Here is a 115343-nt window from a genome sequence, read left to right as displayed (position 1 = left end):
CGTAGGTGTTTCAACGGAAATGATATGAACATTTTTCTTATTTGTCATCTATTCTTCACTCCATTCAATTAATTGAGGAAAAGCAACATTAAAATTCACATGTTGAATTCCGTCTGTTTTAAATGTCTGATAATCTTCTGAAAATAATTCATTTCCATCTAATTTTAAGACATTAAAAAAAGCCCCACAGCTTTCTGTCAGACTTGTTACTAATTGTTTATTTTTCTTACTATCAACTAACGCAATATCTACGTTATATGCTTTATTCTGAACGTTTTGGCCAACGTTATCAGTCATACTTTCCTCTATGCTTAAAACAAAATAAAACGGTTCTGACGATTGCATCACATCATCAAGATAGATAGGTGCATCCGAGAACTGTTTTATTTTGTTAGTAAGCATTTTTAAAATTTTATCGTACATACCCTATCCTTTCTTCGCGATGACAATCGCCATTTGTTTAAACCGTTTTGGAATATAAGTTGCATGAGCTAATTTATAAGACTTTTGTAACATGAATCGGCCTTTAACAAATCCACCATTCTTCGTTCTGTGGCCGTCATTAACATATTTGAAATATTTTTCATTGTTAATTAAGGCACCAACGATTCTACCACTTGATGTTTTTCTAGCTTTAATGATTCTGTATCCGCGTCTTAAATCACCCGTTTTAATCGGCGTAATAGGCACAATTAACTGATAAATCTTCGCTAACGAATCATTAACCATCGCAATACCTTCTTTTTCAGCAATTGGTGTCATTTTCTTCAAGTTCGCAATAACTTTGTCAGCATTTGATTTCACCCTAAGATCATTTTTACTCATCGATTGCACTTCCTATCAATGTCACCTCAACATGACTTGGGTAGTTAAATGTCTTCTTTGCAAATAGAACATGCTTTTGACCTGTACTTTGAATAACGGTAATTCGATCAGCTTTTTTTACATCTGTATTAGGTCTTAAAAATAGTTTTTGATCTTCGTAGGTGATATTAAACGTTCCTTTATTTTCAATTACTGGCAAATTGCCAACACTACCTAATGTGTTTTGAGAGAAAGCACATTTTAATTTTCCTTCATGGATTGGCAAATATCCTTGCTCAGTAATGCCTATTTCAGGATTTTCAACATCACTCATTCTTTCAATGACACATATATCAAGATAGGTCATTGCTAAAATATCTGCTTCATTCAATAGAAAAACACCCCGCTATCGCAGCCGATTAGTCGTTTAATGGTAGCACTATAATTATTTAGCATTGAAGCTACTGTTTGCTGCATAGTTGCATAATTAATAGATGTGTCACCACGTTTGATACTAGTTACAGCTTGTTCCGTTTCGCTTTTAAGGGCTTGATATAGAATTTCGATTATAAGTGAAGCCAACAAATTCCAATCAATCTCAATCTTGCACGTATTATATGAACCAATTTCCAAAAGAACGAGGTCTAAGACAGACGAAATACGTTCTTTTGAAACATTAGGTAGCATGTTTGCAATTTTTTCTATAATCACCTGTTTTTGTTCGTCTGTCATATGACCACCTAAATTTCGTCTAAATCTGCAGCTTCTTCTAAAATTGCAATAGCTTTTTTATCAGAAGCGCTCACTTCGACTTTTCCGTCGACCGCTGTAATAAATTTACGTGTTTCAGGATGAACAAAACCCACGAAATTTTTATTTTTTAAAACTTTGAATGTTTTTGTTTCAGGTGTTACTTCTTCAGCTACTTCTTTTGTCTCTTCGATTACTTCTTCTTTGACTTCTGATTTTTTAACCATATCTATTCTCCTTTGTTGTTTAATTATTCACCTGATACTGAGGCTTTAAGATTTAAAATTGCTCCTGAATTTGAAGCATTGTATTCAATGGTATATTCTCCGACTAAACCGATACGTTTTGAATCAGTTGTTTTAGCCAATTCCTCTGCTCTCCATTCACGTAAAGGGCGCAACTCTACATAATTTGTATCTAAAGCGATCATTGTTCCACTTGGCAACGCTGGCTCGATTAAAGCTGTACCTGCTCCATAATTTGAAACAATTTTTCCCAGTTGCAATCCAAAAGCGACTTGATCCCCAAAGTTAAACACTTTAGTACCCGCTTTATCAACTTCATCGGTCATTAAATCAACCATATCAGTAGATACTAAGCATAATTTTTCACCTGCATAGCCTTTATCAAACATAGTTTTAAACATTTTATCTATATCTTTACGTGTCACTGCATCAGCCGCAGCTGTTTTAACTAAGTTATCGGAGTTAATTAAGTTAATCACTCCCGCCATTTGACGGCCTTTAGTACCATTTTCATCGGCTTTTACACCAGTCAATAGTTTTTTGTTTAAATCTAACTTCATTTCTAATGCACGTTGTGAAACTTGATTGGCTAATTCACTACCTACACCGTTAACGTTGATCGCATCTAACGTACCTGAAATAGACGTAGATTTTCGGAAAATTTCAGTGTAGTTGTTGAACCATTTACGACCCGATTCAGCATCTTTGTATTCTCCACCTTCTAATTGCGCAGATGAATCTTCTCCATCAAGTTCTGATTCGCGCCATTTGATCTCCGTAGAAGTTGTTGGATTAGTTTTACCAGCGCCTAATAGCCAGCTTAGAAACGGTGTTGATGGACGTTGTAAGGCATTAATCTCTTGTGAAATATCTAAATATTCAAGGTTATTAAGTGTAGTTTTTTTCATTTGTAATTTCCTCCTAGTTAAATGCTTGTAATTTTTGACCTAATGCTTCTTTGGGATTTTCAATAGTTTGTTTTGATTGATTACCCGTATCTGTTTGTTGCTGTTTATTACCGAATGCATTTGTCATTTCCATGTTTTTAATTGCTTCAGCATGCTTTTCATTAATGGTACTTAAAACGCCTGTGAATGACTCTACAGCCTTCTGAGTGAATTCCGTGTTATCGCTGACTAAAGTGTTCAACATGAATTGGGAAATTGAATCTTTCAATTCTTTATCAAGCTCTAAACCTGCGATTTGTTCAGCAACAAAAGCTTTATTTTCATTTGAACGGCTTTTAGCTTTCTCTGCTTCAAACTCCGCTTTTAATTTTTCAAGTTCTAACTGCTCAGGAGTTTTATTCTTCTTGGCTTCTTCATATTGCTTCACAGCTTCCTGTTTTAGCTTATCAAGGTTATTCTGTTTCCACGCTTCTAACTGTTTATCTGCAGCACTTTGTGATTGAGATTGAATGAATTTCTGTGCATCTTCATTCGATTCAATAAAAGTCTTAAAATCATCAATGGTGAATTCTGGTTCGGTTTCCCCACCATCAGCAAACATCTGCAAATTCATCGGTAATAATTTTGTTGTTTTCATTTTGTTTCTCCTTTCGCCCCACGATTCGTTTGCACGCCTCGCATTGCTTTAGATTATTTATTGCGCCCCGCCATTCAATCAAGCCCAGCATTGCGCTAGTTTAGTGTCATTTCGGACAAAAGAAAAAAGCCTAGCGTATGCCAGACTTTTCTTTCACTTTAATTTTAAAATATTTTTCTATATCCGTTTCTAACTCTTCTGAAACAAATTCTTGTAATTCCAAAAACTTCTTATAGTTAAATATATTCAAGAAACGCAATTGAAAAAATCTATACCGACAATAAAAATTTTGTTTTAGCGTTATCGTTAAAACAGGTTTTTTATTCATAGCCTCCCCCCTAATTTTGGATATAAAAATAGCACTCAAAGTTATCCTTTAAGTGCTTAGTAGCTTATTTTTGAGAATTATCTATTATTTTTTCCTTAAGAACTCTCTTATCTTCATTAGTTATTCCATCGAAATAAAATTCAGAAACATTATCGAAATGAACATACCCTAAATCATCTTCTTTTAGCTGACTTAACATGTGTTCAAAATTTTCTAAAGTTTGTTCAGAATAGTCTCCATTTAGACTTCCAAAAGAAAATTCCAAATGTGGCATAAGTATCTTCATTTCTTCACCCCTAACATTGTCCTATTTAAAATATTATAGATAGCTCCTTTTTGAACACCATCATATCCACTTATAAGCGCATATATATCTTTCTGAGTATCCATTAAAAAGTTTTTTGATAATAAGAATGCATAATATTTTGCATCTTCTCCAAAATCATCAGCTATCTTTCTAAAAGTTTCCCTTTCTTTCAAAAAGACAGCATCGTCAAGTAAGTTTATTTTTTCAGATAGATATGCCGTTATCAATTGACCGTTACTGCCGTTATTTGCATATTCTTGTGCTTTAAATTTTGCACTAGTAAAATAGCTCCCACGCCCATTCGCAGAAGATCTGGCTCCTGAAATATCGAAATGACCACTTAAAAATCTATCAATTTGATCTTGTGATGTGTCATTACCATACTTAAAGTCTACAATGCCTCTATAAACTGGTATTAAGTCGTCTACATTGTTTACCTTTTGGGGCAAACCGTCAAATCCATTATTTTTCAATAGATATCTGATAAATTTTGATTTTTCATCAGTATAGGGATTATTTTTATCTGCAAATTTTTTACCTTCAAATAACTTTATAACATCAATACCTGTTTCATCTTTATAATTACTAATGACTGCTTTAGTCCTATTAATTATATCATTAATTCTTTCTGTGTTGCCAATATTTTCTTCTGTTAGTTTAGACAGACTTAATTTATTGGACATTGTAGTTAATTTTGAATGACTTAACTTAACGCCCCACTGATTATTTGCGAATTCGTCTAACAAATCACCAAACATTTTCTCATACAAAGCGTCAATATCATCGCCGATTTCTTGAATTCTTGGTATTTCAGTACAACGGCAACGTCCATGATACGGTGGATGCCAATCATCTTTAATCTCTTTTCCATGACGTCCACCACAAATAGAACAAACACGCTCATCTTCTGCCGACCAGCTTTGTGTTTGCTTAACTCCTACATTCTTTAGCGATTTTCTTACACCCTCTACCGCAAAATGTGAATATTCCGTTCTAACAAGATTTTCAATCGATCGATTAAACTTCCCTTGTTCTAACTTAAACATGCCGCTAATAACACCATCGTTTTTCATCGTTTTAAGAGCTTCTAAAACACCTTCGCCGCTTGCCAACGAATTAATAATAGAATTGCTCAAACGTTGCTCTAGGGTTGATATATTGCCCCATAAACGAGATGAAAATGTTTTTCCGCTCCACGGATAGTTCATGATTTTTTCTAGTTCATTCTTAGTTAAACCAGGTGCTGAATCCCCTAATAATTGCATCAGCGCATTAGCATTAGAATTGTAGATTCGTTTTGTAATGTTTTCTAAGTCATTATTAAATTTACCGTTAACGTCGCTTGCGATTGCTTCATCAGCTAACGTTGAAAAGATATCTGCTCGTAATTGTAACAAACGATTGACCTTCGCATAGTCATAGGACGGAAAATATTCATCAATGAATTGCTTATAAGCTTCATCTGATTCCATCAACTTTTCATAGTTTTTTTCGATATACTTGCGGTACTTTTCTTGGTCTCGTTTGCTAAAGTCTTCTAGCATTTCACTTTGTGTGATGTCGTGTAAATCAGCTTGTGACAATAGCTTTCGTTGAATTTTAACTAAAGCACGTTCAAAAACAGATTCCAGCTCACTAAGAGTTTTCTTTTCTAGTTTCAAACGGGCTTTGTCTTCTAATTCTCGGCGTTTTTCCCAATAATGTTCACTAGCCGTTGTTTTCTTCTTCGTCATTATCCGCACCGCCTAGCTTGCTGTATTCCCCGCTTGGATAGTTTTGCCCTTGTTCTAAATTCATCATGTCCGCCTCGTAATCTGGATCTTTAACGAATGGAATTTGATTAATGATAGTACGTTTTGATACATAAGGTGCTAATTTAGGTAACGCCTCAGCAAGATATCCAATATCGGTTGGTAAACTACGACTAAATGTAAACACAATTTTAGAAACATCTACTTCTAATTTATCGCTAAATTTTATAAAAGCCGCCATCGTCTCTGCAACTTCTTTTAATCCTTCTTTGAAGTATTGTTCTTTCGTATTTGTTTTGGCTTCTAGTGCTATTATTTGCCACTTGCGAGCTTCACCAGAGCTATTAGATTTAAATACTTCATCGTTGAAGTCGATTGACTTAGTGACTGTGTAGTAAAGCTTTTTCAACTGATTAAGATGATACTCGTTGAAATCTTTGTTAATATCTTTCGTTACATAGCCAACCTTAGCTTGTGGATCTGGCAAGTTAATAATACCTAATTGTTCCATCATTCTTCGTGCTTCTTTTTCATCCAATCGCGAGCCACTAATGGCCATGTAAGCAAGTTTAAACTGTTCAACTTCGTTTTGTTGATCAGACAGGCTTCTGTCAAATGCATCAGAAAGTTCCTCTGCTACTTCAAAATCACAATAACGATTCGTGTTGTTTTTAAATTCTGATAGGTAGAACGTTTCTAGAGGGTTGTCAGTTTCTGATGTCAATTTAAATGTTTCAGCCGCATTCATTAAATTCGTTTCCACGTATCTGTTATACGTTAAGATTTTTTTCTTAGTAACAACTTTCATTTCTTCGAAAAATTTCTTTTGGTGTGTGTCATATTTCTCTCGAATGAAAATATCTGCATTCTCATATTTTTCGGCTCTCCACGGCTCAACATTACATGCCCACAATTGCCACTCGCCCTCAGTTTTAACGGGTTCTAACAAACGAAAAGCCACCCCACAAGCGCCTTGATATCGTGCCGTGTCTGAATCCAACATTGCGAATCGCATTTCTTTAACTAATTCTGCTAGTCTATCGAATTCTTTAGGTGTTTTTATCTTTGCGCTGACGTTACCTAAAAATAAATCCTTTGTTTTTTGAATTAAGGACTTCCGTTGTTCAGTAATATCATAATCCCATTTAACTGGGATACCTGTGAAATGATCAGCTGCTTGATCAACGATGGTGTTGTATAAGCCAGCGTGAAGTTTATTATTCACTTTTATAATTTTTGTGTTTGGTTTAGGTCTGCTATCAATCTCATTTTCTTCACTTGTATAAGCTTTGTATTTACGCTCTCTGTCATCAAAAAATGGCTTCATCTCTGTTATAAAGTCATTTGGATCAAATAGCTCTTCGTTTATTTGCGTAGAATATTTCGTTCGTAATCTTTTATATCGACTCAATGTTAAATCGCTTTGGAACAATCATTCCACCTCCTAAAATTTAATGAAACTCACATTATTTTTCTCCATATCTTCGCTAAAAGCGTATCTTGTTGCATCGATTGTGTGGTTATCTTTATCCTCAAGCCTTGGCTTAGGATTGCCATCTTTATCCGTCTGGTAATCAATACTTTCAAACTCTTTGGCTATATTTGGAGTTCTTAGTGGGTCAATACAAATAAAATCCAAATCATCCAACCATTCCTCGCCATACTCCACAGAGTCGGGGCCTTTTTTAACCCCAAATACGTGGCTCATTCCGTGTTCATTGTTCAATTCTGCTATTGATTTAGGTTCTGCTGAATCCGATGCAATACGATCAGACTGATAACCTTTTGCTTTCGCTTTTTGGGCAAACTCACGATTACTGATTTTCACTCCATAGATTTCATCAACAGCATAGATGCCATTCTTTTTCTTATCGTAGTGCCATCGTACGAATGCTAGCGGATCAGTAGCATAGCCAAAGTCAAGCCCATTTCTGATATTATCAAAATTAGCCACCACTTCATCAGTGATACAGCCTTTCTCAATTTTTAGATTACCGAATGGTACTACTCCAGAGCCAATTGCTTCACCTAAATATTCCCATCTAGCACGCAAAGGATTTCTATCTCTTGCTGCCTCCACTTCTTTCAAGAATTCTCTCGAAATAAAAGGATTATCTTTATAAGTAGAGTGATGAACAAATGTATTCTCAGGTTGGAAACTAGATTCATATTTTTTGTTCACCCAAGATTGTCGACGTTTTGGCGGGTTGTAGCTGAAAAAGAATTTATAAAAAAGACCATCTCCTAATTCACCACGTAAAAGTGAATTGGTAATGGTCGTTACTTCATCTTCAGTTTTAAACTCGCCTAACTCCTCAATCCAGCCAATCGCAAACGGGAACCGACTATCTTTTAAAGACTTGATTCTTTCAGGATTTTGGGCACCTCTGAAAATCATATAATTCCCACGAGGTATGTATGTGATTCTTAACGGCGATTTGTTAAATTTAAATAGATGCGTTACCCCTTGCTGTTCAATCGCCCACTTCATTTGCTCGTAGATTGATTGTTCTAATGTATTGTCAACATATCGAATACCAACCGCATTGACAGCATACCTCATAAGTAATTGAGTAATAATATGTGCGATATCTGATGATTTACCGGAACCACGTCCACCCTTACAAACAATATTGAGTATGTCTGAGTTAAGAGTTGCTATCCATACCGAATGAAATTTTTTCGGTAATAATTCTGATAGTTTTTTCTTAACCATCATCATCACCGATATCATCAACAAATACTGGCATTTCAGTAACTTCTATTTGTTGCTTGTCAGTGAACAGCGCATGACGTTTACCGAGTAATTCGGCTGCTTTAGTCCTCTCTTCCGTGCTAGGGGTATATTCATAGCTTTTTTGATGAGTGAATACTTCTCCTTCATCATTAGTTGTTTCTGTATTATAAACACCTTTCATTTTTTCGCCACGCATGGTGCTAGTGAGATACTCTAGTACCTCTTGTGCATCTGCAACTCTTTCGTTCTGCATCTTTTCTAGCTGTTCATCAATATATCGCTTCACGTTAGCATCTGTTAGCAGTCTACTTGCATTCACTCTTGCTGTGGTGTCTTTTTTTATGTTTGGATATGCGACTTTATACGCTCTCGTACCATTCATATCAATCAGCCATTCATCAGCAAAAACCTGATGTTTTGGATTCCTTATCATGTTATTCACCTCCTAATTAATTTTATGTAAATGTGCGACAGATACACAAATACCTGTTATACTCTTTATAAGGTAGCGCTCCTTTTTTAAAAACTTAAGTTCAGAAACTACAATCTATCTTAATTTTGACACTAACGCTACCTAGCCACTAGCTCCCATAGTCTAGTGGCTTTTTTGTATGTAAAAAAGACCACACCCTGACATGTAGTCTTCCTATCTTCTAGTATCAGGCTAGTTGCCACTTTTTCCTATTTCCGTAGGCAGGCTCGTGTACTTGTAATTGAAAATTAAACTTTTTGCATAATTTTACTGATATCAGTATATCATGATTTATCAATGGGTGTTGTACCCTCTTTGTACCCTCTTTTTAATTTACTTAAAATATTGGCATGAGTTTTTCGTATATAAGTATATCCGTGCCCAAATTCACTTGCAATTTGTTTTAAAGATAATCCTTCGATATATTTTGCTACTAGGATTTTCTGATCAAGGCCTTTGAAGCTGTAAACAATTTTTCGTAAGTCGTAGATTGAATTCATTTTCCACGCTAAACGTTTTTCAGTGTCTTTAATAATATCTTCCAGCTTTGAAGCTTTTGATTCTCTTGTTAGCGTATATCTTCCTAAGTCCTCTGGATCACACCATCGCTCTAACTCACTTTTATAAGTGTCTAATTCCCAATCAAGGTAATAGATTTCTTGTTCTAACTTTTGGTAACTGTTTAACCATTCATACAAAATATTACCCCCTGTACTCTTTAATTTTTGCTTTTACCGCTGCCATTAAAGCGTCTTGCCCCACTTCTTTGGTTTGAAGGGCTTTTATTACTTGTTCGTCAATGGTCCCTTTTGTTACTAAGTGGTGAATAATAACAGGTTGTTCTTGTCCTTGTCTATCCAACCTGGCATTGGCTTGCTGATAGAATTCTAAAGACCAAGTCAGGCCAAACCATACGATAATATGTCCACCTTTTTGTAAATTTAGGCCGTGCCCCGCCGACTGTGGATGGGCTAAAAGCAACGGGATTTTTCCCTCGTTCCATTTTTGAATATCTCCATCAGCCACATTTAAGACCTTTGCTTGTTTAAATCGTGCTTGAATTCTTTCTAAATCGTGTTTGTATTGATAAAAGACTAAAATTGATTGCCCTTGTGCGTCCTCTATGATTCGTTCTAGGGCATCTAGCTTGCCTTGGTGTATTTCTCTGCCGTCGCCATTCTCGTCGTATATAGCGCCGTTAGATAGCTGTAACAGCTTGTTGGATAGCGTAGCAGCATTACTGGCTACGACGTCCGATTCTTCCAGCTCTAAAACATACTCCCGTTCTAGTTCTTTGTATTGTTTCCAACTGCTATTGCTTAGTTCAATTGGGACAATATTTTCAGTTCTAGGTGGTAAGCTCAAATGGTCCTTCGCTTTCATACTCACACAAATATCGCTGATTTTGTCGTAAATGGCTTCTTCGGCTCCAGGTATTAGCTGCCAAGAGTAAACGATATGCCCGTTTTTTTTTGCAGGTACAAAATATCTATTTCGGTATTGGGTGATGGTTTTTCCCAGCCGTTCGCCCTGATCAAGTAAATAGATCTGCGGCCATAAATCTAAAAGGCTGTTAGGGGAAGGTGTTCCAGTTAATCCGATAACCCGTTCCATGAAGGGGCGTACTTTTCGCAACGCTTTAAACCGTTTGGCACTACTTGACTTAAAACTGGATAACTCATCAATGATTACGGTTTTAAACGGCCACTTTCGTTGATAGTAATTGACTAGCCATTCCACATTTTCGCGATTGATTAAATAAACATCCGCTTTTTTGAATAAAGCTTCTTCCCGTTGCTTTGGACTACCTAAAACTTTTGAAAAGGTTAGGTGTTGCAAGTGATCCCATTTTTCAATCTCATCGGTCCATGTTTTTTCTGCGACCGATAACGGCGCAATAACCAAAACATTCTCGATGATTTCAAAGGTGTTTAACAGCTCATCAATTGCCGTTAAACTGGATAATGTTTTCCCTAGTCAAAGTCCCATATCTAGAAGTAATCCACAGTATGGGTGGTCAAGGATAAAGTTTTTTGAATACTCCTGATATGGGTGTAATGTCGCTTTCATGTTTTAGATCACTCCTTTTTATCAGGTCTATCAGACCTAAGCCTTGCTATGCCATAAGTATTTCGTAGATTAACATATCCACTCCTTGCTTGCTGTCAATGACAAACACTGGGATAAGCTGCTCTTTGAATTTTTCCATAATTTTCAACTGATCTTTTCTAGGTTTGCCTCCAGGCCGTTTTAATTCAACGAAAAACACATTGCCTTGATACAAAATAATTCTATCTGGAACGCCCCTGGTTCCTGGAGAGGTAAATTTATAGCACTGGGCGCCTATAAGTTTTACCTGTCTAACCAGATACTTTTCAATATCGTTTTCAATTTGCATACTAATCTGCCCAACCTTGATTTATTTCTGTTGCTTTAAAACCCGATCTGATAAAAAATGATTCACGCGTGCTATTGTAGTTGCGGGACTTGTTGAAGTATTCATACCCGCTACGATCCAACTTTTCCATACAAGGGTCTGAGGTATTAACTTCTCTGTAATCGTTAACTTTAAAACCTAAAAGCATTAAAGCTACAGCAGCATCTGTTCCTCCAATGTAGAAATATTTATTTTCAAAGCCTGCTTTCTTTATAAAGCTCATCGTAGTTTTTGTAGGGGATAGCTGATTATACCAGTTCAGAATAATCTGGCGTCCTATCGGTGTATATCTAAGAAAAGAATCAGTTATCTCTTCCTTGCTTACGCCTTGTATAGTTTGTATATCGTTTTTGACAAACATTTCGTCTATCCGTTCTTTTAGGTATTTATCGTCGTCAATTTTCATAAATACTAATTCTCGTTCTAGTTCTAGTTCTATTCCGTTGAACATATTTACACCTCGTTTTTTTATTTATTTTATCCGCTTCTGTGTTGTGCGATTTGACCGCTACCGATTAGTGAATTTACTAATTGCTATTTATATATATACGTATAACTTATTTAATACACTTATACATATATATATATACATTTATAATCTATTCAATAAAAAAAACGGTAGTTTGGTAGCTATATAAAACTAAACTTGATATTAAAGGATTCATCCGCTACTTTTTGGTTCGTTTTCCGCTACTTCGCTACCGTTTTTTTTCGTTGTGCTACCAAAACCACCGTTTTTATCGTTTGACATGCTGCTTAAATCTTTTTACTTTTTTTATGTGATTGAAAAAAAATGGTGGTTTTGGTAGCCTGTCTTTCCCGCTACCGTTTTGAGGCTACCTTAAAACGACCCGTTTCCTGTATCTATCCCGACCCAGCATTTGTTATTTTTACCCTCAATTTTTCTAACACTTCTAACAAATCCAAGTTCCTCCATTCGTGTGTTGAAATTGTTCCTTGTCACAGGCTTGTATTGTGAACTTTTACAGTAACTAACGTAGTCGTCATAGGCTTCTCTTACGGGTGTTTTCAAGTCCGGCCCCACGTTGCATTCGTCTGCAATGAAAAGTGCTAATACATCATTCCCCTGTACCCATTCCTCAACATTGCGTGTCATGTTATCCGGTACAGTGAAGCCTTTTTGATCAAGTGCTCGCCTTAATCCCTGCATCGCCTTATTAAAAATCCCCGCCATTTCTTGCATCATCACTTCTTTAGGGAATGCGTCTATGACCTCGTCAGTGAGTTTTTTATCAATCTTAAGAATTAACATTCGCCGTTTAAGTCCTCCGCTAAAATCCCGCATTGCCGGTAAATGGTTCATTACAAACGTTAATTTTGCATAATTGTAAAAATAAATAGGGTCTTGGTTCTTTCTATCTGCATAAATGGTATCTTCACCCGTTAACTGTTTTAAAAAGGCCCCATCTCCCAAATATTCTTGTTTTGCCTCCGAATCAAAGTTTGCTGTTTTCCCATATAATCCCGCTGCGGCAAAACGCTCTTTTGCTAAACTTTTTAGAGAAACTGCCGAATACGCTTCTTTTCCTACTAATTCTCTTAGAATTTCCACTAAAGTAGATTTTCCTGTTCCTCCTGAACCGTAGATAAACAGCAGTTTTTGTAAGTTATATTTCCGATAAAAGTTATACCCGAACCATTCGTAAACAAACGGCATGTTCTCCTCTCCGACGATTTCTCGTAGATATCCCTCAAACACCGGACATTCTGCGTCTTTATCATAAATTACCGGGTGCGCTGTTCGAGCATGTAGCTTTTTATCAAACGAAGGCGAAAACGTGTCGGTTTTCAAATCGTACACACCGTTTGCAAGAACCAGTTTGTTTGTATCCGTGTCTTTAAAATCATCCTTCACATAAACCAAACTCTTGATGGCAGCGATTGTTTCTGAAATATAACGAATTTTTGTCTCTTTTCTTAATTTCCTAATAGTGATATAGCTTTTCAGGTATTCATCTGTCCTCGGGCTCCAAATCCCTTTCTTACTTTCATAACGAAGAAATTCGGTTCCATTATAAAATAGCGGAATCTCCCTCACAATTTCTTCAGCAAGCAAGTACGTATTAATTACTGCAGCCCCATTTTGATCAAAAGTAAGCCATTTTGTTTTTTTCGTTTCTTCAACTTCTTCAACTTCTTCATCATTGAATTGGTCAAAATCTTCCAAGGCCTCTCCAAGTTTTTCTTTTTGCATTTGCCGCATAACAGGATCGTCTTCTTGGAGGAATTCATTCATCGCGCGGTAGCTTTTCATTTTTTGCGGTGGCGTTCCTGCTTTCATATCCTCGTCTAAGTCCCCAAACAGATGAATGCGGACAAGGTCAAAGGCGTTAACCAGTTGGTCACCTACAGGGTCTGTCCCATGATGGGAATAAGCGAACTTATCCTCGTAAATCACTAACCCGCCACTGGTTGAGCCTCCTAAAAACGTCCAACGGTCATCGTGACCTGTCGGTCCGTAGATGTCGGGTAGAAAAGTTTCAATCGCTGAAATGATGTCGTATGTCCGGCAAAACGCCCCAACGATTCCTTTTTTCTCTAGTGGGTCCCCTGCTTTTTTCGCTTGCCTTTCCCGGATTGAATGCCCGCGCGAACTTTCTGGCCAGAAACTAGCATCGCGCCAGTCTTCGTATTGGCTTAAAATCTCGTCGGGATCTACCCAAGGCAAATCAATGTTATCGGTGAAATATTCCCCGTCAATTGAATGGCTAGGCCAATACATTAATCGTTCTGCCTGATACGTTGTATCGTCGAAGTTATCCATACCGAAGAACTCTGCAAGCTTTCTCGCTAGGGGCTCATATTCTTCGGCCGTCACTGGACGACTCAAGGGAATGATTAGCCGATAACGCGGGCCTTTGACTAAATGGCTGTGGGTCGTATAAATAGCCGCTGCATGGTCAAATAACAACTGTACATCATCCCAAAAGTCTAACGTTGTGCTATCGGCATCTAGTGTGACAAGGCTCCGCTGTTGGGCGTTCCCTCTTTTTCGTCGCCCTTCTTTCAGCCAACCACCAATAAACGCCCCAACGTCTTTGACCTCGCCTTGTTTTGATTTCGGCATTTTTTTGTAGTCCTCGACGGTCTCTTGTGTAACTGTCGGAGTCTTTAGCCGTTGAATAAAATCAGACCACGACATCTGTCGATTTTTCCATTTTTTCTCGGTTTTTGATGTCCCAATTGCGAGATGGATTTCACCATTGTACGCAAGTTTGATGTTTTTTTCTGGCTGTTCCATCGTCACGCTTCCTTTCATTTTCTAACTTCTATTACTCGCAACGTTTCTGGATAGATGGGGATAACAGGCCTCATCACTTTACAAGAGGGGTATCGTTCTTGCAAGAGTCGAAAGACCACTTCTTCCGGCCCTTTAAAATAAATCTTCCCTGTTTCTATTCCGAAAACTTCTATGATTCTTACCATTTTTAATCAACCTTTTCTAGGGGCTGCACTATTTCTTCAAATCTTATACACTCAATAGCCCTGATAGGAATGAGCGACTTTGATGGCAGTTCACCGATTGAAAGCCATTCTTTTCCATCTTCTAAGAACCCATCCAACCAGCAATCTAGTGTTTCTTGATCCGGATTAGATTCAATTCTAGAAATAACTTTGCCACTTTTCAAATGTATACTTAGTTTAATATCCATAATTTATCACCTAGTCTTTCATATAATATTTGGTTTCAAATCCTTCAGCGTTCAACGGCAGCCCTTCCGCCCACTCTGGCACAATGGACATAATTTCGTTCATCTCTTCAATGGACTTTTCATTGTCTGGCACTTCGGCTACTGCCTCATCATGCACATGGAAAACTATCGGATAGCCTTCCCGTTCAAGTCGTAGCATCGCTTCTGCTAGAACATCTCTTGCGGTTGCTTGAACGATGTTTTCCACCAGCTTACCGCCGTAGGTTTGCTGTTTGGTAAACATAACTTTATCGCCTTGACCCTCATAAAAAACGGCAGGTCCATAATCCCCTTGTTCTAAATGGGCTTTTGCATAGGCTAACTTTCGCCCACTTGGTAACTGAATAAATAAGAAACCCGCTTTTTTGTAGAACTTTAATCCTCTAGGCCCTTTTTTGATTCCGCCGTTTTGCAGGCAGTCAATCACAGCTTTTTGGGTTTCATGCCAAAAGTTCTTAATCCGTTTATTAGCAGTACGCCAACGATCCACAATATCTTGTAATTCGTGTTCTTCAATACCGTTTTCTAGTGCGCCCATCGCCTTAAGTGCCCCAGGGCCTCCTTGGTAACCAAGCGCCAATGTAGCCACTTTTCCACGTTGGCGCATGTCTTTGCCTTCATGACTTTTCCAGTCGTAGTCCGTTACTTCGCCTAGATGGAACATCTGCGCGGCTGTTGCTTCGTAAATTTTACCGTGTGTGCGGAATACTTCGAGCACCCAATCTTGTTTGGCGTACCAAGCAATCACTCGGGCTTCAATGGCTGAAAAGTCAGACACGATGAAGCGATGCCCTTCTTTAGCTACCAAACCCGTTCGGATAAGCTGTTTCAACGTGTCTGGCACATCTTCATACATTAATTCGATGCCTTCCACGTCTTTTGCTTTCACAAGCTGACGGGCAAAGTCAATTTCACTTAAATAGTTTCTAGGCAAGTTCTGTACCTGTAATAAACGGCCCGCCCAACGTCCTGTGCGGTTGGCTCCGTAAAACTGTAAAATGCCATGAATGCGATTGTCCGAACAACGGGCATTAGCCATCATCAAATATTTTTTCGTGCTTGAATTGGATAAGCTAAGACGTAGTTTCAACACCTCCACCACATTCTCGGGCAAGTTTCCTAAAGCTAACGCTTTTAACACAACCTCTTTTCCTAACTTCTCGAACGGTGTTCCTTGTTCTTTTAGCCACTTTTTCAGTTGGGCCAAACTATTAGGATTTTCTAAACCTGTTAATTTCTTCATTTCGTTTAATCCTGCTTCACTTAAATCGGCCATAATGTCAATAGCAGCCGTTGCCAATTCGTGGTCAATTTCTGCCCCTCGGTCGTTAATTCGTTGATCCAGTGTGTAAAGCTCCCATTCACTCTCAGGAACAGGGAAACGATTCAGCTTATCAGCGATAGCCATTTCCACATTGACGTCTTGGATACAATAGTCCATAAACGTCTGCCATTTTTCTGGATCATGTTCAGGTAAATTTCTTGTGCGCATGCCGTTTTTCTTAGTCGGCTTACAAGGCTTAGAAAAGAAGTTAATCAGCTGTGTTCCTCTCGTGTCTTTTTGCTGTTCAATGTTTAGATATTTCGCACATTGTCCCAAGGAGGCAGGCAATCCTAATTCGTTTGCGTGAACCATCGTACAGTGCCATTGGCTAGGGTCTAAATAGTATGGAATACTTAAGTACTTAGACAAACAAACACGTTCAAATTGAGCGTTAAAAGCTATTTTAATCACATTAGGGTCATAAATGGCCTCACGTAATTCGCCAGGGATCACGTCAATGGTTAAGTCAATGCATTCGATAGGACCACCGTCAATCGAATAAGCAAAAAGTAAAATTTCAAAGTTGGGGCTATCGGCGTATTTATAAACCCCAACTTTGGTTAAGTCTTCATCCGAATAGGTTTCAATATCAATATTTAACGTTTTGATGCAAAACACCTACTTTCTTGATATAATTTGTATAAAATATTTTTTAGGAGGGGTTAACTTGATTAAAAAAATTTCTGTTTCATACAATGACCACAAAAGCTCTAGAGAACTTGATATTCCTCAGAAATGTGTGCACTGTGGCAAAGATATGATTCCAGACGTTCTAGGTGCATATTCTAATGAGAACGCCTTTGCCACATACACCACAATCGGTGTGTTTCTCAGATGTGTAAACGAAGAATGTTTGAAATTTTATGCATTAGAGTATCAAGGCGGTCAATGTGTTGAGTATTCATACAGGCCACCTGTGAAAATAGATTTGCCCGAAAATATAGAAAAAGTATCTGAAACTTTCGTAGATATATACACCCAAGCCACAACCGCTGAATCTGAAATGCTTTCCCAAATAGCAGGTGTAGGATACCGAAAATCATTAGAATTTTTAATCAAAGATTATGCGATACGTAAACACCCTGATAGAGAAAACTCTATAAAGAGAATGATGCTAGGTCCAGTAATTGGTGAATACTTAAGTGATTTTCCAAAATTACAAAATTTAGCAAAAGCAGCTACTTGGATAGGTAACGATGAGACTCACTATGTTCGCAAACACACAGATAAAGATATTCAAAATATGAAGGTCTTTATTAGAGCGGCTGCACAATTTATTGCAGCTGACTATGATGCTGATATAGCTGAAGAATTCACCAATACTTAGAGAGTCAATATATTAGACTCTCTTTTTTAATTCTTCAATAAGAACACGGTTTGTTTCTAACGCCTTATCTAGCGAAGCTGAATTAATTTCTAATAAAGATTTCAAAAATTCGACTTCATTTTTCAGCTCTGAAATCTTTATTTTTTCGTAAGTTTCTTCAGTCACTTCCATTTTTTCCTACCTCCTGATCTTCTATTGGCATATATTCTTGTTTGATATAAAAAGTTGTATTTTTTAAGCGATTAAGTGCATCGTTCACAGGTACTAGGCCGCCATCTTTTTCAAAATACAGATTTTTTAGTTCGTTCTTTTCAATTAGTTCAAAAACATCTTGTAATTCGATCGGTAAATAAATTGGACGTTTACTCATTTAAATTTCTCCTTTCAAAAGAAAAGGGGCGTTTCCGCCCCCTATTCAATTTTTAGTTAAACATGTCATCGTCGTTGTCTTCTTCGTCGTCCCAATCCAAGTCGCCAAAGTCAGATTCTGCATTAGCACGACCGCCTAAGAAGTCCCCTTTACATGTTGTTAAAATATTATTTAAACCAGCGGTAACTCCTTTGTTTCCCGCTGTACTATAAGCATAAAAGTTAATTGAAGCAATCGCATAAACACCAGAGTAGACTTCGTCTGGATCATCTGTTTTTACAAGTATGCCGTCTTCACGTTTTACAACTTGTGGTTTCGTTTTACTTGATACATTGATAAACATTGCGTTTTCAAACTCTGGGCGTTCTTCAGTATCCATTTCTTCATCGCCATCGCGCAGTGTCGTTTTTAAACGGTCAAATTTAACGCCTTTAAGTTTGTCGCTTTTAGCGCCTTCGTATGCAGTTTTAATCGCTGCTTTCATTGCTTTAATGGTTTCTTTGTCTTCTTTTGGAATAATCAACATTGCAGAATATTTTTTCTCTTGTCCTTCTTCCATTGCGTGAGGTTCTAACACGTGCACAAAACTTAATCTTACTTTCCCAGTAATCACTTTTGTTCCATTTACTTTTGCTTTTGTCATTTTAAATTCCTACTTTCGTTTTTTTTAGTTGAATAATTCGTCTTCTTCTAAAGCATTTGCTGAATTAGAAGTTTGTTCTTTAAAATACTGTTTAATGTCTGAGATGATTTGTTCTTTCATCTCTAAAATAGATTCTTTATAGGTTTTTACGTCCATAATCTGCGTTTCATCAAGGGGTAAGGAATTAGTGACCAGTGAAGCTAAAGCTGCCTCAATCGTACTAAAATACCCTTTAAATGAATTCTTGTTTCTATTGGGTACGTAAAGACCTACATTGCGCGCGTCTTCTCGTGTGATATAGTAGCCTTTACCAGCAAAAATCACAGGTTTTTCTTGTCTTACTTTTCGAGACAATTTACTCAATCCCTTCAAAATCACTAAGCGCATTCTCTACACTGTTTAGCGCTGGACGCTTATCTGTTTCTGCGACTAACACAGGCTTGCCTTCTGGTTTGATGATGAATTCCGAAGCCAGTTCGGCAAATTTTTTCTTGCCGACAACTTTTTCTAATTGCCCGATGGCTTTCAATTCTTGCGGTTTTAAGATGTCTTCATCTTCAAATCCTTCGGCTTCTAAGACCATTAACAGCCCTTCTACATCTGAAACTTTCCGATTACTACGCCCAGCTACTACTTTCCAACCTGGGAACTCTTCGCCTTCATCTCGTGCTTTTTGTAAAGCATAGGTTTCCACGTGTTCCAGCCATTTTTTAATCTCTGGCGCACGTTCTAAGATCTCGGCGATTTCCTCATTGGTTAAAAGAGGTGCTTCTTTTAGTTCGTACTTATCGACTAGCTGAAAATTCTTTTCTGCACGTGGCCGCAATTGGGCACGAACTTTTGAAAACTTCACCACGTCATCGGTGATTTTCCATTCTCCTGTACCCTCCCAAGCCTGAACGGCTCGAGGCGCCACGTAGTTATCTGCCCAGTACAATAATTCTTCTTTTTCAATTTCAAAGGTTGAAATGTTATCCAAACGGGGTTGGATAATCGTCATTCGTACCGTTTCAAATTCGTAAATGATGTCGTACTTATCCACTGCACCTAATGCATATAACATAAGCTGAGGGTTTAAATACGCATCAACAGGAACGCCTTTTCCGTATTTTAGATCGATGATTTCAATTGTCTTATCAGACAAAACAACGACGTCAGAAGTTCCAAAACCTTCTGGGACCCATTTTGTAAAGTCAACACGTTGTTCTAACTCGACAGAGGCATCTTCGTATTGGTTGACACGTTCTTCCACTAAGTCACAATAGAGTGAAACATAATCTTCCATTGATGGATCATAGTAGCTATTTGTTTCCTTAAATAGTTTTAACCGAGAGTTTACCGCTTTGGCAGATAGTAACTTAAATCGCTTTAACAGTTGCAACTCTGCCAACTCATGCGCAGCTGTCCCTTCTTCTGCAAAAGAACTACCGCGATCTTTTATTTTTTCTTCTAAGCGTGCCAACGGCGGACAGACTAACCACCGATGAGCACTACTTGCCCCTAACAGGGCGTGACTTCCTACAGGCATACTTATTCACCCGCTAACGTTTCTAAATCAGTAATGAACTTCCCGTAATGTTCTTCTTTTAAATCTGAAAGTTTTTCCGCATTGTAACGACCAAAGCACATTTTAATCCGATCACGATTGCCGTTTGCCATTGCTTTTTTCATGGCAGCTTGCACATCCGCTTTGGTTGCTCCTGGATGTAAATCAGCTGTGGATGATACTTCTTCTGTTTCTGAATCAGTAAGCGCGACTTTCTCCCCAGTTTCTGATGGTTCTGTGTCTGAGGTTGAGACCGTAGAGGCTTCTTCTTTCTTCTTCGTAGTGGCTTTTTTCTTTTTTGCAGGCTCTTTCTTCGCTGTTTTTTCCTTATTTATGAATTCCTCATACTGTTCTTTTGTACGAGGATCAAAACAATCTTTTTCTAGAAATTCTAATGATTCCCCTTTTTCAACTTTGATAAATTCACCTGAAGCATCATGCTCAAAGTACATCGTTTCAGTTGCAACTTTTTCAGTTGGTACATTTAAAGATTGCGTAACCTCGACAACGTTTCCCGTTGCTAATTGAGATAGGATTTCTTTCATTTCTGTTGCTGATTCGGCTTCAATGTTTAGATTAATTTTTGCCATTCTATAGCCCTCCATTTGTTTTTAATTGGTTAATATCATCATCTGTCACGTTAAATATTGCTTTGAAATTACGTACATAGTGCAAGGAGGGGTCTACCCCTTGTTTTTCATAGGCTTTAGCAAGCTTCAATGAGATTTGCATTTTATCAGCTAATTCCTGTTGGGACATACCGGCTTTTATTCTAATTTTCTTGTACGGCGACATATGTTACACCTCCATTTATTTGGTTCTAATTTGAGCAATTAGCCCTTCAAATTGTCCTTCTGCTTTAAATACCACTGGTCTATTAGCCTTTTCAGAAATACATAACTGTACTGGTGCCGTGCTACAATCGGTAATAAAATCAGTGATATATTTCAAATAGGTACTGTTAACGAATAATTCAATTCCGTTATGGTCGCCTGTTGGAAAATCAAACAGCTTGAAACTAGCACTAGCTTCGTCACTTTCTATTTTTAGCTTTTTATCGTCAGCCGATACCGTGACAGTTGTATTCTTGTCTAAACCTTTTAAGAATTTTGAAATTTTGGCTGCTTCTTCTCCCACTAATAGCCAAGTGCTTTGAAAATTGGAAGGGAATAAACGGTTTGTCGCTGGATATGGACCTTCTATTTCCCGAAGCTCTTTCGGATGCAATAGTAGCTCATGTCCTGGTTGTACATGATTTAATAGTCTCAGTAAGATATGACTGTTTGTCGCTTCGATATGACCTTCTTTAGTAATATGAAACGCTGCTAACACAGGTCTACTAGCATCGCCTACAAAATTCAGTAAATGACGGTACGTGTTTTGCGGTTTTAATTTCATTGTGTTACACTTCCTTTGTATAGATTATTTATTTAATGGCTTACTTCGTTGGCGGACGAGGTAGGCTTTTTTGTTGTTGCAATCAATTCCCCTTCTTGCGTGAAATATTGGTCTATTCGCTGACCACTAACAATAACTGTGGTCAAAATCAAGCTAACTTGTTTCGATTCGATCGAGACATCTGGTCCATTCATTAGAACTTCCTCCTTTTTCTTTGGGACATGAGCAAAACGGGCATTATTAAAGCGATTCATTGCCTGTTTCGACTTTTCCGACGTTGTGCCAGATTGTGCATAGACGGTAATCTTTCCGGCTTTTCGAAGTTTGGCTATCTTTCCAGATACTTGCAGATAATTTTTATGAAGCAGTCGCATTAACTCCTCGTAATTATTTACGTGACCTGTATCATCGAATCGCATTGCATCAATCAGTAGCTGGGTTTCTTCATCCGTCCATCGCTTTGTTTTTAGTGCTTTCAACCGACCAGATCTTATAAGATTATGAATTCTTCCTGCTATTGACCTTTCGTCTCGCCCTAAGACCTCACCGATTTCACGATACATAGCACCTCGTTTGTACATTGAAATGATTCGTTTGTCCTCTTGTATTGAATATCTTCGATTATGAGGATCTCGTTGCTGTGATCTATCAACAGCAGGCATGTCTCCCGATCGTTGCATCGAATAAAGCTTGTTACGCACAGATTGCGTTGTACGATTTAACTTTTTGGCCATTTCCGTGATGTTTAAAACCTCATTGGTTTCGGCAAGTAAAGCATTCTTCTTTAAATATTGGATTTCTTTAGTGGTCCAGTTTTTCATTACTTCACCTCCTTGCCAACAACATTGCGAAGATGCAGCCTATGAACACGATATTGCCGAATAAACTGACATAGGCAATCGCTTGGGTTTGACGTAATTTTGTAACTGGATTAGGATTTAACGCTGCTAATCCTCGTTTCTGATTCGATTTAAAAACTCTATACTTCCTAATTCTCAAGCTTGTTACCTCCTTCTGTCTGTATCGTCGTAATAAATTTATTGCTTTTTAAGCGCCGTTGTATAATTTTCTTATCAGCGTGACAGGCTGAAATAATTTAAGGTGGTGAAAAAAAGTGAAGTTAAACCATGATTGCGTTAGACAAGTGCTAATTGATATAGAGGAAAATATGACCGCACATGATATAATCACTTCTAATATTTTTGAAGAATTTAAAAGCTATAAAAAATTTGGTGAAGATCAATTCAGTTATACCCTAGCTAAATTAAAAGAAGCTGGCTTCATAACTGCTTTTGACACTACGGCAGATGGTGCTATAAATGTTTTTTTAACTATCAATAGTATCACTTGGGAAGGACATAAATTTTTAGATACTATTCAAAGCGACACAGTTTGGAATAAAACCTAAGATAAAATAGCTTCGACGGTAGGCTCAACTTCGTTACAAGTTATGGGCGCTGTCGCTACATCAATTGCTACTAATCTTCTTGGTCTGTAAACAATTTTATTTCCACTCCATCAATTAGAGCGTAGGCAAATGGCTTATGCTCTTTAAATTGTTCCATATCGAATACCTTTTCAATTCCTGATAAACTTGCTCCTGATATAGATAACCATTGATTTATCCCATTTTTCTTTGAGTAAAATATGATTCTGTCATTCATCTGTGTTCCCTCCTATGCAATGTCTTCTAAATCCATTTGTGGATAATATCCCCCAACTTTTTTTTACTGAAGGCTCAATGTTATTTCGATCTGCAACGATCATTACATTGGGCTTTTTATCTGCCTTTAGATTTAATCTAACTTCCGAAATGCCACTTCTAACAGCTATTCCATTAATCAATATTTCTCCTAAATAACAAGGTTCATCACCGTTCGCCACGATATTAATTGATTCAACATTTAATATTGGTATCTCCTCATTCGTTTTCTTTCTCCTTACATACTTCTTATTTTTAATGACACTTACATTACTTAATTCCATTCAGGCGTTGGCTCTGACCAGTCAACACTTGTTTGTTCGATTCTATCTATGCTAATTTCAATTTTCGTATGCGGGTTAGCTTGCTCTTTTAATACCTCTACGATTTCCAATGCTAATTCGTGTATTTTTTCTTTTCCTTCTTTATTCATTTTCTGTTTCCTCCTTTAAATCTCAAAATTTTCTTTTAAAAATCGTTGCAACTCAGACCGTTCAATACGAATATCTTGACCGCTCCACTGTTGCACTTTTAAGCCTCTTGAAATCCAGCTACTTAATTTCTCATCACCGATTTCTAGAATCTTCCTTACCTGAGATTTGTTTGGATAAGGTGGCAATTCTACAGTTTTAGTCAGCAACTTCGATCGTTTCTCGACTTCTTTTAATACAATAAAAACAATATTACTTGCTAATTCGTTTTGGACAACTTCATCTGGAATGTTTAATTGCACAAGTTACACCTCCTCTAAAAATTTTCGAATCTTGTCGATTTGCTTTTTTGGTTCGTCTCTACCATTCAAAATTCTGGATAGTTGCGCTTCGTTAATTTCTAAATGTTGGGCTAGCCATGACTGAGTCTTACCTTTAATAGCCAAAGCAATACGAACTTCTTTTTTAAGAGCTGTTTCCATTAGATTTCCCTCCTTTTTATAAAATTAGCAAGAATATTTACAAATTTGATTGACAAAAAAGTATTGTTTACAGTACAATATAGACATGCAAAATAAACCTATTTAACACATTGATTCTTGCTGGGGAGCGGTTTTCAATGGGTCTTGTTTGGTAATTTATTTTGTAAATATTCTTGCTTACGAGATAATAATAACTGTTAATAGTACTTTTGTCAAATATTTTTTAACTGTTTTCAGTATTTTTTCTCTAAGCCTATTAGGAGGGCTTTGTATGACCTTATTTGATCGCCTTAAAGAGCTTTCGAAAAAAAGAGGAAAGAACTTAAAACAGGTGGCATTGGAGCTCGGTTATGGAGAAAATATTTTTTACACTTGGAAGAAGAGTGCGCCAAATGCCGATAAGTTACAAGAAGTAGCTGACTATTTCCATGTTACAACGGATTATCTTTTGGGTAGAGATGACTCAAAAAAAATAGAACTTGAACCCGAAGAAGATAAACTCGTAGTCATGTTCCGCAAAAACACAGCAGATATGGATGAAAAAGAAAAACAGGAATTCAACGAATCTCTAGATAAATTAATGTCTGTTGCAAGGGAATTGTTTGAACGAGATAAAGAAAAATAGAGAGAGGGTTGTCTATGTACAATCGACAAACTTTTGAGTATAGAGAAGTAGAAGCTGATGAGTATGAGCAATATGAAGAAAATGCTACTTCTCTTTTATCGGAAATTTCTGAATGGTATGAAAAACCTATATCTGAAATTTCGTATACTGATATCATATATTTTTTCATTAATAAGTTTAATATAGAAATTGTATATTTTGACAATAAAAGTGAAATTTTTGTTCCTAATTACCGATTTATAAATAAAGAAATTTATGGCGTTCATTCTACTTTTACAGAAAAAGTATCGGGTTTTACTGTTACTAATGGTGAAAAATATAAAATTTTTCTTAGAAAATATCGTAAAAAGCAAAGAATAAAGTTTACTTTACTACATGAATTAGTTCATATTTATTTTCATTGTATTAAAAGCGATTACCTAAAATTATTTTACTCAATAAATGTCGACAGCCATTACCCGAAGGAAATTATACCTTTTGAAAATGAAGCAAATGTAATCGCTTCTATACTGTATTTAAATGATGAAAAACTTGTTGATTACTTCTATAATGATTATTCTTTTGATCGAATTATGGTTATCCATAATATTAGTCGATCTGCACTGCATAATCGTATAAAAAATTTTCTTATCTACACGATTGGACTTAATCCAAGCATTGCCTTTTATCAATATTTACTACCGTATAGAGAAGAAGTTTATGGAACATGTGCTGTTAAGAAAATGAAGTTGTTACTGCGTATTCCCAAAAAAATTTTCACCTAAAACGAACATAAGTTCTTTAATATACAACAAGGAGGTAATAACCTATGGCAATGATAAGACAGTATCAAAAGAAAAATGGTGAAAAAGCATGGTATTTTAAGACGTACCTTGGGATTGATCCATTAACTGGAAAAAAGAAGTATACAACTAAGAGAGGATTTCGCACGCAGAAAGAGGCAAAAATTGCCCTTGCTAGGCTAGAAGTTCTAGCTACAGATAAAGAGTTATTGAAAGAGGCTAGTTATACTTTTACGCAGGTAAAAGATATGTGGATGGAACAATACAAACCAACGGTAAGAGAAAGCACCTATTTACGTGTTAATTTTTTATTTGATAAGAATATTTCAGTTTATTTTGGAAATAAAAAAATCCAAGGGTATAACATAGCTTACTGTCAAGAAACTATCAACAAATGGAAAGAGCAATATTCTACTTACAAAGCTTTAAAATGCTATACATCTGCAGTTTTTGATTATGCCAAAAAGATGAAGCTTATTAAAGATAATCCCATGAAAGAAGTGACTTTTTCAAAAGGTGATCGTAAACGTAAAAAAGATAAAATAAAGTACTTTGAAAAAGAAGAATTACAAAATTTTCTTGAGTGCTGTCAAAAAGACAAATTCCCTATAACTTATCCTTTATTCAGGATTCTAGCATTTACTGGAATGCGAAAAGGAGAAGCTTTAGCTTTAACTTGGGACGATGTGGATTTTTATAATAAAACGATTGAGATTAATAAAACAGTCGTAAGAAATTCATATAATAAATTAGTCCCTACGCTACCTAAAACAGATACATCTATCAGGAAAATTTCATTAGATGATGAAACACTTAATGTTTTAAGGTCTTGGCAAACTCGGCAAAAACGATATTTACTTGTCCATGGTCAACCGGTTAAAACAAAAGGCCAAATTATTTTTTCTTCTAAAAACAATAACTACATTGATATAACCCGACCAAATACCATTCTGTCTCGGATATGTAAAGAATATGATTTTAATGATATTACAATACACGGATTTCGACATACACATTGCAGTTTATTATTTGAAGCGGGTTTGTCTGTTAAAGAAGTGCAGGAAAGACTAGGTCATTCAGATATTCACACAACAATGAATATTTACACGCATGTAACTAAAAAACAAAAAGAAAGGTCTGCCGATAAGTTTGCAGCCTATTTAAATTTCTAAAAAGTATGGTCAATAGTATGGTCAACAAAATAAAAAAAAGACTAAAAACCTTTAACATCAAGGTTTTTAGCCTATTAAAAATTGATATAATTATTTTACTGTTACTGAAGCGCCAACTTCTTCTAAAGCAGCTTTTAAAGCTTCTGCTTCTTCTTTAGAAACAGCTTCTTTAACTGGTGCAGGAGCGCCATCAACTACAGCTTTAGCTTCTTTCAAGCCTAAGCCAGTTGCTTCACGAACTGCTTTGATAACTTTAACTTTTTGATCGCCAGCTGCTGTTAATTCAACAGTGAATTCAGTTTGTTCTTCTGCTGCTCCACCTGCTGCTGGTCCAGCTACTGCTACAGGAGCTGCTGCTGATACGTCAAATTTTTCTTCGATAGCTTTAACTAATTCGCTTAGTTCTAAGATAGTTGCTGTTTCTAACTCAGCAACGATGTTTTCAATGTTTAATGCCATTTTGAATTTCCTCCATTTAAATTAAAATTGTTTGTTTTTTATTTGTTTGAATTAGACTGCAATTAAGCAACTTCTTCGTTTTTCTCTGCCACTGCTTTGACAGCGTAAGCCACGTTGCGGACTGGCGCTTGTAATACAGATAATAGCATAGATAGTAAACCTTCGCGGTTTGGTAGTTTTGCCAACGCAGTAATTTGTTCCACTGAAGAAACTTTTCCTTCGATGACGCCACCTTTGATTTCTAATGCTTTTGCATCTTTAGCAAATTCGTCGATGATTTTAGCTGGTGCTACTACATCGTCGTTGCTGAATGCGACAGCAGTTGGGCCTGTAAAGACTTCGTCTAAGCCGTCTAAACCAACTTTTTTAGCTGCACGAGAAAGGATTGAGTTTTTGATGACTTTCATTTCTACGCCTGCATCACGTAATTGTTTACGTAAGTTAGTGACTTCTTCAACTGTTAAACCACGGTAGTCCACGATTACAACTGATGCTGCTGATTCAAATTTCTCAGCGGCTGCTTGAACTAGGGTTTCTTTTTTAGCGATTGCTGCTTCACTCATTTATTTCACCTCCTGATTTTGATGGTGGAGTTGGACTTGGTTTACGTTATGTAAAGTAGAAGAATCAAATGAAACTTCGCTCACTTCGTTCGCCAAGTATTGTTTTACATCGGCTTTTTTTCAAAAAGTCGTGTAAAACAACAAAACTCCATGCCACCGTAGACATAGAGGGACCGAATTGTATATAACTCAACAATTGTCCTCGGTAGGAAATTAAGACTTGCGTCACCTACTGTCTTCGGTACAGTTAATTATTAACCTCACTCACTTTACCATAGGGTAAGTGAGTGAGTCAAGAATTTTTTAATTATTTTCTTTCAAATTAGAAAGAAGCTTGGTCAACGTGGATTCCAGGTCCAAATGTTGTTGTTACTGAAATGTTTTTGATGTATTGACCTTTAGCAGTTGATGGTTTAGCTTTCAATAATACGTCGTTAATTGTGTTGAAGTTTTCAACCAATTTTTCGTTATCAAATGAAACTTTACCGATTGGTACGTGGATGTTACCAGCTTTGTCAACGCGGTAAGTTACTTTACCAGCTTTAACTTCTTCAACAGCTTTTGTAACGTCCATTGTTACAGTACCAGTTTTAGGGTTTGGCATTAAACCTTTTGGTCCTAAGACACGGCCTAATTTACCAACTGTAGCCATCATGTCAGGAGTCGCAACAACTACGTCAAAGTCGAACCATCCACCTTGGATTTTTGCAACCATGTCGTCGTCGCCTACGAAATCTGCACCAGCAGCTTCAGCTTCTTTAGCTTTTTCGCCTTTAGCGAATACTAAAACAGTTTGTGTTTTACCAGTTCCGTTTGGAAGCACAACTGCTCCACGGATTTGTTGGTCTGCTTTTTTAGGGTCAACGTTCAATTTGTAAGCAACTTCAACTGTTGCGTCAAATTTCGCGATGTTTGTATCTTTTGCTAAAGCTACTGCTTCTTCAACTGAGTAAGCTTTTGTAGCATCAACTTTTTTCAATGCTTCTTGCATTTTTTTGCTCTTTTTAGCCATTTTGTTTCCTCCTTGATTGTGGTTATAACGGTTGTACCTCCCACGTCTTTCATATCTTTAAATATGAAACGAACTGAGAAGCTACTTCTTTGAGTAAGTGTGGAATAAAAATTATTCTACGATGATACCCATGCTTCGTGCAGTTCCTGCAACCATGCGCATTGCTGCTTCAACGTCAGCGGCGTTTAGGTCTGCCATTTTAAGTTCAGCGATTTCTTTCACTTGATCGCTTGAAACTGTTGCAACTTTAGTTTTGTTTGGTTCACCTGAACCTTTTTCGATTTTTGCAGCTTTTTTCAATAAGACTGCAGCAGGTGGTGTTTTAGTAATGAATGTAAATGAACGATCTTCATATACAGAGATTACTACTGGAATAATCAAGCCTGCTTGGTCAGCTGTACGAGCATTGAATTCTTTAGTGAATCCCATGATGTTGATACCTGCTTGACCTAACGCTGGACCTACTGGTGGAGCTGGTGTTGCTTTCCCCGCAGGAATTTGTAATTTAACGATTTTTTCTACTTTTTTAGCCACGAAAATACCTCCTTAAGTTCTCGTGCGTGGTTAATGGGGTTGAGATTTCCCCTCCCACTCAACGTACATTTAAAACATACCCTATTACTATACAGGATTCCCTTTACTTTTTCAAGATGTTTTTATGATTTCAAGACAATTTTTTTATCCGTTATTTTCTTCATGAAATGCGCATCATGCTCAATCACTAGCATTGCAGGCTTCACAGATAAGATTAGCGCTTCTAATTGTTGATGATTAAACACATCCAAGTAATTAAGGGGTTCATCCCAAATATAAAGCTCTGCTGATTGAGACAATGATTTGGCTACTTCGACTTTTTTCCGTTGCCCCATACTCATTTGTTCAATTCGATTAGTGAAAACGGCACGCTCCATCCCAAGTTTTCGTAAGTTATTTAAAAATTGGGTGTAATCTAACTGATTTTTCTCTGCAAATTCGGATAAAGTTCCTTGATTGTCTTCATAATCTTGGCGCACATAAGAAATGGTTAATTGGTGAGCCAAAGTGGCTTCGCCTTCTGAATCTCCAGAAAAATCCCCCAACAAATACTGAATCAAGCTCGATTTTCCTGAGCCATTTTTTCCTGTTATTCCAACAATTTCTCCCGCGTTTATTGAAAAAGAAATTGGCGCAAATAGCCAATTTTTCTCGTAGCCTAGACGAAGCTCTTCCACCGTCAATAATGTTTTGTGATGCGTTGGCTGATAATCCATTGACAAAGGATCAATATACTCAAGATCTTTTAATAGTTTTTCTTTTTCTGCTAATTGTGTTTCGGCGCGTTGTTGAATGTGTTTCGAGCGCTTCATTACGCGCGCTGCCCGGGCACCAATGGCTCCTGTATCAAAAATCGCCCCGCTCCCTTTTTCCTTAGCGTTGCCGTACTTATCACCTTCACGGTTCATCGACCATTCCGCTTTTTTACGAGCGGTTTCTTTCAAGCGATTGACTTCTTTTTTGATTTTTTCATTTTCTGCTAGTTCAAAAGCATCTCTTAATTTTTTTTGCTCTTCATAAATAGAAAAATTCCCTTGATACAGCGTCAATTGACTTTTTTCAATCGCCAAAATATGATCAACCACTTCATCAACAAATGCCCGATCGTGGCTGACTAAAATAAACCCGTGTTTCTTTTTCTTCAAATATTCAGCCACTTGTTGTCTGCCAGCTAGATCTAAGTGATTTGTTGGCTCGTCAATTAAAGGAAAGGCATTTTCTTCAATAAAAAGAAGACCTAATAAAACTTTCGTCTTTTCGCCGCCTGATAAAGAAGAAAAGGGCCGCCATAAAACTTCAGGATCAACGTTTAAAAGCGTTAATTCTCGTTCTAATTCCCACTGTTCAAAAGAAGTCACCTCTTGTAAGACATAATAAGTGAGCTGTTGTTCTTCTGCAACTGTTTGTGGAAAATAGACGAAATCGACTTGATGAAGAATCTCTCCTTGGTAATCCAACTGCTTTTGTAACAATCTTAATAAGGTTGTTTTCCCACGGCCATTGCGGCCAATCAATCCTAATTTCCAATTGGTATCCATCGTGATATTTGCCTGATCAAAAAGCAATACTTCTTGATTATCATAGGCAAAAGATAGTTGTTTTAGTTCAATTTTCGACATAAATATACCTCCATAAAGCAAAATTGATGCAGCTTTACGGAAATCAGCGGCATCAATCCAAGGTATACAAAAAGACCCGTGGCTGAATTCTTTAAGCTAATTTCCGAAAATCCGCACACTCCACCCGTTATAATCAGGCAAAGTTATACAGTTTCTCTAAAAAATTAACTTAAATTTTCAACGCACGAATCCCTCTTTTCGTCTTTTATTATCTAGAATTTAGCATCTCTTCACTGATTTGTCAACGAAGGCCCCTTGCTTTCATTCTGATAAAAATTTAAATTATTCGCTAAAACACAAGCGATTGCCTAGTTCCCCGCCATTTTTTGTGTTAGACTTCCAATGAAAACATATTCTAATGAAGAAGGTGCTGAAATGGAAGAGTTACGCTTTAATAGTGTTTTTGATATTATCGGACCCGTTATGATTGGTCCAAGCAGTTCTCATACAGCTGGAGCGGCAAGAATTGGAAAAGTGGTTCGCAGTATTTTTGGACAGCAACCTGATAGCGTTGACATTTATTTATATGAGTCTTTTGCTAAAACTTATCGTGGTCACGGAACAGATATCGCCTTAGTTGGCGGCCTTTTAGGTATGGAACCAGATGATGAGCAACTAGCCAATTCTTTGGAAATTGCTTATGAACAAGGAATGGAAGTTTGTTTTATTCCTAAAAGTGAAAAAGCAGACCACCCTAATTCCGTTAAAATTGTGGTTTCTTCTGGCGACCGAAAACTATCTGTGACAGGAATTTCAATTGGTGGTGGAAACATTCAAATTTCTGAATTAAATGGCTTCAAATTGTCTTTAAGTATGGGCACGCCAACATTTATCGTTGTTCATCAAGATGTTCCTGGCATGATTGCTAAGGTGACCAACATCCTTTCAGCTAGCGATATCAATATTAGTACAATGACCGTTACCCGAGAATCTAAAGGGGAAAAAGCGATTATGATTATTGAAGTTGATCAAGCCGAAGTCGGTGACATTGTCATGCAATTAGCTGAAATCCCTCATATATATAGCGTTAACTATTTTGACTAAATGAACGTAAAGGAGTAATACGATGTTTTATTCAATTAAAGATTTGGTAGCTCAAGCGAAAGATTACCCTTCTGTGAGCGAATTAATGATTGCAACAGAAATGGCTCATGGCGGGTATTCTCGTGAACGAATTATTGAAACAATGGAAAAAAATCTAGCCGTTATGAAACAATCCGTCGCTGAAGGAATCGCTGGTGTTACCTCAGTAACAGGGCTAACTGGTGGCGATGCAACCCGCTTAAATGATTACATACATTCAGGCAACTTTTTAAGCGGTGAGACCATTTTACAAGCCGTGCGAAATGCGATTGCTGTTAATGAAGTTAATGCAAAAATGGGCTTGATTTGTGCTACACCAACCGCAGGCAGTGCCGGAGTAGTTTCTGGCGTCTTGTTGGCAGTTATTGACCGCTTAAAGTTAACGCATCAGCAACAATTGGATTTTCTATTTACCGCTGGGGCTTTTGGCTTAGTGATTGCCAATAATGCCTCAATCAGTGGTGCCGAAGGTGGTTGTCAAGCTGAAGTCGGTTCTGCTAGTGCAATGGCAAGTGCCGCTTTAGTTGCGGCTTCTGGCGGTACGCCTGATCAATCTGCTCAAGCTGTAGCCATTACGATAAAAAATATGATGGGCCTCATTTGTGATCCTGTTGCGGGACTTGTTGAAGTTCCTTGCGTGAAGCGAAATGCATTAGGTTCTTCTCAAGCCTTCATCTCAGCTGATATGGCTTTAGCGGGGATTCGAAGTGTCATTCCACCAGACGAAGTCATCCACGCAATGTACCAAGTGGGTCGCCAAATGCCACAAATTTTCAAGGAAACAGCTGAAGGCGGTCTTGCGGTGACACCAACTGCACAACGTTTAAGCAAAGAAATTCTAGAGAAACAAAAATAGAAATAACTATAGCAAGAAGCTTACAGAAAAAAACGTCCATTCGTTTTTTCCGTAAGCTTCTTCTTTAATAACTTGTTCCGCCTAAACCAACCACAGCGACAATTCCATTCATGACATCTTTCATCGTTTCACCCACAAATGAAACAGTTCTACCATCAACGCGTTTAATCATTGGTAACATTTCAATACGATCTGCTTGTGCTGTCGTCACACATTGCAATTTTACAGTTGCTGGTGTTTGCAAGGCATATCGGGGTAATTCAGACAACGCAAAGGAAGTTAACACCTGACTTGTAGTCGCTACGATAGCTTCCCGAACTTGTTGCATGGGTCTATTTTTGATTGCATAACGTCCCAGAGATTCTTTGGTGGAAACAAAGGGAACTTCGGGCATCATTTTTTCTTGAAAAAGTTGTTCCTCTAAGCCTGATTCACCGATAATTAAACCAACAGGGACACCTAATTCGCTAGCGTAAGCTGCATTAATTGTCGTTTCATTCATCGCTAAGTCGTTTATTTTTAAATCATAAGCAACACTAGCGCTATACCCATGATCCATATTCCCTTTTTGTTTACCAATACCGGCATGATAACCTAAGAAAAAGACTACATCATAGCTACTATCCAAGCCACTCATCATATAATCCATGCGAGGAAAGCCGCTCACTAAGGAAATTCGTTCATCCATTTCTGCCAAGCGCGCATAAGCTAAATTCAATCCACGGCTATGCGAATCGGCAATAGTAATTTCTGTAATTTGTTCATTTTTGGCACTCTGTTGAATCCCTTCAATCAACCAAGCCACATGTTGGTGATATAATTCTCGGAATAAAACGGTGTCTTCTTTTTCCATATCAAATGTCGCAATACCTGCTAATCCTTCAATATCGCATGACACATAAATCTTCATTTGTTCCACTCCTTTGACAATGGCTGAACCAGTGCTTGAATTTTGTCAGCATCTAAATTTTTGATTAATTGAATGACTAATTCTTTCGCCGCTTGGTAATCTTGAAAATCTACATAGCAATGGGGTGTGTGAGCGTAACGGACAGGAATTCCTACAACAATCGTCGGGGCTCCTTGAACTTGTGTAATCGCCATGCCATTGGTTCCACCACCACTTCGAACAGAAACTTGAACAGGAATTTTGTGTATTTTAGCAATCTCTAGTGCATACTCTTGAAATTCCGGATTCGTAATCATAGAAACATCAAAATAACGTAACATCGGTCCTTTTCCCATTGCTGATTGAATCATCTCTGGCGTTTCTGCCGTATCATCAGCCGGGCAGCCTTCGAAAACAATAGCTAAATCAGGATTGACTTGTTTTGCGGCAATAAGTGCTCCTCTTTCGCCAACTTCTTCTTGTGCAGTTACTGTCGCAACTAACTTGAATGGAAGTGTCTCTTCTTTCAACTCCTCCATGACGTCCACTAAGCAAGCACAGCCAATGCGACAATCAAAAGCTTTTCCTAAAAAAAGATCTGTCTGTTCGTTGTAACAGCACGTCACATCTGGAATGACCGGTGCACCAAGATCGATTTTGTACGTTTCAATTACTTCTTCTTTTGAGGTAGCGCCAATATCGATTGTCAAATCAGCAATGGTTAATGGCCGCTGACGTTCCTCTGGTGTCATAAAATGAGGGGGCCGACTAGTAACTACGCCTGGCAGATAGGTGCCTTCCCGGTTACGAATCCGAACTTTTTGTGCAGAAATCGTATTAGGGACCCAGCCACCTAACGGAAGAAAACGCAACAAGCCGTTTTCTTTAATTGCTTGAATCATAAAACCAACTTCGTCACTATGAGCATCAAAAAGCACAACTGGACCTTCACTTAGATTATTTTTCTTCTCAAGATATAAATTTTTAATGGCATCTAGCCGTTGAATAGTAAAATCCGCAGTTGCATGTTGAAGGATTCTAACGACTTCTGTTTCAAAGCCTGAAACACCATTAGCATTTGAAAGTTCCTGAATTAATTGAACAGCTTGACTTTTTTTCATTTTTTCCCAACCTTTACTTATCACTGATAGAGACTGATTTGTAATAGCCTGAACCTAATGGACCATAGACTAAATTTTGGACAGAATCGTCCACTAAGCGTGCTTCTGTTAATTGATAAAGAGGAACTAGGGGTGCTTCTTCCGCAACCAATTGATCCGCTTTTTGTAATGTTTTCCAACGTTCTTCATATTTGTTTGCATAAGTTACGTTTGCTTCTTGAAGCAACTGATCAAAGGTCTTATTAGACCATTTACCAAAATTATTGGAATTTTTTGATTGCAGTAAGTTTAAGAAATCGATTGGATCAGCATATACTGGTGTCCAGCCACCAACCACAATGTCGAAATCTCCGCTGCGACTTTTTTCTAAACGATTATTAAAAGGAACTGGCGAAACATTGACTGTTAAATTTTCTAAATTATCTGCTAAAGCTCCTTGAACATACTCACTGATTTTTTTGCATTTTCTGTATCCGAACTTAAAATGGTTAGCTCCGCTTTTTCAATTCCTAATTCTTTTTTAGCCGTTTGCCATAACTCTTTCGCTTTTTCTGGTTCACTAGGATTTAAATCTCCTAATTCCTCTGCAAAATCTTTTTGCGTTTCTTGATTAGTGAAACCTGTTGGCACGAAGCCAAGTGCTTTTTTTGAGCCATCATTTAAAACATTTTTAGCTAAACGTTCAGAATTCAATGATAATGCTATCGCTCGACGTGCATTCTTATTTGCCAAAAGATCTTTTTGCGTATTTAATTGTATATAATACGTTCCAGGAATTTCACGAATTTTCAAAGCTGCATTGCCTTGTTCTTGTGTAACAATTTCTCCAGAAATTTTTACAACATCTAATTCTTTCCCTTCGAAAAGATTTTTCCCAGTATTGACTTCTTTAACTACTTGGACATCCACCTTATCTAGCGAAACATTCGCTTGATCCCAATAATTTTTATTCTTCACATAGGACCAAGTATTATTCGTGCCATCCCAACCTTCTAATGTGAAGGCGCCATTGTAAAGTGTTGACTCAGCTGATGTACCATAGTTTTTGCCCGTTTTTTCGACAAATGCTTCATTTAAAGGATAAAAAGCTGGTACCGCCAATAATTGTTGAAAATAACTCATAGGATAGCTTAGCTCTACTTCCAAGGTATGGTCATCAATGGCTGTTACCCCTAACTCTTCTTTAGATTTGCTACCGTCAACAATAGCACGATAATTTTTTAACCCTTCAAAGTAATACGCTTGCGGGGAAGCTGTTTTTGGGTCCACTGTGCGCTTCCAAGAGTATTCAAAATCATTGGCTGTGATTGGCTCGCCGTTACTCCATTTTGCATCTTTTCGAATCGTAAAAGTATAGCTTAAACCATCATTGGAGGGCTGTACTTTTTCAGTTGCCAATGCTGGTTTAGCTTCTCCTTTTTCGTCAAAGGAGAAAAGGCCCTCTCCTACTTGACTCATTACATCTGCTGCGGTATTATCCATTGCCAACGACACGTCTGCCGTTGATAATTCCGAATCAATCCCGACCCGTAATACCTGTTGTTCTTGCTTTTTGGTTTCTTTACCAACACTTCCACAGCCCGAGAGAAGTAGAACCATGATTGCTGCCAAAGACAGCCTTTGCTTTGTTGCCCTTTTCATAAAAACACCTCATTTTTTTATTTTTTGATACCTTTTTCCCACAAAATTATTTATAATCTGATAAAGGAGGTTTGCTCATGAACTTAGATTACTTAAAAGAAACGTATCATTTAACGAAAACAGAAAGTCAGATTTTGTATTATTTGGATCAACAAAGTACGAATGCGGCCGATTTGAGTATTCGGGAAGTTGCAAAACACTGCTTTTCTTCGCCTAGTTCCATCATTCGTTTAGCCAAAAAATTAAATTTATCAGGTTATAATGAACTTATTTACAAATTAAAAGAAGCCCATTTTTCTCAGCCAATCCCTTTTGAAACAGCACCTTCATTTGAAACAACCAACGAGTTTTGTCGACTGCTTGCCAAACACAAGAGTCATTTATTTGTTATTTTAGGTCATGACTTTTCACGACATTTGGCGGCTTACATTAGTGAAGTTTTCAATTTTCATGGCATCCCCAGCATCACAACAGCCTATACTCATTCGATAAATAGTCAAAATAATCAGAATTTTCTTTTTATCATCCTTTCACATTCTGGTGAAGAAAAATACTTAAAAGAAACAGCTCTGCTTGCGAAAGAGAAAAAACATCCTATCATTTCTTTTGTTGGCGCCAAAAATTCAACTCTTGGTCGACTGGCAGATCTCGTTTTTTCAACTGACTCTTACAGCCCGTTTTCAACAAGTGTCGCTCAGCCACAAATGTTTTTTGGCCAAACATTAATCACCTTTGAAGCCTTGATTTGTGCTTATTTAAATCATGAGGATTACATTCCAATATCTCCTAAAAATAAATAATTTTATTTATTATAGCTGAAAAAAGCTATTTCGCTAGCCAAAGTATAGAAAAAGGCACATGTTCCATTGTAGTGAGACCCGAAAGTTAGACCGAATACCGACTGGAGAAATCTGGTCGGTATTTTTATGCGACGAACCGTTTACGGAATTGAACGGGACTGCACCCTAGTTTTGTCTTTATTCGTTGATGATTATAATAATCAATCCATTCCTCAATTGCTTGTTCTAGTTCTTCGAAACTAGAATAAATAATGCCATGGTAGGTTTCTTGTTTTAGTAAACCAAAGAAATTCTCCATAGGAGAATTATCAAAACAATTGCCTTTTCGAGACATACTTTGAAAGATCTGGTGACTGGTTAATTGCTTTTTGTACTGCTTCATTTGGTACCCCCAACCTTGGTCAGAATGAAAAGTGCGCCGATATGGACAATCTTGCGTTTTATCAATGGCTTCTTTTTGTGCCTCAAGAATTGCTTTGGCATTCGGCTGTTTAGAAATACGGTAAGACAAGATTTCACCATTAAATAAATCAAGAAAAGGATCTAAATAGAGTTTTTTTATTTGAATCTTTCCACTTTGATCACGTTCATAATACTTAAATTCAGAGGTATCTGTTGTTAGCTTTTGATGGGGTACTGAAGTGTAGAAACGACGATGTAGACGGTTTTTTTCGCCATAGCCAACGGTTCCTTTGTAGGAATTATATTTTCTTGATTTACGAATAAATTTTGTCCCTTTTAGGCCAAGTTTACGCATAAGACGACGAATTTTTTTCTGGTTTACGTTCAATCCTTGTTCTTTTAAAGCTAATTGAATACGGCGATAGCCATAGTTTCCTTTGTTTTCGTCAAAAATTTTCTTAATCAGGGCTTCTAATTTTTGATTGGGATTTTTTCGCTCAAATCGCTTTTGCCAATACATATACGTCGCTTTAGGAAATTTGGTTGCTTCCAGTAAGATTGTTAATCGGAATTTTTTTCGGAGTTCGTGGATGATTCGGGCATCTCGTTCTTGAGTCGTTCCGGGATATTCATTCCTAAAGCGCGGAGCTTTTTTATGAAGGCTAGTTCCGCTCGCAATAGTTCATTTTCATGTTCTAATTCTTGTTCACGTGTTCGTGTTTTTTTCACCTGAACGGGTTTCTTTTTCTTTGACATAGAAGGTCTTCCTTTCTGTTTTGGTGAAAGCCCTTCTATGCCTGTTTCTAGAAATTTCTGGTGCCAAGCCAAGACTAAGGTATCGTTTGGCAGACCATATTTCAATGCGACAGTCAGATAAGAGTCACCACTCGTTAAATAATAGTGTATGACATCCCGCTTGAATTTGGAAGAGTAATGTTGGTAATTTACTCTTCGATGAAGTGCGTTAAATCCAAATTTCTCGACTGTTTTAACCCATTTACGAACAGTCGAAAGTGAAGCAATATCAAATTGATTCGCTAGTATTCGATAACCTCCTGCGCCATTTTGGTAAGCTTCTACTACTTTTTTCTTGAATGCATAATCGTATTTTGCCAATTTAAATACGCCTCCAAAGTTAGATTTTTTGGTCTAACTTTGGGGGCGCACTACACATTTTTTATGGAACATGTGCCTTTTTGCTATTTTTTACTCGGCCATAGAAATTCGATTAGCAATTGATCTACTTCAGGATTTTCATGTAATTGACTATGTTGTGCATTTTCTCCTTTAATAATCTGGCTAGTGACTTGAGTTCCTCGCTGTCTTAGCAAGGCGTTGACTGCTAAGGCACTAGATAACGGTACCGTTCCATCACTTAAATCTGTTGGACTTAATTGACCACCAATTAATAAAATGGGCAGTTTTTCTGGAACAACATTAATCATCTCTTGATAATCCAAATAGCGGCTACTTTTTTCTGTGGGGCCGTTCTCTAGTTCCGTTTCGATGGTTTGCTGTTGACTCGTATCAATAAAATCATTGAAAGGTGCTCCAATGCTGACGAATTTTTCAATTTTAGGTAACGATGTGTCTTGCCCATAGGTTCCTAAATAACGTAAACCACTAACACCACCCATAGAGTGCCCGACAATATTGGCTTTGTTCACTTGATAATTTTTTTGTAAATAGAGTAATGTGTTTTTTATCCATTCTGTTTGATTCCATTCATTGTTTTTATTATCTTCAAATAGAACTTGAACACTGGGATTCGTCGCTTTGCCACTTAAAGCTCCTCGCTCTTTAACCACGGTCCCATCAGGTTTAACGAGTAGCACTAATTCTTGAGTTGTGGCACCTTGTTTCTCCAAGCGATGCAGTAACGAGCCAAACGAATTTTTAGTTCCTGCGTAACCATGAAAAAAAAGTGTTGGTGTTGTTGTGCGGTTTAACTCAACAGTTGCTTCTTTTGTGGCGGCTTGATTGTCATTCTTCGTGGTTGCCCCAATTTGGCAAGCACTTAATAATAGAACAAGACCCATTAGCAAAGAAAAATAACGATATTTTTGGGCATGTTTCATTTTTTTCATTCCTTTCTGCGATGAACTAAAAAAGGGCTTGGAAAAGAAGTCAGTTGACTGCTTTTCCAGACCCTACAATCTGTATCAATCAGCTGAACAATAGTTTGTCAGCTTGTTTATTAATCAATGTTATCGACTTGTTCAAAGTCTAATTCTGTACTTGTTTCACGACCAAACATATCGATGTTTACTTTTAATTTTTGTTTTTCTTCATCGATTTCTGTCACAACACCTTCAAGACCAGAAAAGGCACCTTCGATAATTTTCACTGTATCGCCTAGCGCTACTTCTAAGTCTGATTGACGGGTGCTCATGCCAATTGAACGTAAAATGTGGTTAATTTCTTCTTGTAATAAAGGAGCGGGTTTACTACCAGCACCATGTGAGCCTACAAAACCAGTTACGCCTGGCGTGTTACGAACAATATACCAAGAATCATCGGTCATAATCATTTCCACTAACACATAACCAGGGAAAGTTTTATGAACGATTTCTTTTTCTTTACCATTTTTGACTTCTTTTTCTGTTTCTTCTGGTACAACGACACGAAAAATATAATCGCCCATCCCCATGCTTTGTGCACGTGATTCAATGTTTGCTTTTACTTTATTTTCATAGCCTGAATAGGTGTGCAATACGTACCAATTTCTTTCAAAAGTTTCCATTACTGATTCGGCTCCTTTAAATGTTTTAGTTTATTTTTTTCGAGCAAATAAAAAAAGCTCAGTTTCCCGAAGCTTTTTCTCGAATACTATTATAGCACCCCTCGTCGGGAAATACTAGAATTAATTATTTTAAAATCCAGCCAAATGCCGTTTGGATAACAGTATCCATGATAAAGAACAATGCTGCAAATAAAATAGATGTTTCAATTACAACTAATGTATCTTTACGCAATTGTTTTTTTGTTGGCCAAGTTACTTGCTTCATCTCATCAGCAACGCTGCGGAAAAATTTCATGTTGATACCCTCCTCTAAATCTATTTCGTTTCTTTATGTAACGTGTATTGATTACAATATTTACAGAATTTATTGATTTCTAAGCGTTCGCCACGTTTACCTTCACTAACGGATTTAGAATAGTTGCGAGAGCCACAAACGGAACAAGCAAGAGCTGCTTTCTTTGTTGCCATGTTCTTCGACCTCCTCTATTCACAAATTTACTTCTTAACAGTACCATTATTCGAAAAAGTTGTCAAAGTTTAATTTACTTTTGTATGTGTCTACGTTTTACCCGAACACTATTTTTGATTAGAAATATTAAATTTAGATTAGAATAAAAGACTTCTAGATTTGATTATTTTATGTTATTTTAAACTCTATCGTTATTTAAAGATTCAGGGAATAGTTGATTAATACTGGTGATAAACCGTTAAACAAAGATTACATCAGATAAAAACTTTGTTTACCCAACTTTTATACTTGTTATCTAAAATTTACCACTTTTCTTAATAATTGTAAAGTGGATTTTAATTGCAAACGAGAATTTGATTTCTATTTCTTTGGTTAACTACACTTTTAAAAAAAGTTTTCCTAAGCTCCCTTAGTTTTCTAAGAGACTTTTTATTGTTTTAAATACTTCAGGTAATTGGTTGTGAATAGATTATCTGTTTTTAGGCAGACTCCTCCCTTGGCATTACATCACTTTTTTTCGCAGCCTCTGTTAATCTATAATTTCGTTATCTGGTTCTCTAATCAATCAGCTATTGAAAGATCCTCTCGCCATTTAGCTAAAAGCACCTCATCTAACGTATGATTCTTGGTTGCTGCAATAATTTGCAACATGCCATTCATTCCTTTTTTCCCCCAATAGCGGCCTTGCTTTTTCATGCGGTAGGTAAATGCTCGGTGGCGACTTTCAATAATCCCAATCATACCGTTTTCTTTTGGAAGATCTCTTAAACGATACGGCTTAAGATGTTTCCAATTGCGGTTAATATACGCGTTCAATTTAGTATAATGTTCTTCTTGCTCCTTATTTTCACAACAGCTATGCAACGTATCCAATGCAATAGTCATTTTTTCTCTTGAATAGTCAGCTAAAGCTTCTTTAAAAAGTGGGTATAATTCTGGTATAAATACACGTTCAGATAACTTTAATTGTACATGGTATGGATCAATAAACTGTTCTACTCTTTTCGGTTTCTCTGGCAATAATTTTCTTATGAACATCGGCTCATACCCTACACCACCATCGGTATTGATGACGACCACTGTATTCTTTAATTTATAATTTCGATAGAGGTAATCTGTCAAACACCAGGTTGCTTGACTATATGTTGGTGAAATAATTTCATGATCGTTTTCAAGTCCGCTTTGCCCTATCTTATTAGTTGTTCGACGTCCTTCATGAACCACAAAGTGAGCAACCTCTTTCTTTTTCTGCTCTTGTGTACTAAGCATGAAGCCGTCGGCTTCAACAAACAGATACGAAACCTCTCGTCGTTGTTTTTCTTTCTGCACTTGTTTATACTTATGTAGCGCTTCCACTAGTTCACCAAAATTATGGACCACTTTACCAACGATATCTTTAGAACATAGGATTGGACTACAGTTAGAAAAAATTGCCGCAATATCTCGATAGCTTCCATGTTGACTAGCTTGAACAAGCGCATTAATTACCCCGATTGAATAATGAATAGACGGTAGAGCAGCCAACCATTTATCAATGGGATAGACAGTTTCTTTTCCTTTTTTCCATGGTGTACGACTATACGTCAATGGGCCAAACAAAAAGTAGATGGTTCGTTCTTGTTTCTTACCTGGCTGATACCCCTTCGCTTGATAGTATGAACGCAGCTGTCTTTCTTTGATTGTGATGCAACAAGTGAAGAATGAATTCATCAGTCGATTCGTCAATAAAAGTAGCTGTTTTTCTTTTTCTATTTCATCATTTTGTGAACTATCTAGAAGCATTAACGTTTCTTTTAATAACTGATTTATTTCATCCATCATCTTGTGCATCTCCCTTATAATAGTAACTGCGGATAGCTCCCGCTTTTTGTTGGTATTGACGTAGGCAAAAATAAAACAATTTGACAGTGATTGATTCCTTCGGAACCATTCATTTAAGCCACAAACAACTAAAGAATTATCGTGAAGGTCATATGGTGAAACGTCGCTCTGCTTCCTTACGCTGGACCTTTAATACAAGCCGCCAAGTTAGCTGCTCGTTTTTCAACAACATTTAAAGCTTATCTGGATAAAAAGAACGGAAGGTAAACACTACATGGTAGCTATCACTCATGTTGCAGAAAGATTGGTAGGGTCATCTTTCATCTTCAAAAGCGTCAACGAGTAGTTGAAGAAATTAAGTTACTCTAAAACCTTATTTCCCTTTTTGAGACTAGTAAACGTTTTGTCAAAAGGGGAAAAATAAGCGTTAATTTGGATTACCCGAAATTCCGTTAGTAACTACCATTATTTAGCATGGACATACGTTATCATTTGTCGCGTAAAATTTAGTTTAAAACTAACACCATCGGTTATTTCAAGCATGAATGGGATGAATTAGCTTTTTTTTCTTACTAAAAGCATGATCCCAGAAATAACACCTAAAATTCCTGGAATGACCCATAAAATTATCAAAAGGAAGAAGGGAATAATCGATAAAATAAGCAAACTGATCCCACAAATACGTGTTTTTACCGTTTTTCTTAATAAAAACGCCATGATAAAAATGATGACCGAAAAGATCAAAGTAATTCCTGCCAATACGACAACCTTGCCACTCATACTCGTTAACATTTCTGCATCCTCTGCAGTTAATTCAGCATTAATTAAAGTTGATGAGTCGATCGATGAGAAAAATAGACCGCCTACCAATGCTAAAAGACTAACTAAACTTCCTGTTATGCCACTAATTAAAGCTAAAACAAATGCTGCTTTTCTCTTATTCATTGGATTTCCTCCCCTTTAACTGATTTAGAATGAAACTGTTTTTTTCCATAGTTGATTGCTTCTAATGAATGAATAACGACTACTGTAGTATTAGAAAAATAGTCACCAACATGTTGCTTCTTAGGAGTGAATGCAGCTACTAGATAGCCAATTAGAAGAATAAAACTTTTTAATATAAATCTACAAATACCTTCACGAATCAAAATTGTTTGCCAACTCAGCTCTTCTTCTTCAAAACTTACTACTTTGATTCCAAAAATCATCTTCCCAATGGTTTGTCCTGCATTTAACTTAGTAAGGAGCACAAAGTAAGCTAAGTAAATCACTAATGAGGCGATTCCATAAAAAGTAACGATCGATTGGCTAGAATCGAATCCCATCATTTTATAAAAAAGACCTATAGTAGCATAAGTGATGATACGTATACAAAGTAAATCAAGGAGAAATGCAAAGAATCGTACCCAAAACCCTGCAAAAACATAGTGAGGAAAACAACCATAGTTATTTTTTTTGCTCATTTCATAAGCCTCCATAGTAATACATTGGTTTTGATCCTTCCGAAGACCCTAATTTTTCAAAAATTGAAATCACTCGCTCATCTGGTGTCGCCTTTAGTCCTTGCCATTCAGCAAGCTTGCTACCTAACCAAGAAGAAGCGAAACCAGTAGTTTCATTTTTATATTCTATAACCGTAGCATTCGTTAATTTCTTTTCTTTTTTCAATGCTTGTAGCGCATCTTCAGGGTACCCAATTTGATCAACTAACCCATTTTTGACAGCTTGATTTCCATCATAAATTCTGCCATCTGCTAGTTCTTTTACAGTATTCACATCCATATGTCTACCTTTGGCAACAACGTTAACAAAACGATTGTAGGCACTCAATACATATTCTTGAATGACTTTATTCTCTTCTTCTGATGGTTTATGTTGTGGAGACCCCATATCTTTTAATGCCCCACTTTTATACGTGGCATCGGTTATACCTAATTTTTCTAATAAGCCTGAATAGTTCAAGCCATGAACAATGACACCAATGGATCCAGTCGTGGTCTCTTCTGTCGCAAATAGCTTATCTGAACTAGCAGAAATATAATAACCACCACTCGCGGCCGTATCTTTGAATGCTGTATAAATAGGGATCTTTTGCTTTTTAATTTTTGCCATTTCTTTCGCAATTTCAGCACTCTCATAAACGCCACCACCAGGGGAATTTACTTCTAATAAGACCCCTTTCACAGTTTTATCCTCTTGAATCATTTTTAATTGGGTTAAAAATTGTTGATGATTGTATCCTTCTTTACTAAAAAGATTACTCTCATCCGTATCTGAAATAACCCCATCAACAGATAGTTTAACAATCTTTTTATTGGCCTCTCCTTCTTCTAATACTTCTTCTGTTAGTTCATTCGAGCCATAAAAGATTTTATTTATTCCTGTTAATACAGTCGTTGATTCTTCTTCTCTTTCTCTTCCTGGGATTAGTGCAACAATAATTGATAGTATCAATAAAGCACAAGCAATTCCAACAGCTGTCCATCTTCTTTTATTCATACAAGTTCCTCCAACTAATTTTAGTTAGTTTTTTAATTAATTATTCAGTGTTTTTTAACTTTTATCAGAAACACTATTTTTTGGTAACACTTTCATTATTCTGTATTTAAACCTAGCGAAGGAATACAAATCAAAGACAAACTATCCTTGCCCCCCAATCGCTAACTTTAAGCATCCTTATTCAAACGAGAAGAACTACTTTATCAGCTCAGCTGTCTTTTTATTTTTATAGAGCAATCGTTTCCAATACTGCGCCTCATAAACTTATACTCCTAGTTAAATCAGTCAGATAGTAAAGCCAAAAACAGCCTTCTTTAGTCACTTCATTCCAATAAATAGCAGTATTCTTTAAACCGCTCATCTTAAATACAATGTAACGAAACTCTTATTATAAAAAATGGTTAGTCAAATAAAGGATAACCTATACTGGTACCCTCATTGTTCTATCCATGTATGTTGCATATGAATTGTTTTTTTATTCAATCCATAAGTAGCAGCACCTATGATCCTTTATAAAAAGGAACTTCAGGCCTGGGCTAAATGTAGTGCGCCCCCAAAGTTAGACCAAAAAATCTAACTTTGGAGGCGTATTTAAATTGGCAAAATACGATTATGCATTCAAGAAAAAAGTAGTAGAAGCTTACCAAAATGGCGCAGGAGGTTATCGAATACTAGCGAATCAATTTGATATTGCTTCACTTTCGACTGTTCGTAAATGGGTTAAAACAGTCGAGAAATTTGGATTTAACGCACTTCATCGAAGAGTAAATTACCAACATTACTCTTCCAAATTCAAGCGGGATGTCATACACTATTATTTAACGAGTGGTGACTCTTATCTGACTGTCGCATTGAAATATGGTCTGCCAAACGATACCTTAGTCTTGGCTTGGCACCAGAAATTTCTAGAAACAGGCATAGAAGGGCTTTCACCAAAACAGAAAGGAAGACCTTCTATGTCAAAGAAAAAGAAACCCGTTCAGGTGAAAAAAACACGAACACGTGAACAAGAATTAGAACATGAAAATGAACTATTGCGAGCGGAACTAGCCTTCATAAAAAAGCTCCGCGCTTTAGGAATGAATATCCCGGAACGACTCAAGAACGAGATGCCCGAATCATCCACGAACTCCGAAAAAAATTCCGATTAACAATCTTACTGGAAGCAACCAAATTTCCTAAAGCGACGTATATGTATTGGCAAAAGCGATTTGAGCGAAAAAATCCCAATCAAAAATTAGAAGCCCTGATTAAGAAAATTTTTGACGAAAACAAAGGAAACTATGGCTATCGCCGTATTCAATTAGCTTTAAAAGAACAAGGATTGAACGTAAACCAGAAAAAAATTCGTCGTCTTATGCGTAAACTTGGCCTAAAAGGGACAAAATTTATTCGTAAATCAAGAAAATATAATTCCTACAAAGGAACCGTTGGCTATGGCGAAAAAAACCGTCTACATCGTCGTTTCTACACTTCAGTACCCCATCAAAAGCTAACAACAGATACCTCTGAATTTAAGTATTATGAACGTGATCAAAGTGGAAAGATTCAAATAAAAAAACTCTATTTAGATCCTTTTCTTGATTTATTTAATGGTGAAATCTTGTCTTACCGTATTTCTAAACAGCCGAATGCCAAAGCAATTCTTGAGGCACAAAAAGAAGCCATTGATAAAACGCAAGATTGTCCATATCGGCGCACTTTTCATTCTGACCAAGGTTGGGGGTACCAAATGAAGCAGTACAAAAAGCAATTAACCAGTCACCAGATCTTTCAAAGTATGTCTCGAAAAGGCAATTGTTTTGATAATTCTCCTATGGAGAATTTCTTTGGTTTACTAAAACAAGAAACCTACCATGGCATTATTTATTCTAGTTTCGAAGAACTAGAACAAGCAATTGAGGAATGGATTGATTATTATAATCATCAACGAATAAAGACAAAACTAGGGTGCAGTCCCGTTCAATTCCGTAAACGGTTCGTCGCATAAAAATACCGACCAGATTTCTCCAGTCGGTATTCGGTCTAACTTTCGGGTCTCACTACAAAACTTTAGTTTTAGTAATACATCTTGTACAGTATTTATAAACTAGTCAAGTAAAAATTTTTAGTAGTTGGACCCTTTTTAATTTTTTCTGTATCGTTAGTAGAGAAAGGGCTTACTAGTTAGTTAACAACTATTAGCTGTGTATTTAATTCCTTCACTCTTTTTGGAACTTCCAATTGTAAGGCAAGTCATACTCTTTAATCATTTTATAAACATCTTCTACCTTCAAATGAGAACAATCAGCTAATTCATTCATGTTTAAAAGCGGGTATTGTAGACACAATTCACGTAGTGATTCAATTTTTCTATTTTGCCATTCCATTTCTAAAAGCGTTTGTTTCATGAGCTGGATCCCTTTCTGTTATATTTTAAATACCAATAATTAATTATTTTAGTGAATAAGAAACATCCCCATCTTTCTTACTAGCGATTAAAAAAAGATGGGGATTTTTTATAGTTTTTTACTGATACTTTCTTTTTTCATTAGCACGAATAATATACCTCCAATTTCGGATAACTAGGTAAGGAAGGTGATACTGTTAATTAATAAATATGGAACAGGATTCTTATAATTTTACATACAAACACCTAAGGCTTTGTTAGTCCGTTAATTACATTTGAGAATACTACTCTATAGTCAGCGGCTAATGTATACTTTTGATACTTATTAGCTAATTCAAAATCTACCAGCCATAACAGTGCGTTGGTGTTATTGAAATAATTAAATAGATCTATATTTGATTTTAGTGGTGAAGCTGCTAATAAAGCTGTTATTGATTCTACATATAAATTTTTAACAATATTTCTGGCATCTTCCAAATTTGAAGTTGCACTATCAGCAGCAGCCTTAACAACTCGGGAATATTCAATACCATACATCATAAAAACTAATTCATTAATTTTTTTGCTTATCAATAAAGGAAATTCGGATTCTTCAAAGTTATTTAACTCTTCCATATTATTGATATTATTAATTTTATTTAATAAATCACGTTCTTCGCTAGCTGTTAATAAATTAACACCAAAAACTCTAGGTTCACTACCTATACTTTTTATAGTTATTTTTAAGTGATCTTTATTCAATACTATTAAAGCTTGGGCATCAGCTATAGCTTTATTCGCCGCATCTTTTGCTTCCGCTGCTTGTTGGGCTTGTGTTACTTCATCCGCTGTACCAGCATTATCGACTTGCGTAGTAAAGGCAGTTTTTTCATCAGCACTTAGATTAGTTAGGGCGTTAATCGCAGCTTGTGCCGCATTTTTCGCATCCGCTAAAGCTTGGGCATCGGCTGCCGCTTTATTCGCCGCATCTTTTGCTTCCGCTGCTTGTTGGGCTTGTGTTACTTCATCCGCTGTACCAGCATTATCGACTTGCGTAGTAAAGGCAGTTTTTTCATCAGCACTTAGATTAGTTAGGGCGTTAATCGCAGCTTGTGCCGCATTTTTCGCATCCGCTAAAGCTTGGGCATCGGCTGCCGCTTTATTCGCCGCATCTTTTGCTTCCGCTGCTTGTTGGGTTTGTGTTACTTCATCCGCTGTACCAGCATTATCGACTTGCGTAGTAAAGGCAGTTTTTTCATCAGCACTTAGATTAGTTAGGGCGTTAATCGCAGCTTGTGCCGCATTTTTCGCATCCGCTAAAGCTTGGGCATCGGCTGCCGCTTTATTCGCCGCATCTTTTGCTTCCGCTGCTTGTTGGGCTTGTGTTACTTCATCCGCTGTACCAGCATTATCGACTTGCGTAGTAAAGGCAGTTTTTTCATCAGCACTTAGATTAGTTAGGGCGTTAATCGCAGCTTGTGCCGCATTTTTCGCATCCGCTAAAGCTTGGGCATCGGCTGCCGCTTTATTCGCCGCATCTTTTGCTTCCGCTGCTTGTTGGGCTTGTGTTACTTCATCCGCTGTACCAGCATTATCGACTTGCGTAGTAAAGGCAGTTTTTTCATCAGCACTTAGATTAGTTAGGGCGTTAATCGCAGCTTGTGCCGCATTTTTCGCATCCGCTAAAGCTTGGGCATCGGCTGCCGCTTTATTCGCCGCATCTTTTGCTTCCGCTGCTTGTTGGGCTTGTGTTACTTCATCCGCTGTACCAGCATTATCGACTTGCGTAGTAAAGGCAGTTTTTTCATCAGCACTTAGATTAGTTAGGGCGTTAATCGCAGCTTGTGCCGCATTTTTCGCATCCGCTAAAGCTTGGGCATCGGCTGCCGCTTTATTCGCCGCATCTTTTGCTTCCGCTGCTTGTTGGGTTTGTGTTACTTCATCCGCTGTACCAGCATTATCGACTTGCGTAGTAAAGGCAGTTTTTTCATCAGCACTTAGATTAGTTAGGGCGTTAATCGCAGCTTGTGCCGCATTTTTCGCATCCGCTAAAGCTTGGGCATCCGTTAGGTCTTTACCATTTGCTAAGTTTTCTTCATTTTGTTTAACTGCATTTGAATATGCATTGAGAACTTGCTGATTAGTCGTCGCATTTTTCACTTGAAGAATAAATTCTTCCTTTTCATTTAAACTCAAATGTAGTAAAGCATGAATAGCAGCTGTTGCTACTACTTGCGCATCGGCTAAAAATTTAGATTGAATATCATCCAAAGTATTTTTTTCACTTAAATCATTTTTTTCAAGTGTGTCAATTTCCGTAATCAAAGTGGCTATTTTTTCATTCAACTGATTTAATTGAGTATCAATCGCATCTATTTCTTGGCTATATGAGGCTAATTGTTGTTGCTTTTCTAATGCTTCTTGCTTCGTGTTACCTTTCTCATTATCTGGTAAATTAGAAGCAGCTAATTGTTCCTGAGCTTGTGACAGCTCCTCTTGGAGTTTGTTAGTTTCATTTTGCTTAGCTTCTTTTTCATTTATTAATTGATTAATCCGATTGTCTGATTGATTTAATCGTTCATTTAATTCCGCTAATTGACTGCCTGAGTTATCAGCTACTTCTAACATTGCTTCTACAGATACTAACTGACTTTCTAGTGCTTTCCGTTGCTCCGGTTGATCTTCTGGCCAATTAGCTATTTGGCTTTCTAACGCGGATTGTTTAGTTTTCAACTCTTCAATTTTTTGTTGAGCATTTTGGTAAACAGTTGTTGCCACTGACAATTGATTCACAATATCATCTTTTACACTCTGTGATTGTGCTAATTCTTCATCAATAACTTGCAATCTAGCACGTTGTTTCTCTAGGTCGCTTTGTAACCCATTAACCCTTTGGGTTAATTCTGACTTTTGACTTGTTAAAGCAGAAAAACGCCACTCATTCGATTGGTTAATAGTATCAGTTAACACTTCTTCAACTTCTTGTTTTGCTTTTTCAAGTTCTGCTTTTTCTGTCGCTAAAGCTTCTCGTTTATCCTCTAAGTCTTTCAATTCATTTTTTTTACCACTTATTTCTTCTTTACTAATAACTGGACTTTCTACAGCTTTTGATGGTAAAAGTTGTATATTACTAGTATTTCCATCAGAAACTTTAGCATTATTCCCTACAGTATTCGGCGTAGTTGCATTTGAACTTTTACCATCACTAGGCACATCGGTCACTTGTTGTCCAAAAGTTTGATTTGGATCGACTTTGTCTGTTGGTGTTAATTGTGCTTCACTCACCACTTTCCCCTGTGAATCGGTGATTTTCACCTTTATACCATCAAAACTAATAGTTGTTCCTACCGGAACATTGTATTGACTCCCCTCTTCAAAGCCATTCAACTCCATTAATTTTTGCCATTTAACATTAACAGCTAAAGAAATGTTGTAGAATGTGTCGCCTTCTTCAAAGGTATAACTCGATTGATTTGCTACCAATTTTGCTTGAATACTTTCAACCGAATTTGCTACCCATTCATCTGCATAGACTGATTCTGCATCTAATAAAGCTAATCCTCCCAGCATTAAACTTGAGAATAACAACCCTTTAACAAGCCATTTTTTCCCTTTTTTATACATTTTGGCACGATATTTAGGTTCATTAGCTCGTATATTAGCCTGAAAATGTGCTTTTTTCATTACAAGGTACCTCCTTAATAAAATATTAATAAATGTTTTGTCATATTTATACATAAAAAACTTCTAAACAATTAACTCTTTCATAGATTTTTTTATTACTAAAATATTGCCAATAGATATGCTGAATTTCCGGATAAAATCAATGAACCTTCGATCTAATAACAGAGTCACTAACAAGCGAGAAAACAGTTTCTAACTATTTTTTTATCATTTTAATTATTTTAACTCCCTTCATACTAATACGACATAGAATCCGACTTCCTATTCTTCATAAAGATTTGTTTAACTGCTTAAATAACAGAGAAGAGGAACAAATCATTAAAAAATAGTTCAACTATAAGGCGGTTTCTATGCATTGATTCAAGTATACTAAATGCAAATAAAAATAAGTTCTATATTTATTATTACTAATAATTCAAATAAAGGAGTTTCCCTAAATATCAATTTTTCAAGCGATAATATGAAACAAGTTGGTCAAGATATATCAAATGTTAATCTGACAAAATAAACATATTATGGATTTAACCATGCGATTTCTAGTTTTTCATTACTTATAGAGATTCAGTTAAACTGTTGGCTACGCTTGCATTTTTCATTGTATTCAGGATCTTTTTAATAGTAATTTAGCAGTATTTTTTGTTTTATTTATAAAGAAAGTCATATTTATTAAGGTTTTTAATAATACAAAAATACATCCTTTTCCAACCAGGAACATCTTTCGTTGTTTTGATATCCTTTTTCTCACAACTCAGAAATTGTTTCTTCCTCCACAAATCACCCCCGTCAGTATGCCAAAAATGAATGGATTTATTAAACTCCTCAATGTGATTGTTTTTCATTTCGCCGATAGTAAAATTAAGCTAGACAACTAAATAAGTCATTTGTGTTACACTCAAAATAGTTCCGACCAAAGAATTATAAGGAGTGAAGACAAATGACCTATACTCATCTTACACCAAATGAACTTGTGATGATAGAAGCTTGTTTTACCTTTTACGATGGCTTCTAAGACTTTAAATCGTTCTAGACAGACAATCTACAATGTTTACAACTTTCTGAAACAAGGAAAATCTATCTGTGACTATTACCAACAATATAAAGAAAATAAAACGCGTTGTAGTCGACAATCCATTCATTTGCCTACAGAACAGCATGATTACATTCAAACCATGGTGGCTCAGGGATGGACATCTGATGTGATTATTGGTCGAGCTGAGTTTCCTATTTCATGCTCTGTTAGAACACTTTATCGTCAGTTTAAAGCCAATCAATTTGATTGCTCAATCCTACCAACGAAAGGGAAACGAAAGCCCAACGGGCATAAAGAACGTCGCGGAAAGCAAGCAGCTAAACGCAATATTTCAGAACGATCCACTGACTACCCTGAATTCCAACAGGAATTTGGGCATTTAGAAGGTGACACAATTGTTGGCGTTCATCATAAAAGTGCCATACTCACTCTAGTTGAACGCCTTTCAAAAGTGATTATTACATTAAAACCCGAAGACAGGAAAGCACGAGATATTGAAAAAGCGACAATTGATTGGCTACAAAAGATTCCCAAAAACTTGTTCAAATCCATTACCATTTGATTGTGGAAAAGAATTCTCAAACTGGAAAAACATGAGTAACGCCACTGATATTTCCATCTATTTTGCGGATCCAGGGGCACCCTCACAACGAGGGTTAAATGAGCATTCTAATGGCCTATTACGTAAAGACGGACTGCCTAAAACAATGGATTTCAACCAAGTTGACCAAGCGTTTGTTTCGGCTGTCGCCTCCAAAAGAAATCACCTACCAAGGAAATCTTTAAATTACCGAACACCATTAGAAGTATTTTTGAGTTACATAAATGAGACACAATTGTCTAGTTTAATTTGACAAATCAAATATAATAAAATTACTTCCAATAAAAATCTGTTTATTCTTATTTTAAATTAACATTTTAGATAGTTTTCACGGAAGTACTTAGAGCTTTTAGCGCATATATTGGTAAAAAGTCCGTTGCCAATCCCTCTAATTGTACGGTACTTAAAACAGGAATTAGTTGCTTTGATAAGTTAAGGCAAAATGTGATCTTTGATTAGCATAAAAATCGTATCTTAACATGAGATTAGACAATAATATGATTCTCTTTCACAAAAATTTATAACCATTGATACGTTGCATCGTCATCCTCATCATCTAGCACCGTTAAAATCGCTTCTACTGATACATCCTATTGCTGAAAAAACATTCGGTATTGTACATAAACTTTTCTAACCGACAGCGACAGATCAAACAAGGAAAATGTCGGAAATTTAACACCAAGATAGTAAAAAAGCTCCACTTAAGATAGTTCATGTTCAACAAAGTGATTTACAGCACTATATACTTCAGCAGTAAACTGTTGTTTGATATATTCGGTAAAGGAATTGTTTATAGTTAAACCAGCTCCTTGGTTAAAATCATATTAGCTACTAGAATAAGAAATCCGTTATTTACGTAAGTCTATTTATTAATAGCGATCAAATGAATAATAGTTTTGTATCTAACTCATTCTTTTTCTTTTTGAAACTTCCAGCAATATGATAAGTCATATTATTTGATGATCCTGTATACGCCCTCTACCTTTAATTGAGAGCGATTAGCTGACTCATTCATGCTTAATATATTTTAATAATAAAATATTCACTTTTTATACAGGATACAAACTCCCGCTTTCACAGAAACTATTTTAGTTCCTATATTTTATCAACAATCTATTCATGAAACTTGTTTAATTAATTTTTTATTTTAAACTATATCTTCTTTTCTCTTCACAGAAATAATAAATGAACTTACTATAAAGATAACAGCGTATACAGTCATTATGCTAATCGATTTAAACGGAACAGTTCCATTGTTTATATACCCTACAGCTAATTCTCTAAAATGATAAGTAGGAGTTAATTTAGATATTGTTTGCAACCAGCTAGGAAATTGATTTGTTGGAAACCATAATCCTCCCAAAATTGCCAATATCAAAAATAATAAATTTGAAAACACAGATGCTGTTTTTTCATCTTTAAAATTTGTTATGATAGTTCCCAAGCTAAGAAATACTATAGCTCCTAATAGTAAGAATACTCCCGATAAAAACCATTGAACAAAGGTTAAATGCACACCTCTAAACAAGAAACCTACTAGAAATACTAAACCAATTGAAATAACAGACAAAACAATCATCTTAAAAATTTTAACCAGATAAATGTAACTATCTTTCACTTGAAATCGATATAATATATTTCTCCAGCCATTCTTTTTATCTTCTATAATTTCAAAAGGAAGAGTAAATATAGAAAAACTGGTCAAACTAAAGGTAGTCATAGACATTAAATATTCTTTTGCAAAAACTCTTTGTGCCTCTTCATTTGGAATCTTAATCATTGCAGTAAACAATAAATAAAATGCTACTGGGCATGCCAATACTCATAAAAAGATATTTTTTATTCCGGCTCATTCGTATAAATTCTATTTTTATCAGCTTAATCATATGCCACCCCCTCTATAAATTCTCCATTAAATATGGTATCTAATAGAGATGTATTGGTTATTTCTATCTCTTTAAAAGGAAAACCTGCTTTCATTAGTTCTTTAATAACCTTATTAGTTTTTTCTGATTCAAAATGTAACTCAATCAATTTATCTGCCTTAATCACACTAATAGAATTAGCAATAATAATATCTTGTAGCTCTTTTTTAAATTGTGTAAATAATTCACTATCAAAATAAATTATTTTTTTCGCATTCATCATTTTTAAATGGTACGGTGTTTCGTCTGCAATGAGGCTCCCGCTATCAAGTAATAAAACCCTATCAGAGCAATAATGTACTTCCTCAATATAATGAGTTGTAAATATTATGGTTACTCCTTTTTGCTTTAATTTTTTAATGCACTCCCAAAAATGATATCTCGTTGTAGTATCCATACTTGACGTAGGCTCATCAATGATTAAAAATTTAGGTTGGTTAATAATAGCCAGACAAAAATCAAGTAACCGCTGTTGTCCACCAGATAATTTAGAAGCAAATTGGTTCATTTGTTCTTTTGAAAAATTCAAAATAGCATGAATCTCTTCAATAGAAAGTGACTCATCAGTATAACCGTATACAAAGTGAATTAGTTCATTTACTTTTACATCATCAGGAAAGTTAGTTTTTTGAGGTAAAAATCCAATATCTTTTGTCATACATCCAATTACTATATTTCCCTCATCAGGAAAGTATTTACCCATAATTATATTCAATAGAGTACTTTTACCAGCACCATTTTTCCCTAGAAGGGCTACACATTCATTTTCTTTTATTGAAAAATTAATACTATTTAAAACTTTTTTTTGCTTAAATTGTTTACATATATTTTCAGTTGAAATAATATCCAAAGCATATCCTCCTTATATTATTAATTCTTAACTTTAACATTCTCTTTTGATAAGGCCAACTTCTAACTATTAGGATAAATTACAAAATTTTTGACTGTAAGTGTTTAACATGATGAACTTTATATCTACATTTTCAAGTAAATAATTAATGCTCTCTAATTTTGTTTCTACCCTAATATTCATCTTTTATTCTATAGATAAAACTAATGAACTACTTAGTCCATCATACAATACCTCCCACAAACAATTTTGGTTAAACACAAAATATTTTTTATATTAAAATACAACTTCATTCATTCGTTTAACTTCTAAATAGAACATCTATTTACTGGTTCAAATAACAAAAAATTAACTAATTTTAAGAAATAACTCTCCTATGGTTAATCTACTACATAGCAGTAATATATTATAACTAAGGATAGCCATAATAATGTTCCGTATTTATCAACAAGAGCCAATCAAATAAAGGAGTTTACTTGTATCATTGTTCTTAGGGTGTTATCCTGAAAATTAATATAATTTTAGATAGCATTAAAATGACAAACTTTCGTCATTCTAATGCTATCTGTATACCACCTGAAATAATTCTTAATAATACACAAAAAGTACTGCTAATAGTTCTAATACTTACCCAGTTGTCGAAAAACACAGTCCTATTGATCTTGTTTTCGTTGCTCCTCCCGTGTCCCCAATAACTAAAAAAATTCCACGGATAAGTTAACGATCCCCACATCTAACTTGGCCGTAATTGACTTATTCCGTGAACACTTTTTTAATCGGTTTTCATTGTTCTATTAAGATTTCATTTTTCACCATAAGAAATGATAAATTTAAAACTAGCTTTGTTAAAATTAGGATTCGCTAATGAAATATAAGATTTTTCTGCACCTTTACTTACTAATGGTAATCTCATCATAACCCGAAAAAACAGTTGATTAGCATCGTAATCGGATGGCTTCTTAGTTTTATGTTGCTTACTTTTCTGAATATGAAAAATACAGTTAGTTTCTAAAAACAAGAAAATGCTCCAGTGGTTGACTAAACAATTTGATTTCTTGTAACATCTAGTGAATGCAATGTAAATCATATATGCAAAGATTAGTATTTAATGAGAAATAATAATATTTCTAACGCTTTAATGTTTTTATTTCATAAAATTGTTCATTTATAGTTGCTGTCTTTAATTTTTTAGTAAAAAACCTTTTTTGTGTCTAATACAGTAGTGATTTCTAAAAATATCTTCTACGTAACAGACATAATTAGTATACCTTCTGCCTTATTATTGATTTAGAAAGAAAAAAATAAAAGTTATTAATTAGCTCTTATTTTTAGTCCTTCAATAATGGGTTGTGTCTTTTTTTAGTCATTGTGGTGAGTATTCCCGTAAACAAGGCTTATTCTTCTAACAATTAACAGCCTGACACTTAATCATCTGATTCATGTCTTCTATTTTTATTAAAACATGTTTTTTTTACTTTTACTTTGGGTTCTACTTTCTTTATAGCCACTTTTATATGAGGAACAATTTCCCCATTATCATCTACTAGAAAACCGTTATCCGTAACATGAAATTGTTCATCAATAATCAGTTGTTTGATATTTTTTTGAATCGGCTTATAGGTAATATTCTCTTTAATTAATGGGGTTGCGTATTCTTTAAGGTAATGGATCATTTGTTCACTGGATTCTTTATCTGTTGGAAATTCAAGCTTATAAGCGGCCATGCTTTTTATATTAGGATAGTTCTTAAATATAATAAAAGAAGCAGTCTCTACTGACTCTTCTACACCTAAAGAGTCTAGCAGTCTTTGTCTTAGAAAATCAATTTGATGATTGAGCTCTTCTTCAGTCTTTCTTTTTTTAAATTGAAGTCGTTGAATTTCTTGAGAAAAATATTTTGAACGATCTTTGCTTTTTTGAATAGTTTTCTCTAATTCTATAGCCAATGCTTCTATATCCAACTGCTATTCCTCCTAACCATCAATGCTCAATTTAGTTGGTTCCTTACAAATTATATTATAGTACAGATTAAAAAATAACAATAGAGATGTCCTATTTACCTTTACTTCCGAATATTTAACATAACTAATAATGCATTAAAACAAGTAGTCCTAAAATCGGTTGATACCAGGGCTACTTGTTTTAATAATTTGATAGTGACTATGTCAATTAATCATTAATTTAAGCTTATTTACCTTTTTTACGATTTATAAAAAAATAAATAAGACCTTGTACAAAATTAGAACCCCCAAAAATAAAGCTAAACATAGTAATCGCACGACTAAGAAGAGATTGGTTATCAAAAAAGAACATACCTATAAAACCAGCAAAAAATAAAATGCCACCAAAAATTAAAGACATTTTATAAAAATTAAGTTTGGAACAGTTTTTCATGTATTTACTCCTCTAATAAAAAATAGTATAAAATCACATTGTTTTCAAATTGAGTTAAGTACACGCTATTGTATAAAAGCTTTCTCTCAATCTAGTTAAACTTTTCTTACAAAAATTAGATATTAAAAATAGAGGGCTAATTTATAATAGTTTTTAACTTCCCCGTCCATGTAGATTCAATAAAAATTAACTTTTAAATCAACTAATAAGTATCTTAACCCATGATTTTTATGGCCTTAGCTAGACTATATTTCTAGGGATAGATAGTTCTTAATATTGATTAACTCTTTCTCTTTTTTGGAACTTCCAACAATAGGGCACGTCGTATTCTTTAATGAACCGGTAAACATCTTCTACGCTTAGTTGTAAACGATGCGCTAACTCATTCATGTTTAGATACGGGTATTTTAGACAGAGTTCCCGTAATAATTTCACTCTGCTATTCTGCCATTCAATTTCACGCTGTGTATGGCGCATTAACAAGACTCCTTCCGTAGGGCGCTTTTACTCGTCTGAAAAAGGCGGTTGCTTCGTATAATAGATTGACAAAAGGTGCATGACTTTTTTTCGTCACACACCATCTGCCATCCTGTTCACTATATCCACTGTTGTATTCGTTAATTCTTAATTAATAAAGTTTGCTTTTTTTAACGATTTTAGTTTAGACGCTTCGTAATTATAGAGACTATTTAGCGTCTACAGTGGTAAGTAGTTTTAGTTATCCTAACTATTAATAGTAATTTCTATTTTTTAGCATTAGCTACATAAAGTTTATTTAGATCAGACATCAATTTACTATAATTAGTTTGATCATTGTACATATCAGCATGACTAATATTACTGTTATTAAACGTACTTATAACGTTATCGTAACTACTGAAAGTTGTGTTGCCACGATAAACAAAAATTGTAGTTGGTGTTGTAAATTCTAAGTTTAGTAACTTAGCTACTTCTAAGTCTATTAGTAACCAGTAAACACTTGTTCCTGCATTTGCATAGTTATATGCGTCATTTAATCGAGCTCTAGTGCTGTTAATATATGCTTCAGGGGCAGATGATTGCGCTAAATAGAACTCTGCCAATGCTTTAATAGCATAGATAATATCTTTGTTATTTTTAATAGAATTAATTTCTCCTTGGCTTAATCCTGATGAATAAGGAGCAGCTAATTTAATTAGTACGTTTTTATCTAAATCAACACTACTACTTAATTCAGAGTTCAAAGCTGTTAAAATTTTTAAATTATCAATATAGTTTAGAGAACTAATTAAAATATTAATATTAGTTTCATCTGCTGAACTACTTCTCAATATACTAATAAATTCAGCTTTAGATTCTTCTAATCGATAATTATAATCTTTCGCTTCCGCCGCTTTAGTTATGGTATCAATCTGAGCACCTGAGGTAGCGTCGTTGATTTGGTTAATATATTCTGTTAATTCAGTACTACTTAAAGTCGTTAACTGAGTAATCTTCGCTATCGCTTCTGCTTTTGGCTTTCCTATGATACTATCATTGTCTCGCTTAATAGCTTCTTTTCGTATGCTTGCGACTAAATCTGCCGTAGTTGCCATGTTGATCTGATTCATAAAGGCCGTTTTTTCTTCATCAGCTAATTCAGTTAAGGCAGTGATATCAGCTTGAGCGGCTTTTTTAACTATTATGAAATTATTTTTGGTTACCGCCGTATCCTTAGCAAAGTTAATTGCTTCTGCCGAGGTCGCATCATTTACTTGTGTGATAAAGGCCGTTTTTTCCTCGTCACTTAATCCGGTTAAAGCGGAAATAATTAATTTCGCCGTGGTGGCCGCGTTCACTGTTTCTAGACTATTGCCGATCGCTTTCGCTTCTGCTGCTGCTTGGATAGTGGCAACTTCATAAACTGTTGTTGCAGCATCAATTTGATCCGCCAAGGTAGTTCTTTCTACCTCACTTAATCCGTGTAAGATATTGATGGCAATTTTAGCGTTAGCTTTCGCTAATGAGAGGGCATTTTCTGCCGCTAATTTTATTGCATCATTTTGCGCTTTCACAATGCCATCACCCGTGGTCGCTACATCTACTCGGGCCGTAAAGATGGCTTTTTCCCCACTACTTAAATCCGTTAACGCATTGATTTTCGCTTTGGCATCGGCTTTAGTGCCATTCAATACTTTCGACATGATTGTATCAACCATCTGTTTGATTTCATCGGCAGTAGTTGCAGCATTGACTTGATCCAGTAAGTTGGCTTTTTCTTCATCATTTAAACCAGGTAAGGTCGAAATTAATGTTTTAGCCGTGTTTAATGTTTGCGCTTCTTGCAAGACTTGGTTTTCATTCGCTAGAATCGTAGCTGTTTTTTGGGCTTGTGCTATTTCTTCTGGCGTCTTTGCCGCGTCAACTTGGGCTAGTAAGGTCGCTTTTTGGGTATCATCTAAATCTTTTAGGGCATTAATTACCGCTTTCGCCGCTGCTTTTGTGGCGTTATTTTGAATTTTTATCACTTCATCAGGAGAGGTTGCTAGTGCTATCTGATTGATAAAAGCCGCTTTTTCAGCTGCATTCAAGTCAGATAGAGCCTCAATCGCTGTGGTTGCAATAGTTTGTTGAGCTTTTAAGGCTTGATGATCACCCGCTAATTTAGCGGCATCAATTTGTAGTTTCGTTACATCCATTGCGGTAGCAGCCACGCTTACTTGTTTGTTCAAGGCCGCTTTTTCTTCATCACTCAAGCCGGTTAGGGCTGTAATCGCCGCTTGGGCTTCCGCTTTAGCAAAAATCAATTGATTTTCAGTTGCTAGTTTAGTCGCAGCTAATTGTGCTTCCATAATGCCGTCGGCGTCCAGTGCAGCTGTAACTCGGGCATTAAAGATGGCCTTTTCCTCACTACTTAAATCCGTCAAATCATTAATTTTTGCCTGTGCAGCAGCTTTGGCGGTCGTTAACGCTTTAGCAGTCGTTGTATCAATCAGCTGTTTGATTTCATCGGCAGTAGTTGCGGCGTTGACTCGGGTCATAAAGGCCGTTTTTTCCTCGTCACTTAAATCTGTTAGGGTTGAAACGACGGCTTTAGCGTTAGTTAAGGTTTTCGCCGCTTGTAAAACTTGATTTTCATTGGCTAGCGTGACCGCATTCGTTTGGACTTGCGCCACTTGTTCAGGCGTCGTAGCTTGATCAACTTGGGTCAAGAGGCTAACTTTTTCCTCGTTGTTTAAATCCGACAAGGCGGAAATAGCTACTTTCGCATCCACTTTTGCGGCAATGAGCCGATTATTGGCGGCGGTCGCTTGGGCTTCTGCTTGGATATTTGCCAATGCCTGCGGAGTTTGTGCTATATCCACTTGGGATAATAAGGTCGTTTTCTCTGACGTATTCAAATCCGCTAACTCATTGATGGTGGCTTTAGCCTTGGCTTTATCAAGCGTAAGCTGGTTTTCTTCTGCTAATTTAGTCGCATCGATTTCGGCTTTCTTAATACTATCCACCGTAGTCGCCGCAGTGACCCGATCTAAAAAGACATTCTTTTCGCTCGTACTTAACTGTGGTAAAGCATTAATGGTCGCCTTCGCTGTTTCTTTTGTGATGGTTAAGGCTTGAGCAGTAATCGTAGCAATTTCGTCAGGGGTGTTTGCTGCGTCTAATTGCGTGATAAAGACCTCTTTTTCAGCAGCATTTAAATTAGGCAGAGTAGCAATCATTGCTTTGGCATTGGTTAAGTCTTTCGCCATTTGTAAAATTTGGTTTTCACTCGCTAGCGTAACCGCATTTGTTTGGATTTTAACCACATCCGCAGGTCGTGTTGCCGCCTCAACTTGCGCCAGTAGGGTGGCTTTTTCTGCAAGGCTCAAATCTACTAAAGTATTAATAGTGGCCTTTGCGGCGGCTTTAACGACATCTAATTGACTCCCAGGGTCTTTTGCTACTAGCGTATTTTGAACAGCAGTCACCTCAGCTAACGTGTTTGCTTGATCAACTTGGGCTAACAAGAGGGCTTTCTCCGCCACTCCCAAGGTAGCGGCATTAATGGCCGCTTTTGCGGCATCTTTAGCAATACTTAATTTATTTCCAGTATCTTGGGTGGCGGCGTCTTTCGCTTCAGCCGTCATTTGAGCCAGTGCAACCGCCGCCATGCTTGTAGCCTGTTCGACTTGGTTAAGCAGGTTAGTTTTGTCCGCTGCATCTAAGTTGGTTAGGGCATTGATGGTGGCCTTCGCAACTACTTTCGCGTCATTTAGTTTCGCTTCCTTCACTGCGGTATCTTTAGTTTGTGCAGTGTTTTGTGTAGTGGTGACATCTGCCAAGGTAGTTGCTTTGTCAACCTGATCTAGTAGGGTGTTCTTGTCAGCTTCGGTTAAATCAGTAAGCGCGTTGATTTGATCCTTCGCAGCTACTTTCGCGTCATTTAGTTTCGCTTCCTTCACTGCGGTATCTTTAGTTTCTGCGGTGGTTTGTGCAGTGGTGACATCCGCCAAGGTAGTCGCTTTGTCAACCTGATCTAGTAGGGTGTTCTTGTCAGCTTCGGCTAAGTCAGTAAGCGCGTTGATTTGATCTTTCGCAGCGGCTTTGGCGTCATTTAATTTTTTCGCTTCCTTCACTGCAGTATCTTTAGTTTCTGCGGTGGTTTGTGCAGTGGTGACATCCGCCAAGGTAGTCGCTTTGTCAACCTGATCTAGTAGGGTGTTCTTGTCAGCTTCGGCTAAGTCAGTAAGCGCGTTGATTTGATCTTTCGCAGCGGCTTTGGCGTCATTTAATTTTTTCGCTTCCTTCACTGCAGTATCTTTAGTTTCTGCGGTGGTTTGTGCAGTGGTGACATCTGCCAAGGTAGTTGCTTTGTCAACTTGATCTAGTAGGGTGTTCTTATCAGCTTCGGCTAAATCAGTAAGCGCGTTGATTTGATCCTTCGCAGCGGCTTTAGCGTCATTTAGTTTTGTTTCGGCATCTTTCGCTTCCGTTGCTTTCGTTTGAACAGCGGCTACAGTATCTAGTGTTGTTGCACTATCGACTTGGGCTAGTAAATTTGCTTTTTCTTCATTACTTAAATCTGTCGCGTTAATGGTCGCTTTTGCGGCATCTTTCGCTTCATTTAATTTTGTTTCAGCTGCTTTCGCTTCCTTCACTGCAGTATCTTTAGTCTCTGCAGTGGTTTGTGCAGTGGTGACATCTGCCAAGGTAGTCGCTTTGTCAACCTGATCTAGTAGGGTGTTCTTGTCAGCTTCGGTTAAATCAGTAAGCGCGTTGATTTGATCCTTCGCAGCTACTTTCGCGTCATTTAGTTTCGCTTCCTTCACTGCGGTATCTTTAGTTTCTGCGGTGGTTTGTGCAGTGGTGACATCCGCCAAGGTAGTCGCTTTGTCAACCTGATCTAGTAGGGTGTTCTTGTCAGCTTCGGCTAAGTCAGTAAGCGCGTTGATTTGATCTTTCGCAGCGGCTTTGGCGTCATTTAATTTTTTCGCTTCCTTCACTGCAGTATCTTTAGTTTCTGCGGTGGTTTGTGCAGTGGTGACATCTGCCAAGGTAGTTGCTTTGTCAACTTGATCTAGTAGGGTGTTCTTATCAGCTTCGGCTAAATCAGTAAGCGCGTTGATTTGATCCTTCGCAGCGGCTTTAGCGTCATTTAGTTTTGTTTCGGCATCTTTCGCTTCCGTTGCTTTCGTTTGAACAGCGGCTACAGTATCTAGTGTTGTTGCACTATCGACTTGGGCTAGTAAATTTGCTTTTTCTTCATTACTTAAATCTGTCGCGTTAATGGTCGCTTTTGCGGCATCTTTCGCTTCATTTAATTTTGTTTCAGCTGCTTTCGCTTCCTTCACTGCAGTATCTTTAGTCTCTGCAGTGGTTTGTGCAGTGGTGACATCTGCCAAGGTAGTCGCTTTGTCAACCTGATCTAGTAGGGTGTTCTTGTCAGCTTCGGTTAAATCAGTAAGCGCGTTGATTTGATCCTTCGCAGCTACTTTCGCGTCATTTAGTTTCGCTTCCTTCACTGCGGTATCTTTAGTTTCTGCGGTGGTTTGTGCAGTGGTGACATCCGCCAAGGTAGTCGCTTTGTCAACCTGATCTAGTAGGGTGTTCTTGTCAGCTTCGGCTAAGTCAGTAAGCGCGTTGATTTGATCTTTCGCAGCGGCTTTGGCGTCATTTAATTTTTTCGCTTCCTTCACTGCAGTATCTTTAGTTTCTGCGGTGGTTTGTGCAGTGGTGACATCCGCCAAGGTAGTCGCTTTGTCAACCTGATCTAGTAGGGTGTTCTTGTCAGCTTCGGCTAAGTCAGTAAGCGCGTTGATTTGATCTTTCGCAGCGGCTTTGGCGTCATTTAATTTTTTCGCTTCCTTCACTGCAGTATCTTTAGTTTCTGCGGTGGTTTGTGCAGTGGTGACATCTGCCAAGGTAGTTGCTTTGTCAACTTGATCTAGTAGGGTGTTCTTATCAGCTTCGGCTAAATCAGTAAGCGCGTTGATTTGATCCTTCGCAGCGGCTTTAGCGTCATTTAGTTTTGTTTCGGCATCTTTCGCTTCCGTTGCTTTCGTTTGAACAGCGGCTACAGTATCTAGTGTTGTTGCACTATCGACTTGGGCTAGTAAATTTGCTTTTTCTTCATTACTTAAATCTGTCGCGTTAATGGTCGCTTTTGCGGCATCTTTCGCTTCATTTAATTTTGTTTCAGCTGCTTTCGCTTCCTTCACTGCAGTATCTTTAGTCTCTGCAGTGGTTTGTGCAGTGGTGACATCTGCCAAGGTAGTTGCTTTGTCAACCTGATCTAGTAGGGTGTTCTTGTCAGCTTCGGTTAAATCAGTAAGCGCGTTGATTTGATCCTTCGCAGCTACTTTCGCGTCATTTAGTTTCGCTTCCTTCACTGCGGTATCTTTAGTTTCTGCGGTGGTTTGTGCAGTGGTGACATCCGCCAAGGTAGTCGCTTTGTCAACCTGATCTAGTAGGGTGTTCTTGTCAGCTTCGGCTAAGTCAGTAAGCGCGTTGATTTGATCTTTCGCAGCGGCTTTGGCGTCATTTAATTTTTTCGCTTCCTTCACTGCAGTATCTTTAGTTTCTGCGGTGGTTTGTGCAGTGGTGACATCCGCCAAGGTAGTCGCTTTGTCAACCTGATCTAGTAGGGTGTTCTTGTCAGCTTCGGCTAAGTCAGTAAGCGCGTTGATTTGATCTTTCGCAGCGGCTTTGGCGTCATTTAATTTTTTCGCTTCCTTCACTGCAGTATCTTTAGTTTCTGCGGTGGTTTGTGCAGTGGTGACATCTGCCAAGGTAGTTGCTTTGTCAACTTGATCTAGTAGGGTGTTCTTATCAGCTTCGGCTAAATCAGTAAGCGCGTTGATTTGATCCTTCGCAGCGGCTTTAGCGTCATTTAGTTTTGTTTCGGCATCTTTCGCTTCCGTTGCTTTCGTTTGAACAGCGGCTACAGTATCTAGTGTTGTTGCACTATCGACTTGGGCTAGTAAATTTGCTTTTTCTTCATTACTTAAATCTGTCGCGTTAATGGTCGCTTTTGCGGCATCTTTCGCTTCATTTAATTTTGTTTCAGCTGCTTTCGCTTCCTTCACTGCAGTATCTTTAGTCTCTGCAGTGGTTTGTGCAGTGGTGACATCTGCCAAGGTAGTTGCTTTGTCAACTTGATCTAGTAGGGTGTTCTTGTCAGCTTCGGTTAAATCAGTAAGCGCATTGATTTGATCTTTCGCAGCGGCTTTGGCGTCATTTAGTTTTGTTTCGGCATCTTTCGCTTCCGTTGCTTTCGTTTGAACAGCGGCTACAGTATCTAGTGTTGTTGCACTATCGACTTGGGCTAGTGAATTTGCTTTTTCTTCATTACTTAAATCTGTCGCAATAATGGCCGTTTTTGCGGCTTCTTTCGCAAGTAGTAACTGGTTCGCATCATCTTGCTTATTAACAGTGACTTTCAGGGCTTGGAAATTTGCTTGCGCTTCTGAAATATGTTCCTCTAATGCATTTATAGTTTGGGTTAACTGGCTAATATTGGCCTTTAACGTAGTAATTTGATTGGTCAATTCGTTTAGTTTTTTCTCATCATTAGCTAATTGGGTAGCAGTATCGGCGGCTGCTTGCGCATTATTTGCTTGACTTGTCGTTGGTACAGCAAGACTATTTAATTGCTTTTGCGCTTGCTCTAGCCGGGCTTGAAGATCCGTTATATGCGTTTGTTGCTCCGCTTGTTGCTTGGTTAGTTCTGTGACAGTATTTGTTGCTTGAACAACTTGTTCTTGTAACTCGTTTAATTGGGTAGCGTTGGCTGTAGTTGCCTCTAGTTCTGCTTGGATAGCCATTAATTTATCTGTTAATGCGGACCGTTGGTCTACTTGTTCTTCGGATAGGTTTTCTAACTGGACAGTTAGTGCTTGCTTTCCAGTCGTTAAATTCGTCACTTTTTGTTGAGTGACTTGCCACGCCTGTTCCGCAGTGGCTAATTGTGTGGCAAGATTCTCTTTTTCTTGTTGAGCTGTCGTAAGTTGATTATTCGTTTCGAGCAAGTGATTTTTTTGTAAGCTTAATTCTTCTTGTAACTGCTTAACTTGTTGCGTTAGATCGCTTTGTTGCTGGGTTAATTCCGCCGCTTTAACACTATTTGCTTGATTGACATCCTTCGTCAAACGTAATTCTAGCTCTTGCTTTTCTTGTTCAAGCGCTTCTTGTTTTTGTACTAAAGCAGCCAATTCTGCTTGCATTTCTAGCAAGGCTTGTTTTTTATCCGCTAAAGTTGTTGGCGCATCTACTTTAGCTTGGGTTAAATCAGTTCCTTGTTGGTCATTGCTCGTGCTTAACTTATCTGCACCATTAGAGATCGGTAGGCTTGGGGTAGAACTTACCGCTGTTTTGGGTAAATCAGAAGTTTGGTTAGCGAAAGTCGCACTAGGGTCTACTTTATCTGCTGGAGTTAGCTGAGCTTCTTTTACTATTTCTCCCTGTTGATTCGTCACTTTAATATGTGATCCATCAAAACTAATGGTGGTTCCTACCGGAACATGGTATTGGCTACCGTCTTCAAACCCATTGAGCTCCATCAATTTTTGCCATTTAACATTTACTGCTAGGGAAATATTATAAAATGTATCACCTTCTTCAAAAGTATAACTGGATTGATTCGCCGAAAGCTTAGCTTGAATACTCTCGACAGAATTAGCAGTCCATTCCGCCGCATGGACGGGTTCTGTATCCGTTAATATTAGACCACCTAAAACTAAAGAAGAAAATAGAAGACCTTTAATAATCCATTTTTTCCCTTTTTTATACATTTTGGCACGATATTTAGGTTCATTAGCTCGTATATTAGCCTGAAAATGTGCTTTTTTCATTACCAGGTACCTCCTTAATAAAATGTTAATAAATGTTTTGTCATATTTGTACATAAAAAACTTCTAAATAATTAACTCTTTCATAGATTTTATTATTACTAAATGTTGCCAATAGATATGCTGAATTTCCGGATAAAATCAATGAACCTTCGATCTAATAACAGAGTCACTAACAAGCGAGAAAACAGTTTCTAACTATTTTTTTATCGTTTCAATTATTTTAACTCCCTTCATACTAATACGACATAGAATCCGACTTCCTATTCTTCAGAAAGATTTGTTTAACTGCTTAAATAACAGAGTAGAGAAACAAATCAATAAAAATAGTTCAACTATAAAGCAGTTTCTACGCATTTATTCAAGTAAACTAAAAACAAATAAGAATAAATTCTATATTTATCATTACTAATTATCCAAATAAAGGAGTTTCCTTACATATCAGTTTTTCGATTGATAACATGAAATTGAAATAAATAGGCAATGTATAATGTTAATTTGACAAAACAAACATATTCTGCTTAAGGGGATGAAATGGTATTTAATACTATAAAAAAGTACTGTCGTAGTTTGACAGTACTTTACCATTGATTGCTAGTTTTTCATTACTTATAGAGATTCAGTTAACCTGTTGGCTACGATTACATTTTTCATCGTATTCAGGAACTTTTTAATAGTAATTTAGCAGTATTTTTTCTTTATAAAGAAAATCCATAATTATATACAACTGGGTTTATCTCCAAAAAATATATTGATTTTACGTAATCAAAGTCAACTATCAATTTGGTCATAATTGGTCTTGTTTTTATACAATTTAGTCTGTTAGTATCCCTTCAAAAGAATTTCTATTTCTTTGAAATGTTGATACAACGGTATTTAAATGTATCGGAATGTACATAAATATAGAACGATATTTCTCAAAACATCAAACTAAATCTACAATGAGAACTGGAAATGTTGATTAACAATAATGGCGGAACGCTGTATACGGAGAAACTCGCACGTACAGCATGGCATATTAAAAAATGTTGAGAGCGAACTATTATTAAATAGGTTAATATACGCTCAAAGGTTTGCCTATTGCTATAGAATGGGCGTATTTTAGAAAAATATAATTGTAAATTAGATATTGAAAATTCAGAAGTATTATCTATAAAAACAAGTATGATTTGACGGACAACTAACATTATGTTAAATTAAATTTAACATAATGTTAGGAGATGATAGTCATGGAAACTATAGTACGTAAAATAGGCAATTCTGTGGGGGCTATTTTCCCAAAAGGAATTTCTCCAGAAGTAGGAGATGCTTATACAATTTTTAAAATTGATGACACATACATTTTAAAACCTAAAAGAGAAGATATATTTAACAACGATGCAGATTGGAAAGGTTTTAGAGATTCTGTGGCTGTAGAAGATACAGAATGGGATACAATGAAGTTAGAAGGGAAAGAATACTAAATGGATTACCCAAAACAAAGGGATATTATTTGGATAAACTTTGACCCTTCAAAAGGAAAAGAAATAAAAAAACGAAGACCAGCTTTAGTTGTGAGTAAAGATAAGTTTAATGAGCGTACTGGTTTTTGTTTAGTTTGCCCTATTACTTCTACAAAACGAAGATTTGCAACATATATAGCGATAAAAGATCCTCAAAAAATAGCAGGTGATATAGTTACACATCAGCTTCGTTCAGTTGACTTCATGAAGAGAAATATAGAAAGAATTGAACAATGTGATTTATTAACTTGGGTTAACGTAGTTGAAGTAATCGGTATGTTCATTTAACAACAGTTAAGAATATGAAATAGATAAGTAACCTCAAATAACTATTTGAGGTTACTTTTTTAGGTAAGCGCTGAACCACAGAGTCCCTAGACGACTTTTAGCCCAATTGTTATTCTACAATCAGGCTAAAGTTGTTTTTCAATTATTTACACTTTTCTTGAACGCTTATTGCCCATGGTAGGTACGCATCCAAGTGCTCTCTGGTAAGAACAGGCATGTTTGGCAGCTCCTCAAATAGGTACTGAAGATACTTCGTACTGTTGAGACCATTAAGTTCAGCCGTTTTAATGACACTTAGGATATCTCCTGTTGTCTGCGCGCCGCTCAAGCTGGTAGAAAATAATTGATTCTTTCTACACATGACCATTTCCTTGACCAACCGCTCACTTTGATTGTTCGTCAACTCCAGACGACCGTCTTCAAATACCCGCTCCATCGAGGGTCGATATTTTCCCATGTATTGGATAGCTTTATACAGTTTCGATTTTGGGACAGCTGGAATCGTTGCGATATAAGAAAAAAGTTGGTTGAGTAATGGTCTTAATTCTTCCTCTCGTTTTTGAAGACGTTCCTCTGGAGACAGATTCTTCCAGTCTTGCTCTTTCTTGAAACAAGTTTTAAAGACGGAGAGAACATAAGCAGCTGAATGTTCTGTTTCTCCTTGAGCCTTTGGCATGGCTTAATAGAATTTCCTGCGAACAAGAGCCCAACATCGAACGGTGTAAATATTCGGGAGGTCATCATAGCCAGTATAACCGTCACAATGAAGATATCCCCATAGGATTTCAAGAAATCTTTGGGAATTCCCTTGCTACGTGTCTCACTATGATGATAGATTGCGACTGGATATTTTTTCTGAAGAGAGCTACTAAAAATCCAATAATAGGTGGTTGTCTTATTGCTTTCTAGCACTAGATAGGTCGTTTCATCTGCGTAAGCAATGTTCCTCTTTGATAATTCCTGATGAAATCGTTCAACTACAAGAGATAAGTAGTCTTGGCTCACTCGAATATGCCAGTTCGAAATATTATCTCGTGAAATATTCAAGCCTAATTGTTGCCAATACTCTTCCTGCCGATAGGCAGGAACCTTTTGCTTAAATTTCAAGCGAATCGTTTCGGACACTACGCTTGGTGAAGCCAAGCTATTTTGAAGAAGTGGCTTTGGAACAGGTGCTTTCTTTAGAGAAGTTTCTCCTGTTCGTTCACTCGCTTTTCAACAATAATTATGTTGAACATGTTGCAGCATTTCGATTCGTGCTTAATGGAAGGCAATTTCATCTCGAACCTTTTTCGTTCCCATGTCAATCATCATGGTTCCGCAGTGAGCGCAAAGTCGGTTATCTTCTGACAGCTCATGATGAACTTCTTTTGTCGGGAAATCCGCCAATTTCTTTGCTTTCAGCCCTTTTCTTCGCTGATGAGTTTTGATGGTGACCTCTTCTGCAAGAGGTTGTGGAGCTGTAGGTACATTAAATAGATTCAAGCTCATCTGACCAGAGAGTTGTTCTGGCAAGGACTCCTTGGATTTTCCATAAAGTTTATTGGTCAAATAAGCGATTTGTTCTCTGAGTAATTGTACTTCTCCAGTCAGTGTCTCAATTACTTTTGATTGTTCTTGATTTGCACGCATTTGTTCATGAAGCATAGCGATTAATTATGTGGTGGATTCGTTATTTTCATTTTTATCATTTGCTTGATCTAACAAGTAATCACACCACTTTCTAAATATATATTCTGTTATTATTATACCATTAAACAGACGCAAAAAGAAGGAGAAACCGCATGAAATCACTGTTTCTTGCCGATTCTCCTTTGTTTCTTTAAATTAAAAAATGCAACATTTCCCAACAGAAATTGCTTTGGGTTGATCGATGCTTAATCCTTCCAATAACCATCGAATCTGTTGGTGCGTAAGGCAACGAATTTCTTTTTTGATCTCGGCCAACGAAGTTGTCCTTGATCCAATCGCTTGTATAAAAGAAGGAAACCATCTTTTTCGTAATACAACATTTTGAAACGATCTCGTCTGCCGCCACAAAATAAGAAAAGAGCATCGTCGTACACATCCAAATTATACTCATGCTGGACGATGGCAGCCAGGCCATCGATTCCTTTCCTTAGATCTGTTTTTCCGCAAACAATAAAGATATGAGCGACTTTTTGATAATCAAGTATCATGAGCCATCAGCTCCTTCAAGACCGTCCGCACAAGATATTGACTCGCGCCATTGTAGATAAAGATGTCATGCATTTCCGCTTTGATTTTTATTCCTATTTTAGCAGGAAGTGCGCGTTTTTCTTGCGGCTGACCCTCGAGCTTAATGGCAACGACCTCTTGTTTTTCTTTCATAAAGCAACCACCTCCGATTTGTACTTGTATTGTCAGTATAGTCGGAAGTGGTTTTTGATTGTAGGTAGTCAGTGGTTCGGCGCTTACGGAGGAAAGATAAATAAGTTGAAGAAAATAAAACGAATGATGTTTGGCCGTTGTCACTTTCAAACATGAAAAAAGAACAAACCACCCGTTCACACGGGTGGTTTTGATTTATTACCTAAAGTTTGAAGTTGGTTCAAATTACCATATAAATTAATTAATGTATTAAATTCTTCTTCATCAAAAAATTTTGTCTGACCAACTGAGAACTCCTTAGCTACCTCAATAGCAAATTTAGTAGCAAGAGAAATATCTTGTTCATGACTTGCCCCGGTTCCACTCCCAGGAACTGTGCTATTAGCTGTGATTGCGACACCTACAACTGGTACATTGGTTGCAACAGCTGGTTGTAAAATCGAATTTAAATGGTAAACTCCATTGCCATAAGGTGTAATATCTTGAGTTGTAATAGGGAAAGAGATAGGTAGCTCGCCAGTCACCATACTTAATAATCGAACTAAATCATCACTCACACGTAAAATATAACCTTCTTTTACAGTAGGTGAAATAGCAATTCCTTTATGATTAATAATATTATTTCCTTTAGTAGTATCAATTGAAAGAATGGCATCCATATCATTATTAACTTCATATTGATTCATTGTTAAAATATCAACTGGAGACCCCATAAAATCAACTGGTTCATGGGGTTGTGTTGGAGCATTTGGACAAATGTGAGTCGTGATAATCACATCCCCTTCCAAAATATCACCTTGAGTTTGCATATCTTTTAATTTTAGTGCAACAGACAAAGCACTAATTGCCCCATCTGCATCAGATACTAAACCAATACGATTCGGCCTAGCTCCAATTCCACCTAAACGACCTATAACACCAAGTGTTGGCGTTGTTCCACCTGTTGACTTGCCTGATTTTCCTTTTATCAATACTTTTACAAAATCAGTGTGACCTAAATCTCCTTCTACTCTTTTTGATTCAAAAGTAATATTTGAATTATCCGTAAAAAGATACTCAAAACTACTTCCTGTTACAAAAGAACTATCCATTAAATTATAAATTTCTAACACTTGTTTTAGCGCCATAAAAAAACTTCCTTCCTATCATAAATTTAATTACTTTTTTAGTGTTAAATTCATATAATGAAATAACTACTAAAATAAGGAGACTTATCATCCATGCTAAAAACCTTAACTCACTCTTTCAAAAGAATAAGTTATTAAAGAAACAAAACGTGGGATTCAACAAGTTAAAGAAAATGGTTGGTGTTATAGCGTCGAACTTTATACTGCTGATGTGGTTGCGATTGCTGCTCCGATTTTTTTTGATACAACAATTATTGGTTCGATTACAATTGCAATCCCTTCTTATCGCTTAAATAAAGAAAAAAATTCTGAATTTGGTAAGCTCTTAGTAGAAAATACGACTGAATTAAGTCAACTTCTAACAAGTAGAAATCTAGATCTTTCAACGTATCATTATTACTAATATTTCCCTATCCAACTCATCATTTCTTCTAATCTTTGTACTCTAAAATTAGGAAAACCTGACCGTGATAATTCGTGATTAGATTTAGGGAATCTAACAAATCTACTTTCTTTTCCTAAATATTTTAAAGCAACAAAAAGTTGTTCGGCTTGTTCCATTGGACATCTATAATCTTCCTCAGAATGTAAGATTAATAAAGGGGTTTCTATATTATCCACATAGGCTATTGGAGATTCTTCCCATAGCTTTTGTGGATTTTTTATGTCTGAACCACTTTCACTCACATTAAAGAAATAACCGTTATCACTTGTACCAATCATACTAACTAAATTAACCATTGAACGTTGAGTTACACCGGCTTTAAAACGATGGTCACGTGTCACTATCCAGTTGGTCAAATAACCTCCGTAACTGCCACCAGCAATATACAGTTGATTAGAATCAATTTCTGGAAACTCAATTAATGCTTGATCTAATCCAGATAATAAATCTGTATAATCTTCTTTTCCATATCGATTAATAACTCCATTAATATGCTTTTGACCATAACCAAAACTACCTCGTGGATTTAGGAGTAAGACAACGTATCCTTCTGATGTCATATACTGAACTTCATGATGAAAAGTACTAGCATGCATTGTATATGGCCCTCCGTGGATATTTAAAATAAGAGGTAATTTTTTATCTTTATTGTGTCCATTTGGAAAAGCAATAAAACCTGGTATTCTTCCGCCATCATTGGCTACATATTCAACTTCGTGATAATCAGCCCAACTTCTTAAGACACCAGATTTTTTCAATATATGTTTCTTATTATCTTCCAAATCTACAATAGAGATTTTAGTTGGCTCTTTTGGAGAAGTAGATATTAGCACCATTGTTTCAGTTTGTTTAGACAAATCAAAGTCCACTACATGTTCTAAATCATAATGTACTTTTGTTACTAATTTTGAATCTATGTCTATAGAGTAGATAGCCACTCTTCCTTCTACAGATACAAGGAAAAGGACTTTGTTTCCTTTTTTATTCCACTGAACTTGGCGATTTGTATTTAGAAGTTTATAATCACTTACACCAAAATCAGTCACTTGAACATCTTCTTTTTCTAAAATATTCTCAAGTTTTTTCTTCTTTAAATCATAATGAAATATTCTGAATTCATTAGAAGTTAAATAAGGTAAGGAATTCCCAATCATGACAATTGATTCATTGTTAGGTGAAAAAACAGGTTCTCCATATGCTCCTGTTTCAGTTGTGATAAGCTCCCAGGTTCCATGATGTATATCTAATACAAAAACTCCTGAATCGAAATTAAATGGATTATCCTTTTCGATTCGTCTTTCAAGAGCTAAATAGTTTCCATCAGAAGAAATATCAGCCGGTAATTTTAAGCCATAACCTTGATTATAGTCACACATTATTTCTGCCTGTGTTTCATTAATACCTTGAAAACACCATATATCTTCCTCACCAGTTTGAATTAATCCGCGACCATTCATTTTATATCTTAAATCATCTGTTATATAAGCTATTGGTAATTTCTCATCATAGTTTGTTTTTTTATCTTCATTCCAATAAAGATTCTTTTCACCTAGATTTCCAACTGTCCCAAAATAAAAATGCCTGGTATCTGGATGCCATAAAATATGTTCCACACCATATTTTGTAAAAGTTTGTTGTCTAACTTTTTTATTTTTTAAATCATATAAATAAGCTTGCGCAGTTCCTGTTCTATTTGATAAAAAAAGAATAGAATCACCTGATGAGGACCATTTAGGGTAGTAGTTACTACTACATGGAGGAACTATCTCAATTTCTTCATTAGTAGTAGTATTAAAACTTATAATGCTTGATAGATAGGTGTTTTTTTCTTTTGAAACTACTGTTTTAACATAGATAAATTCATTTTGGTTCTTCGGATTAAAATCCGGTGCTGAAAATAACGGTATTTCAAACATATCATTAATTGTTATTTTTTCTTTATACATAGAAGCCTCCTTTATTTACTTAAAAAATCAATTGCTGCTAAGAGGTACACTTTGGCACAATCAACTACTTGTTCTACTTGTACTTTTTCATTAAATCCATGAATGGTTGATAACTCGGCTGGGCCATATTGTAGAACAGGAATGTTATATTCTCTAAAATGACGAGCATCACTACAAGCCCACTGTAAAACACCATAAGCATCTTTTTTAGTCACTTCACAAATATTTGAAATCACTGCTTCGCAAACTGGATCCTCTGCTAAAGTATAATTCGCATTGCTTTTAACTCCTAAATCTTCAATAGTGTAAGTAATATCCAAGCTATCTAATTTTTCTTTGATAAATGCCATAACAGTACTTCTCTTAATACCAAAAGGAACTCGGCAATCTATTTCTACAACACAAGTATCTGCTACAACATTAGAACTTGTACCACCGTTTATTGTTCCAACATTACAAGTTACGGTTTCAAAAATCCCTGCCATTTCTGGGTTTTCTCTTTCGAGCAAGTAATCATTTGATTTTTGTAAAAGTGGTTTTAATTCTTCTGGAATATCTGGTTTTAATTCAGAAACTTTTTGAATTTCTTTAATAGCATTTAAAGCGTCTACAATAGCATTTTCCCCTACAAATGGCGCTAAACTACCATGAGCAGGTTCACCTTTAACTGTTAATTTGAAACTACAAGAACCTTTTTGTCCGATAGTTGGATGAAGAGCGTGAGATGGTTCTGCAATTAAACAACCATCACCTTTGACATGACCTTTTTCTAATAACCAAGGAACGCCAAAATCTCCACCAGTTTCTTCATCTGGAACAATAGCTAAAGTTAAGCCGCCCTTTAAGGGGAAGTTATGGCGTTTTAATAAAACCGTAGCAAATATTAATCCTGCTAAACCTGCCTTCATATCACTAGCTCCACGCCCTAATAAAAAACCATCCTTAACTTCTCCATAAAAAGGATCAAAATCCCATTGCGCTATGTCTCCAACAGGAACAGTATCTGAGTGACCACAATAAACTAATTGAGGACCTGAATTTTCTCCAACTTTTGCCACTAAATTAAAACGATGATGGTCTGGCTCGTACACAGTTGTGTCAATCTCATTTTCTTTCAAATAATTAATAATAAAGTCAGAAATTTCTTTAGTATCACCTTTTGGATTTTCACTTGGAATTTGCAACAAACGCGAAGTCAATTGAATTAATTCATCTCTGCTTTTTTCGACTAAATTAACTACATCTTTTTTTTTCATATTATCCCTCTTTCATACATTGATTTTTTACTATTTATTTCCAGGTATGGCAGATAATAGTTTTTTAGTGTACTCATGTTGAGGATGATTATATACTTCCTCTGCCTCACCAAATTCAATAACTTCACCTTGATACATTACAGCTATTTCATCACAAAAATAGCGAACAACATTTAAGTCATGAGAAATAAATAAATAAGTTAAGTTAAATTCTTCTTGTAAATCAATTAATAAATTAATCACTTGAGCTTGGATAGATACATCTAAAGCAGAAACTGGTTCATCACAGACAACCAATTCTGGATTTAACATTAATGCTCTAGCTATATTAATTCTCTGACACTGCCCACCAGAAAATTCATGAGCATATCTTGAGGCATATTCCGGTTGTAACCCTACCTTGACAAGCATTTCTAAAGCTTTTTTCTCTCGTTCTACTTTTGTTCCAATTTTATGAATATCAAGTGGTTCTGTTAATATTTGCAATATTTTCTTTTTAGGGTCAATTGAAGCGTAAGGATCCTGAAAAATCATTTGGATCTCTTTTCTTAAACCTTGTAATTCAGAAAATTTCAAACCTGTAATGCTACTTCCTTTATAAATCACATCACCTGAAGTAGGTTTAATGAGCTGAGTTATTGTCCTTGCAAATGTTGACTTACCACAACCTGATTCGCCAACTACCCCTAAAGTTTTACCCTTTTTAACTTGCAAAGAAACACCGTTAACTGCTTGTAAACTTTCGCCTTCGTTAAACAAACTTTTCTTTTTTAAAGTGTACGTTTTCATTACGTCTTTTGTTTCAAGTAAGATATCACTCATGAACTGCACCTCCATCATCAACTTCCTTAATTTCAAAATGCTTATAACAAGTACAGCGAACAAAATGATTTTCTTCAACTTCATGTAACTGCGGATTATCTTCATGAGCTTCTTTTCCTATCCAAGGAATTCGGTCCGCAAAACGACAGGTTCCTTGAGGAATATCCTTAATATTAGGAACATTTCCTTGAATAAAAGGTAATTTTCCACTGGCTTTATTTGATTTTGGAATTGATTTGATTAATAAACGTGTATAAGGATGAAGAGGATTATTAAAAATTTGTTTTGCTTCACCACTTTCAACTATCTGACCTGCATACATAATCACAATTCGATTAGCAATATCTGAAACAACTTCCAAATCATGGGAAATGAAAATAATACTTGTATTGATTTTCTCCTTTAATTCTTGCAATAATTTTAATATTTGAGCTTGAACTGTTACATCTAACGCTGTTGTTGGTTCATCTGCAATAATCAAATCAGGTTTTGAAGCTACCGCCATTGCTATCATGACTCTTTGCCTCATTCCTCCTGAAAATTCATGAGGATATTTATTCAATCGTTTATGAGGTTCTTTAATACCAACAATTTCAAGTAATTTGGCAGCCTCCTCTTTAGCTTCATTTTTACTCATCTTTTGATGAATACGAATCGCTTCAATTAATTGGTTTCCAATTGTATAAACAGGATTTAAACTAGTCATCGGGTCTTGAAAAATCATAGAAATTTGATTTCCTCTAATCTTTCTCATTTCTTTTTCTTTAAAGGGAACAATATCTTTATTATCAAAAAGTATTTCTCCATTAGAAATACTGGCATTAGGCGGTAGAAGTTTCATTAAAGAAGTGACCGACACACTTTTTCCAGAACCTGATTCACCAACAATAGCGAGAACTTCTCCTTTATCTAAAGAAAAAGACAACTGGTCGATAGCTCTAACTTGTTCTTTTCCAATTTTAAAATCTACTGATAAATCTTTTACTTCTAGTAATCGTTGATTCATTTTGAAGTCCTCCTTTTATTTTGATGTTGTATTTCTTGGATCTAGTGCATCTCGTAAACCATCTCCAAATAAATTAAGGCCTAAAACTGATAATAAAATACCCAGTCCTGAAATAATCGCTATATGTGGAGAAACAATTAAATAGTCTTTTCCTTCTTTTAAGATATTTCCCCAAGATGCTTGAGGTGGTTGAATTCCTAGTCCTAAAAAGCTAAGAGCAGCCTCTGAAATGATTGCCCCTGCTACATTCATTGTGGCATAAATAATAATTGGCGCTAAGGAGTTTGGGAGTATATGAGAAAACAAAATGCGACTATGTGTTGCACCTAAAGACTCTGTTACTTCTACATAATCTTCTTCTTTGACACTTAATACTTGTCCTCTAATCATTCGAGCAAATCCAGGTACATTTCCCACTGCAATAGCTACAATTACATTGCTTAAACCTGAGCCTAAAACTGTCATTAAAGTTATAGCTAATAAAATAAAGGGAAAAGCAAATAATGCATCCATTACTCGCATAATAACTGAATCAACAATACCACCATAATAACCAGCAACTAAACCTAGCAATATACCAATCGTTCCACCAATTGCAACAGCACCTATACCAACAACAAGGGAAATTCTAGCTCCGTAAAGCATACGCGAATAAATATCACGACCATAATTGTCAGTCCCTAAAAAATGCCCAGCCTCACCAGGAGATAAAAAGGCATTAGCTGTATCAATTTTATTTGGATCACTAGTTGCAAGTAGCGGAGCAAGTAGTGCAATAACAACGAAGAACAGAACAATGACTAAACCAACTAAAGCTAACTTATTTTGTGTAATCTTTTTAACAAATTTAAAAAAATCTTTTGATTTCATCATTTTTTAGTCCCTCCATTCTCTAAACTCACTCTTGGATTTACAACTTTATATAAAATATCAACTAATAGATTTATCAAAACATACATTAAAGCTAGAAAAAGAACCGTTCCTTGAACTACAATAAAATCTCTTTTATTAATAGCATCAACAATCAATCTCCCCATACCTGGCCAACTATAAATTGTTTCAGTTAAAACAGCTCCACTTAACATAGAAGATAACTGCATTCCTAAAACCGTTAATATAGGTGTTGCCGCATTCTTTAATCCGTGTTTCATCACAATAGAAAAACTTCCCACACCTTTTGCTCTAGCAGTTTTAATATAATTTTGATTTATAACTTCCAACATACTTGAACGAGTAATTCTTGAAAAATTAGCCATTGGAATAGTTGCAAGTGTTAAACTTGGTAATATCAAATGAGAAAAATAATCACAAAAACCATTCTTCATATTTCCCATACCAGTTGCAGGTAACCAACCTAACGTCACACTAAATAATAGTACTAACATTAACCCTAACCAAAAAACTGGTATAGATACACCAACTAAAGAAATAACAGTAAAGAAATAATCAAAAAAAGTATCTTTTTTAACAGCTGAAATGATGCCAGATGAAACACCTAAAACTAAAGCAATAATTAAGGACATAGCTGCCAGAATTAACGTATTAGGAAGCCTTTCAATAATTAACTCCATTACAGGTTTTCGGTAAGTGAATGAAGTTCCTAAATCAAAATGAAATAAGCCATTCATGTAATCCCAAAACTGACTAATTAAGGATTTATCTAATCCTAGAGATTCTCTAAGTTTTGCAACTTCTTCAACGCTTGCTTGAGGGCCTAACATGGTACTGGCAGGATCTCCTGGTATTAAGCGAGTTATAATAAAAACAATGACTATTACAAGTAATAAAGTTGGTATTACATCTAATAGTCGTCGTAGTGTATATCTAATCAAAATAGTTTCCTCCCCTAATTTAAGATAAAAAACGTCTTACCTTGACTGTAATTCAATAGATCAGCAGTCAAAATAAGACATTTTTAGTAGTTCTTATTGTTAATTTTAACGATCTAACCAAACATTAACTTCGTCATCAACTAAAATTACAGAACCATCTGATCGTACTTTATAGTCTTTAACTTCATTACTTAGGCCAACAACAATGTCTTGATCGTATAAATCAACATGAGGTACATCGTTTTTAATTAACTCTAAGGCTTCTTCATAAATTTCTGCTCGTTTGCTTTCATCAGCTGTCTCTGAATTTGCACGGTCTAATAACTCATCTACTTTTTCATTTTTATATTGACCACCATTTCCTAAAGAACCAATTTGTGCTGAATGTAGCATTTGGTATAGGTAGAAATCTGGATCTGGATACCAACTCCACCCCATAATATAAAGTGGCGCTTTACCATTTGAAACAATATCACTAAACGTTCCCCACTCAACTGATTTAATTTCTACATCAATGTTTAATTGTTTCATTTGAGCTTGGAAAATTGTTGCAACAGGAACACGTGCTTCTGATGTATAAAGTTCAATTTTGAATCCATCTTTAAATCCTGCATCTGCTAAAAGTTTTTTACTTTCTTCAACATTTGGTGAAAACTCTTTTTTCATTTCATCCTCGATTTTTTTACTATAACCCCAAGACGCTTTTGGTAGTGGCATATAAGCTGCAGATGCTTCACCGTATTGATAGATACCATTAACTAACTCTTCTTTATCAACTGCTAAAGCCATTGCTTTTCTAACATTAACATCAGCTGTTGGTCCTTCCTTTGTATTAAAAGCAAGATAACCAATAGATAATCCTTGAATTTGTTGTAAATCTAATTTGTTATTTTTCTTCACTAAAGGAATATTTTGACCAGTAATTTGAGTAGCAATATCAATATCACCAGCTTGTAATGAATTTCCCATCATATTCGAGTCAATGATAAAACTAAATTTAACACTATCAAGATTCGGTTTTTTACCCCAATATTTTTCATGTCGTTCTGTTAAAACAAAGTCATCAGTTGACCATTCAACAAATTTAAAAGGTCCTGTACCAACTGGATTTCTAGCAAAATCGTCTCCCCAACCCTCAACTTCCTCTTTAGGAACAATTGCATTTCCCATATCTGTTAACATAGCCAAAAATCCTGCATAAGGTTTTTCAAGTTCGATTGTTAATTCTGTCTCGCTTTTAACATCTACATTTTTTACATATCTTAAACGATTCAATGCAGATTTGTTTAATGAACGCTCTAATGAATATTTAACGTCGTTAGCTACCATTTTTCTTCCATCTTGATATTTACCAGCTTGGAAGTAAACATCATCTCTTAACGTAAATGTATAACTTTTTAAGTCATCTGATATTTCCCATTTTGTGGCAATAGAAGGTTTGAATTCTTTAATCTCTGAATCATATACAACTAAAGAGTTAAAAATGCTGCGCATTATATTTGATTCATATTGCGCTGTATACGTTGTCGGATCTAAGGATGCTATATTTGCAGATAAAGCTACCTTTAACTCTCCACCAGATTTTTCATCTCCGCTGTTCTTACTACCAGAGTCAGTTGCAGATTTATTACCACCACATCCAACTAATAAAAAAAATAAACTAACAATTCCAATCATTTTCCATGCACTTTTTATCATATTAACATTAACCTCCATCTAGACTCGCTCCGCGACTCGAGTCAAATAGTAATGAAAACTGATGCGGATTTCAGTTTATAATATAGTTAGGAGAAGCATACTACAAAGCACGGTGGGGTGAGTTGTAGGGAACCTCAGGTTTAAACCAGTATATTAACAAGTGTAAGGCTGAGATTTTCAAGTACAAATGAGTGGCACATAAAGTCCGCACACTAATCATTGTTTTAACAAATCCTGTTAAATGTTATCCTGGCCAGTCACTGTCTCTCCGTTATATTTTAGTTAGAGAGGAGCGAAGAATCATGAAAGTTGTTTATCCTGTTTGTTGTGGGATTGATGTGCACAAAAGCTTTTTAATTGCTACCATCATCACAACTAACATCACAACTAAATCTGGCAAATTAATGCCTCATTATCAGAAAAAACGATTTTCAACGTTTAACAACCAAATTCTGGCATTGAAAGACTGGCTGTTATCGAACAATTGCTACAATGTTTGTATGGGAAATATTGGCAAGTATTGGGTTCCTGTTTCCAATTTACTTGAGGACGTGATTCATGTCACGATTACGAACCCAAATGGATTCGTGCAGTAAAAGGAAACAAAGACGATAAGAAAGATTCAAAATGGATTGCTGAACTTTTCCGTATGGGTTTGGTAATAGGAGGCTTCATTCCTACCAAAGATATTCGCGTGTTAATTGAATTTACTCGGTATCGCACACATTTAGTTAGTCAACGCTCTAGCGAAAAGAATTGTCTTTAAAACGCTTTTACCGTCGGTAATGTTGCCATGGACTCTGTTGTTTCTGATATGTTTGGCGTTAGCTCCAAAAAAGTCCGTGACTATTTAATCTCTATCAAAAACTTTGATCCGGATCATATCCATTCTTTGCTTCATTCTTGCATGAAGCAAAGAATGGATATGATCTCCTAGAATCAATCGAAGGGTACAGTTTTACAAATGAATAAATCCTGCGTATTCAAATTATCGAGGAACATGTCACTTACTTGAACCATTAGATTGAATTCATTGACTATCTATTGAATAAGGTGATAAAATCGTATGAGCCAGACATCCAATTACTTCAAACAATTTCAGGAGTGAAACGGCAATCGGCGATTCAAACTATTTCTGAAATTACCGTGGGTATGGCTCAGTTTCCCAACGCTAAAAAATCTATGCTCTTGGGCTGGGCTTGCACCTAGTAGTAATGAGTCAGCTGGCAGTAAAAAATCAGTTCGTATTTCTCATGCGAGTGTTTTACGTGTCTGCGTTTTATCCAAACACTATTTTTGATTAGAAATATTAAATTTAGATTAGAATCACAAACTTCTAGATTTTATTGTTATTTAAAGATTCAAGGGATAGTTAATCAATATTAATGATAAACCGTTAAATAAAGATTTCATTAGATAAAAACTTTATTTTCTAATAATTTACCACTTTTCTTAATAATTGTAAAGAGAATTTTTTATTTAGAATTAAAAAATGAGTGATGCTTATTTGATTTAACTATGCTACTAAAAATGGGTTTTCGTTTTTTAAATTTTTTCAAATTAATTCTACCCGTGGTGCTAGTTGATTTTAGAAACGACCTAAAGAGTATTTTAGCTTGTTGCCATAGCGTTATTGTGCTTTAGAAAGCATTAAACAATAGACTAGTAAAATGCTTTCTAATCGACTTTCAAATCCTAATAATGATCTGCTTTTAAAATTTTGAATCCCTAAATTTTCCCAACTCGAAAAGACTGTTTCAATCACCTTACGGTGTTCTGCTAATAATGAATCGTCAATTTTATCGCTGTTTTTTGCATTTTTCTTGAGTGGAGTGTATAGCTAAATCCCTTTATTTAACAGTCTTTCTTACATGTTTGAGCTAATGTAGCCCTTGTCGACCAATAATTTCTCAATCGGACATTCAAAAGAAAGTTTTTCAGCCATATTCACATCGTGAATGGAAGCTTTAGTTACCGTATAAATTAAAGGAAAACCAGTTTTTGTAACCATGGAACTAATCTTCAACCCATAAAAGTGTAGCTTTTTAGTTGAGTTATAGCCAATATCAGCTACTTCAGATAAAACTTTGGCTCTTCTATTTCTTACAGATTTACAGAGAGGACTAGGAAAGCTGTCAATAATGACAAAAAGATGATCTCTAGGATTCGCATGTTCAATGACGAAACGATACCGAATGATTTTAATGGCTATCACAAGATTGACACATAATCGGGTGAATCTTGATCGCTCAGGAAAATTTTCTAATAATAAAATGCTCCGTACGGAGCGATAGATTGATCTTTGAGTGGTTAAACCATTCATCATTCCCCATATTATATAAGCAATGATGGTGTTGTCTGGTTGTTAATAAATTAACGTTCTTTCGATTTTTTATTTGCCCAGGAACGTATCTACTGTATAGTGATTGAATGATTTCCAGAATTTCAGAAAACATTAGTTGAGTATTTGTGTAGATTTCGATATATTTAGGTTGACTTTGCATAGAATATTCACTCATTTCGTCGTTGTTTTGAGCTTATTCTATCGCAAAGTTTTTTATTTCACCCAGTTTTAAATCAACCAGCACCACGGGTATTATATTATTTTACAATTAAATAATATAATAATTCGAAAGCGATTTTTTATCATTTAAATAAAAAAATATAGAAAGTTGGAAAACAGCATGAATAATACAAAAGGGTTAACTGTTCAAGAAATGCAATAAGTAAATGTTGGAGGATTTGGAACGTGTGTATTAGGAGCGGAACTTGCTTATATGGGTGAAAATGGTTATTTTTCAAAACGTTATACCGTTAGAAATAATAGCTAATAATATTAAATAAAAAAATCATTATATCTTTGGTTTGAATACGTAGGAATGAACAACATAATTAAAAGCATTGCATTTGTAAACAAAGAATATTTATACATAAGAATTCCTCTATCTTTTTATAACTATTGAAATAGTTATAATTTTTTTCGTTAATATTATTCATATCACCAATTTTTCTTATAAATTATAATTTTGTATGCTTTCGAAAAAAATATGATTTTAATACTATTTTTTTATTTTTTATTTTCAATAAAAGGATTAAGATATAATATATTCTTACTTAATTAAATACTATAATTTTACTAAGCTGTCATTTTCTTTTAGAGTAGTAAATACATGAAAAACTATTCCAAACTTATATTTTACCCGATGTGCTAGTTAAATTTAAAAATGAAAAAATCTAGAAAACACAGAAAACTTTGCATAAAATTAATTCAAAACCAATAAAGAAATGAGTGTTAATTCCATCTTTGTATGAACAATATATCCCTAATTCAGTCAAAACAGACGGAATATCGATCGGCAAATCCAACCGGATTGTGTGATTATATCAGCGATTATCTGGGCTTGCATGTTAGGTTTTACGGATCAAATGAATCAATATAAAGCGATCAAACTTTTTCAGGATCAATTCCCCGAACGATCCAGATACTCATGTATCTGTGCAAATCTGAAAGACGTAATTAAAATGATTCGTTGTGGTTATGTCCAAGAACTGCACCAAAACTGTCCGTTCTCCGTGATTGATAGTATGCCGATTCCTTTATGTGCAACAATTAGAAACCGACGTGCAAAATTATTTACTGGGACAGCAGATATTGGATTTAATGCTACGAAACAGCTGTTTTACTATGGTTTAAAGCTTAGTGTATCCGTTAATCATAAAGGGTTCCCGACTGGATACGTTGTTCCATCTGCATCCATTCACGATATTAATGTGGCTCCGGAATTGGTTGATCAAGCACCTACGCCACAAGTTTTATCTGACAAAGGCTACGTGAGTCAAGAGTTAAAGCGCTATTTTTCTGAGCGTGGCATTGACTTTTGGACACCCAGAAAAAGCAATTCAAAACAACCAAAGGTTGTAAACGAGTACCTTCTAAAAAGACTTAGAAAACGGATAGAAACCGTGTTTTCGAGCTTTTATATCTTGCTTGGAAAAGTCAAAAATCGTTCTCTTGCAGGTTTTGAATCGAAACTAGAGGTTGTGTTATTAACCTACAGTTTTATGTTGGAACTTGTTCAGAGATTCGAAGTCAACTCACTAAGATATTCTTTGGGGCAATTCTAAATTTAACTAGCACATCGGGTTATATTTTATAAAATGTCTTTAATTTTTGGTGGCTCTAAATTTGTATAAAATTTGGATTACTTTTTTAAACAACATTTTAAATGAACAACTAATTAACATAACAGCTATTAATATAAGTAGCCCCTCTATAATTTGATAGAGGGGCACTCTTTGTGATTTTAAATTGGTCTACCTCTTATCTACCTTGGAAATGTCGTCATATAAGCATTCTAATCGCGTGCTTCTTTTTGAATTTTAATAGTTGATTGAATGCGCCCACTGTTATTTATTTAATAATCCTGTAGATAAAAAAATTATTCTATTTGATTTGTAAAATTAAACTAGACAATTGTTTCTCATTTATGTAACTCAAAAATATTTCTAATGGTGTTCGGTAATTTAAAGATTTCCTTGGTAGGTGATTTCTTTTGGAGGCGACAGCCGAAACAAACGCTTGGTCAACTTGGTTGAAATCCATTGTTTTAGGCAGTCCGTCTTTACGTAATAGGCCATTAGAATGCTCATTTAACCCTCGTTGTGAGGGTGCCCCTGGATCCGCAAAATAGATGGAAATATCAGTGGCGTTACTCATGTTTTTCCAGTTTGAGAATTCTTTTCCACAATCAAAGGTAATGGATTTGAACAAGTTTTTGGGAATCTTTTGTAGCCAATCAATTGTCGCTTTTTCAATATCTCGTGCTTTCCTGTCTTCGGGTTTTAATGTAATAATCACTTTTGAAAGGCGTTCAACTAGAGTGAGTATGGCACTTTTATGATGAACGCCAACAATTGTGTCACCTTCTAAATGCCCAAATTCCTGTTGGAATTCAGGGTAGTCAGTGGATCGTTCTGAAATATTGCGTTTAGCTGCTTGCTTTCCGCGACGTTCTTTATGCCCGTTGGGCTTTCGTTTCCCTTTCGTTGGTAGGATTGAGCAATCAAATTGATTGGCTTTAAACTGACGATAAAGTGTTCTAACAGAGCATGAAATAGGAAACTCAGCTCGACCAATAATCACATCAGATGTCCATCCCTGAGCCACCATGGTTTGAATGTAATCATGCTGTTCTGTAGGCAAATGAATGGGGTATCGACCACAACGCGTTTTATTTTCTTTATACTGTTGGTAATAGTCACGGATAGATTTTCCTTGTTTCAGAAAGTTGTAAACATTGTAGATTGTCTGTCTAGAACGATTTAAAGTCTTAGAGACCATCGTAACAGGTTGGCTCATATTAAAATAAGGTTCTATCATCACGAGTTCATTTGGTGTAAGATGAGTATAGGTCATTTGTCTTCACTCCTTATAATTCTTTGGTCGGAACTATTTTGAGTGTAGCATAAATGACTTATTTAGTTGTCTAGCTTAATTTTACTATCGGCTCTATTTAAAAAAATACTTCTGCAAGAAAATAGTTTCTAGCGAATAACTATAACAACGAAATGTTTTTTAAATGAATCAATCAACTGCTCTCATCTCTTCCATAACTGCCACCATTTTATTTCTGATACGTGTTCAACTTTATCAGAAGTTGGTTGTACAGAAGAATTTTTTCATTTTCCTGATTCTCTAACGTAAATGATAATTGTTCTTGGAGCTGTTCAATTTGTTTATTAGCAATGTATTGTTATTTAATGTAAATTTAGCTTTTTACCGTTTAACCAGCCGATAAGTTTATTCCTTTTTTGTTTTGCAGGGTAAGTATCATATCCGAATCGCGTTAAACACCCCTAATTTCGCTTTTGAGGCATTTAAAAATGTATTTCGATGAAAAATGCGTCTTATAAATGAGGTTATAGGGTAATTAGAGCATGTAGTTGAATTTGAACTTCCAATTAGAGCATATTACACTAGTTTTGCGACAATGTTAGTTTTTTAGTCCAAATTAAAAAAACTAACATTGTCAGCCCTACAATGTAGTGCGCCCCCAAAGTTAGACCAAAAAATCTAACTTTGGAGGCGTATTTAAATTGGCAAAATACGATTATGCATTCAAGAAAAAAGTAGTAGAAGCTTACCAAAATGGCGCAGGAGGTTATCGAATACTAGCGAATCAATTTGATATTGCTTCACTTTCGACTGTTCGTAAATGGGTTAAAACAGTCGAGAAATTTGGATTTAACGCACTTCATCGAAGAGTAAATTACCAACATTACTCTTCCAAATTCAAGCGGGATGTCATACACTATTATTTAACGAGTGGTGACTCTTATCTGACTGTCGCATTGAAATATGGTCTGCCAAACGATACCTTAGTCTTGGCTTGGCACCAGAAATTTCTAGAAACAGGCATAGAAGGGCTTTCACCAAAACAGAAAGGAAGACCTTCTATGTCAAAGAAAAAGAAACCCGTTCAGGTGAAAAAAACACGAACACGTGAACAAGAATTAGAACATGAAAATGAACTATTGCGAGCGGAACTAGCCTTCATAAAAAAGCTCCGCGCTTTAGGAATGAATATCCCGGAACGACTCAAGAACGAGATGCCCGAATCATCCACGAACTCCGAAAAAAATTCCGATTAACAATCTTACTGGAAGCAACCAAATTTCCTAAAGCGACGTATATGTATTGGCAAAAGCGATTTGAGCGAAAAAATCCCAATCAAAAATTAGAAGCCCTGATTAAGAAAATTTTTGACGAAAACAAAGGAAACTATGGCTATCGCCGTATTCAATTAGCTTTAAAAGAACAAGGATTGAACGTAAACCAGAAAAAAATTCGTCGTCTTATGCGTAAACTTGGCCTAAAAGGGACAAAATTTATTCGTAAATCAAGAAAATATAATTCCTACAAAGGAACCGTTGGCTATGGCGAAAAAAACCGTCTACATCGTCGTTTCTACACTTCAGTACCCCATCAAAAGCTAACAACAGATACCTCTGAATTTAAGTATTATGAACGTGATCAAAGTGGAAAGATTCAAATAAAAAAACTCTATTTAGATCCTTTTCTTGATTTATTTAATGGTGAAATCTTGTCTTACCGTATTTCTAAACAGCCGAATGCCAAAGCAATTCTTGAGGCACAAAAAGAAGCCATTGATAAAACGCAAGATTGTCCATATCGGCGCACTTTTCATTCTGACCAAGGTTGGGGGTACCAAATGAAGCAGTACAAAAAGCAATTAACCAGTCACCAGATCTTTCAAAGTATGTCTCGAAAAGGCAATTGTTTTGATAATTCTCCTATGGAGAATTTCTTTGGTTTACTAAAACAAGAAACCTACCATGGCATTATTTATTCTAGTTTCGAAGAACTAGAACAAGCAATTGAGGAATGGATTGATTATTATAATCATCAACGAATAAAGACAAAACTAGGGTGCAGTCCCGTTCAATTCCGTAAACGGTTCGTCGCATAAAAATACCGACCAGATTTCTCCAGTCGGTATTCGGTCTAACTTTCGGGTCTCACTACACAACTCTGGAAACAGGGCTGGCTTTTTTATAAACACTATATGGTACTTATAATTCCATTGAATGTATAATAAACTTTTGTCGTAATTTGATGATACAGATGAACTCCTTTCGATAAAATGAGCGGTTGGTAGCCTCTTATTAGTATATCGAAAGGAGTTTTTAACGCTAGAGCTATTTCGTCCACGCCCAGAAACGCGCGTTTTTCTTGTTTCTCTTACTGGCGCGAGCAAAACTAACTGAAGTCATCAACAAAAAATCTGAGACAGAATAGTGTTCATTCTGTCTCAGATTTGATTTTACACAACTCATCAGTCTTTATTGACAAGTAGCCGATTTAATTTCTTAATTGCGGATGCTTTTAATTAGCCATCTACATCATAGTTCTATAAACAAATAACTTGTGTTTAATTTTTTTCATCCCCTCCCCATCTGTTAATTTAGATATTTTAACTTTTACTTGTTTTGTTTATTGAGTAAATTATGCTCAGTTGCTAATTTTTGAATTTTATCTACTTCTTCCAAAGTAGTTGATCCATCTACTTTAGCGTTGTATTCCTTTTTCTCCACTTCACTTAATGCAGATAATATTCCAATGTATCCCTTGGCTACATTTTTCGAATTATTTAATTCCTGCGCTGCTTTTGTATCTTTATTTGCTTGATCCTGCTTAATAGCTGTTGCTTGTATCTGATTTATCGCTTCTTCTGTTACCGCATTAGCTACTTGACTATTATATGCAGCTTTCTCACTAGCAGTTAGCCCTGTTAATGCATTAATTGCATCCTGTGCAGTTGTTCTGGATTTAGCTAACTCTTTTGCTACCATAAGATCATTATTTCGCTTAACTAATTGTGCTTCATATGCTTCTACAGCTTCAACTGTAGTTCCACGAGCGTTCCAATACGATGGATTTGTTAGATAATAATTCAAGTCATTATTCTTGGTTGATTGAGGTATTTCCGTTAACCCTAAGATTGTATTCAACGCGTTTGCGCGTGCTTGAATTACTAAAACTGCATCCACATTAGAATAAGTCGGGCTGTCGCTAATAATATAATTAATATAATTATTCTTAACTGCTTCGGTTAGATTAACTAGACTTTTGACAGTCGCTTCTGCATTTGCCTGCACTAATTTTAATATATTAGCTTCCACCAACTTTTTATTCGCATTATTTTGTGCATTAGCTTGTGTTTTCGCATTATCTACTCCAACTGTATTAACTGAGCTGTAAGCTACATCCGTAAATGCTGCTTTTTCTTCATCGCTTAGATTTGTCAAGCTACTAATATATTCTTTGGCTGCTACTTTTGCGCTTGCTAAATCTGCTGCCACTTTTTCATTGTAATGATCCGTATTTTTTTTATCGGCTGCTGCTTGAACTAGTGTTAGTTCATCAGCTGTTGTTACTAAATCAACTTTGGTGCCTAGGGCTGCTTTTTCTTCTTTAGTTAAATTAGCTAACTTATTAATATAATTCTTTGCATCAGTTTTTAGAATAACTAAGGATTCAGATACTCGATACGCTTCTTCTTTTGCTGTCGCATCTACTTGAATTTGATTAACATCTGCCATGGTCTTTGCTTCATTTACTTTTGCTGTAAAGCTTACTTTTTCTTCTTCACTTAATTTAGATAATGCTCCAATGTACCCTAGGACTTTATTTTTCGAATTATTTAATTCCTGCGCTGCTTTTGTATCTTTATTGGCTTGATCCTGCTTAATAGCTGTTGCTTGTATCTGATTTATCGCTTCTTCTGTTACCGCATTAGCTACTTGACTATTATATGCAGCTTTCTCACTAGCAGTTAGCCCTGTTAATGCATTAATTGCATCCTGTGCAGTTGTTCTGGATTTAGCTAACTCTTTTGCTACCATAAGATCATTATTTCGCTTAACTAATTGTGCTTCATATGCTTCTACAGCTTCAACTGTAGTTCCACGAGCGTTCCAATACGATGGATTTGTTAGATAATAATTCAAGTCATTATTCTTGGTTGATTGAGGTATTTCCGTTAACCCTAAGATTGTATTCAACGCGTTTGCGCGTGCTTGAATTACTAAAACTGCATCCACATTAGAATAAGTCGGGCTGTCGCTAATAATATAATTAATATAATTATTCTTAACTGCTTCGGTTAGATTAACTAGACTTTTGACAGTCGCTTCTGCATTTGCCTGCACTAATTTTAATATATTAGCTTCCACCAACTTTTTATTCGCATTATTTTGTGCATTAGCTTGTGTTTTCGCATTATCTACTCCAACTGTATTAACTGAGCTGTAAGCTACATCCGTAAATGCTGCTTTTTCTTCATCGCTCAGATTTGTCAAGCTACTAATATATTCTTTGGCTGCTACTTTTGCGCTTGCTAAATCTGCTGCCACTTTTTCATTGTAATGATCCGTATTTTTTTTATCGGCTGCTGCTTGAACTAGTGTTAGTTCGTCAGCTGTTTTCGCTTGCTCGATTTGACTACGGAAGGCTATTTGTTCTTCTTTGGTCAAATACAATAAAGTATCTATCTCTGTCTGCGCAGTTAATTTAGTGCCTATAAAACTTTTTTCTGACCTATTAGCTGAGTCTAAAGCTATTGCATCTGCGTAGATTGGGTCAATATCTGTCACAGCCTTTGCTTCATCTATTTTTGTTATAAACAATTGTTTCTCATCATCACTAAGTGCAGTGAGTGAACGCACCGTAGCTTTTGTAAGATTTTGCTTATCTAATAAGGCTTTAGCTATTTTGTTTTCTATATTCGTATCTGATTGCTTAGCTGCAGTCTCTTGAATTTTATCTACGGATTCCTTATCTACCGCTGCCCTAACTTGATTAACAAAGAGTGTCTTTTCTTCGCTACTTAACCCTGTAAGTGCATTAATATCAGTTGTCACTTTCGTTTTTATAGACTGTAATAATTCTGCTACTTGGGTAGTTTCTTCTTTTTCTAGCATACTATCTACATATTGTTGCACCCCTTCTAATGTACTTATGTCCTTATCAATGGTCCATTCTTTATAATACCTAGGATTCCTTGATAATTTTGAAAATGCTTCTAAACCATATCTAGTTAATTGATAGATTGTATTAGTAGCTTCTGCTCTAGCTTGATATAGAACAATATCGTTAATATCTCTTCCGAATGACCCGAACGAAATGTAATTACCATCAATAGTGATGGTAATATCCTTCCCTAAGTAAGATATAATTTGTTTAAACATTGACTTTTGGCCTATATTCAACTTATCTAACCCATCAATAACTTTTGTTGCAGTTATCTTAGCCATATCAAAAGCTTGGTTATCTATTGCTGTCTTTGCAGTACTATTTTGTGAAGACGCACCCTGAGTTAGCTTAGTTATTTCATCATTGCTTTTCGCACTATCGATTTGTGCTATCCATGCAGATTTTTCAGCATTACTCAAGTATTCAAAAGCACTAATAACCTTGTTAGCAGCCAACTTATTCTCTGCTAACAATCGTTCAATTTCATTACTCTTATTTTGTGCTATAACCGCATTCTTAATTGCAAGAACTTCTGATTGGTCCCCAGCAGCGTCTATTTGAGTAGAAAAGTTATCTCTTTCTTCCTGAGTAAGTTCTGGATAAGTATCAATATCCGTTTTTACTTTTTCTTTAGCTTCTACTAACAATCTAGCTGTTTTATTGACCTCATTCTTAGCCTCTGCATCTTTTTGTGCGGTCACAATACCGTTAATGGTTAGTGCCTCATCTACTTGGTGAAGAAATTCAATTCTTTCTTTATCCTCCAAATCTGTTAGTTGATTAATAGTGTTTTTCGCTGCGCTAATAGAATCTATCAATGTTTTTTTCACTCTATTAACTGCGTCTTGTTCAGTGGCATATATCTTGATTTTATTGACCTCATCCTCGGACTTAGCAGCTTCGATTTGATTAGTAAAGGTTGTTTGTTCCTCCTCACTTAACTCTGCTAAAGCTTTGATAAAACTTTTAGCAGCAGTTCTAACAATAAATAGAGAATGTGAAGCTTTTACTTTTTTATTCAAATCAGCTTGTGCTATGGCATCCTCGGAAATCTGCTTTGTTTCCACCTTAGTCTTAGCATTCTTAACTTCCGCAGTAAAATCATCTTTTTCAGCAGAAGTTAAATAGTCTAACAGTGAAATTACATTAATAGCCTCATTTTGTGCTGTTGTTAGCTCATTTTTTCCCTTAATTTGTTGGTCTAATGTTTTTGCCTCTTCTAAATATTGTTTTGCCTTTTCCACTGTTGTGGTGCTATAGCTAATAATAGATGAAACAAAAGTATCTTTCTCATTTTGTGACAGATAGTTAAGAAATGCTAATTGTTCAATCGCAATTGCTTGAGCTTGATATAACTCTACCAAATCACTACTATTAGCTGCATTAATATTTCTTATAAATCTATCTTTCTCTGTTTCACTAATATGACTTAAATCTTGAATAACTAATAGGGTGTTCTCTTTCAAATTAGCTAGCAATATTGCATTTATTTCATTTTTATTATCTACATTCCGTTGGATAGCTGAATTTTGGATTATTGATACTTCATCCACATTTTTTGCTTTGGTTACCTTCACTTTAAAATTAGTCATTTCTTCTGGAACTAGATATTCTAAATTATCAATCGTAGTTTTAGCTGTTGCTCTTGCATCAGATAAACCTTTCGCTGTAGATTCTATCGTTTCTACTTGTCTTTTTAGTGTAGAATTAGCTATCTTTTCTTTAAAGTCAGCTTTTTCTGTTTCACTAAGCTCCAGTAAATCATCAATTATAGTATTAGTAGCCACTTTTGATTCTGCTAGCAATCGCACATTTTCATGTTCTTTGTTTGTATTATAAGACACATCTTGTACTACTTTAACTGCTGCTGGATCAATCGCTGAAGTTACTTGTGCTAAGAAGGTATTCTTCTCGTCTTCGCTTAGATCTCCAGCTGCTTTAATCGCAGTATTAGCAGCTACTCTTGCGTCAGATAAAGCTTTCGCCTTTGCTTTTGCCGTAGTTACATCAGAGATTACCGAAGCGTTATTCACTTCTGATGCAAAGCTATTTTTTTCTGCTTCACTAATTTCTGAGAAGCCATTCACTTCTGTTATCGCTGCTGCTTTAGCTTCTTTTAGTTCTCGTGCTGTTTGATTGATAGTATTTTGCTTAGCAGCTGCATCTTGTACTACTTTAACTGCTTCCGGATCAATCGCTGACATTACTTGTGCTAAGAAGGTATTCTTCTCGTCTTCGCTTAGATCTCCAGCTGCTTTAATCGCAGTATTAGCAGTTACTCTTGCATCAGATAAAGCTTTCGCCTTTGCTTTTGCCGTAGTTACATCAGAGATTACCGAAGCGTTATTCACTTCTGATGCAAAGCTATTTTTTTCTGCTTCACTAATTTCTGAGAAGCCATTCACTTCTGTTATCGCTGCTGCTTTAGCTTCTTTTAGTTCTCGTGCTGTTTGATTGATAGTATTTTGCTTAGCAGCTGCATCTTGTACTACTTTAACTGCTTCCGGATCAATCGCTGACATTACTTGTGCTAAGAAGGTATTCTTCTCGTCTTCGCTTAGATCTCCAGCTGCTTTAATCGCAGTATTAGCAGTTACTCTTGCATCAGATAAAGCTTTCGCCTTTGCTTTTGCCGTAGTTACATCAGAGATTACCGAAGCGTTATTCACTTCTGATGCAAAGCTATTTTTTTCTGCTTCACTAATTTCTGAGAAGCCATTCACTTCTGTTATCGCTGCTGCTTTAGCTTCTTTTAGTTCTCGTGCTGTTTGATTGATAGTATTTTGCTTAGCAGCTGCATCTTGTACTACTTTAACTGCTTCCGGATCAATCGCTGACATTACTTGTGCTAAGAAGGTATTCTTCTCGTCTTCGCTTAGATCTCCAGCTGCTTTAATCGCAGTATTAGCAGTTACTCTTGCATCAGATAAAGCTTTCGCCTTTGCTTTTGCCGTAGTTACATCAGAGATTACCGAAGCGTTATTCACTTCTAATGCAAAGCTATTTTTTTCTGCTTCACTAATTTCTGAGAAGCCATTCACTTCTGTTATCGCTGCTGCTTTAGCTTCTTTTAGCTCTCGTGCTGTTTGATTGATAGTATTTTGCTTAGCTGCTGCATCTTGTACTACTTTAACTGCTTCCGGATCAATCGCTGACATTACTTGTGCTAAGAAGGTATTCTTCTCGTCTTCGCTTAGATCTCCAGCTGCTTTAATCGCAGTATTAGCAGTTACTCTTGCATCAGATAAAGCTTTCGCCTTTGCTTTTGCCGTAGTTACATCAGAGATTACCGAAGCGTTATTCACTTCTAATGCAAAGCTATTTTTTTCTGCTTCACTAATTTCTGAGAAGCCATTCACTTCTGTTATCGCTGCTGCTTTAGCTTCTTTTAGCTCTCGTGCTGTTTGATTGATAGTATTTTGCTTAGCTGCTGCATCTTGTACTACTTTAACTGATGCTGGATCAATCGCTGACATTACTTGTGCTAAGAAGGTATTCTTCTCGTCTTCACTTAGATCTCCAGCTGCTTTAATCGCATTATTGGCAGTTACTCTTGCGTCAGATAAGGCTTTCGCTGCTTGTTTTATCTGCTCTACATCATCCTGAGATTTTGCATTATTTAGCTCTTCTTTAAACTTATCTTTCTCTACGCTATTTAACTCTTTGTACGTATCAATAGTAGTAGTTGCTTGTTCTATACTATTAGTATTAGATAGTCTTTCAGCTTCACTTTGTAAGTTTCGTACATCATTAATTATTGTTGCATTCGCGATACCATCTTTTAGTTTGGCAATCACTGTTTCACTTAAGTTTGGCAATATGCTAATAGCATCAATAGCCCTCGTTTTTTCTTCTTTTAGCTCTCGTGCTGTTTGATTGATAGTATTTTGCTTAACTGCTGCATCCTGTACTACTTTAACTGATGCTGGATCAATCGCTGAAGTTACTTGTGCTAAGAAAGTATTCTTCTCGTCTTCGCTTAAATCTCCAGCTGCTTTAATCGCAGTATTAGCAGCTACTCTTGCGTCAGATAAGGCTTTCGCTGTAGATTCTATCGTTTCCACTTGTTTTTTTAGTGTAGAATTAGCTATCTTTTCTTTAAAGTCAGCTTTTTCTGTGTCATTAAGCTCCAGTAAATTATCAATTATAGTATTAGTAGCCACTTTTGATTCTGCTAACAATCGCACAGTTTCATGTTCTTTGTTTGTATTATAAGCTGCATCTTGTACTACTTTAACTGCTGTTGGATCAATCGCTGAAGCTACTTGTGCTAAGAAGGTATTCTTCTCGTCTTCGCTTAGATCTCCAGCTGCTTTAATCGCAGTATTAGCAGTTACTCTTGCATCAGATAAAGCTTTCGCCTTTGCTTTTGCCGTAGTTACATCAGAGATTACCGAAGCGTTATTCACTTCTAATGCAAAGCTATTTTTTTCTGCTTCACTTATTTCTGAGAAGCCATTAACTTCTGTTATCGCTGCTACTTTAGCTTCTTTTAGCTCTCGTGCTGTTTGATTAATAGTATTTTGCTTAGCTGCTTCATCTTGTACTACTTTAACTGCCGCTGGATCAACCGCTGACGTTACTTGTGCTAAGAAGTTATTCTTCTCGTCTTCGCTTAAATCTCCAGCTGCTTTAATCGCAGATTTCACTATTCCCCTAAAATCCGAAAATTTTTGGGCCTCAGTTTGTATAGCTAATACCTCAGGTGTTGTTCTAGCTTCATTTACTCTTTCTTTGAAACTCTCTTTTTCTATTTCACTTAATTCTGATAATGTACTAATAAATGAGTTTGTTTCTTCTTTTGCTCTTATTAGAGCATTTGCAATTATAGTGTTAGTATTTTTAATAGTCGCCTCGGCAAATATACTCTTAATGTTAGATGGCTCAAAAGTATTGTCTACTCGCGCTAAGAATTCTTTCTTCTCATCCTCAGTTAAATCGCTTAACATGTTAATTTTAGTTTTAACATCACTTCTGGTATCAGAAAGTGTTTGCGCGTTTGTTCGTATGTTATCTATTATACTTAGCGAAGATCCATTTACTAGATCCTTTTTAAAGACATCTTTTTCTGCGTTGCTTAACTCTTTAAGGGTATCAATAAAAGCAACAGAGTCTGCTTTAGCTTCTACTAATTCTCTAGGAATCCGTTTCTCGTTATTTTTATCCGTTGCTACACTTTGAACAGCAATAACTGCCTCTTTGTTAGATGCCTTATTTACTTGATCTAAGAAATCCTTTTTCTCGTCATTGGTTAAATCTTCAAACGTATTAATTTCAGTTATAGCGGCAATTCTAGCATCCGAGAACGCTTCAGCATCCGACTGTAATTGCTTTACCTCTACGGCTGTTTTTGCATTTGTTACACTTTGTTTAATACTCTCTTTCTCTATTTCGTTTAATCCAGATAACGCACTAATCGCTTCCCTAGCAAGAGGTCTAGCTGCAGATAAATCTTTTACGTCATTTTGTATTTGGATAACCTCACCCAATATTTTTGCTTCCTGAATTTTTGCCAAAAATGCTTCTTTTTCTAATTCATTTAATTCAGTTAGAGAGCCAATAAGAAGTGTTGCCGAGTCTTTTTCCTCTAACAATTGTTTGATTTCTTTTTGGGTCTCATTTTGTTTCTGAGCTGCATCTAATATAGGTTTAATATCCTTTATTACTTTTATTTGATTAATTTGATTAATAAAATCTTGTTTTTCTACAGCTGTTAAAGCTACTAATGTTGTATTAATAGTATTTTTAGCGTCATTTTTTGCATTTAATAAATCCCTTGCCTCTTTTTGAATACCATTCTGCTCGGTAGCTTGCTGTTGTATTTCTGAAATTCGTTCCGATGTTTTAGCGGAGTTAATTTGATTAATGAACTCTTGTTTTTCTGAGTCACTTAAGGAGGCTAAAACATTTACTACTTGCTCAGCTTCATTTTTTTCGGATTCTAAATCATGTTTTGCCTTATTTACTTTATCCTTATCATTCGCCGCTGTTTCAATATTCTTCACTTCAGAAGGCAAATTCGCTTGTCCAACTTGAGTTATAAACTCAAGCTTTTCTTCGTCAGATAAGTTGCCTAAAGCATTGATTACATTAGTAATATGACGTTTAAGGTTTGGTAAGTTTTTTAATTCTCTATTCTCTAAATCTTGTGCATTAGCTTCATTCAAAATTTGAAGGATTTCTTCATTTGATCTTGCTTGATTAACTCGTTCCTCAAAAGTTGCTTTTTCTGTTGCATTTAAATCGTCTAATAACTCAATTGATATTTTAGCAGATTCTTTAGCTACTGTTAAAACACCCATACTCGCGGCTTCTTTATTGAAGTCGTTTTGTTTCGTTGCTGTTTGGTTGATTATATCTACTTCTTCAGCAGAATTAGCCGTATCTATTTGGTTTTTAAAATGCTCTTTTTCTGTAACTTTTAAGTTGTTTAACGAATCAATAACATTGGAAGCTGATTTTTTTATTAATACTAGTTCCTTGGCAAGCTGATTTTTCTCATCTTGTGCTAGTATATCGTCTTTAACCGTATGAATATCTTCAAGTGAGTTAGCTTCACTGATTTTAACAATGAAATTAGATTTTTCAATTGGAGATAAATTAGTCAAACTAACGAGGCTGTCTTCTACCACCGCTTTTTCTTTATATAACATTACTAACGGTATTCGATTAGTAGCTTCCTCATCAATCAATTTAACATAACTATCTTTGCCTTTAACAGATAAATTAAGTAATTTTGTAATGAAGTCTTTTACTTTGTCCTTAGCCATTTTTAAGGTTATTTTCGTTACTTCGTCTTGATTAGCGGTATCTTGGGCAATTGCATCATTTTTAGTTTTTATAACTCCATCAATCGTTTGATTACTATCAATTTGACTAATAAAGCCTGCTTTTTCTGCGGTACTTAACCCCGTTAAAGTTTTAATTACTTCTGTAGCATCTGCTTTAGTTATGAGTAATGCTTTATTAGTAGCTTTATTTAAAATCTCATTAACTACTGTCTTATCGGGAGCAGTATCTATTTGAAGAACGAATTCGTTCTTCTCATCCTCAGTTAAGTCATTTAATCCTCTAATAGTTGCTTTTGCTTCACCTCTAACATCAGAAAATAACTTTGCTTCACTTTGTATTTGTACTACATCGTTCTTTATTGTAGACTTTGCTACTTTCTCTTTATATCCTGTTTTCTCTACATCGCTTAAATCCGGCAGCTCACTAATTAAATTAATAGCTCTTTCTTTCTCTTCTGCTAATTCTCTAGGGATTCGTAGTGCTGTATTTTTTTCCGTTGCATTATTTAGAATTTCATCCACTTTTATTTTATCATTAGCTATTACTAAATCGTCCATGAATGTTTTCTTCTCATTCTCAGTTAAATCGCTTAAAGAGTTAATAGTAGCTTTCGCATCAACTTTAACATTAGAAAATGATTCCGCTTCATTTTGTAGCCTTGTCACATCAGTAATCGTTGTGGCATTTACTATTTTTTCTTTATAGCTAGCTTTATCTGAGTCACTTAGACCTGGTAACAACTCAATAAAATATTCTGCTTGCTTTATAGCTTTAGGTAATGCTCTTTCTTCACCTGGTTTGATCACTTCACCTGGCTTAGTGTCTTCACCTGGTTTGATCACTTCACCTGGCTTAGTGTCTTCAGCTGGTTTGGTATCTTCAGCTGGTTTAGTATCTTCACCTGGCTTAGTGTCTTCACCTGGCTTAGTGTCTTCAGCTGGTTTGGTATCTTCAGCTGGTTTGATCACTTCACCTGGCTTAGTGTCTTCACCTGGCTTAGTGTCTTCAGCTGGTTTGGTATCTTCAGCTGGTTTGGTCACTTCACCTGGCTTAGTATCTTCACCTGGCTTAGTGTCTTCAGCTGGTTTGGTATCTTCAGCTGGTTTAGTATCTTCACCTGGCTTAGTGTCTTCACCTGGCTTAGTGTCTTCACCTGGTTTGGTATCTTCAGCTGGTTTGGTCACTTCACCTGGCTTAGTATCTTCACCTGGCTTAGTGTCTTCAGCTGGTTTGGTATCTTCAGCTGGTTTAGTATCTTCACCTGGTTTGATCACTTCACCTGACTTAGTGTCTTCACCTGGTTTGATCACTTCACCTGGCTTAGTGTCTTCACCTGGTTTGATCACTTCACCGTCTGGTTTGGTATCTTCACCTGGTTTAGTGTCTTCACCTGGCTTAGTATCTTCACCTGGTTTAGTATCTTCACCTGGTTTAGTATCTTCACCTGGTTTGATCACTTCACCTGGCTTAGTGTCTTCACCTGGTTTGATCACTTCACCGTCTGGTTTGGTATCTTCACCTGGTTTAGTATCTTCACCTGGTTTGATCACTTCACCTGGCTTAGTGTCTTCACCTGGCTTAGTATCTTCAGCTGGTTTAGTATCTTCACCTGGTTTGATCACTTCACCTGGCTTAGTGTCTTCAGCTGGTTTGGTATCTTCAGCTGGTTTAGTATCTTCACCTGGTTTGATCACTTCACCTGGCTTAGTGTCTTCACCTGGTTTGGTATCTTCACCTGGTTTGATCACTTCACCTGGCTTAGTGTCTTCACCTGGCTTAGTATCTTCACCTGGTTTAGTATCTTCACCTGGTTTGATCACTTCACCTGGCTTAGTGTCTTCACCTGGTTTAGTATCTTCACCTGGTTTAGTATCTTCACCTGGTTTGATCACTTCACCTGGCTTAGTGTCTTCACCTGGTTTGGTATCTTCACCTGGTTTGATCACTTCACCTGGCTTAGTGTCTTCACCTGGCTTAGTATCTTCAGCTGGTTTAGTATCTTCACCTGGTTTGATCACTTCACCTGGCTTAGTGTCTTCACCTGGTTTGATCACTTCACCTGGCTTAGTGTCTTCACCTGGTTTGATCACTTCACCGTCTGGTTTGGTATCTTCACCTGGTTTAGTATCTTCACCTGGTTTAGTATCTTCACCTGGTTTAGTATCTTCAGCTGGTTTAGTATCTTCACCTGGTTTGATCACTTCACCTGGCTTAGTGTCTTCACCTGGTTTGATCACTTCACCTGGCTTAGTGTCTTCACCTGGTTTGGTATCTTCACCTGGCTTAGTGTCTTCACCTGGTTTGATCACTTCACCTGGCTTAGTGTCTTCAGCTGGTTTGGTATCTTCACCTGGCTTAGTATCTTCACCTGGTTTGATCACTTCACCTGGCTTAGTGTCTTCACCTGGTTTGATCACTTCACCTGGCTTAGTGTCTTCACCTGGTTTGGTATCTTCACCTGGTTTGATCACTTCACCTGGCTTAGTGTCTTCAGCTGGTTTGGTATCTTCACCTGGCTTAGTGTCTTCACCTGGTTTGATCACTTCACCTGGCTTAGTGTCTTCACCTGGTTTGGTATCTTCAGCTGGTTTAGTATCTTCACCTGGTTTGATCACTTCACCTGGCTTAGTGTCTTCACCTGGCTTAGTATCTTCACCTGGTTTAGTATCTTCACCTGGTTTGATCACTTCACCTGGCTTAGTGTCTTCACCTGGTTTGATCACTTCACCTGGCTTAGTGTCTTCACCTGGTTTGATCACTTCACCGTCTGGTTTGGTATCTTCACCTGGTTTAGTATCTTCACCTGGTTTGATCACTTCACCTGGCTTAGTGTCTTCACCTGGTTTAGTATCTTCACCTGGTTTAGTATCTTCACCTGGTTTGATCACTTCACCTGGCTTAGTGTCTTCACCTGGTTTGGTATCTTCACCTGGTTTGATCACTTCACCTGGCTTAGTGTCTTCACCTGGCTTAGTATCTTCAGCTGGTTTAGTATCTTCACCTGGTTTGATCACTTCACCTGGCTTAGTGTCTTCACCTGGTTTGATCACTTCACCTGGCTTAGTGTCTTCACCTGGTTTGATCACTTCACCGTCTGGTTTGGTATCTTCACCTGGTTTAGTATCTTCACCTGGTTTAGTATCTTCAGCTGGTTTAGTATCTTCACCTGGTTTGATCACTTCACCTGGCTTAGTGTCTTCACCTGGTTTGATCACTTCACCTGGCTTAGTGTCTTCACCTGGTTTGGTATCTTCACCTGGCTTAGTGTCTTCACCTGGTTTGATCACTTCACCGTCTGGTTTGGTATCTTCACCTGGTTTAGTATCTTCACCTGGTTTGATCACTTCACCTGGCTTAGTGTCTTCACCTGGCTTAGTATCTTCAGCTGGTTTAGTATCTTCACCTGGTTTGATCACTTCACCTGGCTTAGTGTCTTCAGCTGGTTTGGTATCTTCAGCTGGTTTAGTATCTTCACCTGGTTTGATCACTTCACCTGGCTTAGTGTCTTCACCTGGTTTGGTATCTTCACCTGGTTTGATCACTTCACCTGGCTTAGTGTCTTCACCTGGCTTAGTATCTTCACCTGGTTTAGTATCTTCACCTGGTTTGATCACTTCACCTGGCTTAGTGTCTTCACCTGGTTTAGTATCTTCACCTGGTTTAGTATCTTCACCTGGTTTGATCACTTCACCTGGCTTAGTGTCTTCACCTGGTTTGGTATCTTCACCTGGTTTGATCACTTCACCTGGCTTAGTGTCTTCACCTGGCTTAGTATCTTCAGCTGGTTTAGTATCTTCACCTGGTTTGATCACTTCACCTGGCTTAGTGTCTTCACCTGGTTTGATCACTTCACCTGGCTTAGTGTCTTCACCTGGTTTGATCACTTCACCGTCTGGTTTGGTATCTTCACCTGGTTTAGTATCTTCACCTGGTTTAGTATCTTCACCTGGTTTAGTATCTTCAGCTGGTTTAGTATCTTCACCTGGTTTGATCACTTCACCTGGCTTAGTGTCTTCACCTGGTTTGATCACTTCACCTGGCTTAGTGTCTTCACCTGGTTTGGTATCTTCACCTGGCTTAGTGTCTTCACCTGGTTTGATCACTTCACCTGGCTTAGTGTCTTCAGCTGGTTTGGTATCTTCACCTGGCTTAGTATCTTCACCTGGTTTGATCACTTCACCTGGCTTAGTGTCTTCACCTGGTTTGATCACTTCACCTGGCTTAGTGTCTTCACCTGGTTTGGTATCTTCACCTGGCTTAGTGTCTTCAGCTGGTTTGGTATCTTCACCTGGCTTAGTGTCTTCACCTGGTTTGATCACTTCACCTGGCTTAGTGTCTTCACCTGGTTTGGTATCTTCAGCTGGTTTAGTATCTTCACCTGGTTTGATCACTTCACCTGGCTTAGTGTCTTCACCTGGCTTAGTATCTTCACCTGGTTTAGTATCTTCACCTGGTTTGATCACTTCACCTGGCTTAGTGTCTTCACCTGGTTTGATCACTTCACCTGGCTTAGTGTCTTCACCTGGTTTGATCACTTCACCGTCTGGTTTGGTATCTTCACCTGGTTTAGTATCTTCACCTGGTTTGATCACTTCACCTGGCTTAGTGTCTTCACCTGGTTTAGTATCTTCACCTGGTTTAGTATCTTCACCTGGTTTGATCACTTCACCTGGCTTAGTGTCTTCACCTGGTTTGGTATCTTCACCTGGTTTGATCACTTCACCTGGCTTAGTGTCTTCACCTGGCTTAGTATCTTCAGCTGGTTTAGTATCTTCACCTGGTTTGATCACTTCACCTGGCTTAGTGTCTTCACCTGGTTTGATCACTTCACCTGGCTTAGTGTCTTCACCTGGTTTGATCACTTCACCGTCTGGTTTGGTATCTTCACCTGGTTTAGTATCTTCACCTGGTTTAGTATCTTCAGCTGGTTTAGTATCTTCACCTGGTTTGATCACTTCACCTGGCTTAGTGTCTTCACCTGGTTTGATCACTTCACCTGGCTTAGTGTCTTCACCTGGTTTGGTATCTTCACCTGGCTTAGTGTCTTCACCTGGTTTGATCACTTCACCTGGCTTAGTGTCTTCAGCTGGTTTGGTATCTTCAGCTGGTTTAGTATCTTCACCTGGTTTGATCACTTCACCTGGCTTAGTGTCTTCACCTGGTTTGATCACTTCACCTGGCTTAGTGTCTTCAGCTGGTTTGGTATCTTCAGCTGGTTTAGTATCTTCACCTGGTTTGATCACTTCACCTGGCTTAGTGTCTTCACCTGGTTTGATCACTTCACCGTCTGGTTTGGTATCTTCACCTGGTTTAGTATCTTCACCTGGTTTAGTATCTTCAGCTGGTTTAGTATCTTCACCTGGTTTGATCACTTCACCTGGCTTAGTGTCTTCACCTGGCTTAGTGTCTTCAGCTGGTTTGGTATCTTCACCTGGCTTAGTGTCTTCAGCTGGTTTGGTATCTTCACCTGGCTTAGTGTCTTCACCTGGTTTGGTGTCTTTATTTTCCGCTTCTTTCGCAAGTAATAATTGATTCGCGTCATCTTGCTTATTAACAGTGACTTTCAGGGCTTGGAAATTTGCTTGCGCTTCTGAAATATGTTTCTCTAATGCATCTATAGTTTGGGTTAATTGGTTAATGTTGGCCTTTAACGTATTAATCTGATTTGTCAATTCGTTTAGTTTTTTCTCATCATTAGCTAATTGGGTAGCAGTTTCGGCTGCTGTTTGCGCATTATTTGTTTGATTTGTCGTTGGTACAGCAAGACTATCTAATTGCTTTTGCGCTTGCTCTAGCTGGGCTTGAAGATCCGTTATATGCGTTTGTTGCTCCGCTTGTTGCTTGGTTAGTTCTGTGACAGTATTTGTTGCTTGAACAACTTGTTCTTGTAACTCGTTTAATTGGGTAGCGTTGGCTGTAGTTGCCTCTAGTTCTGCTTGGATAGCCATTAATTTATCTGTTAATGCGGACCGTTGGTCTGCTTGTTCTTCGGGTAGATTTTCTAACTGGACAGTTAGTGCTTGCTTTTCAGTCGTTAAATCCGTCACTTTTTGTTGAGTGACTTGCCGCGCCTGTTCCGCAGTGGCTAATTGTGTGGCAAGATTCTCTTTTTCTTGTTGAGCTGTTGCAAGCTGATTATTCGTTTCGAGCAAGTGATTTTCTTGTAAGCTTAATTCTTCTTGTAACTGTTTAACTTGTTGCATCAGATCACTTTGTTGCTGGTTTAATTCCGCCGCTTTAACACTATTTGCTTGATTGACATCCTTCGTCAAACGTAATTCTAGCTCTTGTTTTTCTTGTTCAAGCGCTTCTTGTTTTTGTACTAAAGCAGCCAATTCTGCTTGCATTTCTAGTAATGATTGTTTTTTATCCGCTAAAGATGCTTGCATCACCTGATTCAAGTTGGAGAGATTATTGGCTTGCGCTAATTTTTGTATCAACTGTAACTTTTCTTCCTCTGTAAAGAGAGGATTCTGCTTAATCGCTGTTTGCGCGTCTAATTTTGCTTGGGTTAAATCAGTTCCTTGTTGATCATTGCTCGTGCTTAACTTATCTGCACCATTAGAGATCGGTAAGCTTGGAGTAGAACTCACTACTGTTTTGGGTAAATCAGAAGTTTGGTTAGCGAAAGTCGCACTAAGTTCTACTTTATCTGCTGGAGTTAGCTGAGCTTCTTTTACTATTTCTCCCTGTTGATTCGTCACTTTAATATGTGATCCATCAAAACTAATTGTTGTTCCTACCGGAACATGGTATTGGCTACCGTCTTCAAACCCATTGAGTTCCATCAATTTTTGCCATTTAACATTTACCGCTAGGGAAATATTATAGAATGTATCGCCTTGTTCAAAAGTATATCTGGATTGATTCATCGACAGTTTTGCTTGAATACTCTCAACAGAATTAGCTGTCCATTCAGCCGCATGAACGGGTTCTGTATCAGTTAACATCAGACTACCTAAAACTAAAGAAGAAAATAGAATACCTTTAACAATCCATTTTTTTCCTTTTTTATACATTTTAGCACGATATTTAGGTTCACTAGCTCGTAGAGTAGCTTGAAAGTATGCTTTTTTCATCACAAGGTACCTCCTTCACGTTTCATCATATTTTACAAATATAAGAAGTTTCTAAATAATTAGCTCCTTCAAAGATCCTATCATTAATAAATTCTTCTAAATATACATTCCGAATTTTCGGATAAAATCAATAGACCTTCGTTCTAACAAGCAAAAAAACAGTCTCTTAATATAGTTTCCCATCATTTCAATTATTTCAACTCCCTTTATAACTAATACGACATAGAATACGACTTCCTATTCTTCATAAAGATTTGTTTAACTGCTTAAATAACAGAGTAGAGAAACAAATCATTAAAAATAGTTCAACTATAAAGCAGTTTCTACGTATTTATTCAAGTATACTAAATGAGAACAAAAATAAATTCTATATTTATCGTTACTAATACTTCAAATAAAGGAGTTTGCTTATATATCAGTTTTTCGATTAATAACATGAAATTGAAATAAACTAGCAATATATAATATTGGCTTGACAAAATAAACATGCTCTGCTTAAGGGGATGAAATGGTGGGTAATACTATAAAAAGTACTGTCGTAGTTTGACATTACTTTACCATTGATTTCTAGTTTTTTTCATTACTTATAGAGATTCAGTTAGCCCATTGGCTACTCTTACGTTTTTCAACGTATTCAGGATCTTTTTAATAGTAATTTATTAGTATTTTTTATAAAGAAAAACCATATTTATTAAGGTTTTAAGCTAATTCATATTTTTTAAACTAACAAAACAGTTTTAAGACACATCTTAATAATCTATAAATTTAATCCCCATTGGTTCTGCTAAAAATTTATATTTTGTTTTTATATAATCTAGTTTTCTTTGTTGTGTCCTCGTCATACCAAAGCCAATAAATCGACAAATATGATCGTTTTTAATAATACAAAAACACATTCTTTTCCAACTAGGTATATCTTTCGTTGTTTTAATATCATCTGTATCATCAGGTATTTTTTGTAAAAAGATAATGCGTGAATTTTTAAAGATCGTATAGTTTGACACCCCATTTCTTTTGATTTTATAGCCTTTTAATCGTAATTCAGAAATGGTTTCTTCCTCCAAACCACCCCCGACATGATGCCAAAAATGAATGGATTTATTGAACTTTTCAATATAATTATTTTTCATTTCTATTGGAAGTGTTTCTAACAAAAATTGCGTATATGACTTCCAAGTATGGTTTTCAGGTAGTGTTACATTTCTGTATCCCATTGCTTTGGTCTTACTGTAAATTTGAGTAAAATTAGCGCCTTGCACTCTTCCTAAAAGTTTTACCCAGATAGCAGGATCAATCACTCGATACAAATTTAAAGCTTCTTTGGCATTGTCTTGGAAGGGAGAAGCTACACGCATTTGAGAAAGTTTCACCCCCGCTTTATAATAGAGATCATAGAGTTTATTGTAGTCATAATTGAAGGCATAATTAGCATGCCAAACATCTTCTTTGGTCCAATCATAGAGTGGGGAGGCTGACCAGACATCTTTAAATTGTTGCGTAATCCAGCATTTATTTTTAAATCGATATTTTTTATTTACGAATCCACTATAACGTCGCAGCGATTCTTCTGCCCGCATTCCCAATAAGCAAATCGTTTTCCCTTCTCCGTGGGTTTGATGGTACCAACGTCCAAATTGTTTCGCAAGATCTTCTTGGTGCATCCGATACTTATATAAATAGAAAGGATTGTTTTTCAACGTAATAACGTAGTTAAATTTAGGTAATCCTCTGACCCAGATTTCTTCTTTTTGATCATCCCATGGATACCAGTACATTTCATAACTACTTAACGCTGTCCGAGTGGCCATTGGAAGACAGACCCAATAGCGCTCTACTCGATTCGTTAATGATTCAAAGGTTTGTTCGATATATTCGGTTGTAGCGGTATACTGTGCTTCGAAGTCTTGATGAAAAACACCAATCGTTTTTTCTGGATAGTTTTTATCTCGATAATCCAACAAAAGATTTAATAATAATCCACTGTCTTTCCCACCGGAAAAAGCAATATAAATCGTATCGAATTCTTCAAAAATAAATCTTAATCGTTTTTGTAGTGCTTCAAAGACATTCATTCCCAATTCTTTTTTCATTTACTCAATAGCTTCCTTTCAAAAATAGTGTTGCGTGCTATCTTGATAGATTAGTGTACCCATTCATTAGCGGTTTTAGTCACAGTTTGGTGTTTGTGTTAACTTATCAAAGATACAATTGTTTGATAAGTCCTTACATTCATTTAAATAATTAGTTAATACGAGACTTTTTGCATCGTTACTACGTAACGAAAGGAATCTTCCATCATACAAATAAATTATTTACTGCCAACTAAAAAGCTTCTTATCTTCTTGTTCCTCTTAATAAATAGAATTCACCCTCATAATAAAATACGTCCTTTTGAAATTTCCAATAATACGGCAAGTGATAGTGCTTAATTAGCCAATAGACTTCTTCTACTGATAAGTCTACTCGTTTCCCTAAATCTGTCATGATTAATTCTGGTTCAATCAAACACAATCTTCTTAATAATTCAACTTTTTTTATTTCTTTTTCTTGATTGCTTTGTTTCATCCGAGCTTCACTCCTTATAACTTATTGCTTTTAGTATCATGATCTGCCTCCCTATCGATGTTACTATAGAAAATGATTTTACTTTTGCCTGACTGTTTGCTTCTTCGGCGTAAACAGGATTTCCGTAGGAAATCATTAAGCTAAACAATGCGAGTAAGATCATACCCCTACTGCTCTTTTTCATGGCCTTATTCCTCCTGTTTTTCTACCACAATTAACTGAATGGTTGTGCTTGCTCCATTCAACTGCTTTTCTGTAGTTAAATCAAATACTTGAATGCCCATCTTCAAAGGATAGGTACCGGGTATTAATCCCTTAGGAATCGGAATTTCATTTACGGCTTTCCCAGGCTTAATTAAGCCTGTCTCAAGCAGCATCTGATTGTCTGCTTCATTTGAAATAGTAAACTTAAAACTGGCTTGATTAAAAACTGGATTTACCAAAGAAACATATGCCTTATCCGTGCCTTCGGGCACCTTAATATCATCATAGCCTGGGAAAACCAATTGCGTAGCGTCATAATCTTTTGGTTTTTCTATTTTATTGTTATAGGTCACTGCTTGTGGGTCTTCCTTTAATTTTGTTTGAGTTGGTTGTTCGTGTTTATTTAGCAGAAAGTAAGAACCTATTACCAACAAAATAAATACTATTAACAGCGTTACGACGAGTAATTTTTTTCTTTTATTCATAATCAATCCTCATAGATAAATTATCCCATTAGTCTAACTGTTCCGTTTTATTCAGTCATTTTGTTTGTCTAATTGGATTTTGAAAGGTATCGACTGATCATCAGTCGAAATAATATTTTTTCTACTACGTTTACGTTGATAAAAGGTCATTTATTTTTTTGCCCTTACGGGCCCACTTAAAATAATACGTCTTCACAATTTATTGTGGCCTTTGTCTATTCAAAAGTTACGGTTCCTTGCCATAAGTGAACGTCAACATATCAAAGTAATTACCTGATTTATTGGCTTTAGTAGTTAAGTTAGCAGTTAAATTTTTTTCATTGGTTTCCTTGTTTAAGTAAAAGGTGTAACTGCTGGTACCAATATCTGTTCCAGCTTCATCCGTTAATCGTTAGGTGGCACCAACAACGTTTTCCTTATCCTTTAAATGCCAACTGTTAGCGGAAGCAACCCCTACTTTTACATTGGTTTCTCCTGAATAAGCTTGTTTATCCGCCGTATTTACTAATTTAATCGTATAATTTACAGCTGATCCTAAATTGGAACCTTTCACTGGTTCGTTTAATTTCGTAAATTGTAAGTTAGCTGATAATTGGACACTATAGTTTAGTGACTGTAGAACAGTGACAATTGCCTCTTTACTAATATGATCGTATTCAAACTTCAGATGGTATTCACCAGCAACACTCGTATTTACTTGATCTATGATTGTTTGTTCTTCTGGAACAGGTTTTGTGATAGTCACAGTGATTGCTTCTAAATTAATACTGTTGCCATCCTTATCTATCCAAGAATCAAAATTATCAGTTAGTTGCCATGAATCATCTAGGTAGACAGTAGAATTGTTTAGTTTGATTGCGGTCTGATTCTTTTTAACCGTAACTGTGATACTTTTGTTTAAACCTTCATACGAATACGTAACGGGATAATCTCCTGGTGTATTACTGTCTACAGTACCTTCTATAGTAATTTTATCCAACGGAACCGCTGAGCCATCTTTAGCAAGCCATGAAGTGATGTTAGTAGTTGGTTACCAAGGATCTCCCGTATAAAGAACCGACGGTTCTACTTTCATAGATGAAATCCAATACCAATTACCTGCCATCGTTGAGCCGTCATATTGATAAATCAACTCATCATTGGTATATCCTAGCCCTACTTTATCTTTTCACCAAAAATCACCGTCATCAGTAGTTACAGACGATAATTCACCGAATTTAGATAACATACCTAATTTTAAATGAGTAAGAAGTGGATCTAAACGAAAGATATTTGTCATGTCAGTAACATTCATCATATTGAAACTGGATAGATCCAAGCTAGTCAAACTCTTACAATTTCGAAACATATTAGTCATATCTTCAACTTTTGAAGTATCAAAACTAGTTACATTCAAACTTGTTAAACTAGTACAATTTTGAAACATATTAGTCATATCCTCAACACTTGTTGTATTAAATGAGTATGTTGGAGCCGTAGCGTCAGTTCCCCCATCCTTCAACGTGTAGTCAGCACCTACAACAGCAGCACTATCAGCTGTTTTTTACTTCCAAGCATTTGCAGAAGACACACTTAATTTTACAGTCTTTGTACCAGAATAAGTTGAATTATCTGTTGGATTTACTAATTTAAACACGCCAGAAGTTCCAACTCCTTCAGTTCTTCCAGGTAATGGTTCATTCTCTTTAGTAAATTGGAACCCTGCCGGTAACTGTAAAGCATAGCTTGACGAATCAGGATTTTCCGGATCTGATATTTCTACTTTTGTTGTGTAACCTACGGTTACGCCACTTGTTCCAGCGAACACCTCTCCTGCACTTAAGGCGATCCCTCCTAGTAATGCGGTTGTTGCTAACGCGCCGATAAATTTTACTTTCATTTCCAATTCTCCCCTCTGAATAAAAAATTTTCATTACCAAATAAGTATAATTAAATGAAATACAAATAAATTCTCTATATTCATAGATTTTATTTTCAAATATAGGATTTCGATAATAAGGTGGGTTAGAAACAAATACAATTGAGATATTAAATGACCCATTAAACAATGCATTACTCTATTTCTATTGTCTTTCCATTTACTTGTCGTTAAATTAAAGTTATAGAAAGTGCTTCATACTAAAGTTTCTTTAAAGAAATTAGTTGTTTCTTTCATTATTAAGCTAGGAGAAAAATCACTTAATATTGGAAAATAGGATTGAGTTGTCCTTGTTTCTTTGCTTTCTTAAAGTCTTTTTTAAATTGGTTCGTGTAAAACATTTCAAGCATTTAAATCCTCCATTAAATCTTCCACGGAAGAAAATCCACCATGAACGTCCCCCTCTTTAATGTCCTTTTATGATTAATAAGCTCTCTTTGTTTCCCTTATTAATCATAAAAGGAATTGCTTGTTCATTGATAGACTGTTTCAAGAAAATGGTAATTGCACTTGTCATATTTAAACCTAAATCATCGAATAATTGTTCTGCTTCTTCTTTTTAGTTTTCATCAATATTTATATGTATGGTTTTTTTTTATAGCAGCCCTTATAACCCCTCCTTTATGTAATCAATTGCAACGAATTGTGTCTCTAACAACAATATTCACGCTGTGTTCTTATCTTATCGTAGCCGTGGTACTAGTTAATTTTAAATTAGCTACAATAAAAAACTTTGCGGTAGAATACGCTCAAAAATACGACGAAATGAGGGAATATTCTATACAAAGTTGACCTAAATATATCGAAATTTACATAAATGTCAATGGCGGGAGTAAAATGGATTTTTCCCTGAATTGTTGATGTTAGTCATTTTTCAGATAATAGAACCTTCATTTTTAATGTTTGAAAGTGACAACGCCCAAACATTATTCGCTTTATTTTCTTCAATTTATCTTTCCTTCGGCTAGTTCTGGAAAAATTAGTGCATTTTGAATAGCATTTTTATCTTGTTCCAATCCATTTAGAAATGTGTTGAGGTGTTTGTTATTCATCCTTTGTACGATATTTATCCACTGATCTAGAGCATACAAACTGCAATCGAATAAAATTTTGTGAAATATTGCTACCAATTGAAAAATTTCTAAAATTTTTGGTTCTGATTTCAGTATGTACTGAGTTGTTTCGACCAGTTCAAGCAAGAAAAAATCTTTCTCAAATAAACAATTGACGATGGGTCTACCTAACACTTTTTTGTAATCATTCAACGGTTGTTATACGTTTCTAGAGCTTGTTTATAAAATTTTTGGAAAGTCTAAAAAGCTCTAAAATAACCTTTATCAACTAAAACTTTATATACATCATGTAATTTTTCATATTGTAATAGTAACTGTTGGAATCGTACCACGTAAGAATCGATTTCAGTAATGGAACCTTTCTGCTGGTGGTCCTCTAATGCATCAATCAGATTAATTCCTTTAGTTCGTCCTTCGGAGCTCTTCTTAAACAACCAATCAAAAGTCGACTGCATATTGTAGTACTCAATATATTTTAGCTTCTCTGCATTCACCTATGGTTTAATCTCCTATGTTAATTATTCCCATCCTCTTACCAGACCCTGTGAGTTTCATTTGACTGTGTTCATCTGTCAAAGTTCTAGTTTTGGGGCTATCCCTCCACCATTTATTATCATGGTTTCTCAAGTACTATGCCCCTATCCTCACAAGAATAAAGGAATTTCAGCATTCGCTATATATCCACCACCCTAATATCAGTCAATGTGGGGGGCTTGCTTTCCACGTTCCAATTATTCTAGCCGTTCATCTATTTTTAGGCGCTCACTGTAAGCCTGAATATTCCTATAGAACATTGTCTTCTAACCCGACTTTCATATCATAGATTCTTACTTATCGGGGATACTCATTGCACACGCAACCTTATATTCTTTCGAATACGTCTATTTTTAGACCTGTACATTCGCGATTTTGCCAGTCCTTTTTGAACATTCTCACCATAGATAGTTTATAGCGGCCCAGCATATCCTTTATCTTATGAATTAGCTATTTCACTTAGGTATTGTTCTGCCATCTTCACCTAGCTTCATACCTCAATGTGCTGATACACAGTGACACATGTAGGAGTATCAGACCAAGTTGTTTCAGCTAACATGACGGCTTTCATTCCAACTGTCGAATAATTAGTTATCATTAATCTTTACAAGGATTAGCGCTCCTATTTCGTGCTATGCACTTATAAGGAAACGTGTCGCAGCTTTGAAATAGTAGCAGCCATCTTTTTCTTTGTAAGATGTACAGTGAAAATTTGGAAACGAAAACTCCATAAAGACTCTCTAACTAAAGTGTTCTTTTTGTTAGTATAACAGTAATTTCAACAACTCAGGGAAAGATCCAATTTTAAATTGCCCTTGACACCCAGAGAACTGCTCTGGCAATGATTCCTTAGATTTTCCATAAATTTTATTAGTCAATAAGTGATGGATTCTGTGATTAACTATATTTCTTCAGCCAATGTGTTAATTACGTTTGATTGTTCTTGATTTGCACGTATCTACTCATAAAATAGAACGATTATGTAGTGGATTCATTGTTTTTATTTTCACTATTTACTCGATCTAATAATTAAATACACAACTTTCTAAATAACTATCCTGTTATTATAGTATAAAACAAGTAAAAAAGGAGAAAACGCATGAAATCAAAGTTTCTTGCCGATTCTCCTTTATTTCTTTAAACTAAAAAAACACGTTTCCCAACAGAAATTGCTTTTGATTGATTGCTACTTAATCCTTCCAATAACCAACGGATCTGTTGGTGCATAAGCCAAAAAATATTTTTTGATCTCTATCAATGAAGTTGCTATTAATCCAATCAATTGTATAAAAAAGGAACCCATTTTTCGTAATACAACATTTTGAAACGGTATCGTCTAACACCACAAAATAAGAACAGCGCATCGACGGAAACATTCAAATTGTACTCATACTGAACAATGGTAGCCAGGCCATTGATTCCTTTCATTCAATTTATTTTTCCGTAAACAGTAAAAATATGAGCTACTTTTCCAGAATCAAGTAGCATGAGCCATCAGCTCTTTCAAAACTGTTAGCATAAGATATTGACTCGCACCATTGTAAATAAAGATGCCATGCATTTCCGCTTTAATTTTTATTCCTATTTTAGCAGTAATTGCGCGTTTTTCTTGCGGCTGACACTCTAGCTTAATGACAACGACCTCTTGTTTTTCTTCCATAAAGCAACTACCTCTGATTTGTACTTATATTGTCAGTATAGTCGAAAGTAATTTTTGATTATAGGTACTCAGTAGATTGAGTGCTTATGGTTTAGCTAAGTGGTGAGTAGTTCACAAAACACTTTAATCCTATGCTAAGTTAAACTATTAAGTATTTCCCAAATATAATCTACTTGCGTTTCTGAAGGAGGGCTAGATATGTGGTACATTTTTTCTGATAACTGACTAAGATGATCACCATTATCCAATAAGATAAAATCAAATTGTTCTTCATCAAAACCTTCATCTTCGCCTTTAAATACAGACAACTCTATAGAATTTCCGAACTTTTTTTGAATAATTTTGGTTGTTAAATCTCTTTCTATCGGTTTAGAACAGACATAACCAACTTTTACAAGTGAGTTCTTTAAATCTAAAATCGTATAAAGTCTTCTACTAAATAGTTTTAAATCACTATCAACTAAATATATTGGACTTGAAGTTTGTTTTTGCCATATAGAAATGATGTCTTTCACTTTTTCATATATTTCGAATTCGTTTTCATTTAAATAAATAAACTTTTGTGGCAGTAAAGCATGTATAGGTCGGCGGCCTCGCCACAATAAACTAAATAAAATATCCTTAAAGTATTTATCATGAGATAGGGATATAGATAAACTTTTA

At 36.1% G+C, this 115343-nt stretch carries 102 protein-coding genes, 7 pseudogenes and 1 other annotated feature (1 of these 110 running past the window's edge); of the genes and pseudogenes, 18 read left to right on the top strand and 91 right to left on the bottom strand.

Annotation, left to right across the window (positions count from 1 at the left end):
• The 21 genes and pseudogenes from IGI80_RS11630 to IGI80_RS11530 form a co-directional block, all read right to left on the bottom strand.
• A protein-coding gene (locus tag IGI80_RS11630) for a major tail protein (protein ID WP_438723582.1) crosses the window boundary here: on the bottom strand, nucleotides 1-48 show its start. The gene continues 555 nt to the left of window position 1, outside the view; the window shows 48 of its 603 coding nt (coding positions 1-48); its start codon is at nucleotides 46-48; its stop codon lies off the left edge, out of view.
• The gene (locus tag IGI80_RS11625; RefSeq protein ID WP_438723580.1) at nucleotides 49-423 is read right to left on the bottom strand and encodes a phage tail terminator family protein; all 375 of its coding nucleotides are present in this window, start codon (nucleotides 421-423) and stop codon (nucleotides 49-51) included.
• Nucleotides 424-426: 3 nt separating this feature from the next.
• Nucleotides 427-825, bottom strand: a complete 399-nt coding sequence (locus IGI80_RS11620; RefSeq protein WP_438723578.1) for an HK97 gp10 family phage protein — start codon at nucleotides 823-825, stop codon at nucleotides 427-429.
• The gene (locus IGI80_RS11615) at nucleotides 818-1195 is read right to left on the bottom strand and encodes a hypothetical protein (protein ID WP_438723576.1); all 378 of its coding nucleotides are present in this window, start codon (nucleotides 1193-1195) and stop codon (nucleotides 818-820) included. The genes IGI80_RS11620 and IGI80_RS11615 overlap by 8 nt, the downstream gene beginning before the upstream one ends.
• Nucleotides 1192-1536: a hypothetical protein gene (locus IGI80_RS11610; RefSeq protein ID WP_438723574.1), complete on the bottom strand. Its 345-nt coding sequence runs from the start codon at nucleotides 1534-1536 to the stop codon at nucleotides 1192-1194. The genes IGI80_RS11615 and IGI80_RS11610 overlap by 4 nt, the downstream gene beginning before the upstream one ends.
• An 8-nt stretch (nucleotides 1537-1544) precedes the next feature.
• On the bottom strand, nucleotides 1545-1781 hold the full coding sequence (locus tag IGI80_RS11605) for a hypothetical protein (RefSeq protein ID WP_438723572.1): 237 nt from the start codon (nucleotides 1779-1781) through the stop codon (nucleotides 1545-1547).
• 23 nt (nucleotides 1782-1804) lie between these two features.
• Nucleotides 1805-2707, bottom strand: coding sequence for an SU10 major capsid protein (locus IGI80_RS11600; protein WP_438723570.1), 903 nt, complete (start codon nucleotides 2705-2707; stop codon nucleotides 1805-1807).
• Between the two features lie 13 nt (nucleotides 2708-2720).
• Complete coding sequence (locus IGI80_RS11595; protein ID WP_438723568.1) at nucleotides 2721-3344, bottom strand: capsid assembly scaffolding protein Gp46 family protein; 624 nt, start codon at nucleotides 3342-3344, stop codon at nucleotides 2721-2723.
• 130 nt (nucleotides 3345-3474) lie between these two features.
• Nucleotides 3475-3672, bottom strand: coding sequence for a hypothetical protein (locus tag IGI80_RS11590; RefSeq protein ID WP_438723566.1), 198 nt, complete (start codon nucleotides 3670-3672; stop codon nucleotides 3475-3477).
• 64 nt (nucleotides 3673-3736) lie between these two features.
• Nucleotides 3737-3958 carry a hypothetical protein gene (locus IGI80_RS11585; protein ID WP_085443626.1) on the bottom strand — a complete coding sequence of 74 codons (222 nt, stop codon included), beginning with the start codon at nucleotides 3956-3958 and terminating at the stop codon, nucleotides 3737-3739.
• Nucleotides 3955-5712 (bottom strand): head protein, encoded by a 1758-nt coding sequence (locus IGI80_RS11580; RefSeq protein ID WP_438723564.1) that lies wholly within the window; start codon nucleotides 5710-5712, stop codon nucleotides 3955-3957. The genes IGI80_RS11585 and IGI80_RS11580 overlap by 4 nt, the downstream gene beginning before the upstream one ends.
• Complete coding sequence (locus tag IGI80_RS11575; protein ID WP_438723562.1) at nucleotides 5687-7162, bottom strand: phage portal protein; 1476 nt, start codon at nucleotides 7160-7162, stop codon at nucleotides 5687-5689. Before IGI80_RS11575 ends, IGI80_RS11580 begins: the two co-directional genes overlap by 26 nt.
• A gap of 12 nt (nucleotides 7163-7174) precedes the next feature.
• Complete coding sequence (locus IGI80_RS11570; RefSeq protein WP_438724247.1) at nucleotides 7175-8449, bottom strand: PBSX family phage terminase large subunit; 1275 nt, start codon at nucleotides 8447-8449, stop codon at nucleotides 7175-7177.
• A complete protein-coding gene (locus IGI80_RS11565) occupies nucleotides 8439-8900 on the bottom strand; it encodes a terminase small subunit (protein WP_010815131.1) in 462 nt (153 codons plus the stop codon). The genes IGI80_RS11570 and IGI80_RS11565 overlap by 11 nt, the downstream gene beginning before the upstream one ends.
• A 323-nt stretch (nucleotides 8901-9223) precedes the next feature.
• Nucleotides 9224-9637: a hypothetical protein gene (locus IGI80_RS11560; RefSeq protein ID WP_438723560.1), complete on the bottom strand. Its 414-nt coding sequence runs from the start codon at nucleotides 9635-9637 to the stop codon at nucleotides 9224-9226.
• 4 nt (nucleotides 9638-9641) lie between these two features.
• A pseudogene (locus IGI80_RS11555) lies at nucleotides 9642-11009 on the bottom strand (SNF2-related protein).
• 8 nt (nucleotides 11010-11017) lie between these two features.
• Nucleotides 11018-11337 (bottom strand): annotated as a pseudogene (locus IGI80_RS11550) (VRR-NUC domain-containing protein).
• Nucleotide 11338: 1 nt separating this feature from the next.
• Nucleotides 11339-11782 (bottom strand): hypothetical protein, encoded by a 444-nt coding sequence (locus IGI80_RS11545; protein WP_438723558.1) that lies wholly within the window; start codon nucleotides 11780-11782, stop codon nucleotides 11339-11341.
• 435 nt (nucleotides 11783-12217) lie between these two features.
• On the bottom strand, nucleotides 12218-14638 hold the full coding sequence (locus IGI80_RS11540; RefSeq protein ID WP_438723556.1) for a DNA primase family protein: 2421 nt from the start codon (nucleotides 14636-14638) through the stop codon (nucleotides 12218-12220).
• Nucleotides 14639-14825: 187 nt separating this feature from the next.
• The gene (locus IGI80_RS11535) at nucleotides 14826-15050 is read right to left on the bottom strand and encodes a hypothetical protein (RefSeq protein WP_438723554.1); all 225 of its coding nucleotides are present in this window, start codon (nucleotides 15048-15050) and stop codon (nucleotides 14826-14828) included.
• Nucleotides 15051-15060: 10 nt separating this feature from the next.
• On the bottom strand, nucleotides 15061-17022 hold the full coding sequence (locus tag IGI80_RS11530) for a DNA polymerase (protein ID WP_438724246.1): 1962 nt from the start codon (nucleotides 17020-17022) through the stop codon (nucleotides 15061-15063).
• Nucleotides 17023-17080: 58 nt separating this feature from the next.
• Between IGI80_RS11530 and IGI80_RS11525 the strand changes: the two genes are divergently transcribed.
• Nucleotides 17081-17740 (top strand): DUF4145 domain-containing protein, encoded by a 660-nt coding sequence (locus tag IGI80_RS11525; protein WP_270285468.1) that lies wholly within the window; start codon nucleotides 17081-17083, stop codon nucleotides 17738-17740.
• A gap of 12 nt (nucleotides 17741-17752) precedes the next feature.
• Here the strand turns inward: IGI80_RS11525 and IGI80_RS11520 are convergent, their stop codons facing one another.
• From IGI80_RS11520 to IGI80_RS11475, 10 genes are read right to left on the bottom strand one after another with little or no spacing between them, the layout of a single operon-like run.
• Nucleotides 17753-17911 carry a hypothetical protein gene (locus IGI80_RS11520; protein WP_208777193.1) on the bottom strand — a complete coding sequence of 53 codons (159 nt, stop codon included), beginning with the start codon at nucleotides 17909-17911 and terminating at the stop codon, nucleotides 17753-17755.
• Nucleotides 17898-18110, bottom strand: coding sequence for a hypothetical protein (locus tag IGI80_RS11515; protein ID WP_438723552.1), 213 nt, complete (start codon nucleotides 18108-18110; stop codon nucleotides 17898-17900). Before IGI80_RS11515 ends, IGI80_RS11520 begins: the two co-directional genes overlap by 14 nt.
• Before the next feature lie 52 nt (nucleotides 18111-18162).
• Nucleotides 18163-18753: a DUF2815 family protein gene (locus IGI80_RS11510; RefSeq protein ID WP_438723550.1), complete on the bottom strand. Its 591-nt coding sequence runs from the start codon at nucleotides 18751-18753 to the stop codon at nucleotides 18163-18165.
• A 24-nt stretch (nucleotides 18754-18777) separates the two neighbouring features.
• The gene (locus IGI80_RS11505; protein WP_438723548.1) at nucleotides 18778-19140 is read right to left on the bottom strand and encodes a hypothetical protein; all 363 of its coding nucleotides are present in this window, start codon (nucleotides 19138-19140) and stop codon (nucleotides 18778-18780) included.
• A complete protein-coding gene (locus tag IGI80_RS11500) occupies nucleotides 19109-20281 on the bottom strand; it encodes a DUF2800 domain-containing protein (protein ID WP_438723546.1) in 1173 nt (390 codons plus the stop codon). The genes IGI80_RS11505 and IGI80_RS11500 overlap by 32 nt, the downstream gene beginning before the upstream one ends.
• A gap of 2 nt (nucleotides 20282-20283) precedes the next feature.
• Nucleotides 20284-20889: a hypothetical protein gene (locus IGI80_RS11495; protein WP_438723544.1), complete on the bottom strand. Its 606-nt coding sequence runs from the start codon at nucleotides 20887-20889 to the stop codon at nucleotides 20284-20286.
• 1 nt (nucleotide 20890) lies between these two features.
• Nucleotides 20891-21094: a helix-turn-helix transcriptional regulator gene (locus tag IGI80_RS11490; RefSeq protein WP_438723542.1), complete on the bottom strand. Its 204-nt coding sequence runs from the start codon at nucleotides 21092-21094 to the stop codon at nucleotides 20891-20893.
• A gap of 15 nt (nucleotides 21095-21109) precedes the next feature.
• The gene (locus IGI80_RS11485; RefSeq protein WP_438723540.1) at nucleotides 21110-21697 is read right to left on the bottom strand and encodes a hypothetical protein; all 588 of its coding nucleotides are present in this window, start codon (nucleotides 21695-21697) and stop codon (nucleotides 21110-21112) included.
• 32 nt (nucleotides 21698-21729) lie between these two features.
• The gene (locus tag IGI80_RS11480) at nucleotides 21730-22518 is read right to left on the bottom strand and encodes a helix-turn-helix domain containing protein (protein WP_438723539.1); all 789 of its coding nucleotides are present in this window, start codon (nucleotides 22516-22518) and stop codon (nucleotides 21730-21732) included.
• Nucleotides 22519-22522: 4 nt separating this feature from the next.
• The gene (locus IGI80_RS11475; RefSeq protein ID WP_438723538.1) at nucleotides 22523-22696 is read right to left on the bottom strand and encodes a hypothetical protein; all 174 of its coding nucleotides are present in this window, start codon (nucleotides 22694-22696) and stop codon (nucleotides 22523-22525) included.
• A 115-nt stretch (nucleotides 22697-22811) separates the two neighbouring features.
• On the opposite strand from IGI80_RS11475, the gene IGI80_RS11470 reads away from it, so the two are divergent.
• Nucleotides 22812-23105, top strand: coding sequence for a DUF2513 domain-containing protein (locus IGI80_RS11470; protein WP_438723537.1), 294 nt, complete (start codon nucleotides 22812-22814; stop codon nucleotides 23103-23105).
• A 70-nt stretch (nucleotides 23106-23175) separates the two neighbouring features.
• Here IGI80_RS11470 and IGI80_RS11465 read toward each other — a convergent pair whose 3' ends face one another.
• Genes IGI80_RS11465 through IGI80_RS11445 form a run of 5 tightly spaced genes read right to left on the bottom strand, consistent with a single transcriptional unit; the run spans nucleotide 23176 to nucleotide 24312 of the window.
• The gene (locus IGI80_RS11465) at nucleotides 23176-23361 is read right to left on the bottom strand and encodes a hypothetical protein (RefSeq protein ID WP_438723535.1); all 186 of its coding nucleotides are present in this window, start codon (nucleotides 23359-23361) and stop codon (nucleotides 23176-23178) included.
• The gene (locus IGI80_RS11460; RefSeq protein WP_438723533.1) at nucleotides 23354-23683 is read right to left on the bottom strand and encodes a hypothetical protein; all 330 of its coding nucleotides are present in this window, start codon (nucleotides 23681-23683) and stop codon (nucleotides 23354-23356) included. The genes IGI80_RS11465 and IGI80_RS11460 overlap by 8 nt, the downstream gene beginning before the upstream one ends.
• On the bottom strand, nucleotides 23674-23832 hold the full coding sequence (locus IGI80_RS11455) for a hypothetical protein (RefSeq protein ID WP_438723532.1): 159 nt from the start codon (nucleotides 23830-23832) through the stop codon (nucleotides 23674-23676). Before IGI80_RS11455 ends, IGI80_RS11460 begins: the two co-directional genes overlap by 10 nt.
• Before the next feature lie 15 nt (nucleotides 23833-23847).
• On the bottom strand, nucleotides 23848-24132 hold the full coding sequence (locus IGI80_RS11450; RefSeq protein WP_438723531.1) for a hypothetical protein: 285 nt from the start codon (nucleotides 24130-24132) through the stop codon (nucleotides 23848-23850).
• Nucleotides 24133-24135: 3 nt separating this feature from the next.
• Entirely contained in the window at nucleotides 24136-24312 is a 177-nt protein-coding gene (locus tag IGI80_RS11445) for an XRE family transcriptional regulator (RefSeq protein WP_438723529.1), read from the bottom strand.
• A gap of 271 nt (nucleotides 24313-24583) precedes the next feature.
• Between IGI80_RS11445 and IGI80_RS11440 the strand changes: the two genes are divergently transcribed.
• Genes IGI80_RS11440 through IGI80_RS11430 form a run of 3 tightly spaced genes read left to right on the top strand, consistent with a single transcriptional unit; the run spans nucleotide 24584 to nucleotide 26891 of the window.
• Nucleotides 24584-24937: a helix-turn-helix domain-containing protein gene (locus IGI80_RS11440; RefSeq protein WP_438723528.1), complete on the top strand. Its 354-nt coding sequence runs from the start codon at nucleotides 24584-24586 to the stop codon at nucleotides 24935-24937.
• A gap of 14 nt (nucleotides 24938-24951) precedes the next feature.
• Nucleotides 24952-25701, top strand: a complete 750-nt coding sequence (locus IGI80_RS11435) for an ImmA/IrrE family metallo-endopeptidase (protein ID WP_438723527.1) — start codon at nucleotides 24952-24954, stop codon at nucleotides 25699-25701.
• 44 nt (nucleotides 25702-25745) lie between these two features.
• Nucleotides 25746-26891: a site-specific integrase gene (locus IGI80_RS11430; protein WP_438723525.1), complete on the top strand. Its 1146-nt coding sequence runs from the start codon at nucleotides 25746-25748 to the stop codon at nucleotides 26889-26891.
• A gap of 90 nt (nucleotides 26892-26981) precedes the next feature.
• On the opposite strand, the gene rplL is transcribed toward IGI80_RS11430, so the two are convergent.
• The 5 genes from rplL to lsa(A) form a co-directional block, all read right to left on the bottom strand.
• Nucleotides 26982-27350, bottom strand: a complete 369-nt coding sequence (gene rplL, locus IGI80_RS11425; protein ID WP_002356427.1) for a 50S ribosomal protein L7/L12 — start codon at nucleotides 27348-27350, stop codon at nucleotides 26982-26984.
• 62 nt (nucleotides 27351-27412) lie between these two features.
• Nucleotides 27413-27913, bottom strand: a complete 501-nt coding sequence (gene rplJ / locus IGI80_RS11420) for a 50S ribosomal protein L10 (RefSeq protein ID WP_002356426.1) — start codon at nucleotides 27911-27913, stop codon at nucleotides 27413-27415.
• Nucleotides 27914-28043: 130 nt separating this feature from the next.
• Nucleotides 28044-28173: a sequence feature (ribosomal protein L10 leader region), on the bottom strand.
• 62 nt (nucleotides 28174-28235) lie between these two features.
• Nucleotides 28236-28925, bottom strand: coding sequence for a 50S ribosomal protein L1 (rplA, locus tag IGI80_RS11415; RefSeq protein ID WP_002356425.1), 690 nt, complete (start codon nucleotides 28923-28925; stop codon nucleotides 28236-28238).
• Nucleotides 28926-29036: 111 nt separating this feature from the next.
• The gene (gene rplK / locus IGI80_RS11410) at nucleotides 29037-29459 is read right to left on the bottom strand and encodes a 50S ribosomal protein L11 (RefSeq protein WP_002356424.1); all 423 of its coding nucleotides are present in this window, start codon (nucleotides 29457-29459) and stop codon (nucleotides 29037-29039) included.
• A 122-nt stretch (nucleotides 29460-29581) separates the two neighbouring features.
• Nucleotides 29582-31078 carry an ABC-F type ribosomal protection protein Lsa(A) gene (gene lsa(A), locus IGI80_RS11405; RefSeq protein ID WP_033917831.1) on the bottom strand — a complete coding sequence of 499 codons (1497 nt, stop codon included), beginning with the start codon at nucleotides 31076-31078 and terminating at the stop codon, nucleotides 29582-29584.
• 375 nt (nucleotides 31079-31453) lie between these two features.
• Here lsa(A) and sdaAB point away from each other — a divergent pair, with 375 nt between their 5' ends.
• Entirely contained in the window at nucleotides 31454-32122 is a 669-nt protein-coding gene (sdaAB, locus tag IGI80_RS11400) for an L-serine ammonia-lyase, iron-sulfur-dependent subunit beta (RefSeq protein ID WP_002414070.1), read from the top strand.
• Between the two features lie 22 nt (nucleotides 32123-32144).
• The gene (gene sdaAA / locus IGI80_RS11395) at nucleotides 32145-33017 is read left to right on the top strand and encodes an L-serine ammonia-lyase, iron-sulfur-dependent, subunit alpha (protein ID WP_002356421.1); all 873 of its coding nucleotides are present in this window, start codon (nucleotides 32145-32147) and stop codon (nucleotides 33015-33017) included.
• A 64-nt stretch (nucleotides 33018-33081) separates the two neighbouring features.
• On the opposite strand, the gene IGI80_RS11390 is transcribed toward sdaAA, so the two are convergent.
• From IGI80_RS11390 to IGI80_RS11380, 3 genes and pseudogenes are all read right to left on the bottom strand, one after another.
• The gene (locus tag IGI80_RS11390) at nucleotides 33082-33927 is read right to left on the bottom strand and encodes a M55 family metallopeptidase (RefSeq protein WP_002359459.1); all 846 of its coding nucleotides are present in this window, start codon (nucleotides 33925-33927) and stop codon (nucleotides 33082-33084) included.
• The gene (locus IGI80_RS11385) at nucleotides 33924-35027 is read right to left on the bottom strand and encodes a M42 family metallopeptidase (RefSeq protein ID WP_002356417.1); all 1104 of its coding nucleotides are present in this window, start codon (nucleotides 35025-35027) and stop codon (nucleotides 33924-33926) included. The genes IGI80_RS11390 and IGI80_RS11385 overlap by 4 nt, the downstream gene beginning before the upstream one ends.
• 13 nt (nucleotides 35028-35040) lie before the next feature.
• A pseudogene (locus IGI80_RS11380) lies at nucleotides 35041-36668 on the bottom strand (peptide ABC transporter substrate-binding protein).
• Nucleotides 36669-36745: 77 nt separating this feature from the next.
• Between IGI80_RS11380 and IGI80_RS11375 the strand changes: the two are divergent.
• On the top strand, nucleotides 36746-37468 hold the full coding sequence (locus tag IGI80_RS11375) for a MurR/RpiR family transcriptional regulator (RefSeq protein ID WP_002362313.1): 723 nt from the start codon (nucleotides 36746-36748) through the stop codon (nucleotides 37466-37468).
• 124 nt (nucleotides 37469-37592) lie between these two features.
• Here IGI80_RS11375 and IGI80_RS11370 read toward each other — a convergent pair.
• The 9 genes from IGI80_RS11370 to sppA all read right to left on the bottom strand — a co-directional run bounded on the left by IGI80_RS11370 (nucleotide 37593) and on the right by sppA (nucleotide 45402).
• A protein-coding gene (locus IGI80_RS11370) for an IS3 family transposase (RefSeq protein WP_251846742.1) occupies nucleotides 37593-38986 on the bottom strand; the annotation gives its coding sequence in 2 pieces (ribosomal slippage) (nucleotides 37593-38446 and nucleotides 38446-38986; 1395 coding nt in all).
• Between the two features lie 83 nt (nucleotides 38987-39069).
• A complete protein-coding gene (locus tag IGI80_RS11365; RefSeq protein WP_002362316.1) occupies nucleotides 39070-39957 on the bottom strand; it encodes an alpha/beta hydrolase in 888 nt (295 codons plus the stop codon).
• A gap of 110 nt (nucleotides 39958-40067) precedes the next feature.
• Nucleotides 40068-40613, bottom strand: a complete 546-nt coding sequence (gene nusG, locus IGI80_RS11360) for a transcription termination/antitermination protein NusG (RefSeq protein ID WP_002384070.1) — start codon at nucleotides 40611-40613, stop codon at nucleotides 40068-40070.
• A gap of 124 nt (nucleotides 40614-40737) precedes the next feature.
• Nucleotides 40738-40908, bottom strand: coding sequence for a preprotein translocase subunit SecE (secE, locus tag IGI80_RS11355; protein WP_002356409.1), 171 nt, complete (start codon nucleotides 40906-40908; stop codon nucleotides 40738-40740).
• A 20-nt stretch (nucleotides 40909-40928) separates the two neighbouring features.
• Nucleotides 40929-41081: a 50S ribosomal protein L33 gene (gene rpmG, locus IGI80_RS11350; protein ID WP_002356408.1), complete on the bottom strand. Its 153-nt coding sequence runs from the start codon at nucleotides 41079-41081 to the stop codon at nucleotides 40929-40931.
• A gap of 562 nt (nucleotides 41082-41643) precedes the next feature.
• Entirely contained in the window at nucleotides 41644-42903 is a 1260-nt protein-coding gene (locus IGI80_RS11345; RefSeq protein ID WP_438723522.1) for an ISLre2 family transposase, read from the bottom strand.
• 555 nt (nucleotides 42904-43458) lie between these two features.
• On the bottom strand, nucleotides 43459-43848 hold the full coding sequence (locus IGI80_RS11340) for a DUF4064 domain-containing protein (protein WP_438723520.1): 390 nt from the start codon (nucleotides 43846-43848) through the stop codon (nucleotides 43459-43461).
• Nucleotides 43845-44381 (bottom strand): RDD family protein, encoded by a 537-nt coding sequence (locus tag IGI80_RS11335; RefSeq protein ID WP_415271174.1) that lies wholly within the window; start codon nucleotides 44379-44381, stop codon nucleotides 43845-43847. The genes IGI80_RS11340 and IGI80_RS11335 overlap by 4 nt, the downstream gene beginning before the upstream one ends.
• The gene (gene sppA, locus IGI80_RS11330) at nucleotides 44368-45402 is read right to left on the bottom strand and encodes a signal peptide peptidase SppA (RefSeq protein WP_438723518.1); all 1035 of its coding nucleotides are present in this window, start codon (nucleotides 45400-45402) and stop codon (nucleotides 44368-44370) included. Before sppA ends, IGI80_RS11335 begins: the two co-directional genes overlap by 14 nt.
• 596 nt (nucleotides 45403-45998) lie before the next feature.
• Here sppA and IGI80_RS11325 point away from each other — a divergent pair.
• A protein-coding gene (locus IGI80_RS11325; RefSeq protein WP_251846742.1) for an IS3 family transposase occupies nucleotides 45999-47392 on the top strand; the annotation gives its coding sequence in 2 pieces (ribosomal slippage) (nucleotides 45999-46539 and nucleotides 46539-47392; 1395 coding nt in all).
• Nucleotides 47393-47603: 211 nt separating this feature from the next.
• Here IGI80_RS11325 and IGI80_RS11320 read toward each other — a convergent pair.
• Nucleotides 47604-47792 carry a hypothetical protein gene (locus tag IGI80_RS11320; RefSeq protein WP_438723516.1) on the bottom strand — a complete coding sequence of 63 codons (189 nt, stop codon included), beginning with the start codon at nucleotides 47790-47792 and terminating at the stop codon, nucleotides 47604-47606.
• A 245-nt stretch (nucleotides 47793-48037) separates the two neighbouring features.
• On the bottom strand, nucleotides 48038-51454 hold the full coding sequence (locus IGI80_RS11315) for a LysM peptidoglycan-binding domain-containing protein (protein WP_438723514.1): 3417 nt from the start codon (nucleotides 51452-51454) through the stop codon (nucleotides 48038-48040).
• A 934-nt stretch (nucleotides 51455-52388) separates the two neighbouring features.
• On the opposite strand from IGI80_RS11315, the pseudogene IGI80_RS11310 reads away from it, so the two are divergent.
• Nucleotides 52389-53338, top strand: a pseudogene (locus tag IGI80_RS11310) (IS30 family transposase).
• 894 nt (nucleotides 53339-54232) lie between these two features.
• On the opposite strand, the gene IGI80_RS11305 reads toward IGI80_RS11310, so the two are convergent.
• The 7 genes from IGI80_RS11305 to IGI80_RS11275 form a co-directional block, all read right to left on the bottom strand.
• On the bottom strand, nucleotides 54233-54865 hold the full coding sequence (locus IGI80_RS11305; protein WP_438723512.1) for an ABC transporter permease: 633 nt from the start codon (nucleotides 54863-54865) through the stop codon (nucleotides 54233-54235).
• Between the two features lie 98 nt (nucleotides 54866-54963).
• Nucleotides 54964-55860: an ABC transporter ATP-binding protein gene (locus IGI80_RS11300; protein ID WP_438723510.1), complete on the bottom strand. Its 897-nt coding sequence runs from the start codon at nucleotides 55858-55860 to the stop codon at nucleotides 54964-54966.
• A gap of 802 nt (nucleotides 55861-56662) precedes the next feature.
• Complete coding sequence (locus IGI80_RS11295) at nucleotides 56663-56878, bottom strand: hypothetical protein (RefSeq protein WP_438723508.1); 216 nt, start codon at nucleotides 56876-56878, stop codon at nucleotides 56663-56665.
• A 406-nt stretch (nucleotides 56879-57284) separates the two neighbouring features.
• A complete protein-coding gene (locus tag IGI80_RS11290) occupies nucleotides 57285-57821 on the bottom strand; it encodes a hypothetical protein (RefSeq protein ID WP_438723506.1) in 537 nt (178 codons plus the stop codon).
• A gap of 226 nt (nucleotides 57822-58047) precedes the next feature.
• Complete coding sequence (locus IGI80_RS11285; RefSeq protein WP_438723504.1) at nucleotides 58048-58221, bottom strand: hypothetical protein; 174 nt, start codon at nucleotides 58219-58221, stop codon at nucleotides 58048-58050.
• 303 nt (nucleotides 58222-58524) lie between these two features.
• Nucleotides 58525-58731, bottom strand: coding sequence for a hypothetical protein (locus IGI80_RS11280; protein WP_438723502.1), 207 nt, complete (start codon nucleotides 58729-58731; stop codon nucleotides 58525-58527).
• A 266-nt stretch (nucleotides 58732-58997) separates the two neighbouring features.
• The gene (locus tag IGI80_RS11275; protein WP_438723501.1) at nucleotides 58998-67544 is read right to left on the bottom strand and encodes a LysM peptidoglycan-binding domain-containing protein; all 8547 of its coding nucleotides are present in this window, start codon (nucleotides 67542-67544) and stop codon (nucleotides 58998-59000) included.
• 1226 nt (nucleotides 67545-68770) lie between these two features.
• Here IGI80_RS11275 and IGI80_RS11270 point away from each other — a divergent pair.
• Nucleotides 68771-69004, top strand: a complete 234-nt coding sequence (locus tag IGI80_RS11270) for an AbrB/MazE/SpoVT family DNA-binding domain-containing protein (RefSeq protein WP_438723499.1) — start codon at nucleotides 68771-68773, stop codon at nucleotides 69002-69004.
• Nucleotides 69005-69331, top strand: a complete 327-nt coding sequence (locus IGI80_RS11265) for a type II toxin-antitoxin system PemK/MazF family toxin (protein ID WP_438723497.1) — start codon at nucleotides 69005-69007, stop codon at nucleotides 69329-69331. It begins immediately after the preceding gene.
• Nucleotides 69332-69473: 142 nt separating this feature from the next.
• Here IGI80_RS11265 and IGI80_RS11260 read toward each other — a convergent pair whose 3' ends face one another.
• The 6 genes and pseudogenes from IGI80_RS11260 to IGI80_RS11235 all read right to left on the bottom strand — a co-directional run bounded on the left by IGI80_RS11260 (nucleotide 69474) and on the right by IGI80_RS11235 (nucleotide 72810).
• Nucleotides 69474-69692 carry a transposase domain-containing protein gene (locus IGI80_RS11260; protein WP_438724245.1) on the bottom strand — a complete coding sequence of 73 codons (219 nt, stop codon included), beginning with the start codon at nucleotides 69690-69692 and terminating at the stop codon, nucleotides 69474-69476.
• A 12-nt stretch (nucleotides 69693-69704) separates the two neighbouring features.
• Nucleotides 69705-70456, bottom strand: a pseudogene (gene tnpC, locus IGI80_RS11255) (IS66 family transposase); the annotation flags it as partial.
• 135 nt (nucleotides 70457-70591) lie between these two features.
• On the bottom strand, nucleotides 70592-70978 hold the full coding sequence (locus IGI80_RS11250) for a transposase domain-containing protein (protein ID WP_438723496.1): 387 nt from the start codon (nucleotides 70976-70978) through the stop codon (nucleotides 70592-70594).
• 230 nt (nucleotides 70979-71208) lie between these two features.
• Nucleotides 71209-71511, bottom strand: coding sequence for an IS66 family insertion sequence element accessory protein TnpB (tnpB, locus tag IGI80_RS11245; protein ID WP_438723010.1), 303 nt, complete (start codon nucleotides 71509-71511; stop codon nucleotides 71209-71211).
• Complete coding sequence (locus IGI80_RS11240; RefSeq protein WP_438723494.1) at nucleotides 71501-71683, bottom strand: hypothetical protein; 183 nt, start codon at nucleotides 71681-71683, stop codon at nucleotides 71501-71503. The genes tnpB (IGI80_RS11245) and IGI80_RS11240 overlap by 11 nt, the downstream gene beginning before the upstream one ends.
• 176 nt (nucleotides 71684-71859) lie before the next feature.
• Nucleotides 71860-72810: a DUF1177 domain-containing protein gene (locus IGI80_RS11235; RefSeq protein WP_438723493.1), complete on the bottom strand. Its 951-nt coding sequence runs from the start codon at nucleotides 72808-72810 to the stop codon at nucleotides 71860-71862.
• Between the two features lie 133 nt (nucleotides 72811-72943).
• On the opposite strand from IGI80_RS11235, the gene IGI80_RS11230 reads away from it, so the two are divergent.
• Nucleotides 72944-73213, top strand: a complete 270-nt coding sequence (locus IGI80_RS11230) for an IclR family transcriptional regulator domain-containing protein (RefSeq protein ID WP_438724244.1) — start codon at nucleotides 72944-72946, stop codon at nucleotides 73211-73213.
• Here the strand turns inward: IGI80_RS11230 and IGI80_RS11225 are convergent.
• The 7 genes from IGI80_RS11225 to IGI80_RS11195 form a co-directional block, all read right to left on the bottom strand.
• A complete protein-coding gene (locus tag IGI80_RS11225; protein ID WP_438723491.1) occupies nucleotides 73210-75201 on the bottom strand; it encodes a prolyl oligopeptidase family serine peptidase in 1992 nt (663 codons plus the stop codon). The two genes, IGI80_RS11230 and IGI80_RS11225, sit on opposite strands and share 4 nt — an antisense overlap.
• 11 nt (nucleotides 75202-75212) lie before the next feature.
• On the bottom strand, nucleotides 75213-76457 hold the full coding sequence (locus tag IGI80_RS11220; RefSeq protein ID WP_438723490.1) for a M20 family metallopeptidase: 1245 nt from the start codon (nucleotides 76455-76457) through the stop codon (nucleotides 75213-75215).
• Between the two features lie 30 nt (nucleotides 76458-76487).
• A complete protein-coding gene (locus IGI80_RS11215) occupies nucleotides 76488-77279 on the bottom strand; it encodes an ABC transporter ATP-binding protein (protein ID WP_438723488.1) in 792 nt (263 codons plus the stop codon).
• On the bottom strand, nucleotides 77272-78285 hold the full coding sequence (locus tag IGI80_RS11210) for an ABC transporter ATP-binding protein (protein ID WP_438723486.1): 1014 nt from the start codon (nucleotides 78283-78285) through the stop codon (nucleotides 77272-77274). The genes IGI80_RS11215 and IGI80_RS11210 overlap by 8 nt, the downstream gene beginning before the upstream one ends.
• A 15-nt stretch (nucleotides 78286-78300) precedes the next feature.
• Nucleotides 78301-79158 (bottom strand): ABC transporter permease, encoded by an 858-nt coding sequence (locus tag IGI80_RS11205; protein WP_438723485.1) that lies wholly within the window; start codon nucleotides 79156-79158, stop codon nucleotides 78301-78303.
• A complete protein-coding gene (locus tag IGI80_RS11200; RefSeq protein ID WP_438723483.1) occupies nucleotides 79155-80117 on the bottom strand; it encodes an ABC transporter permease in 963 nt (320 codons plus the stop codon). Before IGI80_RS11200 ends, IGI80_RS11205 begins: the two co-directional genes overlap by 4 nt.
• 105 nt (nucleotides 80118-80222) lie before the next feature.
• On the bottom strand, nucleotides 80223-81833 hold the full coding sequence (locus IGI80_RS11195; protein WP_438723481.1) for an ABC transporter substrate-binding protein: 1611 nt from the start codon (nucleotides 81831-81833) through the stop codon (nucleotides 80223-80225).
• Nucleotides 81834-82117: 284 nt separating this feature from the next.
• On the opposite strand from IGI80_RS11195, the gene IGI80_RS11190 reads away from it, so the two are divergent.
• The 3 genes from IGI80_RS11190 (at nucleotide 82118) to IGI80_RS11180 (ending at nucleotide 83115) form a co-directional block, all read left to right on the top strand.
• The gene (locus tag IGI80_RS11190; protein WP_438723480.1) at nucleotides 82118-82411 is read left to right on the top strand and encodes a hypothetical protein; all 294 of its coding nucleotides are present in this window, start codon (nucleotides 82118-82120) and stop codon (nucleotides 82409-82411) included.
• Between the two features lie 53 nt (nucleotides 82412-82464).
• Nucleotides 82465-82581, top strand: coding sequence for a hypothetical protein (locus IGI80_RS11185; RefSeq protein WP_438723479.1), 117 nt, complete (start codon nucleotides 82465-82467; stop codon nucleotides 82579-82581).
• Between the two features lie 369 nt (nucleotides 82582-82950).
• Complete coding sequence (locus IGI80_RS11180; RefSeq protein ID WP_438724243.1) at nucleotides 82951-83115, top strand: transposase; 165 nt, start codon at nucleotides 82951-82953, stop codon at nucleotides 83113-83115.
• A gap of 330 nt (nucleotides 83116-83445) precedes the next feature.
• On the opposite strand, the pseudogene IGI80_RS11175 reads toward IGI80_RS11180, so the two are convergent.
• Nucleotides 83446-84319, bottom strand: a pseudogene (locus tag IGI80_RS11175) (IS982 family transposase).
• Nucleotides 84320-85190: 871 nt separating this feature from the next.
• On the opposite strand from IGI80_RS11175, the gene IGI80_RS11170 reads away from it, so the two are divergent.
• Nucleotides 85191-85940, top strand: a complete 750-nt coding sequence (locus IGI80_RS11170; protein WP_438723477.1) for an IS982 family transposase — start codon at nucleotides 85191-85193, stop codon at nucleotides 85938-85940.
• A gap of 319 nt (nucleotides 85941-86259) precedes the next feature.
• Here the strand turns inward: IGI80_RS11170 and IGI80_RS11165 are convergent, their stop codons facing one another.
• Nucleotides 86260-87231: an IS30 family transposase gene (locus IGI80_RS11165; protein WP_438723476.1), complete on the bottom strand. Its 972-nt coding sequence runs from the start codon at nucleotides 87229-87231 to the stop codon at nucleotides 86260-86262.
• A 680-nt stretch (nucleotides 87232-87911) separates the two neighbouring features.
• Between IGI80_RS11165 and IGI80_RS11160 the strand changes: the two genes are divergently transcribed.
• Nucleotides 87912-89305, top strand: a protein-coding gene (locus tag IGI80_RS11160) for an IS3 family transposase (protein WP_251846742.1) whose coding sequence is annotated in 2 segments (ribosomal slippage) — nucleotides 87912-88452 and nucleotides 88452-89305 — 1395 coding nt in all. Because the reading frame shifts where the segments join, the coding sequence is not laid out codon by codon here.
• Between the two features lie 511 nt (nucleotides 89306-89816).
• On the opposite strand, the gene IGI80_RS11155 is transcribed toward IGI80_RS11160, so the two are convergent.
• The 14 genes and pseudogenes from IGI80_RS11155 to IGI80_RS11090 all read right to left on the bottom strand — a co-directional run.
• On the bottom strand, nucleotides 89817-106241 hold the full coding sequence (locus IGI80_RS11155; RefSeq protein WP_438723475.1) for a LysM peptidoglycan-binding domain-containing protein: 16425 nt from the start codon (nucleotides 106239-106241) through the stop codon (nucleotides 89817-89819).
• A 749-nt stretch (nucleotides 106242-106990) separates the two neighbouring features.
• Complete coding sequence (locus IGI80_RS11150; RefSeq protein WP_438723473.1) at nucleotides 106991-108331, bottom strand: DUF3440 domain-containing protein; 1341 nt, start codon at nucleotides 108329-108331, stop codon at nucleotides 106991-106993.
• Between the two features lie 244 nt (nucleotides 108332-108575).
• Nucleotides 108576-108806: a hypothetical protein gene (locus IGI80_RS11145; protein ID WP_438723471.1), complete on the bottom strand. Its 231-nt coding sequence runs from the start codon at nucleotides 108804-108806 to the stop codon at nucleotides 108576-108578.
• A gap of 7 nt (nucleotides 108807-108813) precedes the next feature.
• Nucleotides 108814-108990 (bottom strand): hypothetical protein, encoded by a 177-nt coding sequence (locus tag IGI80_RS11140; protein WP_438723470.1) that lies wholly within the window; start codon nucleotides 108988-108990, stop codon nucleotides 108814-108816.
• A 4-nt stretch (nucleotides 108991-108994) separates the two neighbouring features.
• Nucleotides 108995-109495, bottom strand: coding sequence for a hypothetical protein (locus IGI80_RS11135; RefSeq protein ID WP_438723468.1), 501 nt, complete (start codon nucleotides 109493-109495; stop codon nucleotides 108995-108997).
• A 391-nt stretch (nucleotides 109496-109886) separates the two neighbouring features.
• Nucleotides 109887-110513 (bottom strand): bacterial Ig-like domain-containing protein, encoded by a 627-nt coding sequence (locus tag IGI80_RS11130; protein ID WP_438724242.1) that lies wholly within the window; start codon nucleotides 110511-110513, stop codon nucleotides 109887-109889.
• A 150-nt stretch (nucleotides 110514-110663) separates the two neighbouring features.
• Nucleotides 110664-110996, bottom strand: a complete 333-nt coding sequence (locus IGI80_RS11125) for a BspA family leucine-rich repeat surface protein (RefSeq protein ID WP_438723467.1) — start codon at nucleotides 110994-110996, stop codon at nucleotides 110664-110666.
• Nucleotides 110997-111038: 42 nt separating this feature from the next.
• Nucleotides 111039-111374 carry a hypothetical protein gene (locus IGI80_RS11120; protein WP_438723465.1) on the bottom strand — a complete coding sequence of 112 codons (336 nt, stop codon included), beginning with the start codon at nucleotides 111372-111374 and terminating at the stop codon, nucleotides 111039-111041.
• A gap of 381 nt (nucleotides 111375-111755) precedes the next feature.
• A pseudogene (locus IGI80_RS11115) lies at nucleotides 111756-111999 on the bottom strand (type II toxin-antitoxin system RelB/DinJ family antitoxin).
• Between the two features lie 358 nt (nucleotides 112000-112357).
• Entirely contained in the window at nucleotides 112358-112678 is a 321-nt protein-coding gene (locus tag IGI80_RS11110) for a hypothetical protein (RefSeq protein ID WP_438723464.1), read from the bottom strand.
• Between the two features lie 47 nt (nucleotides 112679-112725).
• Nucleotides 112726-112980: a hypothetical protein gene (locus IGI80_RS11105; protein WP_438723462.1), complete on the bottom strand. Its 255-nt coding sequence runs from the start codon at nucleotides 112978-112980 to the stop codon at nucleotides 112726-112728.
• 1318 nt (nucleotides 112981-114298) lie between these two features.
• A complete protein-coding gene (gene tnpB / locus IGI80_RS11100; RefSeq protein WP_438723460.1) occupies nucleotides 114299-114448 on the bottom strand; it encodes an IS66 family insertion sequence element accessory protein TnpB in 150 nt (49 codons plus the stop codon).
• A 49-nt stretch (nucleotides 114449-114497) separates the two neighbouring features.
• The gene (locus IGI80_RS11095; protein ID WP_438723459.1) at nucleotides 114498-114680 is read right to left on the bottom strand and encodes a hypothetical protein; all 183 of its coding nucleotides are present in this window, start codon (nucleotides 114678-114680) and stop codon (nucleotides 114498-114500) included.
• Nucleotides 114681-114814: 134 nt separating this feature from the next.
• Nucleotides 114815-115343: hypothetical protein (locus IGI80_RS11090; protein WP_438723458.1), on the bottom strand; the 529-nt coding region annotated here is incomplete at its 5' end.

Source organism: Enterococcus sp. DIV1420a (genome assembly GCF_051712165.1).
Classification (GTDB): domain Bacteria; phylum Bacillota; class Bacilli; order Lactobacillales; family Enterococcaceae; genus Enterococcus; species Enterococcus faecalis.
This window is presented reverse-complemented; position numbering and strand designations above follow the sequence as displayed.

Coding starts and splice junctions, on each gene's coding strand:
- IGI80_RS11540 (WP_438723556.1), bottom strand. CDS start 14,638: ATGGAACAGCCAGAAAAAAACATCAAACTTGCGTACAATGGTGAAATC.
- IGI80_RS11150 (WP_438723473.1), bottom strand. CDS start 108,331: ATGAAAAAAGAATTGGGAATGAATGTCTTTGAAGCACTACAAAAACGA.
- IGI80_RS11535 (WP_438723554.1), bottom strand. CDS start 15,050: ATGGATATTAAACTAAGTATACATTTGAAAAGTGGCAAAGTTATTTCT.
- IGI80_RS11320 (WP_438723516.1), bottom strand. CDS start 47,792: ATGAAACAAACGCTTTTAGAAATGGAATGGCAAAATAGAAAAATTGAA.
- IGI80_RS11440 (WP_438723528.1), top strand. CDS start 24,584: ATGACCTTATTTGATCGCCTTAAAGAGCTTTCGAAAAAAAGAGGAAAG.
- secE (WP_002356409.1), bottom strand. CDS start 40,908: ATGAAATTTTTCCGCAGCGTTGCTGATGAGATGAAGCAAGTAACTTGG.
- IGI80_RS11190 (WP_438723480.1), top strand. CDS start 82,118: ATGAAAGTTGTTTATCCTGTTTGTTGTGGGATTGATGTGCACAAAAGC.
- rplA (WP_002356425.1), bottom strand. CDS start 28,925: ATGGCTAAAAAGAGCAAAAAAATGCAAGAAGCATTGAAAAAAGTTGAT.
- IGI80_RS11545 (WP_438723558.1), bottom strand. CDS start 11,782: ATGAAAATTGACGACGATAAATACCTAAAAGAACGGATAGACGAAATG.
- IGI80_RS11625 (WP_438723580.1), bottom strand. CDS start 423: ATGTACGATAAAATTTTAAAAATGCTTACTAACAAAATAAAACAGTTC.
- IGI80_RS11445 (WP_438723529.1), bottom strand. CDS start 24,312: ATGGAAACAGCTCTTAAAAAAGAAGTTCGTATTGCTTTGGCTATTAAA.
- sdaAA (WP_002356421.1), top strand. CDS start 32,145: ATGTTTTATTCAATTAAAGATTTGGTAGCTCAAGCGAAAGATTACCCT.
- IGI80_RS11155 (WP_438723475.1), bottom strand. CDS start 106,241: ATGAAAAAAGCATACTTTCAAGCTACTCTACGAGCTAGTGAACCTAAA.
- IGI80_RS11225 (WP_438723491.1), bottom strand. CDS start 75,201: ATGTATAAAGAAAAAATAACAATTAATGATATGTTTGAAATACCGTTA.
- IGI80_RS11140 (WP_438723470.1), bottom strand. CDS start 108,990: ATGAAAAAGAGCAGTAGGGGTATGATCTTACTCGCATTGTTTAGCTTA.
- IGI80_RS11335 (WP_415271174.1), bottom strand. CDS start 44,381: ATGGAGGCTTATGAAATGAGCAAAAAAAATAACTATGGTTGTTTTCCT.
- IGI80_RS11610 (WP_438723574.1), bottom strand. CDS start 1,536: ATGACAGACGAACAAAAACAGGTGATTATAGAAAAAATTGCAAACATG.
- IGI80_RS11270 (WP_438723499.1), top strand. CDS start 68,771: ATGGAAACTATAGTACGTAAAATAGGCAATTCTGTGGGGGCTATTTTC.
- IGI80_RS11510 (WP_438723550.1), bottom strand. CDS start 18,753: ATGACAAAAGCAAAAGTAAATGGAACAAAAGTGATTACTGGGAAAGTA.
- IGI80_RS11590 (WP_438723566.1), bottom strand. CDS start 3,672: ATGAATAAAAAACCTGTTTTAACGATAACGCTAAAACAAAATTTTTAT.
- IGI80_RS11565 (WP_010815131.1), bottom strand. CDS start 8,900: ATGATAAGGAATCCAAAACATCAGGTTTTTGCTGATGAATGGCTGATT.
- sppA (WP_438723518.1), bottom strand. CDS start 45,402: ATGAATAAAAGAAGATGGACAGCTGTTGGAATTGCTTGTGCTTTATTG.
- IGI80_RS11185 (WP_438723479.1), top strand. CDS start 82,465: ATGGGTTTGGTAATAGGAGGCTTCATTCCTACCAAAGATATTCGCGTG.
- IGI80_RS11580 (WP_438723564.1), bottom strand. CDS start 5,712: ATGACGAAGAAGAAAACAACGGCTAGTGAACATTATTGGGAAAAACGC.
- IGI80_RS11135 (WP_438723468.1), bottom strand. CDS start 109,495: ATGAATAAAAGAAAAAAATTACTCGTCGTAACGCTGTTAATAGTATTT.
- sdaAB (WP_002414070.1), top strand. CDS start 31,454: ATGGAAGAGTTACGCTTTAATAGTGTTTTTGATATTATCGGACCCGTT.
- IGI80_RS11605 (WP_438723572.1), bottom strand. CDS start 1,781: ATGGTTAAAAAATCAGAAGTCAAAGAAGAAGTAATCGAAGAGACAAAA.
- IGI80_RS11430 (WP_438723525.1), top strand. CDS start 25,746: ATGGCAATGATAAGACAGTATCAAAAGAAAAATGGTGAAAAAGCATGG.
- IGI80_RS11275 (WP_438723501.1), bottom strand. CDS start 67,544: ATGAAAAAAGCACATTTTCAGGCTAATATACGAGCTAATGAACCTAAA.
- IGI80_RS11265 (WP_438723497.1), top strand. CDS start 69,005: ATGGATTACCCAAAACAAAGGGATATTATTTGGATAAACTTTGACCCT.
- IGI80_RS11570 (WP_438724247.1), bottom strand. CDS start 8,449: ATGATGGTTAAGAAAAAACTATCAGAATTATTACCGAAAAAATTTCAT.
- IGI80_RS11260 (WP_438724245.1), bottom strand. CDS start 69,692: ATGTGTAGAAAGAATCAATTATTTTCTACCAGCTTGAGCGGCGCGCAG.
- IGI80_RS11365 (WP_002362316.1), bottom strand. CDS start 39,957: ATGAAAAAAATGAAACATGCCCAAAAATATCGTTATTTTTCTTTGCTA.
- IGI80_RS11385 (WP_002356417.1), bottom strand. CDS start 35,027: ATGAAAAAAAGTCAAGCTGTTCAATTAATTCAGGAACTTTCAAATGCT.
- IGI80_RS11235 (WP_438723493.1), bottom strand. CDS start 72,810: ATGGCGCTAAAACAAGTGTTAGAAATTTATAATTTAATGGATAGTTCT.
- IGI80_RS11585 (WP_085443626.1), bottom strand. CDS start 3,958: ATGAAGATACTTATGCCACATTTGGAATTTTCTTTTGGAAGTCTAAAT.
- IGI80_RS11460 (WP_438723533.1), bottom strand. CDS start 23,683: ATGGAATTAAGTAATGTAAGTGTCATTAAAAATAAGAAGTATGTAAGG.
- nusG (WP_002384070.1), bottom strand. CDS start 40,613: ATGGAAACTTTTGAAAGAAATTGGTACGTATTGCACACCTATTCAGGC.
- IGI80_RS11455 (WP_438723532.1), bottom strand. CDS start 23,832: ATGAATAAAGAAGGAAAAGAAAAAATACACGAATTAGCATTGGAAATC.
- tnpB (WP_438723460.1), bottom strand. CDS start 114,448: ATGAAAGGAATCAATGGCCTGGCTACCATTGTTCAGTATGAGTACAAT.
- IGI80_RS11285 (WP_438723504.1), bottom strand. CDS start 58,221: ATGTCTTTAATTTTTGGTGGCATTTTATTTTTTGCTGGTTTTATAGGT.
- IGI80_RS11340 (WP_438723520.1), bottom strand. CDS start 43,848: ATGAATAAGAGAAAAGCAGCATTTGTTTTAGCTTTAATTAGTGGCATA.
- IGI80_RS11120 (WP_438723465.1), bottom strand. CDS start 111,374: ATGAAAGTAAAATTTATCGGCGCGTTAGCAACAACCGCATTACTAGGA.
- IGI80_RS11390 (WP_002359459.1), bottom strand. CDS start 33,927: ATGAAGATTTATGTGTCATGCGATATTGAAGGATTAGCAGGTATTGCG.
- IGI80_RS11145 (WP_438723471.1), bottom strand. CDS start 108,806: ATGAAACAAAGCAATCAAGAAAAAGAAATAAAAAAAGTTGAATTATTA.
- IGI80_RS11435 (WP_438723527.1), top strand. CDS start 24,952: ATGTACAATCGACAAACTTTTGAGTATAGAGAAGTAGAAGCTGATGAG.
- IGI80_RS11480 (WP_438723539.1), bottom strand. CDS start 22,518: ATGAAAAACTGGACCACTAAAGAAATCCAATATTTAAAGAAGAATGCT.
- IGI80_RS11315 (WP_438723514.1), bottom strand. CDS start 51,454: ATGAAAAAAGCACATTTTCAGGCTAATATACGAGCTAATGAACCTAAA.
- IGI80_RS11305 (WP_438723512.1), bottom strand. CDS start 54,865: ATGATTAAGATTCCAAATGAAGAGGCACAAAGAGTTTTTGCAAAAGAA.
- IGI80_RS11600 (WP_438723570.1), bottom strand. CDS start 2,707: ATGAAAAAAACTACACTTAATAACCTTGAATATTTAGATATTTCACAA.
- IGI80_RS11495 (WP_438723544.1), bottom strand. CDS start 20,889: ATGGCAAAAATTAATCTAAACATTGAAGCCGAATCAGCAACAGAAATG.
- rplJ (WP_002356426.1), bottom strand. CDS start 27,913: ATGAGTGAAGCAGCAATCGCTAAAAAAGAAACCCTAGTTCAAGCAGCC.
- IGI80_RS11620 (WP_438723578.1), bottom strand. CDS start 825: ATGAGTAAAAATGATCTTAGGGTGAAATCAAATGCTGACAAAGTTATT.
- rpmG (WP_002356408.1), bottom strand. CDS start 41,081: ATGGCAACAAAGAAAGCAGCTCTTGCTTGTTCCGTTTGTGGCTCTCGC.
- IGI80_RS11505 (WP_438723548.1), bottom strand. CDS start 19,140: ATGCGCTTAGTGATTTTGAAGGGATTGAGTAAATTGTCTCGAAAAGTA.
- IGI80_RS11520 (WP_208777193.1), bottom strand. CDS start 17,911: ATGGAAGTGACTGAAGAAACTTACGAAAAAATAAAGATTTCAGAGCTG.
- IGI80_RS11465 (WP_438723535.1), bottom strand. CDS start 23,361: ATGAATGACAGAATCATATTTTACTCAAAGAAAAATGGGATAAATCAA.
- IGI80_RS11345 (WP_438723522.1), bottom strand. CDS start 42,903: ATGATGGATGAAATAAATCAGTTATTAAAAGAAACGTTAATGCTTCTA.
- IGI80_RS11485 (WP_438723540.1), bottom strand. CDS start 21,697: ATGAAATTAAAACCGCAAAACACGTACCGTCATTTACTGAATTTTGTA.
- IGI80_RS11250 (WP_438723496.1), bottom strand. CDS start 70,978: ATGCTTCATGAACAAATGCGTGCAAATCAAGAACAATCAAAAGTAATT.
- IGI80_RS11280 (WP_438723502.1), bottom strand. CDS start 58,731: ATGCGCCATACACAGCGTGAAATTGAATGGCAGAATAGCAGAGTGAAA.
- IGI80_RS11375 (WP_002362313.1), top strand. CDS start 36,746: ATGAACTTAGATTACTTAAAAGAAACGTATCATTTAACGAAAACAGAA.
- IGI80_RS11195 (WP_438723481.1), bottom strand. CDS start 81,833: ATGGAGGTTAATGTTAATATGATAAAAAGTGCATGGAAAATGATTGGA.
- IGI80_RS11500 (WP_438723546.1), bottom strand. CDS start 20,281: ATGCCTGTAGGAAGTCACGCCCTGTTAGGGGCAAGTAGTGCTCATCGG.
- IGI80_RS11220 (WP_438723490.1), bottom strand. CDS start 76,457: ATGAAAAAAAAAGATGTAGTTAATTTAGTCGAAAAAAGCAGAGATGAA.
- rplL (WP_002356427.1), bottom strand. CDS start 27,350: ATGGCATTAAACATTGAAAACATCGTTGCTGAGTTAGAAACAGCAACT.
- IGI80_RS11215 (WP_438723488.1), bottom strand. CDS start 77,279: ATGAGTGATATCTTACTTGAAACAAAAGACGTAATGAAAACGTACACT.
- IGI80_RS11490 (WP_438723542.1), bottom strand. CDS start 21,094: ATGTCGCCGTACAAGAAAATTAGAATAAAAGCCGGTATGTCCCAACAG.
- IGI80_RS11095 (WP_438723459.1), bottom strand. CDS start 114,680: ATGGAAGAAAAACAAGAGGTCGTTGTCATTAAGCTAGAGTGTCAGCCG.
- IGI80_RS11240 (WP_438723494.1), bottom strand. CDS start 71,683: ATGAAAGAAAAACAAGAGGTCGTTGCCATTAAGCTCGAGGGTCAGCCG.
- tnpB (WP_438723010.1), bottom strand. CDS start 71,511: ATGATACTTGATTATCAAAAAGTCGCTCATATCTTTATTGTTTGCGGA.
- IGI80_RS11595 (WP_438723568.1), bottom strand. CDS start 3,344: ATGAAAACAACAAAATTATTACCGATGAATTTGCAGATGTTTGCTGAT.
- IGI80_RS11165 (WP_438723476.1), bottom strand. CDS start 87,231: ATGACCTATACTCATCTTACACCAAATGAACTCGTGATGATAGAACCT.
- IGI80_RS11205 (WP_438723485.1), bottom strand. CDS start 79,158: ATGATGAAATCAAAAGATTTTTTTAAATTTGTTAAAAAGATTACACAA.
- IGI80_RS11210 (WP_438723486.1), bottom strand. CDS start 78,285: ATGAATCAACGATTACTAGAAGTAAAAGATTTATCAGTAGATTTTAAA.
- IGI80_RS11515 (WP_438723552.1), bottom strand. CDS start 18,110: ATGAGTAAACGTCCAATTTATTTACCGATCGAATTACAAGATGTTTTT.